83 protein-coding genes and 2 rRNA genes are annotated in these 90,442 nt (G+C 46.9%); 31 read left to right on the forward strand and 54 right to left on the reverse strand.

Translation table 11 applies throughout. From position 1 onward, the window contains the following. The 8 genes from K6Y21_RS16625 to lptM all read right to left on the reverse strand — a co-directional run. Positions 1 to 118, reverse strand: a 16S ribosomal RNA gene (locus tag K6Y21_RS16625); the annotation flags it as partial. 468 nt (positions 119 to 586) lie between these two features. Next, the gene (gene uvrD, locus K6Y21_RS16630; RefSeq protein ID WP_233073017.1) at positions 587 to 2,758 is read right to left on the reverse strand and encodes a DNA helicase II; all 2,172 of its coding nucleotides are present in this window, start codon (positions 2,756 to 2,758) and stop codon (positions 587 to 589) included. A gap of 97 nt (positions 2,759 to 2,855) precedes the next feature. Further along, positions 2,856 to 3,566, reverse strand: a complete 711-nt coding sequence (gene yigB, locus K6Y21_RS16635; RefSeq protein WP_233073018.1) for a 5-amino-6-(5-phospho-D-ribitylamino)uracil phosphatase YigB — start codon at positions 3,564 to 3,566, stop codon at positions 2,856 to 2,858. Continuing rightward, complete coding sequence (gene xerC, locus K6Y21_RS16640) at positions 3,563 to 4,465, reverse strand: tyrosine recombinase XerC (protein WP_233073019.1); 903 nt, start codon at positions 4,463 to 4,465, stop codon at positions 3,563 to 3,565. Before xerC ends, yigB begins: the two co-directional genes overlap by 4 nt. 21 nt (positions 4,466 to 4,486) lie before the next feature. After that, complete coding sequence (locus K6Y21_RS16645) at positions 4,487 to 5,191, reverse strand: DUF484 family protein (RefSeq protein WP_233073020.1); 705 nt, start codon at positions 5,189 to 5,191, stop codon at positions 4,487 to 4,489. Beyond that, positions 5,188 to 6,015: a diaminopimelate epimerase gene (dapF, locus tag K6Y21_RS16650; protein WP_233073021.1), complete on the reverse strand. Its 828-nt coding sequence runs from the start codon at positions 6,013 to 6,015 to the stop codon at positions 5,188 to 5,190. Before dapF ends, K6Y21_RS16645 begins: the two co-directional genes overlap by 4 nt. Before the next feature lie 13 nt (positions 6,016 to 6,028). Next, complete coding sequence (gene lysA, locus K6Y21_RS16655; RefSeq protein ID WP_233073022.1) at positions 6,029 to 7,282, reverse strand: diaminopimelate decarboxylase; 1,254 nt, start codon at positions 7,280 to 7,282, stop codon at positions 6,029 to 6,031. A gap of 10 nt (positions 7,283 to 7,292) precedes the next feature. Continuing rightward, positions 7,293 to 7,472: an LPS translocon maturation chaperone LptM gene (gene lptM, locus K6Y21_RS16660; RefSeq protein WP_233073023.1), complete on the reverse strand. Its 180-nt coding sequence runs from the start codon at positions 7,470 to 7,472 to the stop codon at positions 7,293 to 7,295. Positions 7,473 to 7,807: 335 nt separating this feature from the next. Here lptM and cyaY point away from each other — a divergent pair, with 335 nt between their 5' ends. Continuing rightward, positions 7,808 to 8,128 (forward strand): iron donor protein CyaY, encoded by a 321-nt coding sequence (gene cyaY, locus K6Y21_RS16665; protein WP_233073024.1) that lies wholly within the window; start codon positions 7,808 to 7,810, stop codon positions 8,126 to 8,128. Beyond that, on the forward strand, positions 8,121 to 8,792 hold the full coding sequence (locus K6Y21_RS16670) for an alpha/beta hydrolase (RefSeq protein ID WP_233073025.1): 672 nt from the start codon (positions 8,121 to 8,123) through the stop codon (positions 8,790 to 8,792). The genes cyaY and K6Y21_RS16670 overlap by 8 nt, the downstream gene beginning before the upstream one ends. Before the next feature lie 42 nt (positions 8,793 to 8,834). On the opposite strand, the gene K6Y21_RS16675 is transcribed toward K6Y21_RS16670, so the two are convergent. Beyond that, complete coding sequence (locus tag K6Y21_RS16675) at positions 8,835 to 11,360, reverse strand: class I adenylate cyclase (RefSeq protein WP_432758003.1); 2,526 nt, start codon at positions 11,358 to 11,360, stop codon at positions 8,835 to 8,837. Between the two features lie 372 nt (positions 11,361 to 11,732). On the opposite strand from K6Y21_RS16675, the gene hemC reads away from it, so the two are divergent. Genes hemC through K6Y21_RS16695 form a run of 4 tightly spaced genes read left to right on the forward strand, consistent with a single transcriptional unit; the run spans position 11,733 to position 15,924 of the window. Then, a complete protein-coding gene (hemC, locus tag K6Y21_RS16680; RefSeq protein ID WP_233073027.1) occupies positions 11,733 to 12,665 on the forward strand; it encodes a hydroxymethylbilane synthase in 933 nt (310 codons plus the stop codon). After that, on the forward strand, positions 12,662 to 13,417 hold the full coding sequence (locus K6Y21_RS16685; protein WP_233073028.1) for a uroporphyrinogen-III synthase: 756 nt from the start codon (positions 12,662 to 12,664) through the stop codon (positions 13,415 to 13,417). Before hemC ends, K6Y21_RS16685 begins: the two co-directional genes overlap by 4 nt. Positions 13,418 to 13,433: 16 nt before the next feature. After that, on the forward strand, positions 13,434 to 14,756 hold the full coding sequence (locus tag K6Y21_RS16690; protein ID WP_233073029.1) for a uroporphyrinogen-III C-methyltransferase: 1,323 nt from the start codon (positions 13,434 to 13,436) through the stop codon (positions 14,754 to 14,756). Beyond that, entirely contained in the window at positions 14,749 to 15,924 is a 1,176-nt protein-coding gene (locus tag K6Y21_RS16695) for a heme biosynthesis HemY N-terminal domain-containing protein (protein WP_233073030.1), read from the forward strand. The genes K6Y21_RS16690 and K6Y21_RS16695 overlap by 8 nt, the downstream gene beginning before the upstream one ends. Positions 15,925 to 16,055: 131 nt before the next feature. Here K6Y21_RS16695 and K6Y21_RS16700 read toward each other — a convergent pair whose 3' ends face one another. After that, positions 16,056 to 19,736 (reverse strand): response regulator, encoded by a 3,681-nt coding sequence (locus tag K6Y21_RS16700; protein ID WP_233073031.1) that lies wholly within the window; start codon positions 19,734 to 19,736, stop codon positions 16,056 to 16,058. Between the two features lie 6 nt (positions 19,737 to 19,742). Then, entirely contained in the window at positions 19,743 to 20,663 is a 921-nt protein-coding gene (locus K6Y21_RS16705; protein WP_233073032.1) for a diguanylate cyclase domain-containing protein, read from the reverse strand. A gap of 267 nt (positions 20,664 to 20,930) precedes the next feature. On the opposite strand from K6Y21_RS16705, the gene K6Y21_RS16710 reads away from it, so the two are divergent. Continuing rightward, entirely contained in the window at positions 20,931 to 23,063 is a 2,133-nt protein-coding gene (locus tag K6Y21_RS16710) for a bifunctional diguanylate cyclase/phosphodiesterase (RefSeq protein WP_233073033.1), read from the forward strand. Between the two features lie 198 nt (positions 23,064 to 23,261). Here the strand turns inward: K6Y21_RS16710 and K6Y21_RS16715 are convergent, their stop codons facing one another. Both K6Y21_RS16715 and hspQ read right to left on the reverse strand, forming a co-directional pair. Next, positions 23,262 to 23,867 (reverse strand): hypothetical protein, encoded by a 606-nt coding sequence (locus tag K6Y21_RS16715; RefSeq protein WP_233073034.1) that lies wholly within the window; start codon positions 23,865 to 23,867, stop codon positions 23,262 to 23,264. 286 nt (positions 23,868 to 24,153) lie between these two features. Continuing rightward, entirely contained in the window at positions 24,154 to 24,465 is a 312-nt protein-coding gene (gene hspQ / locus K6Y21_RS16720) for a heat shock protein HspQ (RefSeq protein ID WP_233073035.1), read from the reverse strand. A 120-nt stretch (positions 24,466 to 24,585) separates the two neighbouring features. On the opposite strand from hspQ, the gene K6Y21_RS16725 reads away from it, so the two are divergent. Both K6Y21_RS16725 and K6Y21_RS16730 read left to right on the forward strand, forming a co-directional pair. After that, the gene (locus tag K6Y21_RS16725; protein WP_233073036.1) at positions 24,586 to 25,332 is read left to right on the forward strand and encodes a phosphatase PAP2 family protein; all 747 of its coding nucleotides are present in this window, start codon (positions 24,586 to 24,588) and stop codon (positions 25,330 to 25,332) included. Positions 25,333 to 25,611: 279 nt separating this feature from the next. Continuing rightward, positions 25,612 to 26,823 carry a substrate-binding domain-containing protein gene (locus tag K6Y21_RS16730; RefSeq protein ID WP_233073037.1) on the forward strand — a complete coding sequence of 404 codons (1,212 nt, stop codon included), beginning with the start codon at positions 25,612 to 25,614 and terminating at the stop codon, positions 26,821 to 26,823. Between the two features lie 30 nt (positions 26,824 to 26,853). On the opposite strand, the gene K6Y21_RS16735 is transcribed toward K6Y21_RS16730, so the two are convergent. Further along, complete coding sequence (locus K6Y21_RS16735) at positions 26,854 to 27,267, reverse strand: hypothetical protein (RefSeq protein WP_233073038.1); 414 nt, start codon at positions 27,265 to 27,267, stop codon at positions 26,854 to 26,856. A 138-nt stretch (positions 27,268 to 27,405) separates the two neighbouring features. Here K6Y21_RS16735 and K6Y21_RS16740 point away from each other — a divergent pair, with 138 nt between their 5' ends. Then, positions 27,406 to 28,293 (forward strand): LysR substrate-binding domain-containing protein, encoded by an 888-nt coding sequence (locus K6Y21_RS16740; protein ID WP_233073039.1) that lies wholly within the window; start codon positions 27,406 to 27,408, stop codon positions 28,291 to 28,293. Positions 28,294 to 28,448: 155 nt separating this feature from the next. Here the strand turns inward: K6Y21_RS16740 and K6Y21_RS16745 are convergent, their stop codons facing one another. The 4 genes from K6Y21_RS16745 to leuA form a co-directional block, all read right to left on the reverse strand. After that, positions 28,449 to 29,411, reverse strand: coding sequence for a TDT family transporter (locus K6Y21_RS16745; RefSeq protein ID WP_233073040.1), 963 nt, complete (start codon positions 29,409 to 29,411; stop codon positions 28,449 to 28,451). A gap of 111 nt (positions 29,412 to 29,522) precedes the next feature. Then, positions 29,523 to 31,271, reverse strand: a complete 1,749-nt coding sequence (radD, locus tag K6Y21_RS16750; protein WP_233073041.1) for a DNA repair helicase RadD — start codon at positions 31,269 to 31,271, stop codon at positions 29,523 to 29,525. 138 nt (positions 31,272 to 31,409) lie between these two features. Beyond that, positions 31,410 to 31,883, reverse strand: coding sequence for a copper resistance protein NlpE (locus K6Y21_RS16755; protein WP_233073042.1), 474 nt, complete (start codon positions 31,881 to 31,883; stop codon positions 31,410 to 31,412). 154 nt (positions 31,884 to 32,037) lie between these two features. Beyond that, positions 32,038 to 33,723 (reverse strand): 2-isopropylmalate synthase, encoded by a 1,686-nt coding sequence (leuA, locus tag K6Y21_RS16760; protein WP_233073043.1) that lies wholly within the window; start codon positions 33,721 to 33,723, stop codon positions 32,038 to 32,040. A 289-nt stretch (positions 33,724 to 34,012) separates the two neighbouring features. Between leuA and K6Y21_RS16765 the strand changes: the two genes are divergently transcribed. The 4 genes from K6Y21_RS16765 (at position 34,013) to K6Y21_RS16780 (ending at position 37,317) form a co-directional block, all read left to right on the forward strand. Further along, positions 34,013 to 34,960: a DUF3369 domain-containing protein gene (locus K6Y21_RS16765; RefSeq protein WP_233073044.1), complete on the forward strand. Its 948-nt coding sequence runs from the start codon at positions 34,013 to 34,015 to the stop codon at positions 34,958 to 34,960. A gap of 101 nt (positions 34,961 to 35,061) precedes the next feature. Then, positions 35,062 to 35,253, forward strand: a complete 192-nt coding sequence (locus K6Y21_RS16770) for a hypothetical protein (RefSeq protein WP_233073045.1) — start codon at positions 35,062 to 35,064, stop codon at positions 35,251 to 35,253. Between the two features lie 101 nt (positions 35,254 to 35,354). Next, a complete protein-coding gene (locus tag K6Y21_RS16775) occupies positions 35,355 to 36,137 on the forward strand; it encodes a substrate-binding periplasmic protein (protein ID WP_233073046.1) in 783 nt (260 codons plus the stop codon). Positions 36,138 to 36,630: 493 nt separating this feature from the next. Continuing rightward, positions 36,631 to 37,317: a pseudouridine synthase gene (locus K6Y21_RS16780; protein ID WP_233073047.1), complete on the forward strand. Its 687-nt coding sequence runs from the start codon at positions 36,631 to 36,633 to the stop codon at positions 37,315 to 37,317. Between the two features lie 11 nt (positions 37,318 to 37,328). Here K6Y21_RS16780 and K6Y21_RS16785 read toward each other — a convergent pair whose 3' ends face one another. The 4 genes from K6Y21_RS16785 to nadE all read right to left on the reverse strand — a co-directional run bounded on the left by K6Y21_RS16785 (position 37,329) and on the right by nadE (position 39,780). Beyond that, a complete protein-coding gene (locus K6Y21_RS16785) occupies positions 37,329 to 37,682 on the reverse strand; it encodes a DUF6572 domain-containing protein (RefSeq protein WP_233073048.1) in 354 nt (117 codons plus the stop codon). Between the two features lie 2 nt (positions 37,683 to 37,684). Further along, positions 37,685 to 38,173, reverse strand: coding sequence for a hypothetical protein (locus tag K6Y21_RS16790; RefSeq protein WP_233073049.1), 489 nt, complete (start codon positions 38,171 to 38,173; stop codon positions 37,685 to 37,687). 12 nt (positions 38,174 to 38,185) lie between these two features. Then, positions 38,186 to 38,842, reverse strand: coding sequence for a UPF0149 family protein (locus K6Y21_RS16795; protein ID WP_233073050.1), 657 nt, complete (start codon positions 38,840 to 38,842; stop codon positions 38,186 to 38,188). 107 nt (positions 38,843 to 38,949) lie between these two features. Beyond that, positions 38,950 to 39,780: an NAD(+) synthase gene (gene nadE, locus K6Y21_RS16800; protein ID WP_233073051.1), complete on the reverse strand. Its 831-nt coding sequence runs from the start codon at positions 39,778 to 39,780 to the stop codon at positions 38,950 to 38,952. 184 nt (positions 39,781 to 39,964) lie between these two features. On the opposite strand from nadE, the gene K6Y21_RS16805 reads away from it, so the two are divergent. After that, on the forward strand, positions 39,965 to 40,693 hold the full coding sequence (locus tag K6Y21_RS16805; RefSeq protein ID WP_233073052.1) for an NUDIX hydrolase: 729 nt from the start codon (positions 39,965 to 39,967) through the stop codon (positions 40,691 to 40,693). Between the two features lie 59 nt (positions 40,694 to 40,752). Then, positions 40,753 to 42,849 carry a GGDEF domain-containing protein gene (locus K6Y21_RS16810; RefSeq protein ID WP_233073053.1) on the forward strand — a complete coding sequence of 699 codons (2,097 nt, stop codon included), beginning with the start codon at positions 40,753 to 40,755 and terminating at the stop codon, positions 42,847 to 42,849. 18 nt (positions 42,850 to 42,867) lie between these two features. Here K6Y21_RS16810 and K6Y21_RS16815 read toward each other — a convergent pair whose 3' ends face one another. Next, positions 42,868 to 43,410 carry a hypothetical protein gene (locus tag K6Y21_RS16815; RefSeq protein WP_233073054.1) on the reverse strand — a complete coding sequence of 181 codons (543 nt, stop codon included), beginning with the start codon at positions 43,408 to 43,410 and terminating at the stop codon, positions 42,868 to 42,870. A gap of 182 nt (positions 43,411 to 43,592) precedes the next feature. Between K6Y21_RS16815 and K6Y21_RS16820 the strand changes: the two genes are divergently transcribed. Then, complete coding sequence (locus tag K6Y21_RS16820; RefSeq protein ID WP_233073055.1) at positions 43,593 to 43,919, forward strand: hypothetical protein; 327 nt, start codon at positions 43,593 to 43,595, stop codon at positions 43,917 to 43,919. Between the two features lie 11 nt (positions 43,920 to 43,930). Here K6Y21_RS16820 and K6Y21_RS16825 read toward each other — a convergent pair whose 3' ends face one another. Then, a complete protein-coding gene (locus K6Y21_RS16825) occupies positions 43,931 to 44,599 on the reverse strand; it encodes a DUF2161 family putative PD-(D/E)XK-type phosphodiesterase (RefSeq protein ID WP_233073056.1) in 669 nt (222 codons plus the stop codon). 72 nt (positions 44,600 to 44,671) lie between these two features. On the opposite strand from K6Y21_RS16825, the gene K6Y21_RS16830 reads away from it, so the two are divergent. Further along, positions 44,672 to 45,658 (forward strand): metal-dependent hydrolase, encoded by a 987-nt coding sequence (locus K6Y21_RS16830; RefSeq protein ID WP_233073057.1) that lies wholly within the window; start codon positions 44,672 to 44,674, stop codon positions 45,656 to 45,658. A 260-nt stretch (positions 45,659 to 45,918) separates the two neighbouring features. Here K6Y21_RS16830 and K6Y21_RS16840 read toward each other — a convergent pair whose 3' ends face one another. Then, positions 45,919 to 46,671, reverse strand: coding sequence for a transporter substrate-binding domain-containing protein (locus K6Y21_RS16840; RefSeq protein WP_233073058.1), 753 nt, complete (start codon positions 46,669 to 46,671; stop codon positions 45,919 to 45,921). A 49-nt stretch (positions 46,672 to 46,720) separates the two neighbouring features. Next, a complete protein-coding gene (locus K6Y21_RS16845; RefSeq protein WP_233073059.1) occupies positions 46,721 to 47,188 on the reverse strand; it encodes an Lrp/AsnC family transcriptional regulator in 468 nt (155 codons plus the stop codon). Between the two features lie 128 nt (positions 47,189 to 47,316). Here K6Y21_RS16845 and K6Y21_RS16850 point away from each other — a divergent pair, with 128 nt between their 5' ends. Beyond that, the gene (locus K6Y21_RS16850; protein ID WP_233073060.1) at positions 47,317 to 48,363 is read left to right on the forward strand and encodes a PLP-dependent cysteine synthase family protein; all 1,047 of its coding nucleotides are present in this window, start codon (positions 47,317 to 47,319) and stop codon (positions 48,361 to 48,363) included. A gap of 69 nt (positions 48,364 to 48,432) precedes the next feature. Here K6Y21_RS16850 and K6Y21_RS21425 read toward each other — a convergent pair whose 3' ends face one another. The 4 genes from K6Y21_RS21425 to K6Y21_RS16870 form a co-directional block, all read right to left on the reverse strand. Next, positions 48,433 to 49,035 carry a TetR-like C-terminal domain-containing protein gene (locus K6Y21_RS21425; RefSeq protein ID WP_233073061.1) on the reverse strand — a complete coding sequence of 201 codons (603 nt, stop codon included), beginning with the start codon at positions 49,033 to 49,035 and terminating at the stop codon, positions 48,433 to 48,435. 99 nt (positions 49,036 to 49,134) lie between these two features. Then, positions 49,135 to 50,247: a substrate-binding domain-containing protein gene (locus tag K6Y21_RS16860; RefSeq protein WP_233073062.1), complete on the reverse strand. Its 1,113-nt coding sequence runs from the start codon at positions 50,245 to 50,247 to the stop codon at positions 49,135 to 49,137. Positions 50,248 to 50,396: 149 nt separating this feature from the next. Continuing rightward, the gene (locus K6Y21_RS16865; RefSeq protein WP_233073063.1) at positions 50,397 to 51,917 is read right to left on the reverse strand and encodes a chitinase N-terminal domain-containing protein; all 1,521 of its coding nucleotides are present in this window, start codon (positions 51,915 to 51,917) and stop codon (positions 50,397 to 50,399) included. Between the two features lie 334 nt (positions 51,918 to 52,251). Next, positions 52,252 to 54,375: a glycosyl hydrolase family 18 protein gene (locus K6Y21_RS16870; protein ID WP_233073064.1), complete on the reverse strand. Its 2,124-nt coding sequence runs from the start codon at positions 54,373 to 54,375 to the stop codon at positions 52,252 to 52,254. 467 nt (positions 54,376 to 54,842) lie between these two features. Between K6Y21_RS16870 and K6Y21_RS16875 the strand changes: the two genes are divergently transcribed. Beyond that, on the forward strand, positions 54,843 to 55,241 hold the full coding sequence (locus tag K6Y21_RS16875; protein WP_233073065.1) for a hypothetical protein: 399 nt from the start codon (positions 54,843 to 54,845) through the stop codon (positions 55,239 to 55,241). A gap of 142 nt (positions 55,242 to 55,383) precedes the next feature. After that, the gene (locus K6Y21_RS16880; RefSeq protein WP_233073099.1) at positions 55,384 to 56,094 is read left to right on the forward strand and encodes a DUF445 domain-containing protein; all 711 of its coding nucleotides are present in this window, start codon (positions 55,384 to 55,386) and stop codon (positions 56,092 to 56,094) included. 35 nt (positions 56,095 to 56,129) lie between these two features. Here the strand turns inward: K6Y21_RS16880 and K6Y21_RS16885 are convergent, their stop codons facing one another. The 10 genes from K6Y21_RS16885 to K6Y21_RS16930 all read right to left on the reverse strand — a co-directional run bounded on the left by K6Y21_RS16885 (position 56,130) and on the right by K6Y21_RS16930 (position 64,819). Continuing rightward, on the reverse strand, positions 56,130 to 56,480 hold the full coding sequence (locus K6Y21_RS16885) for a hypothetical protein (protein WP_233073066.1): 351 nt from the start codon (positions 56,478 to 56,480) through the stop codon (positions 56,130 to 56,132). A 94-nt stretch (positions 56,481 to 56,574) separates the two neighbouring features. Continuing rightward, positions 56,575 to 57,126: a DUF2878 domain-containing protein gene (locus tag K6Y21_RS16890; protein WP_233073067.1), complete on the reverse strand. Its 552-nt coding sequence runs from the start codon at positions 57,124 to 57,126 to the stop codon at positions 56,575 to 56,577. A 79-nt stretch (positions 57,127 to 57,205) separates the two neighbouring features. Next, a complete protein-coding gene (locus K6Y21_RS16895; protein WP_233073068.1) occupies positions 57,206 to 58,462 on the reverse strand; it encodes an SAM-dependent methyltransferase in 1,257 nt (418 codons plus the stop codon). Next, on the reverse strand, positions 58,455 to 59,219 hold the full coding sequence (locus K6Y21_RS16900; protein ID WP_233073069.1) for a DUF1365 domain-containing protein: 765 nt from the start codon (positions 59,217 to 59,219) through the stop codon (positions 58,455 to 58,457). The genes K6Y21_RS16895 and K6Y21_RS16900 overlap by 8 nt, the downstream gene beginning before the upstream one ends. Beyond that, positions 59,216 to 60,472, reverse strand: coding sequence for an NAD(P)/FAD-dependent oxidoreductase (locus tag K6Y21_RS16905; RefSeq protein WP_233073070.1), 1,257 nt, complete (start codon positions 60,470 to 60,472; stop codon positions 59,216 to 59,218). Before K6Y21_RS16905 ends, K6Y21_RS16900 begins: the two co-directional genes overlap by 4 nt. Continuing rightward, positions 60,472 to 61,197, reverse strand: coding sequence for an SDR family NAD(P)-dependent oxidoreductase (locus tag K6Y21_RS16910; RefSeq protein WP_233073071.1), 726 nt, complete (start codon positions 61,195 to 61,197; stop codon positions 60,472 to 60,474). Before K6Y21_RS16910 ends, K6Y21_RS16905 begins: the two co-directional genes overlap by 1 nt. 20 nt (positions 61,198 to 61,217) lie before the next feature. Beyond that, entirely contained in the window at positions 61,218 to 61,643 is a 426-nt protein-coding gene (locus K6Y21_RS16915; protein WP_233073072.1) for a nuclear transport factor 2 family protein, read from the reverse strand. Positions 61,644 to 61,666: 23 nt separating this feature from the next. Next, positions 61,667 to 63,046: a deoxyribodipyrimidine photo-lyase gene (gene phrB / locus K6Y21_RS16920; RefSeq protein WP_233073073.1), complete on the reverse strand. Its 1,380-nt coding sequence runs from the start codon at positions 63,044 to 63,046 to the stop codon at positions 61,667 to 61,669. Further along, positions 63,043 to 63,873, reverse strand: coding sequence for a MerR family transcriptional regulator (locus K6Y21_RS16925; protein WP_233073074.1), 831 nt, complete (start codon positions 63,871 to 63,873; stop codon positions 63,043 to 63,045). The genes phrB and K6Y21_RS16925 overlap by 4 nt, the downstream gene beginning before the upstream one ends. Then, positions 63,863 to 64,819: a YbgA family protein gene (locus tag K6Y21_RS16930; RefSeq protein WP_233073075.1), complete on the reverse strand. Its 957-nt coding sequence runs from the start codon at positions 64,817 to 64,819 to the stop codon at positions 63,863 to 63,865. Before K6Y21_RS16930 ends, K6Y21_RS16925 begins: the two co-directional genes overlap by 11 nt. Positions 64,820 to 64,999: 180 nt before the next feature. Between K6Y21_RS16930 and K6Y21_RS21430 the strand changes: the two genes are divergently transcribed. From K6Y21_RS21430 to K6Y21_RS16945, 3 genes are all read left to right on the forward strand, one after another. Then, complete coding sequence (locus tag K6Y21_RS21430; RefSeq protein WP_233073076.1) at positions 65,000 to 67,888, forward strand: HD domain-containing phosphohydrolase; 2,889 nt, start codon at positions 65,000 to 65,002, stop codon at positions 67,886 to 67,888. A 133-nt stretch (positions 67,889 to 68,021) separates the two neighbouring features. Then, positions 68,022 to 68,585 (forward strand): mechanosensitive ion channel family protein, encoded by a 564-nt coding sequence (locus K6Y21_RS16940; protein ID WP_233073077.1) that lies wholly within the window; start codon positions 68,022 to 68,024, stop codon positions 68,583 to 68,585. An 18-nt stretch (positions 68,586 to 68,603) separates the two neighbouring features. After that, positions 68,604 to 69,941: a magnesium transporter gene (locus K6Y21_RS16945; RefSeq protein ID WP_233073078.1), complete on the forward strand. Its 1,338-nt coding sequence runs from the start codon at positions 68,604 to 68,606 to the stop codon at positions 69,939 to 69,941. A gap of 87 nt (positions 69,942 to 70,028) precedes the next feature. On the opposite strand, the gene K6Y21_RS16950 is transcribed toward K6Y21_RS16945, so the two are convergent. From K6Y21_RS16950 to K6Y21_RS16960, 3 genes are read right to left on the reverse strand one after another with little or no spacing between them, the layout of a single operon-like run. Further along, positions 70,029 to 71,123 carry a succinylglutamate desuccinylase/aspartoacylase family protein gene (locus tag K6Y21_RS16950; protein WP_238486444.1) on the reverse strand — a complete coding sequence of 365 codons (1,095 nt, stop codon included), beginning with the start codon at positions 71,121 to 71,123 and terminating at the stop codon, positions 70,029 to 70,031. Beyond that, on the reverse strand, positions 71,083 to 71,988 hold the full coding sequence (rimK, locus tag K6Y21_RS16955) for a 30S ribosomal protein S6--L-glutamate ligase (protein WP_233073080.1): 906 nt from the start codon (positions 71,986 to 71,988) through the stop codon (positions 71,083 to 71,085). The genes K6Y21_RS16950 and rimK overlap by 41 nt, the downstream gene beginning before the upstream one ends. 12 nt (positions 71,989 to 72,000) lie before the next feature. Beyond that, positions 72,001 to 72,438, reverse strand: a complete 438-nt coding sequence (locus K6Y21_RS16960; protein WP_233073081.1) for an ATP-dependent zinc protease family protein — start codon at positions 72,436 to 72,438, stop codon at positions 72,001 to 72,003. A gap of 186 nt (positions 72,439 to 72,624) precedes the next feature. On the opposite strand from K6Y21_RS16960, the gene K6Y21_RS16965 reads away from it, so the two are divergent. Continuing rightward, positions 72,625 to 73,605 (forward strand): zinc transporter ZntB, encoded by a 981-nt coding sequence (locus K6Y21_RS16965; protein ID WP_233073082.1) that lies wholly within the window; start codon positions 72,625 to 72,627, stop codon positions 73,603 to 73,605. Between the two features lie 88 nt (positions 73,606 to 73,693). On the opposite strand, the gene K6Y21_RS16970 is transcribed toward K6Y21_RS16965, so the two are convergent. Next, a complete protein-coding gene (locus tag K6Y21_RS16970) occupies positions 73,694 to 74,035 on the reverse strand; it encodes a MaoP family protein (RefSeq protein ID WP_233073083.1) in 342 nt (113 codons plus the stop codon). A gap of 106 nt (positions 74,036 to 74,141) precedes the next feature. Here K6Y21_RS16970 and hdfR point away from each other — a divergent pair, with 106 nt between their 5' ends. After that, complete coding sequence (gene hdfR, locus K6Y21_RS16975; RefSeq protein WP_233073084.1) at positions 74,142 to 74,984, forward strand: HTH-type transcriptional regulator HdfR; 843 nt, start codon at positions 74,142 to 74,144, stop codon at positions 74,982 to 74,984. A gap of 74 nt (positions 74,985 to 75,058) precedes the next feature. Then, positions 75,059 to 75,760, forward strand: a complete 702-nt coding sequence (locus tag K6Y21_RS16980) for a Dph6-related ATP pyrophosphatase (RefSeq protein WP_233073085.1) — start codon at positions 75,059 to 75,061, stop codon at positions 75,758 to 75,760. Between the two features lie 208 nt (positions 75,761 to 75,968). Here K6Y21_RS16980 and fadA read toward each other — a convergent pair whose 3' ends face one another. Together fadA and fadB are read right to left on the reverse strand one after the other, a co-directional pair. Next, the gene (fadA, locus tag K6Y21_RS16985; protein ID WP_233073086.1) at positions 75,969 to 77,141 is read right to left on the reverse strand and encodes an acetyl-CoA C-acyltransferase FadA; all 1,173 of its coding nucleotides are present in this window, start codon (positions 77,139 to 77,141) and stop codon (positions 75,969 to 75,971) included. Positions 77,142 to 77,151: 10 nt separating this feature from the next. Beyond that, complete coding sequence (fadB, locus tag K6Y21_RS16990) at positions 77,152 to 79,296, reverse strand: fatty acid oxidation complex subunit alpha FadB (RefSeq protein ID WP_233073087.1); 2,145 nt, start codon at positions 79,294 to 79,296, stop codon at positions 77,152 to 77,154. A gap of 262 nt (positions 79,297 to 79,558) precedes the next feature. Here fadB and K6Y21_RS16995 point away from each other — a divergent pair, with 262 nt between their 5' ends. Further along, the gene (locus tag K6Y21_RS16995; RefSeq protein ID WP_233073088.1) at positions 79,559 to 79,735 is read left to right on the forward strand and encodes a hypothetical protein; all 177 of its coding nucleotides are present in this window, start codon (positions 79,559 to 79,561) and stop codon (positions 79,733 to 79,735) included. A gap of 10 nt (positions 79,736 to 79,745) precedes the next feature. Here K6Y21_RS16995 and K6Y21_RS17000 read toward each other — a convergent pair whose 3' ends face one another. Further along, positions 79,746 to 80,075 (reverse strand): hypothetical protein, encoded by a 330-nt coding sequence (locus K6Y21_RS17000; protein WP_233073089.1) that lies wholly within the window; start codon positions 80,073 to 80,075, stop codon positions 79,746 to 79,748. A gap of 112 nt (positions 80,076 to 80,187) precedes the next feature. On the opposite strand from K6Y21_RS17000, the gene K6Y21_RS17005 reads away from it, so the two are divergent. Continuing rightward, positions 80,188 to 80,544: a HopJ type III effector protein gene (locus K6Y21_RS17005; RefSeq protein ID WP_233073090.1), complete on the forward strand. Its 357-nt coding sequence runs from the start codon at positions 80,188 to 80,190 to the stop codon at positions 80,542 to 80,544. A 134-nt stretch (positions 80,545 to 80,678) separates the two neighbouring features. Further along, on the forward strand, positions 80,679 to 81,356 hold the full coding sequence (locus tag K6Y21_RS17010; RefSeq protein ID WP_233073091.1) for a 2OG-Fe(II) oxygenase: 678 nt from the start codon (positions 80,679 to 80,681) through the stop codon (positions 81,354 to 81,356). Between the two features lie 84 nt (positions 81,357 to 81,440). Here K6Y21_RS17010 and K6Y21_RS17015 read toward each other — a convergent pair whose 3' ends face one another. The 6 genes from K6Y21_RS17015 to K6Y21_RS17040 all read right to left on the reverse strand — a co-directional run bounded on the left by K6Y21_RS17015 (position 81,441) and on the right by K6Y21_RS17040 (position 89,064). After that, positions 81,441 to 81,842: a GtrA family protein gene (locus tag K6Y21_RS17015; protein WP_233073092.1), complete on the reverse strand. Its 402-nt coding sequence runs from the start codon at positions 81,840 to 81,842 to the stop codon at positions 81,441 to 81,443. After that, positions 81,835 to 82,872, reverse strand: coding sequence for a glycosyltransferase family 2 protein (locus K6Y21_RS17020; RefSeq protein ID WP_233073093.1), 1,038 nt, complete (start codon positions 82,870 to 82,872; stop codon positions 81,835 to 81,837). The genes K6Y21_RS17015 and K6Y21_RS17020 overlap by 8 nt, the downstream gene beginning before the upstream one ends. A gap of 54 nt (positions 82,873 to 82,926) precedes the next feature. Beyond that, positions 82,927 to 84,999 carry a DUF2298 domain-containing protein gene (locus K6Y21_RS17025; protein WP_233073094.1) on the reverse strand — a complete coding sequence of 691 codons (2,073 nt, stop codon included), beginning with the start codon at positions 84,997 to 84,999 and terminating at the stop codon, positions 82,927 to 82,929. Between the two features lie 2 nt (positions 85,000 to 85,001). Beyond that, complete coding sequence (locus tag K6Y21_RS17030) at positions 85,002 to 86,996, reverse strand: DUF2298 domain-containing protein (protein ID WP_233073095.1); 1,995 nt, start codon at positions 86,994 to 86,996, stop codon at positions 85,002 to 85,004. Positions 86,997 to 87,275: 279 nt separating this feature from the next. Next, positions 87,276 to 87,653, reverse strand: coding sequence for a hypothetical protein (locus tag K6Y21_RS17035; RefSeq protein WP_233073096.1), 378 nt, complete (start codon positions 87,651 to 87,653; stop codon positions 87,276 to 87,278). A gap of 262 nt (positions 87,654 to 87,915) precedes the next feature. Further along, positions 87,916 to 89,064 carry an iron-containing alcohol dehydrogenase gene (locus K6Y21_RS17040; RefSeq protein WP_233073097.1) on the reverse strand — a complete coding sequence of 383 codons (1,149 nt, stop codon included), beginning with the start codon at positions 89,062 to 89,064 and terminating at the stop codon, positions 87,916 to 87,918. A gap of 148 nt (positions 89,065 to 89,212) precedes the next feature. On the opposite strand from K6Y21_RS17040, the gene K6Y21_RS17045 reads away from it, so the two are divergent. Then, entirely contained in the window at positions 89,213 to 90,106 is an 894-nt protein-coding gene (locus K6Y21_RS17045; RefSeq protein WP_233073098.1) for an AraC family transcriptional regulator, read from the forward strand. Positions 90,107 to 90,364: 258 nt separating this feature from the next. Here the strand turns inward: K6Y21_RS17045 and rrf are convergent. Then, a 5S ribosomal RNA gene (rrf, locus tag K6Y21_RS21490) occupies positions 90,365 to 90,442 on the reverse strand; the annotation flags it as partial.

The raw sequence follows: 90,442 nt of genomic DNA on the forward strand, positions 1-90,442 counted from the left end.
ACTCACCCGTCCGCCGCTCGTCAGCAGAGAAGCAAGCTTCTCTCTGTTACCGCTCGACTTGCATGTGTTAAGCCTGCCGCCAGCGTTCAATCTGAGCCATGATCAAACTCTTCAATTAAAGTTTTTTTGGTCCGAAGACCTGCTCAATGAATTCTGTTTATTTGTTTGTGCAAACACTCAGAAACATTGATAAATAAATCGTTTTGGCGATTCGTTACCATTGCGTTGTTAGCCGTGGCTTTCAACATGAGTATTCACACAGATTGCATGATTAGATTGTTAAAGAACAGTGACTCGGCTTTGCCTCGTCAGGGCTGCGCATTCTACGCTAGCCGTTTTGAAAGTCAATCGTTAATTTGAAGAAATTTTCGATTTTTCTTTCTGGTTAGAAGCCGAAGCTTTTAACCAACTGATTTAGCTTCTAGCCTTGCTCCGTAAGAGCCGCTGCGCCGTGTCAGTGGATGCGCATTATAGGGAGATCCGTTTTAGGTGCAAGGCTTTTTTGTAAAAATATCGCTCTTTTTACCTTTTTAGGTCGAAACGGTCAAAAAGCACACTAAACTTCAGGAAAGCGTGCCTTTTTTAGCTAGATTTTTTCTAATCTTGCATAAGATGTAACCAACCACTTGCTACCTTGATTATCAAAATGCACCTGGATCCGACTGTGATCACCGCTACCTTCGTAATTGAGTACAGTGCCTTCGCCAAATTTGGCGTGTTGAACGCGCTGACCTAAGGCAAAACCTGTGCTTTCGAATGATTCATTAACCGAACTATTAGAAAAGCGACTAAATTGCGTGGGTCGACTGACTTGGGTTTTCAACCTAACTTCGTTGATACACTCATCCGGCAGCTCTTTTAGAAAACGCGACGGACGATGGAATTTCTCTTGGCCATATAGACGACGACTTTCGGCATAACATAAATACAGCTTTTGCATCGCTCGGGTCATACCGACGTAACATAGGCGACGCTCTTCTTCTAAACGCATCGGGTCTTCCGCTGATTGCTGACTCGGGAACATGCCTTCTTCGACGCCAACGATAAACACCAAAGGGAATTCAAGGCCCTTTGCCGAATGCATGGTCATCATTTGCACCGCATCATCAAACTCATCCGCTTGCTGTTCACCCGCCTCTAATGCTGCGTGGGTAAGAAATGCGGTTAGATCCGACATCTCTTCGGCTTCTTCCGGCTTTTCAAATTGCTTAGTTGCCGTCACTAACTCTTCTAAGTTTTCAATGCGAGCCTTGCCCTTTTCCCCTTTCTCCGCCAAATACATGGCTTGAAGCCCCGAATGAAGCACAGTGAAATCGACTTGCTCGTGCAAAGGTAACTCTGCGGTGTCTTGTTCTAATCGATCGATTAACTCAATAAACTGGCTCAACGCTGACGCTGCTCGACCCGCAAATACCTTTTCATTCAGCAGTTGCACTAAGGTTTGCCATAGGGTTTCACCGCGATCACGGGCGGCAGAGCGTAAAATACCCAGCGTTTTATCGCCAATACCACGCGCTGGGGTATTAATGATGCGCTCCAGCGCCGCGTCATCTTGGCGCGAATTGATGATACGTAAATAAGCTAAGGCATCTTTGATTTCTTGACGATCAAAGAAGCGATGGCCGCCATAAATACGATATGGCAAGCTGGCCTGCATTAAGGCTTCTTCTATTACCCGAGATTGCGCGTTGTTACGATACAAAATAGCACAGTCGTTCAAATCACCTTTTTCATCGCGCCACTGCTTAATTTGCCCGACCACAAAACGTGCTTCATCGACCTCATTAAAGCCCGCATAAACCGAAATAGGCTCGCCTGCGTCGCCTTCGGTCCACAACTCCTTACCCATACGCTCACTGTTGTTGGCAATCAGTTTGTTCGATGCTTTTAGTATGGTGGCGCTTGAACGGTAGTTTTGCTCTAGGCGGATCGTTTCCGCACCTTTATTGTCATCGAGAAAACGTTGGATGTTTTCAATCCGCGCGCCGCGCCAGCCATAAATGGATTGGTCGTCATCGCCCACTATCATGAGGTGGTTATCACTTCTGGTTAATAACCTTAACCAAGCGTATTGGATGTTGTTGGTGTCTTGAAACTCATCCACCAAGACGTTGCGAAAACGGTTTTGATAATGCTCGAGAATAAATGGGTTGTTGAGGAACAACTCGTGGGCACGCAGCAGGATTTCGGCAAAATCAATCAAACCGGCGCGATCACAAGCCTCCTGATAGGCTTGGTAAATTTTAATAAAGGTCGCTTCAATCACATCGCCAAACGCATCTAGGTGTTTAGGTCGCAGTCCTTCATCTTTTTTTCCATTGATATACCACTGGGCTTGCTTCGGCGGGAAGGTTTTCTCGTCTAGGTTCATCCCCTTACAAATGCGCTTTAACAAACGCAGCTGGTCATCGGCATCCAGCACCTGAAAATCTTGCGGCAGGCCCACATCATTGTAATGGGCTCGCAGCAAACGGTGGGCGATACCGTGGAAGGTGCCAATCCACATACCACCGGCGCCACTGCCTAGTAAGCCTTCAACCCTAGCCCGCATTTCCTTGGCTGCTTTATTGGTAAAGGTCACCGCCATGATCGAAAACGGCGAGCTATGCTCAACTTGCAATAGCCAAGCGATGCGATGAACTAACACCCGTGTTTTACCACTGCCAGCACCAGCGAGGACAAGTTTACTGGATTGCGGCGCGGCAACCACCGCACGCTGTTTGTCGTTAAGACCGTCGAGCAAGAGTTCAGGATTCATATAAGCACTGTGTATTTATTCAGTAATGGGGAGATTATACCCAAACCAGCGCGAGATGCTAATAGTTAGCCCCCGCGACTTAGCCTGTGGTTTTTGGTTATAGCAGGTGTAGTAATTGGCTTAGTTCAGATATTTCTAAATCAGGCAATAAGCGGCTGTGTTGATGGCGACGCAGCAAATGGTCTTGATCGTTAAACCAAACCGCTTGGGCGCCGTGTTGCTTGGCACCAAATACATCCGTGGTGAGGTGATCGCCGACATGCAACAGATCGGTGACGGCAATGTCTAAATGGTTAGCCGCCACGTCAAACATATCCAGATGCGGTTTGGCTTTAAGTCCGTCACCGGCTTTAAGCACTAAATTAAAAGCCGAAGCTAAGCCGATTTTGTCCAAATCCACATTACCATTGGTGATGGCCACGATGGGATAATGCTTAGCCAACTCGGCCAGAATCTGCAGACTTTGCGCTGGCACGGCAAAGTCACTGCGCACCGCGAGAAAATAATCAAAGACTTGCTGCGCTTGTTGCTCGGGTGACGGATGGGCAAGCTCGGTAAAGATCAACTGCAGGGCGGCTAAGCGCCACGCGGTGACATCATCTTGTAACTTAGGCTCACGCGCTAAGGCTTGTCGCTTGTAATCATGCCATTGCGCTTCTGTCAGCTCGGCCAGCTTAGGATCTTGTTGACGCAAATAGGCTAGGCTTTGTTGCTCGGCGTTTATGATGATCGGGCGGTTGTCATACAAGGTGTCATCGAGATCAAAACTAAAGGCCTTGAACGGTTTTAAACGACGATAAAATTTCATTCTTTGCTCTCTTTACTGCGTTTTGATCTTGGGTGGGCGCTGTCATACACCTTAGCAAGATGTTGAAAATCTAAGTGGGTATAAACCTGCGTAGTAGAGATATTGGCATGTCCTAATAATTCTTGTACCGCGCGCAGGTCACCGCTGGATTCTAACATATGGGTGGCAAATGAATGGCGCAACTTATGGGGATGAACTTGAGCTTGTAAGCTTTGCTTGAGTCCCCATTGCTCCATTCGCGTTTGCACGCTGCGCACCGATATTCTTCGTTTCTGTTTCGACAAAAATAAAGCAGGTTCATCCACCAAGGCAAATTCACCACGCACACTTAGCCATACTTTGATACTGTCGATGGCTTGACGACCAACGGGAAGGATACGTTCTTTATTGCCTTTACCGATCACGCGTACTTGGCGTTCATCGAGTTTAAGAGAGGTTAAATCTAAACTCACCAATTCTTGCAACCGCAAGCCCGATGAATACATCAGCTCCATCATCGCCTTGTCGCGGATGACCAAGGGATCACTGGCGTCTAAATCCAGCAATTTTAAGATATCGTCAACATCAAGGTTTTTCGGTAAGGGACGCCCTTGCTTAGGCGGACTGACGCCGGTACAAGGATTCACCTTAAGCCATTCTTGGCGCAGGGCAAAGGCGTAGAAACTGCGCAGAGCAGAAAGTTTGGTTGCTATGCTGGCGGCGCTGATGCCCTTTTTATGTAATTGGGCAATCAGCTGGCGCACATGTTGAGAATCAACCTCGCGCCAATCATCAATATTGCGCTTGGCCAACAACATCATAAACTGCTGTAAATGTTGCTGATAATTGGCCAAGGTATGGCCACTGAGTTGGCGTTCGGATTTGAGGTGCTGTAAAAAAGCATCAAGCCACTCTTGCATACATCACCTCAATAACTCGACTTACGCTTGTGCGTCTCTCACTTTCACTAACTTAGGTAGCAAGATAGCAATCACCCGACACAGCTGATCGAGTAGCAAGGTATCCATTTCAGGAACAAAGTGTTCGGCATTAGCGCTGCCCACAGCCAGCATGCCTTGATTTCCGTGATCACCCAACTCGATCAAGGCCACCGAATTAACCAAAGCTTGCTCACCAAAAATCGCATTTTTATCGACTAAATTAATCCGACCAAAGTAATGCTCATGGTTGCGTAAACGTTGGGTACGCAAGCCATTTAAGGTGTTTTTGTCCAAGCCATAAGCGGCGTATTGCACCGGCAAGTCAAAATAGTCGTTGTCGAGCTTTAACGCCAACGCGTTTAAACGCAATTGTTGCTTAAACACCTTGGTTAAGGTGCGCACCAGTTGGTTTAGGGTTTGCGCTTGCAATAGCTCTGGATATAAATCGCCATAGGTACGCGCGATACCCTCGTTTTCAGCAGCAATACTCATCAGCTGAGTGATTTCTTCCTCAAGCTGAGCCACCTTTTGGCGCTGGCGCTGCATTTGCAATTGCACCAACGACACCGTGCCGTGCTCTTCATGAGGCAGCTTTAAGGAGCGCAATAACTCGGGGTGACGCAAGAAGAAGTCTGGCGAGTTAGCCAAATACTGCGCCACTTGCTCTTCATCTACCGCGATTTGATGTGGCTCTATCTCATTCATAACTGGATTTGCCCATCAAACACATGCTCCGCCGCGCCGGTCATCATGACGGAACCACCCGGTTGCCATTCAAAACTGAGCTTGCCACCACGCAGTTCAAGGGTACATTTAGACCCAAGTTTACCCTGTAATTGACCGACCACAGCCGCAGCACAGGCGCCTGAGCCACAGGCTAAGGTTTCACCCGCGCCGCGCTCCCACACTCGCAACTTGCCATAGCCTTGATCGACCACCTGCAAAAACCCAACATTGACGCGCTGCGGGAATCGTTCATGATTTTCCAGCAGTGGGCCTAGCACCTCAACGGGTGCGGTGTCTATGTCATCCACCAAGACCACACAATGAGGGTTACCCATGGAAACCACGCCGCACATGGTCGCGCCTTCATCGGTCAGGACAAGATAGGTTTTTTCTTCTTTTTGCGCTTTAAATGGGATCTTCGCCGGCTCAAAAATCGGTGCGCCCATATCCACTGTGATATTGCCGTCGGGTTGGGCAATCAATTCAATTTTACCCTTGGCGGTACTCACGCCAATGCGGCTTTTATTGGTGAGCCCTTTCATGCGTACAAAGCGAGCAAAACAGCGCGCACCATTGCCACATTGCTCAACTTCACTGCCATCCGCATTGAATATGCGGTAATGGAAGTCGAGATCTGGATTATAAGGTGGCTCAACCACTAATAGTTGGTCAAAACCAATACCAAAGTTGCGATCCGCTAAACGGCGGATCACATCATTGGAAAAGAACACGTTTTGGGTCACGTTATCAACGACCATAAAGTCGTTACCCAAACCGTGCATTTTCGAAAAGTTTACTAACATCTAGTCAAATTCCTCAGGAAGGTAATACGTTTTCACCTTTCCACAGGTCTTCATGGGTTTCACGCGCACGCACTAAATAGGCTTGGTCGCCATCCACCATGATTTCAGCAGGACGACAGCGGCTGTTATAGTTAGAAGCCATGGTTGAGCCATAAGCTCCAGCACTGCGCACCGCCACATAATCGCCTTGCTCAATAGCCAGCTCGCGATCTTTACCTAGGAAGTCACCGGTTTCACAAATCGGCCCGACGACATCATAAACGCGCGCCTGACGATCAGCGGACTTGTTAACGGGCTCGATACGTTGCCAAGCGCTGTAAAGAGAAGGGCGGATCAAATCGTTCATCGCCGCATCAACAATGGCAAAGTTTTTGTGCTCGGTTAATTTCAGGAACTCAACCTTAGATACTAAGATACCGGCATTGGCCATAATGGCGCGACCAGGCTCAAACAACAACTTCAACTGACGATCGCCAAGACGCGCTTTTAACGCTTTGGTGTATTCAGCAGGTTGCGGCGGTGTTTCACCGTTATAAGGCACACCTAAACCACCACCCACATCTAGGTGGCTAATTTCAATGCCTTTAGCCGCTAAATCGTCGATCAGTACAAGTAGCTTGTCGATCGCTTCAATGAAAGGTGAGATTTCAGTTAGCTGCGAACCGATATGGCAATCCACGCCTTTAATTTCTAGGTTGTCTAGACCACTGGCGATTTGGTAAATAGCCGGCGCTTTTTCAATATCGATACCAAATTTGTTTTCTTTTAAGCCAGTAGAAATATAAGGATGAGTACCCGCATCTATGTTTGGATTAACGCGGATCGAGATCGGCGCTTTTTTATTCATCAGGGCGGCCACTTCATTGATACGCAGCAGCTCGGCTTCCGATTCCACGTTAAAACAATAGATGCCCGCTTCAAGAGCAGTACGAATTTCAAGCTCGGTTTTACCCACGCCCGAGAACACTACTTTTTGTGGATCACCACCCGCTTTTAGTACGCGCAATAGCTCTCCCACAGACACGATGTCAAAACCTGAGCCCAATTTGGCCATTAGGTTAAGCACACCTAAGTTAGAGTTAGCTTTCACCGCATAGCAAATGAGATGAGGGTGGTCACCCGCCGCTTGGTCAAATGCATGCCAATGACGCTCTATGGTTGCACGAGAATAAATATAAGCTGGCGTGCCGCTTTGCTTAATCACGTCTTCAACTGCTAAGTCTTCCGCGAAAAGACGTCCATCTTCCTGATAATTAAAATAATCCAAAGCTCCACCCCTAATTAGATTGTTCGATTTCGTTATTATTGGTTAATTCTGCTGTCGGCATCGGTGTTGGTTCCGGTACCGATTCTGGCTGCGGCTCAGGCGTCGGTAAATACAGCGGTCCCTTGACACCACACCCCGCAAGCAGTAAAACCAAGCCTATACTTAAGGCAATTTGGTTTGCTCTGCTCATAATCACTCTGTATCAAAAACGGTTATGGGCTTTATACCCAAGACACCTCAAGATGCAGGATTCAGAGCGGCTCATTATGTTCAGTTTGAGGTAAAAAGACGAAGGAATGGTCAACCCTTTCAAGGCTTTTTAACGAAAAAATGGACATAATGAGCAGCTCCCAAAGGGCGAGTTTTGTAGGCTGTTATGCTTTGTTGCTGATTTTCAACGTAGAATAACTATGTCTCAAATCAGCGTCGCGCCTAACAGCCAACAAATTCTCGCTGAACAAGCATCTAGAGGTTACTTGGGTATATAATCGCATTCACCATGATAAAAGCAATAGGAATGACGCAATGAATGACACCGAATTTCACCGTTTAGCCGATGAATTTTACCAACTGCTAACGGAAAAGGTCGAACCCTTTGAAGATGATATTGACTGGGAAGTCAATGGTAGCGTACTTGAGCTTGAGTTTGCTGACCGCTCAAAAATCGTGATCAACCGCCAAGAGCCGCTGCATCAAATCTGGGTGGCCACCAAATTTAACGGCCATCATTTTGAGTATAAAGATGGCCCTTGGATCGACAACCGCGAAGGTGGCGAGCTATTAAGCTTTTTAACAGACGCAATTGAAAAGCAATCGGGTATTAAGGTTAACCTGACGGATGCTTGATGCTATCACCCTAGAGCCAAATCAAACCGCGACGGCTTGCGTTATTTGGCTACATGGCTTAGGTGACTCGGGCGCAGGCTTCGCGCCTATCGTGCCTGAGCTAAACTTGCCCAACCAGCATCGCGTTCGCTTTATTTTTCCTCATGCGCCCATCTGCCCCGTGACCCTTAACCAAGGACAACGGATGCGGGCTTGGTACGATATCAAAACCATGGATTTAGCGAATCGCGCCGATGAAGTGGGTGTGGTTGAGTCGGTCGAATTAGTCAATGGGTTAATCGCTGAGCAACTTGCGCTAGGTATCACCGCAGAGCAAATCGTGATTGCGGGCTTTTCTCAAGGCGGCGTCGTCGCGCTGCATTTAGCATGTCGCAGCCAACATACCTTTGCCGGCGTGTTGGCCATGTCAACTTATCTCTGCCAAGGTAACAAGCTGGGCCAAGAGAAAACGCCTGCCAATCTCAACACCCCGATTGCATTTCAACACGGCCAATACGATGAGGTGGTGCCGATGCAAGCGGCTAAGCAAGCACGACAAACCCTCCAAGAGCACGGGTTCAACACTCAGTGGCAGGTTTATCCTATGCCACATAGCGTGTGTCACAAACAAATCGCGGATATCAGTCAATGGTTACAACAAAGGTTGGCTAGCGCGATGCAGTAGCAACGATACTCAATCAAGCATATCTAGGTTGATTGGGTATAGCTAAGAAACTCGACTTATTTGCTCGTCGGCGGTGTCGGTCATGGTGGGCGAGCGATAGGGCCGCAGTTCTAACTCGCCATTGGCATCACTGATGATTTCATAAAACTGGGGCAGGTTAAAGTTGATCACGCCCTCCCCTTCCTGACGGGAATGGGCTGAGGTATAAAAGCGGTTAACGCCCTGCACTAATTCTTCTTTGTTTCCGCTAAAGTGCTGATAGGTTTCAACCCGATTCACCTCGTCGACGATATAGATATTGAAGCCCGTATCATGATTTTCAAAGAAGAACTGCACTAAGCCTTCACTCGAGTGAGAGGCCACTATTTCAGGGGTTTTAGTGTGATGGGTTTTATCTAAGCGCAGCGGCATGCGCTGTAATTTGGTGTCGGCAATTTGGGAGTAGAAATCGATAGCATTTTCCAATTTCTTCACCGAGACCCCGCGGCGCTCATAAAACACGCCGAATTTTTGGCTGCCCACTAATATGGTTTTAACCGCCTGATCACGCTCTGAATTTAAACGTGTACTAATGCCTTCAACCACTAATTGTTGGAACCGATTACGGATCAAGCCTCTAAAGTGTTGGGCATAGCAAAACACATCGATACGATCGGGCGATGACGCATCATTATGCATCTTACCTAATATGGTGGTTAATGCTTCAATCACGCTTTCTTCGCCATCAAAGTGCAAAGTGCGGATTTCATTCCAAGAATTACGGTAGACCAGATCGATACTGCCCACCAAACACTCTTTGTTAACACCAAACGAAAACACATCGCTGGCATTCACATCAAACTCAATGACTTTGTTGGCCCAGTGGCAGGTTGGATCGGACTCTAAATTGAGGAAAATCCCTAAATGCCTGATCTCACATGGTCGGCTTAACGCGAGGTTAGTTGCATTAGGCACTTTGACATTGAAGGTCTGAGCCAGATCTTGGCTAAACTGCAAGAAGTTTTCTTGCACTAAATCGGAGCCTTGATTAAACAAGTGCAACTTGGTCGACTTAACTAACAAGCCATTGAAATAGCTCCAAGCGATCAGCTTAGTCAGATAACTGCTGTGCTCAAGAGGGGCGCGACCTATGATTTCTTTAGTATCAAGGCTGGAATTATAGAGGTACCAGCCTTCTGGGTTTGAGCGCCCTTGTGGCACTTGCACGACACTCAAATGCGGCTCGGATAAATCAGGCGAAATACTCGGGTTAATCAGGGCAACCTTGCCCGGTAGACTTTCAAAAGCGGCATAAAGCTTACGCGATAAAATACCGATGTCTTCGGGGTTAATGCATTCGCCAATATTATTGCGTCTCGCAAACCGGATCAGGTTACGATAACTGACCATTAAGGCTTCAAGTAATTCACCGTGTGCACTGCGCACTTCTTGAACCTTCCAGCTCTCTCTATTGTCCAGATGGGCCAATATTTGATCGCTCCATTGCCACTGGGATACGATTTCGTGCAATGCGTTTCGACGCCAAGCCGGCTCATCGGGCTTGGCAAGTTGCGACAGGCGGTCACAGGTTTTTAAATAAAAACAACGACGAGCGAGATCAAGTCGCTTTTGGTCATTGGTGGCTTCTAAATACTCGGTTACCTGGTTTAACATCAACCAATAAGCATCGAGTTTTTTGTCGTGGAAACTTTGCTGTTGGAAGGTTTTCTTAGCGCGTACCGAGATCAACTCGGTATTGGGGTAAGCCCATGAATATGCTTCCATTAGTAAGGTTTTAATTACGGCTTTGTACGGACTATCAATCCCTTTATACAACTGCCACAAACTAGAGCCAAAATACTCTTCTGCTGGAATGCGACCAAAACCACCTAAATCTAACCAATCGTCGGGGTTTATCTGTCCCGCCGCCACTAACTCAGCAACATACTCATCATAGTTGGCCTCTTGCTCGGCAGGGATCATATACCAAAGTAAAGGCTTGCCCGCGATGCATAGTGCGCTGCGATAGAACTCATCCAGCAACAATAAATGTGAAGCACTGCCACACCCTTCTTTACTTAGGTGTGAGCAGTTTTGGGTGCGAAATTTATTATCCGGCACCAAAAAGAAGTTAACTTCAATACCACGGGTTTCCGCCCACTGGGTGATAAGTAAGCACTTATTCTCTAACAGTAAACGGCGTTCGCGACTGAGTTCGTGGCAATGACAAATCCAAATATCTAAGTCACTGTCACAGCACTGACCAATAGAAGAGGTGCTGCCCATGGTATACAAACCTAGGATAGTGGTTTCATTGACTTCAATATTGGTATCGCAATTGGCGGTTAATGAGAGATCGCGGACAAAATTACGCTGTTCTTCGGAAGGTTCAAATGCGGCCACCCCATGAGGGACCTCCCCACTGACATAACCTGGTAACAAAGGGTTATTATAATGAAATAAAACGGGAATAAAATTAAAAACATAACGGCCTTGAGACGGCAAAGCATCCCTTGCGTACTGCATACGTAAGAGATTAAACTCATCAGCCCTGTGTTGTAATGTTTCTAATTGCTGCAAGAAAAACACCCTTCAAAAAATGTATGACTAGCTCACCAACAACAGGCTTTTTGATCAGCTTGTTAATCCTCGGGTGAACCCATAACCACACAGAAAGTGTGATCATGTTAACAGTATAATCGTGTTAGGTAAACATAACTGCTTATAAAACCATCGCCGGCGATGGTAAATTCAGCCCAGTCCCATCAACAAAACATTATTTGCGCAGCAACATAGCAAAACATCTTGGGGATGAAAATATAATTTCATCTCTTTTCCGCCTCCTGTTCCCCGGAGCAAGCACAGCCAAGTGGCAATAACTGGCTTAAGGGCAGCTTTAATGATCAACAGTCGCCGAGATATTTGATAATATTTGACCAAACTCAATAGATTGGAAAGAAGATGGCAATAAAGACATTACGTATCGCAACACGCAAAAGCCCCCTTGCCATGTGGCAGGCAGAGTATGTTAAAGCGGCACTTGAAGCGATCCACTCCGACCTTAATGTCGAGCTGATACCTTTTGTCACCAAGGGCGATATTATTTTAGATACCCCCTTAGCCAAAGTGGGCGGGAAAGGCCTTTTCGTCAAAGAGCTAGAACACGCCATGCTGGCTGGTGAAGCCGATATAGCCGTGCACTCAATGAAAGATGTGCCGATGGAGTTTCCAGAAGGCCTTGGCTTAACAACCATTTGCGAACGAGAAGATCCGCGCGATGCGTTTGTCTCCAATCATTACCAACGCATTGAGGACCTGCCTGCTGGCGCAGTGGTTGGCACCTCAAGCCTGCGCCGCCAATGTCAACTGCGCGCAAGCCGTCCCGATTTAACCGTCAAAGACTTACGCGGTAACGTTAATACCCGTCTAGCCAAGATGGACGCCGGTGAATACGATGCCATTATTCTCGCTACGGCAGGCCTGTTACGCTTAGAGATGCATGAGCGTATTGCCAGTTTTATCAGTCCAGAGCAAAGCTTACCCGCAGTAGGCCAAGGCGCAGTCGGTATCGAATGTCGACTCGATGACCACGAAACCATCGCCCTATTAGCACCTTTAGATCATCCAGAAACACGTACCCGCGTGTTGGCCGAGCGTGCGGTAAACAATACCTTAGAAGGTGGATGCCAAGTCCCCATCGGCAGTTATGCTGAGCTAGAGGGTGATCAAATCTACCTGCGCGCCTTGGTTGGCAGTCCAGATGGTAGCACCATGCTACACCGTGAAATCCGTGGCGCGAGTCAGGATGCTGAAAAGCTAGGCGTTGAACTGGCTAATACCTTATTAGATGCGGGCGCCAAACGCATACTCGATGCGGTTTATCAAAACGCATGACCGATCAGCTGCGCATTTTAGTCACGCGACCGGAGCAACACCAACGGTCGCTGCTTGATGCCTTGCGCCAACAAGGCTGGTTTGCCATGGGCCAGCCCCTATTAACCATCACTGCAAATCCGAAGATCGCGCAACTCGAACCCTATCAAGCTCAACTTCATGAGTTTGATATCATCATTGCCATCAGCGATAACGCCGTTAAGCATACCCATCAGTGGTTACGCCAAAGGCAGTTAAGCTGGCCCACCGCGAGTCGTTACCTTGCCATCGGGGAAAACACCGCCACTCATTGGCGACAGCTCGCTAACATTTCGGCCAGCTTTCCGAGTCAATCAAATTCTGAAGGGCTACTTAAGCTCCCAGAGCTCGACGCGGTATCAGGCCACAAAATATTGCTGCTAAAGGGAAATGCCGGACGCGAACTGATAGCCTCGGCGTTAACTCAGCGCGGTGCAAAAGTGATTGAAATCGAGACTTATCAGCGTCAGCCTTTACCCTTAAATGGCCCGAAAACGGTGGCAAAATGGCAACACAACAATATAAATAGTGTTATTATCACCAGCGGAGAGATACTCTCTGCGCTGATAAATTTAGCACCAAAAAGCGAGCGCAACTGGCTGTTTCAACTAAACTTGATTGTGATAAGCCAACGCATTGCCAAGCTAGCCCAAGCAGCGGGTTTTACTCAAATATGGATCGCACAAGGTGCAAGTTCATCTTCCTTGATCCAATGCCTTCAAGAAATCAAATAACACAGGACAGGTGTCAATGACTGCTAAAAAGAGTAATTCAAAAAACGCCAACAGCACCCCGTCAAAGCCGGCGCCTAAGAGCCAGTCTGAAACGCCGCAAAAAACGCCGGCCAATCCCGAAACGGTAACCCAACCAGAATCGGACGCGACAGCTCATTCAGCCAGCCAAGGCAAGCCTAAACCCACTAAGCCTGATCCTAAGGCCACGCCGAAGCCAACGCCTAAATCTGAGGCTAAAGCAACCACTAAACCCGCTTCAACCAGCACTAACGGTAATAAATTAGGTATTATCGCCATTGTGGTCAGCTTGGGTTTATCGGCTTTTATCTACTGGCATCACCAACAAAATAGCGCCGCACAACAGCTTGAAATTGACCAGCTAGAGAGTCAAATCAGCACTCGCTTAGAAGCACAAATCAGTAGCGCTATCCAAAGTCAAAGCAAGGAGATTAGCGCACTTAAAGAGCTAAACCGCGTCGCCACAGAACGCGTAAAAGCCCTTGAAAGCAATCTTGCTGCCAGTGGCAAGCAAAGTCTGTTACTTAAAGAAGACATTGCCAACCTCCAGCGCAATATTGCCGAAATGGATGTGAGACGCCCCAATGACTGGATGCTCGCCGAGGCGGAATACCTGATGCGCATGGCTGCAAGAAAGTTATGGTTAGAGCATGATGTTGAATCCAGCATTGCCCTATTACTGGCAACAGACCAACGCATCATGGAGCTGTCAGACCCAAGCCTAAGCCCATTAAGACAGGCGATCATCAACGACATAACCACACTCGAAGCACTGCCAAAGCTGGATAAAGATGGCCTAGTACTAAAGTTAACCAGCCTTGAACAACAAGTTGATAACCTCAACATTGCAGGCATCAAACTACCTGAGTCCTTAACTGAAACCGACACCACCTTATCTTCCGATGTAAGCGACTGGCGTGAAAACTTGAAAAAATCTTGGCAATCGTTCGCCGATAGCTTTATCACCATAGAGCGTCGAGATGGTCGTGTAGAAGCACTCTTAGCTCCGGATCAGGCTTGGTACCTAAAAGAAAATATTAAAAACCAAATTACCAAAGCACAATTGGCGGTATATCGTGAACATCAAGCTATCTACACTGAATCCCTGACAAAAGCCGCAAAATGGATCAGCCAATACTATGATCAAAACAACCCAACCACAGGGCATTTAGTCGATAACCTCACCGAGCTAAGTAAAAAAGCGGTCACACTGCAATACCCAGATCAATTAAAGGCTAAACCTGTGCTGGAAGAAGTCATCGATCGCAGAGTGAAGAAGTCGCTGGCAACACCATTGCAACAGGAGACAAGTCATGATTAAAGCCGCCATCCTTGTTGCCATCATTGTTGCTGGATTAATCTTTGGTCCTGAAGTGTCTGGCAGTAAAGGCTACGTCCTGATCGCGATGGGCAATTACACCATCGAAACCAGCGTAACAAAGGCCATTATACTATGCATCTTGTTCTACCTGCTGTTGTTGGGCATTGAATGGTTATTTCTTAAAACCATGGGCATTAGCCGACGTTCGTTTGACTGGTTACGCGGTCGCAATAGCCGCAAAGCACGCAAAAACACTTACGCTGGTATGCTGGCGCTGGCCGAGGGCGACTATAAAAATGCAGAGCGCTTAACTGCGACCTCGGCTAACCATAGTGATACCCCTTTACTTAACTACCTTGCCGCCGCAGAAGCTGCGCAAGAACAAGGTAACGATGCCAAGCGCGATGACTACCTTAAACAAGCACAAGAAAACAGCAAAAATGCCTTTGCCGTTGGGCTCACTCAGGCCAAGTTGCAATTAAAGCAAGGCCAACTTGAACAAGCCCTTGCCACCCTAACCTTGTTGCACGACAAGCAGCCCAAACACAAAAAGGTGTTAGAGCTATTGTGCGAGGTCTACCAATCACTGGGCGAGTGGCAAAAGCTGATCGATATCTTACCTGTATTACGCAAGGTGCAATTATTCACTGTTGATCAAGGCGATCAGCTGGAACTTCGCGCCTATGCTGGCGTGTTTGGCCAACTTGTCAAACAAGAAGGCAGTCAAGGTTTGCAAGTGTATTGGAATAGGCTGTCACGCAAGCTAAGGGCCGAACCAAGCTTAGTCGATGCGGTTGCTGGAGAACTGATGGCAATCAAGGATCACTCAGCCGCAGCCATTATCTTGCTCAATGGGATCAAAAAAGCGGCACCAGAGCAACTATTAAATCGAATCAAGCAGCTTGAACTGGAAAATTATCAAGATGTGCTCAACAGCCTTGAACACGCCCATAAAAAGTTCGCTAGCAACGCGGCGATAGAGTCATGCTTGGCACTATGCTACCAAAAAATGCAACAACCACAGCAAGCTATCGAAGCCTATCAACGCGCCATTGCCATTGTGCCCAGTAGCCATGATTATTATCAACTGGGTTTATTGCTTGAGCAACAGGATCAAGCCAAAGCACAAGATTGCTACAAACTAGGCTTGCAGCTTAGCCAAGCATAAAGGTGACAAATGATAACCACCTACTGAAGTAGGTGGTTTAGGGCAAAAAACTAAAAGCCCAGCAAGCTTGAGCTGGGCTAATGACAAGTCTGAACAATAGGCAACCAAGTCAACCCGCAACCCCAGTAGCACTAACCGCGACTTTGCAGCCAATCTTTGAGTACCTCGCCCGCTTGTTCCATCTCATAGTCATCTAACAAGTGACTGACTTCATTCGCTACATCAGCATTTTCAGCGCTTACACTTGGTTTCAGTTGCTGCCACAAGGTGCTGGCTTCACCACTGGATTGCGCCAATAATTGCTGCAACTTCTCTAAATCCTGATGACTGCCATGGCTGTTCGTGGCCGCCGACTTAGCCATCGAGCCCGCTTGTTGTGCAAGCCAAGCTTCTAATTCAGTCAGTGTCGTGGTCAGTTGTTGGCAAAAATCGTCACTGAGCTCAATCTCATTCACTGCATCAAGCATGACCAACTCTTGCTGCTGCGCGGCTTGGTGCAACTGCGTTAAACCAATATTACCGGCGGCACCTTTTAAACCATGTAAAACGCTCTTAACTTGCTGGTTGTCATTGAGCAACAAGGCTTGCTTCATGATATCCAAATCTTGCTGATGCCCTTTGACAAATTCATCCAGCAGGCTCATGAGCAACACCTTATTGCCAGCAAGGCGGTTTAGGGCTTGGTCAAGGTCAACTTGTGGCGGTGGAGATTGCCATGGTTGCTCATCCCCATGACGATTAATAGCCGCTTGCTCATCCGACCCAGGATCCACTTGCTGGCTTGGTAACCACTTAATTAACAAGCGTTTAAGCTCATCAGGATCGATAGGCTTACTGATATAATCGTCCATCCCTTGACGTAAACATTTCTCTTTATCTCCCGCTAGGGCATGGGCTGTCATTGCAATAATGGGGAGGTCATGTTGTTGGCGGATCTGACGTGTGGCTTGATAGCCATCCATTTCAGGCATTTGAATATCCATAAAGATCAGATCGAATGTCTGACTATTCGCCAGCTCAACGGCCTCTAAACCATTCGACGCGATGGTAATGTCCAGCCCCAACGCCTTAATTAATTCTCGGGCCACTTGTTGGTTGATAATATTGTCTTCCGCTAACAAGACGTTACCTTGCAGCAAGCCGCCTTTGATTGCCGTGACTTTGGTATCAACGTGAGCCGCGCCGTTCAATAATTCATGCAAGGTATTAAACAGAAGTGACTGATTAACGGGTTTAGTGATCAGGTTCATGATGCCCACCTGCTGCGCATGAGCCGATGCTTCCTCACGACCATAAGCGGTCACCATAATGATGGTCGGCAAGCTCGCTATTTCACTCGCTTGCTGTAAACGACGACAGGTTTCTATGCCATCTAACCCGGGCATTTTCCAATCCATCAAGATCAAATCATACGGCTCTGCTGACGTATGTGGAGCCAATAAATGTCGAATCGTTGCTTCACCCGAAGCCAAGGTCATGACATGCATACCAAACTGAGACAGCATCTCAGTTAAAATAAGCCGTGCACTTTCGTTATCATCCACCACTAACACGCGCTTACCTGCCAATCCGCTACCCAGCATATCCTTGTTGCGCGCTTCACCAGGAGCGAGATCGACGTAAAAATAGAAGGTGCTGCCCTCGTTTTGTTTGCTGGTCACCCAGATATCGCCACCCATTTTTAACACTAGCTGCTTACTGATTGCTAATCCTAGCCCGGTGCCGCCGTATTTACGCGTGGTTGACGTATCAGCTTGAGTAAACGATTCAAAAAGTTGCGATATTTGAGATTCACTGAGCCCAATTCCTGTGTCTTTAACGCTAAACAGCAAGCGAACAGAGCCAGAGGCGACAGATTTAGCGCTCACCTTGATTAACACCTCACCCACTTCGGTAAACTTCACCGCATTGCTGGTTAAATTGGTCAGCACTTGAGCTAAACGTAACGGGTCACCAATGTAGTTAACGGGAGTATCTGGCTCGCTGTGCACGAGCAATTCAATGCCTTTTTCTTCCGCCTTGGTGCTGCATAAAGCGGCCACTTCTTCTAATACCGCGGTAAGCTCAAACGGCACAGACTCAAGCTCCAATTTGCCTGCTTCGATCTTTGAGAAGTCCAAAATGTCATTAATAATGCCAAGCAGATTGCGTGATGACGCTTGAATTTTATTGACATAATCGGCTTGAGACGTATCTAAATCGGTTTTTAATGCAAGGTGGCTAAGACCGATGATCGCGTTCATCGGTGTTCGAATTTCATGGCTCATATTGGCCAAAAAATCACTTTTGTATTGGTTGGCTTGTTCGGCTTCTAATTTCGCCACATTTAATTCCGCCATGGTGGCTTCAGCATGGCGCCTTGCTTGCTCTAATTCCTGTACCCGTTTTTCCAACTGCTGCTCGGCTGCTTTGCGGTCGCTAATATCGTATAACCACAGCAGCACGCCTTGTTGATTAGATTGAACCAGACGCTCCAACGATAAAATGGCCCAAAAAATATTACCCGATCGGCCACGCAGTTGAACCTCACGGGGGCGCACTCGTCCGGTGGCTTGGAATTCGGCTTGGCAGGCCACACGCTGGCCTTCGTCTGCCCAGCCATATTGAAATTGACCCGAAGTCAGCAAGAATGATAAATCCGACCCTAACAACTCATAGAGCTGCGAGTTAGAGTAGATAAGGCCACCGCCTTCCTGTTGGACAATGCCCGCCCCGATGGGACTTAAATCCAGCACACTGCGTAATCTGGCTTCGTTATCTCTTAATGCCAACTCCATGCTTTTACGTTCAGTAATGTCTGAAGCCGTACCGCATACACCACTCACTGTGTTGACTTCATCGAATAAGGCAAAGCGACTGCGTAAAAACGTCATGCGCTGGCCATTGTTGTCTAACTCAACTTCTAATTCATCACCTTGGGTTTGCGAGAGAATGGACTTATCGCCTATAAAAAACAGTCGCTTAGCTGCATCAGAAAACACTTCTTCTGCGGTTTTACCGATAACATCTTGGCTTTTTACGCCAAACAAGCGCTCAAAGCTGCGATTCACAAACACAAACTTATTATTGGTATCTTTCAAGTAAAATAAAGCACTTGCGTTGTTGAGGATGGCTTTGGTGCGCACCTCACCCTCACGGATCCGTCGTTCATCTATTTCGCGCTGTACGATCATTTTATTGTAAGCCGCGATCACTTGGCCCAATTCATCACGAGACGGCCAGCTAACGGTTTTAACACCTGCCCCATCAGACATTTCATTAATCGAGGCTAACAACCGGCGCAGCGGGATACCCAGCATACGATGGGTACTAAGCAGAGAAACCCCAGCAATCAGCAGAATAAAGACGACCAGCATAACCACATCGGACTTGATCCTTTGATAGCTTTTTTCACGAATATTGTCATCGCGAAATACCACACGTAACGCCCCCATCACTAAGGAGTCATTACCATATTCATAACGAATATGCTTCATGATGCTGATCTGTCCAGTTTGCTCTGGGGTTTGATCGCCGATTGACAGCAACACGTTGTTTAATTCATCGGTTAACACGGCCGAAACGAAGGCATCATCAGAAGCGATGTAACTGAGTGCGAGCTCCAACGCCTGATTATCTAAGTTCCACATATGCGAACCCAAAGCCTCAGACTGTACCGAAACTAGCTGGTCAAGGTGATGATGCAAAGAATCACGCTCAGTAACGTAATGCCGATACTCCAATATGGCAAACAACAGGGTTAAGCCAACCGCAGCCGTGGCAATGAAAATGGCTAACATTTTTAATGCTAACGAACGCGTCAATCTCATCATACTTGCTTATTCATCCTGAAATTCAGCCATAACAAACCGGTTCCTACCTTGCTCCTTAGCTTGATACAAGGCAACATCCGCAAGATTAAACAATTGCTCAGCACTGGTGTGTTGACTGGGGAACACGCCGGCTCCGCCAATGCTCACCGTTACATGAGGGGCGACCAGCGAATACCTGTGCGCGATGGGATTATCGTGCAATACCTGACACACTTGTTCGGCGATTTTCTCCAGTGCCGATCGTTCGGTTAACGGCATGACAATCACAAATTCTTCCCCACCATAGCGCGCAACCAGGTCCACACTGCGCAAAGGAATGGATTGCAATAAAGAGGCAACTTGAGACAAGCACTCATCACCTTGCTGATGGCCATAATGATCGTTGTACGCCTTAAAGTAATCGATATCCAACACCAACAGCCCCAACATACCACCCGAGCGCAGTAACTGCTGAAATTGCGCGGCTAAGTATTCATCTAACCGCCGTCGATTTGCCAATCCCGTCAGCGGATCTAGCGTACTCAAGGCTTTCAATAAGTCACCTCGTCGTTTTAGCTCAAGGTGATTATTCACCCGAGCGCGTACAATCGCGCTACTAAATGGCTTAGTTACATAATCAATGGCCCCCACTCTTAGGCCTTCTTCCTCATCGGTTTCTGAGTCTTTGGCTGTGATAAAAATCACTGGGATGTCTGCCGTTTCAGGATTCGCCTTGATCCTTTTACACACCTCAAAGCCATCCATTTTGGGCATCACCACATCAAGTAGAATCAGATCAGGCTGATGCTCAACAGCGCGCCGTAACGCTTGCTCACCATTCTTAGCGACGATGGTGTCATACTGGTGCTTCAATAATTCAACCAAAATGCTGATATTGATGGCTTCATCATCGACAATGAGGATTCGATAACGCGTTTCAACTTGCAACCTCAGATTCCTTTTGTTGTTTGGGGAGATGGCTGTTGCACCTTAGCCCTATTATCCCATTTTAATGCTAACGCGCATGGGTAAATAGTCCACTGCATCACCTCAATATCGGCTAGGGCTCACATTTAATGTAACCGAGCGGAACTAAATATGGACATGAATATCAAACAGCTAAAAAATACGTCACCCGATATTTAATTGACGAATAAAACGAGCACTAGCGCAAGCCGGTCACCCTCTTTTCATCCGAAACACAAGGATCACGTGTTGTTGAAAAATGCCCTGCCATTTCAGACCAAAGTCAGTTTTACATTACTGGGCCTATCGAGTGTCTTAGCGTGCTTGTTTATTTATGTGTATTTTAATATTAGCCAAGGCATAGGTGATGAATTTAGCCGTAATGCACAAAACCAATTGGCCGACACCCTGATCAACAATGTTCGAGAGCAAGGCTTAGTGACCAGTCAATTACTGGTCTCACAATTAAGCCAAGCCAGTGAAATAAATCAACTTAACAGCCTTCAAAACTTAGCTGAACTTGTCGAAAAAAACCACCTAAGTTATGCCTTTATCTATGACCATCTCGGCAACCTGATTGGCCCCTATCAACACCAGCAAAGCGCTTGGCCAACTAACTTGCCCAAACTACAGTATCAAGCCGAGCTAGTCAGTAATGGTATCGTCAATATTTTCAGCCCGATCCCTAATGCCAATAGCGACCCTCACACCATGCTACTGATTGGCTTCCCTATCAGTGCTGCAGAAGAAACCAGTGTATTGCGTAGCAGCTTAAAGCAAAATTTATCCGACAGCTCATTACAATTCTTAATTCAAGCGGGGGTTGGCACCCTTCTGATCACCCTGCTGGCACTCGCGGCAAGCTATTATTTCTCCAGCAACTTAATTCACTCCATCCGACTGTTGACCAATCGTGCGCAGCGCCTTGATGAGGGCGATTTAGAAGTCAGCTTGGCACTGGATCGTCAAGACGAACTGGGACAACTGTCACTTTCGTTGCAGCAAATGCGTAACAACCTGATTAATAACTACAATGAGATGTCGCAACTGGCATGGTATGACCCCCTGACCGGTTTATTCAATCGAGAAGGTGGATTCCACCATGCTCGTTTGCTATTTAATGCGAAGGCAAACCAAACCATTAGTTTGGCGGTGATAAACTTGGACGGCTTTCAGCGAATTAACGACAATATGGGCTATAAAGAGGGTGATGAAACCCTGCAGGCTTTTGCCCGGCGCTTGGTGCAATTAGTGAATCGCTTGGCCCATAAACACTTACTTGCCCGCGTCGGAGGGGATGAGTTTATCGTCATTGTGCCTCATCCTCAAAGTGAGCTAGTTTGTAGCCAAATTGCCACCGAATTGTTAGCCCTAACCAAACAAGCTATTCAAACGGCAAAAAATGCCCACGCGCTCACCCTAAGTATTGGCATCGCCTCTACTCCCAAGGATGGCAACGACTTTGACACCTTATTAAAAGCCGCCTCAATTGCTTTACACACGGCGAAAAGTGAGGGCAAAAACCGCTTCACCCATTATCAAGCCGACGCTAACCAGCACGAGTGGCAACCCGAAGTACTCAAAAAAGCACTTAAGCAGGCGATTGAAAGCCAACAACTCTTTGTGCTTTATCAAGGTATTTTCATCGCGGATAACAGCCTAGTGGGAGTGGAAGCCTTAGTCCGGTGGAACCACCCTAAGCTAGGGCCCATTTCCCCTTCTCAGTTTATTCCCATTGCAGAGCAATCTGCCCCACTGATTGAAGACTTAACCTTATATGTGTTGGAGCAGAGTTGCGCGGCCTTCGAAGAACTATTAACCAATGATAAAGAGCCTTTTCGCATCTCACTCAACATTGCCGCTTGTTTATTGAATAACCCAGAATTAGCAGAGCTGCTGCTTTACAGCTTGAGCGAATACCAGGTAAAAGCGGAGCGCATTATCTTAGAGATCACCGAAACGCAACTCTTATCCGACATGGATTTCTGCTGCCAGCAATTAGACAAGCTGAAGGCGGCAGGATTTACCCTGTGGATCGACGATTTTGGTACCGGTTATTCATCATTAAGTTATTTACATAAGCTCCCCGTCGACGGCATTAAAATAGACCATAGTTTTATCGATCAACTCGAGCATTCAAGCGCCAGTCAGGCCTTCATTCGCGCCATTGTTGAGCTCGCTAGGGCACTGCAGGTAGACACCTTAGCAGAAGGTATCGAAACAGAGGGACAATACAAAATACTGAAAGGAAATGGTTGCCATTGGTTCCAAGGGTTTTACCTACATAAACCCGCCAACCAGCTTAATGTTCACGCTTTTCGCCAGCACTGCCAGCCAAGCGTGAAAAGAAGCCTAAGTCCAAAACGCATCAATGCCTATTAGGGGCTGGTGATCATAAGATCTTGTTTTACTAAGTTCAGATAAACAAAGCACAGCGGTGAGCCGCATCTTGAAATGTGGAGGATATCGGTCAAGGGACTAAAGCAACATGTAAGGCAACATATAAGCCTAAAACGGATAAGCCCAAGGCTTTAAACCTAGGCAATAAGCCTAATAAGGCAACACCTTCAACACACTCGCCTAGCGCTCGCGCGGACGGCGCTGCTTGCGAAGATGGCACCAAGCAAAAAACTGTAATATCGCAATTAATAATAACCCTACCAACAACCCAGCAATGGCGGTGGCAAAGCAATTACTGCCCACATATAGAAAAGCGCGTTTAGGCTGATCCACCTGATAAGCCACCATCAAGGCTTGATTTGTCAACTGAGCAAAGGTGGTCGCTACACTTAGGGAAACACTGCTCGACTGCTGCGCTTGTAGTGCCTGACCAGCAACACGATAATCAAAATTAAGGTGAGATTGACTCAACTGCCATTGGTCAACGGTGACTCTTGGCCAAGTCTTAATATCATCTGCAACATCATTCACCACATTAAAGTGCATCAAACTATAAAGTGACAGTGCCACTATGGCCAAAGCCAACAATTGGCCCATACGAATAGCGAAACGATAAAAACGGCCGCGTCGTGATGATTGCTCTTGCACTTGCATAGCACGCACTCGTAAAGAAGCGTCAACCACACCTAATTCATAAGTTTCCATTAGGTACTTTTGTGCTTGTAGGGGTTGCCCTTGCCCAAGAAGCGCCAAAAAAGTGGCGTCTTTTCTTATTTTATCGTCCATGTGCTTTATCTAGCCAAATTGGCTAACTACCTTGTTATTATTATCTTTGTAGCAAACCATGCCCTGTGCAGAGATGGTTACAACGTGTGAGAGACTTAAACCCAATCTAGTTTTATTACATCAGAATACGGCAAAACGTCAGTTCAAACAGGGAAGTGGTTAACAAAACAGCTAGTTAGTAGAGCCAATTGGCCTTGGGTGGTTGATTTTTGCTCACCAACAGGGTCAACAGGCTCAAATTATTCGCGCCAGTGTGGGCCTGGCGAATATTTAATGCCTCCAAGGCCTAATGAATCGATTCATTTAGAAAGTAGCGCTCACCATTAAAATGAGCAAAAACATACGCTAACATAGGGTGCCGGATATGCTCGTGGTCATCGCTCTCCAACAAATTTGACTCAGCAATATAAGCTAACTTGTTTGAATCGTCGACCATCACCAAATACCAAGGTTGCATTATATTCTCACCAGAGCTCAGCAAATGCTGATACTGCTGCTCTGCAAGGTTAAATGCGGCGTCAACACCGTATATCACTCCCCGGTAACCATGAACTTGATGCTCCACCAATTGGCCCATATGAAATTTACAATGTGTCATCAGCTTCTCCTTGCGAACCATGATCGCCTAACGTTCCCTGAGTCGGTGCCAAACGCTATTTGAGTCTCGCGGCAAGCCCGTTTAAACTAATGGGCCAAAATATACCTAGCTGGAAGCACCATGTTATTTTCTGTTCTCTTTAGTTTTAGTTTGCTTAGCTTGTCTTTGCTTGCCCCACTGCTAGGTTTCACTTGGTTTGACTTTGCTCCCACCCAAGAAGATATAGGTAACATACTGATTGGAATTAGCTTTACCGGCTCAATTCAAGGCATTTTGCTACCCATCATATTTTTATCAATTCATTATTCAAAGACAGCAAAAGAGTGTTGGCGAACATTCTACTGCCTGTTCCCCTTGTTTATCTTGGCATTGTTAATTGGCTGGGGAATCCAAGCAATAACACAACATCCCATGCCCAATGTGGTTAATTTGGTCAATGGTGGGTTACTTGAGCCGACCTATTATCAGTTAAGCCGTGAAGAACAACATCAAGCCATGACCGCCGCCTTAGCTCAGAGCAACGGTCTAGCTGACTACCTCAAAGCCGAATGGCGACAATGGACTGGCTATGCCATGCCCGCCTTTCACGCCATCGCGAGTTTTACCGTGGCCCTGTATTTTGCCGCCCTATTCTTTCGTCGTCAGCAAGGGGTTACGGCTATGTTGATCTTAGGCTGGGCTCACGCTTGTGTGTTTATCCGCTTGCTCATTGATATGCAAAGACCACAAGATCTATTCGTCGGCTTGATCATTGCCGCCCTATGCGCTCAATTGGCCTTGATGTACCTTCGCAGTAATATCAAAAAAGAGGATGCCATACGCGCATTACGGGAAAAGAAACTCGCAGAGGCTAACGCCGCCGAATAAAAGGTCAAAGGTCACGTGACGCTGCCCTTAATCAGCGTCACGCCTAACGGCCAGAGGCCAGCGGCCAAGACCGACAAATGCTCACTCAACAAGCATGTTGACGTCACTTGGGTATCAGCTACCACTCATGCTTTAAGCTGAAACAATGATCGCCATAACAAAACAAATGGCCCGCTAAATAATCTTGCAATCAACTTCACTAATTTCGCACAAATTAGTCAAAATGTTATAAAGATGATATATCTTGTTTCTATAAATTAACGATTTAGATATAAAGCCATGACATTTATAAGAGACTTCAGTTTACTGCGGTGTACTCACTATTTGATGATTTGGTTGTTGTTATGCTTCTCACCTACCTTATTATCTTCACCGTTAACTTACACCCCCCTTAATACTTATCTCAGTCAGCACCCAAGCCAGCAAGCTATTAGTGAACACTTTTCATTGCGCGTCCGAGCAGCTGCCCAAGGGATTAGTGTAGAGCAGCAGCGACCGGTACGCATTTTTGTTATTTACCCTGGTAAGCAGATATCCGATTACTGGCGACGCAGTATCGCTTCCTTTACCGCACGATTAGACGAACTGAATATTCAGTACGAGCTCAAAACGCACTACACCCGCCCAGCCATGGCGCAGGAACAACAAGAAAGACTGTTAAATAGAGCAACCCGCTACCGTGCCGATTACATCATCTTTACCTTAGACACTCATAAGCACAGTGAATTTATCGAGCGACTCCTTAAGGTAGGGATCAGTAAGATCATCCTACAAAATATCACCACCCCAGTAGCACAATGGCAAGCTAACCCCCCCTTCTTGTATGTGGGTTTTGATCATGAAGCTGGCAGCCGCAAACTCGGCCAGTACTTTAAACAAAAGACACAAAATTCAGGAGATTACGGCGTCGTCTATTGGTCACCGGGATTAATCAGTGAAGCCCGGGGCGAAAGCTTTATCAACGAACTAAAGCAAAGCTCGGCGCTCAATTTAGCCCAAAGCTATTACACCCAAGCCTCACGTCAATCCGCCTATCGCAGCACCCTCGCCATTCTCAAACGCAATCCGCAGGTTAAGTTTATTTACGCTTGTGCCACCGATGTCGCCCTAGGAGTATTAGATGCATTAAAGGAAACCGGCTTAAAAGACAAGATTATGGTGAACGGTTGGGGCGGTGGCGAACAAGAACTCGCCGCCATTGAGCAAGGCGAGCTAGACGTGACCGTGATGCGCATGAACGATGATAACGGCGTGGCCATGGCGGAAGCGATCAAATTAGATATTCAAGGGCTGGCATCACAGGTACCACAGGTTTACTCAGGTGACTTTGCTATCATTACCAAACAAACACCTGCAAGCCGACTGGAACAACTAAAGGCCATCGCATTTCGCTATTCAGGCATACCTACTAGCAACCAATCTCTGAGACAATCACAGAGCAAGCACCAAGCCGCGACGCGCCAGTCATCAAATAACCAACGCAGTCAGTAACCGCCCTTAGCCGATTAAGGGCTGACTCAGTTAAGCTGGGCGTGCATTCTCACGCAGCCAAGCCACGGTTTCAGCGGCAATATTGAACGCGTTGTCACCTAGGGGAATAATCAATTCAGTTTTCGGCGGTAAGGTTTGGATCAAATCGCCACCTTGCACCTGACTGATTTGAGGGCTCAACTCAGCGACATCCACGCCAAACTGAGAAATCACCAACGACTTCACGCCGGGATTGACTTGTGAAGGCGCGTAAGCAGGGGTGTATTGTTCACCTTGAGCGGTTTTAATGGCATTTAATGGCACGTAAAACACGGTATTTAAAAACACTGGCCACAATTCATTTTGGTCTGTGGTGCCCTGCTCCAATCCTTCGATTAACTTGATAAATTCGGTTTTCTCTCGCGCTGTCATCATGACTTCCTTGTTTGCTATGACTAGCGCCATATTGCACCATCTGAGCGCAACAAAGAAGGCTTAAAACCTTAACTGCCTCACACCTTAATAATAAAGGCAGCATAATTGATAGGAATTTGGCAAAATTGACCAACGCGACATTGAGCCAACCAGAACAGCAGGCAGGCCATGAACATCACCTTAAAACAGCTCCGCATTTTTACCACCTTGGCCAAAAGTGCCAATATTGGCATCGCCGCACAAAGCCTATGTTTAACCAAACCCGCCGTGAGCATGGCGTTAAAAGAGCTAGAAAACCAGCTCAATCAAACCTTATTCGAACGTTTACCCAATCGGTTACGCCTTAACAGCCAAGGTGAGTTGCTGCTGCCACTGGCTCATGAACTCCTGTCGCGCAGTGAAGAAATCAGTCAATTATTTGAAAGCCAAGCGCTAACCGGCGAGCTGCACCTAGGTTGCAGTAAAACCATAGGCAATCAGCTCATGCCCGCCATTTTGGCCCAGTTTCGCCAACAAACCGGCCACCAAAGGCAAAGCCTGCAGATAATGAACAGTCGCGATGTGTGCCAACAAATCGCCAATTACGAGTTAGACCTAGGGCTTATTGAGGCCAATGTTTGCTTACCCGGTCAGGTATTGGCGCCTTGGCATCAAGACACCATGTGCATTATTGCCCCACCCAATCACCCTTTAGCACAACAGAAGCAACTGCCACTTGCCGCATTAGAGCAACAAAACTGGGTGCTGCGTGAAGATGGTTCGGGCAGTCGCGCTTGGTTTAATCGCGAGGTGGCGGCCCATTTACAACACTGGCAGCTGACCCTTGAGCTTAACGAGGCCATGGGCATCATTAACTGCGTGGCCCATAATCTGGGCTTATCCTGTATTTCTGAACTGACCGCCAGCGATGCCTTGCAAAGCGGCAAAGTAGTGGCGCTGGATCTGGCGCAGCCCCTCACTCGCCCGCTGTTTTTGGTGTATCAACAAAACAAACGGCAAAGCCCCTTGTGCCAGCGCTTTATCGAACATTTACAGCGCTGCGTTGGTGGGCTTTAGCTAGATCATAAAACTCTTAAAACCAAGACCAGTCACATTTTGTTATACGAAACGCCGTGAAATCATCCCTGATGGCTTAACTCTGCCTCCGTGCGGCAGATATTCGTCTAACAAAACATGACTAATTGGCCAACATTAATCACCCATTTTACAACCTACTTCACTTGAAAGCGGCGCTGACTACGCACTTGGTCGCGCACATAGTGCAGCGCAACATAGCCCACGACTAAGGTAGCGACGATCAGCTCCAATTTAGCCAACTGAATTAACAGCTGAGCCCAACTTGGGTTATAGCCTTGCTCCAATACAAAGCCAGCCAGTTTAAACAGCGCCGTTGCCCCAATGACGGTAGGAAAGGTAAAGGCCGCAAAACCGGGGGTAAAAGGTAATTGCAGTAAGCGAAAAAACGCCAAGTACAAAAAGCCGGTCATCAAAATAGCCAGTACCAATAAGCCCACTAACAGGTAAATATTCGGCTCGGCAATCAGGTTTAAATACCCCGCCAAACTTAAGCTAGCAGGCGCGGCCAAGATGGCTAAGGTTGGCTTAGCCGCATCGGGCAAGGCGCCGCAGCAACAAAGGCGAAACAGCATAATCGGCAACAAAATCGCGTAGCAAGTTAAACCAAAATACAACAAGGCCATGGCTAATCCATTAAACTGGCTCGTCGGACACGTTAACGCCGCCACAATAATGCCCACCGGCGGTACGAACCAGCTTGGCACCATGTCAGCCAATTTAAACTGGCGCAGGCGATGGTAACTAAACATCACTAAAAAGGTGATATGCAAAGCAACGGCCGCTAACCAAACCAGTTTCGCCCCTAGCATTTGATGGCTAGCAAAAGTGCTCGCCACCACCATGCTGGCCATGGCAAACGTCGGCACCACACTGCCCACCACGGGATGAGCTAGATCGGCCAGCAAGCCATCGGGATGCAGCACAAACTTAATCAACAACACCACCAATAACACCGCAGCCACTTGCGCACTAAGCAACTGAAAATGCGCCACACCCGATGCCATTTGATCCCAACCCCACCCTAAGCTGGCAATGGCTAACGCCAAGCCCGCCATAGGCGTGTGGAACATCAATGTGCGCTGCTTAATGTGTTTCATGGTGTTGCCCTCTGTATTCACTGCTAGCAAGTGTAGGGCAAACCAAAGAGTAAGAATATTTGAATATTTTTAATACAGCGTTAATTTTAAATTAACACTGTATTCGCTCAGCTACAGCTCATTGGCTTTACGATAAGCGCCTTGGTAATCAAAGATTTTATCGCTGATTTGCCAAAAGTGTTTTTGCTTACGGGCAATCACAAAATCCGGTGCGACGAGTTGATCGCTGAGGGTGAGAACTTGGTTTAAGTTAGTAAACGCTTGCGGCGCTGCGCCTTGGCCACTGCGGCGACCAAATTGCTGATTAAAGATAAAACGCTGGCCTTGATTGGCCAAGTCAAAATACTCTTCCAGCTCAAGCCCCTGCTCGTCGAAATAGGTGATTTTCAACTTCCCCTTATGCTCGCTGCACACCATGCCGGCACAGCGGATCACTAAGGCATCTTTTAATTTTAACGCCGCCTTGAGCTTATCGTCGGGATCCACCAAGGGCTGCTGACATTCGTGGCAAACGCGGGCGGCTATGTCGTTTTCGGCATTACAATTGGGACAGTTTTTAAAGCGAAAGCGAAAGTCACACAACTCAACCTCGCCTTGCTCGGATTCAAAAAAGCCCTGACAGCGACGACCAAAATGCTCGGTGACCTTACCTTGGCCGTCGGTTCGCCCCCAAAACACATTGGCAAAACCACAAGCGGGGCACAGCACTTGCACCGGCTCGGTATCACCTGCGGGTTTCTTTTCGCCCACTTCCGGGGCGTACAAATCATATTGATTGCCCGCATAATCTATCACTAAACAATCTTGCTTGCCCGGCGCTAAGCGCAGCCCGCGGCCAACAATTTGCTGATACAAGCTCACCGACTCGGTGGGACGCAAAATCGCGATAAAATCCACATGGGGCGCATCAAAGCCGGTGGTCAGTACCGACACATTAACCAAATAGCGGAGGGTTTTGGCTTTAAAGGCTTGGATCAAGGCATCGCGCTCGGGCGTTGGCGTGTCGCCGGTGATCAAAGCGCAAGATTGCCCCGCTAAGTAACCGGCAATTTCCTTGGCGTGCATCACGGTGGCCGCAAAGATCATCACCCCTTGACGATCTTGCTCATCCGTTAGCTGCCGAATATGCTCCACTATGCTTAAGGTGGCGCGCTGCTGGCTGCGTAATAAGGTGTTCACCTCGTCGGCCTTATACTCGCCATTGGCGGTGGCCGATAAACTCGAAAAGTCATACATGGCCACGCTGACATCAATTTGGGTCGGCGGAGTCAAATACTTATGTTTGATCATATAGCGCAGCGGCAATTCATAAATGCAGCGGCTAAACACCTTGGCCTCGGTGCTGCGCACCATGCCGTGATAATGGTATTGGTAGATCCAGCCCGTGCCCATGCGATAGGGAGTAGCAGTCAGGCCGAGCACTTTAAGCTGCGGGTTAAATGCTTTTAGCTGCTTGATCACTTGCTGATATTGACTGGTATCTTGCTCCGACACACGATGGCATTCATCTATGATCAAAAGCGAAAATTCATTGGCAAAGGCAGGCAGATTACGCGATACCGATTGCACACTGGCAAAGGTCACCTGATGCTGGGTGTTTTTTTGTTTTAAGCCGGCCGAGAAGATCCCCGCAGACAAACCATAGCTTTGATACTTAGCATGGTTTTGCTCCACCAGCTCTTTCACATGAGCTAACACCAATACCCGACGCCGCGCCAGTCTGGCTAACTCGGCGATCACTAAGCTTTTACCCGCCCCCGTTGGCAACACGATCACCGCAGCATCATCACTGCGACGAAAATGGCGCAACGTGGCGTCAACGGCTTCTTGTTGATAACTGCGTAAGGTGAAGGTGGACATATAAACTCAATACTCATCGATGGAGTGAGTATGATACCTAAACGCGTGTTAAGTTGAAAAACGCAAACGCGCTAAATGCAAAAATGCCGCAATGAGTGACCCCTATGCGGCATTTAGAATTCATGATGAGAGGCTAGGTTATAGCTCTTTATTAATCTGATGGGCTTCGTCCATCACGCGTTGGCCATTGTCATCCACCAGCCAAAGGCGATTTTCACCCACAAACAGCTGAGTGCCATCTTCAAGGGTGATGGTGTTGCCCGCGTCATTCCAGTTAAATGGGGCTTCCTCAATCACAGCGGCGCCCATTTTGCCTAGGTAGTTACGGCTTAATGCGTATGTATTGTCAGGCTTTAGCTCAAGTAAAATTTCAATGCCGTCACAATCTTCACATGGAAGGGTGCCACGGTAGGTGCCGTTCCAATCCAATGATACTTTGGCGCTATCACCAACAGGCAGCTGCGGCTCTGTTGTTACCTCTGCTACCACCACCTCTTCAACAACGGCTTCGATGACCTCTGGCTCTGGAGTGGGTTGAGTATTGGCTGACTCTGACTGGCAACCAACTAAAGCTAAGCTACCTAATAAAGGAAAAAGTAATACGCGCTTCATCTTAATGCTCCTAAATATCGTCATGTCGCAGCATGAATGGCTGCTGTTTAGACAACTTTAATCGCACAAGGGCTCAGTTAATAGTAGGAAAAACCCCTATAGCTCAAGACAATGGTCATAAGCTATAGGCGTTGCATTGGGGTAGCAGTGGCAATTAGCTTGCCTTGGCGATCACGGCTTGCTGGGCGTGATGCAAATTAAGTGCGGTCACGATGGCATTAAATGATGCTGTCATAATATCTTGATGCACCGCGATACCTAGCACACGAGCATCTTCTATTTTCACTAATAAATAGGTAATGGCTTCGGCTTCAGCGCCCGAGGTCATGGCGTGCTCGGCAAAATCAATCACGTCGATGCGCAGGCCGGTTTGTTGTTGCAAGCCATTCACAAAGGCATCTAATGCACCGCGACCTATGCCTTCTATGGTTAATTGGCGCGCCGCTTCACCTTGGTAGCTCAATTCAGCCTTAACATGATCGCTTTGCTTACGCTCGATTTGGTAATCCCCTAAAACATAAGGGCCCGAAGTCGATAGGTAAGTTTGCTTGAACAACTCGCTGATTTGATTCGGTGACACTTCCGCGCCGGATTGCTCGGCGGTTTTTTGCACCACACCACTAAATTCAATTTGTGCCCAGCGTGGTAATTGCACGCCTAGCTCGCGCTCTAAGATCCAAGCGATACCGCCCTTGCCTGACTGGCTGTTAATGCGGATCACCTCTTGGTAATCGCGACCTAAATCGGTTGGGTCAATCGGTAAGTAGGCCACATTCCAAATATCGCCCTCTTGGCGCTGCGCCAAACATTTTTTGATCGCGTCCTGATGACTGCCCGAAAACGCGGTAAACACCAACTCACCCGCATAAGGGTGACGAGGATGCACAGGCAATTGGGTACAGGCCTTAACGGTTTGCACCACTTCATCGATGTTTGAAAAATCTAATTCAGGATCAATACCTTGGCTGTAGAGGTTCATCGCCATGGTGACCACATCCATATTACCGGTACGCTCACCGTTACCTAATAAGGTGCCTTCGATTCGATCGGCGCCGGCCATCACACCTAGCTCCGCAGCGGCCACACCACAGCCACGGTCGTTATGGGTGTGCAAGCTGATGATGATCTGATCGCGTTTCGCTACGTGTTTCACAAACCATTCAATTTGGTCGGCATAAACGTTAGGTGTGGCCATCTCAACCGTAGCAGGCAAGTTAATAATCACCTTGTCGTCACCTTCTGGCTGCCAAGTGGCAACTACGGCATCACAAATTTCTACCGCAAAGTCTAACTCGGTGCCGGTAAAGCTTTCTGGCGAGTATTGTAAGATCCACTGGGTTTCAGGGTTGGCTTGCGCTAAGGCTTTGACACATTCGGTGCCTGTTACCGCGATATCGATAATGCCGGCGCGATCTAACTTAAATACCTGCTCGCGCTGTACCGTTGAGGTAGAGTTATATAAATGCACCACGGCACGTTTAGCGCCTTTTAACGCTTCAAAGCTGCGCTCAATTAACGCGGGGCGCGCTTGGGTTAACACTTGAATGGTCACATCGTCTGGGATCTGGTCTTCTTCAATCAACCAACGCACAAAGTCAAAATCAGGCTGTGAGGCCGCGGGAAAGCCAACTTCAATTTCTTTAAAGCCCACTTTCACCAATAAAGCCCATAGAACTTTTTTCTGCTCTACCGACATCGGCTCGATCAGCGCTTGGTTGCCATCGCGTAAATCCACGCTACACCAGGTGGGAGCTTGCTCAATCACCTTATCTGGCCACTCTCTGTTGACCATTTTAATTGGTTTAAACGCTTGATATTTCTTATGGTTAAACGATGACATCTGAACCCTCGCCAGCAAACTAATAATTATTTTATTGTTGCTAGTATAAAGAGGTAAAACGGCAATATCTTAGCTCATTTTAACCACGCAGGTAAAAATTGAACAATCAGTCACCAATAATATAACATTTTAAGCAATAACCAACCCTAACCAAGCATTCTCGTCTTTATGACACCTCTTGGTGGGATATGCTTTACTTAGCATAATTATTATTATTTCCTAGACACAGGGTTAACTGGGGGCTAAAACCTTATAACCCTTCTCTTAAACATCGATACAAGGCAGTCTTATGGCGGATGATGACGATATTCTGATCTTTGAGGATGACGAGCCAAGTGATACCACACCTAAGGTGCAAGCCAAGGAAGACCGTTATTGGAAAGTGATGATTGTCGATGATGAGCAAGACATTCATTCCGTTACCCGTATGGTGACCCATCAGATGCGCTTTATGGATTTGCCCGTTAAGACTCTAAGCGCCTATTCGGGCGCAGAAGCGAAACAGCTGATCAAAGAAAATCCCGATACGGCTTTGATGTTTTTAGATGTGGTGATGGAAACCGACCACGCCGGGCTCGACGTGGTAAAGCATGTGCGTAATGAATTACAAAACACGCAAACGCGTATCATCTTACGCACCGGCCAACCAGGCCAAGCACCTGAACTCAACGTCATCGTCGAATACGACATTAATGACTATAAAGAGAAGGCCGAGCTCACCTCGCAAAAACTACGCACCACCATTTATGCCTCGTTAAGAAACTATCGTGATATTCAAGCGATTGAAATCACCAAACATAATCTTGAGGCCATGATCAAATACTCCCACGAGCTATTACATGAGCAAGCCATCCATGACTTTGCGAGCCATGTACTAAGCCAGATGACCACTTTACTGCACCTGGGTGATGATGCCTTATATTATCGCACCGCACAAAATAGTGATGATAAGGAAGTACTGGTCGGTATCGGCGAGTTTGCGGCATTCTCTGACAACAAGCTAAGTGAGTTACCAACCGAGATTCAAGATGAGCTTAACGAAGTGCAGCGCACCCAAAGTAATCTATATTACGGTGATCGCTACGTTGCCTATTTTAAAACGGCGGAAGGCTCTGAGCATATTCTCTATTCAAGAGGCAAACCACGTCATGAGTTCTCAGAGTATGATCAACACCTTATAGAAGTTTATTGCCATCATGTGGCGACCGCTTTTAGTGTGTTTCATCACAAAAAATAAACCCTACTCACGGTTTTGCCGCCAACATAGGGGTTATCCCTAATAGTGATTTGGTTTTGTCCTCCATATATTTGAAGCTATCAATTTAGGAGGACGAACACATGGCTCACATTATTTTCTACGCTGATTACGACAAAACCACCAAGCAAAAGCAAAAACAGAGAAAAGAAGTGGTGCTAACCCATCAAAATGACAAGGGTAATAGCTTCCAAGTTAGCCGTGATATGTTAGACGAGGAAATTACCTTTACACCATTATGGGAAACATCGACTCCACCTCGTATTAACCTGTAAAATTCGATAAAACTGATATAAAACCTTCCTAATACTGGTCAAAACATAGATAAAAAAGCTATATTTATTTTATCTTTGACCAGTAAGAAATCATCAACCCTATGTTTAAGCGTTTATCGCTACCTTTTCTGTTATTTGGCTTACTTTGTATCTCGCCAATGGGACTGACCAAAACCATCGTGAAGGTGGGCGGATATCCTTTTGCGCCCTATGTCACTAAGTCTGCGGATGGCCGCTATTCTGGTTTAACCTTAGATATCATTAACCAACTCAACCAGATCCAAGACAAATATCAGTTTACCTTTGTTTCTACCTCTAGCCCCTATCGCTACCAAGCCTTTAGCCGTAATCGCTTTGAATTGATGTTTTTCGAAAATAAAATGTGGGGCTGGCAACATGCTGATTTTTATACTTTACCGCTCCCTATTGATGACGGAGAAGTCTATATCGCGAAACATGATCCCGCCGATCCAACCGATTACTTCGCTGACATCGCCAGTAAAAAGCTGGTGTTGGTTGAAGGCTATCACTACAACATTACCAACGACCTAACCGATAAAGCGACGTTAAAGAAAAAGTTTGATGTCACCTTTGTCACCAATAACCATGCCAGTATCGAAGCGATTCTACGCGGCCGCGGTGAGGTAGCGCCTGTGACTTGGTCTTACTTGCAACATTATTTTAGAGAGAACCCACAAGCGAAAGAGCGAATTATTAGCTCAGAGCGCTGGGATCAACGCTATCAACATCAGGTTTTATTAAGCCATAAGGCTGCCATCAGCCACGATGAGTTGCTGTTTTTGTTGCAAGAATTGGATAAAAAAGGGGTATTAGACGAGCTTGCGACCAACTATCAACTTAGCCGCAAAGTAAGCTATCGCTAACGCTGGAATACACCACGTTGAACTGCTGTTTTTGTGGCAATAGTTGGATAAGTACGGAAGATTAGGCAAGCTTGCGACCCCTATCAACCCTGCCAACTTAGCCACAAAGTGAGCTATCGCTAGTGCTGGGATCCACGCTGGTTTTATTAAACCATGAGCCCCCATCAGTCACGATAAAGCACTGTTTTTGTTGCAAGAATTGGATAAGTACGGAAGATTAGACAAGCTTTCGACCCCTATCAACCCTGCCAACTTAGCCGTAAAATAAGCTATCGCTAGTGCTGGGATCCACGCTGGTTTTATTAAACCATGAGGCCGCCATCAGTCACGATAAAGTACTGTGTTTGTTGCAAGAATTGGATAAGTACGGAAGATTAGACGAGCTTGCGACCCCTATCAACCCTGCCAACTTAGCCACAAAGTGAGCTATCGCTAGCCATGATCTTGATTCTTGATTACACTGCCGCTTTCTGTCGTTACTAGCGAGCCCCCTATGCGCCTTGATAAATTCCTTTGTGAAGCGACCTCTTGGTCTCGAGCCGAAGCCAAAAAAGCCATTGCCCGAGGGCGTGTGGCCCATGCAGGGAATACCATCACCGACCCAGGATACAAGCTCAGTAACGATGCCAAGATCGCGTTGGATGGGGCGACACTTGCGCTACAAGGCCCAGTTTATATAGCACTGTATAAACCCGAAGGCTACATTTGCGCCACCCAAGACGAAGTCTATCCTTGTGTTTTACATTTAATCGAACAAGCCCATCAACAACCCTTACACCCAGCGGGCCGCCTTGATGTGGATACCACGGGGCTGGTTTTGTTGACCAGTGATGGCCAATGGTCACACCGCGTCACTTCGCCGAAGAAACATTGTCATAAGGTGTACCATGTTGAATTAGCAGAGCCAATTTGCGCCGATGCACAAGCGCAATGTGAAGCGGGGATCTTGTTACACAATGAAACCAAGCCAACACGCCCGGCCAAGCTCGACATACTGACGCCTACGCAAGTCAGGATCACCTTACAAGAAGGCAAGTATCATCAGGTAAAACGGATGTTTGCAGCCTTAAACAACAAGGTCATCAAGCTGCACAGAGCCAGTGTTGGCCCTGTTGACTTAACAGGGCTCAATGAAGGCGAGTGGCGCTATTTAACGCCCGCTGAAGTGGCTGCGTTTTAACGCAAACTACCTTAAGAGTCGCTATCAATATAGCCCGTTGCAGGGTTAGGGCCATAACTGAACTTCACCTTCACCTGCTCATATAGCATGGTCTCCACCTTAGCTAAAAAGTCTTCACCGGCTTGGTGAGGTCGATACTTAAACATCGCCTCAATCGCCATGCGCATCCCTTTCGCTTCAGGCTCAGCCTGATATACCTCACCGGTGCGAATAAACTCCAAATAAGTATTTATCTTGGTTTGCAAGGTGTAGAGGTGTACATCTTCTTCATCCCACTCAAGTGCGTCCAAAATGGTTAACACTAAGGTTTCATTTTCCTTATCGATACTGATTAAATCCACCGTATCTAGCTGTTCTACGCTCATTTTTAACCTTCTACTGCTTGTAAACTTTGTTCCACCAAGGTGGGGATATTTTCGATGGTGCTACCCTGACGAAAATGTGAAACCACTTGGTCGGCCATGGTGACCAAGCCGGCTTGTTCGTAACCTTTGGCCTTCACATCTTGATATAGCTGTTCTAAAAACGTTTGCGCCCCCAAATGACGCCATTGCACCAAATGCACCAACTCACGACAGTGTAGGCTCCAATCATCGCCGTGCTGACGCAAAATATAGTAGCCATGCTGGTAAGAAATAGCATTCAGCTCTGAGGGCATCCAGTGTTTGGCTAATAGGCCCTTGATCCCGCCTAGCTCAGGCATAGGCAATGTATCAACCAGCATAAAATGACATTGGCGCAAAAATTCATCGGGAAAATAGCCCTGTAAGTAAGGGGCAAGCACCTCACAGCTGTGCATCTCTTGTTGATGCTGCTGACCCAATTGCTGCATCCATTGAATGATTTGCTCTGTCATCACAAGCCTGCCTTAATCTGCCACATCCTGGTTTTCTTCATCCCAGTCATCTTCTTCAATTAGCCCAGCCGCAAGGGACGCTTGCTCGACGAGCGCAGCAAACCCCAAACTGAAATCAGGCATTAACTCGTACATTTCTTGGCTAAAACTCGCTAAATCAACATCCTCTTGCAGCGCCACTATGGCTTGGGCGTTGTCTTTGCTAGCAAAAAAGCTCAAGGTCATATACGCCATTGAAAAGGCTTCATAAAACTCGTCATCTTCCGGCAAGGCATCAAGTAGGGCTTGAGCATAGTCACCACTTCCAGCAGCAAAACCAAGGCACCACTCATGCAGCGGATGTCCGGCTAGAAAGTTGGCATCACAACCAGCCGAAAACTCTAGCTGCTCAGGTAATTGCATCCCTTGTTCATAAACTTGTTGGCTAATTTGATTATGTAAAGTGATCAAGGCAAACAATTTATCTTCGGCAATGTCGCTGGGCAATTGCCCGCCTAACATTTGCGCTAACCAGACATCCGTCGGTATCGGCTTAGGCGCACATACCAAGGCAAATAAAAACCCCTTGGTGGCCATCAACGAAAAGGTATTGTTAGGGGTTTCGGCACTATTTAACCAGGCCGACAGCAGCACTTCGTCTTGCTGACTTAAGTTTGAAGCTAATTCCACGTTGGTGATTCCAATCTTGGCAGTAAAGAGTAAAGCATTATCTTGCTTGATGTTATTTGGGGCTGACAGCGGATATATCGCGCCATCTTCGCCCCTTATATCGCTGATTAATCGTAAATCGTTGGGATAGGCTGACGCTTGTGCTGCGTGCGTTGATAAATCGCGATCAATTTGGCCTCAACTTCAGCGGGCACAGGTTTTCCTTCAAGGAAGTCATCGATTTGGTCATAGCTTATACCAAGGGCAACTTCATCTTCCAACTGGGGCTTAAGGGATTCCAGATCCGCTGTTGGCGCTTTATCCACTAACACGGCTGGCGCACCGAGATGCGCTGCTAACGCCCTAACTTGACGCTTGTTTAAACCAAACAATGGCGCCAAATCACACGCGCCATCGCCAAACTTAGTATAAAAACCCGTGATGTTTTCCGCGCTATGATCGGTTCCGACCACTAAACCTTGAGTGAGGCCTGCTACCTCATACTGTGCCACCATTCGCTGTCTGGCTTTAACATTGCCTTTCACAAAATCAACCGCTCCCGCATCGGGTAACGCTAGCCCTGTGTCAGCTAAGCCCGCTAAACTGGCCTGATGCAAGCCTTCAACAGCGGCTTCAATATTCACGGTAACGCGATGACTTGGCTGAATAAAATCAAGGGCTAGTTGAGCTTCATCTTCATCTTGTTGCACACCATAAGGTAAGCGCATCGCAATAAAACGATAATCATTGCCGCCTTGGGCTTGATTTAACCCCTCAATGGCTAATTGACACAGCCTGCCAGCGGTACTGGAATCAACGCCACCGCTGATCCCTAACACTAAGCTTTTACAGCCAGATTGGCTTAGGCGTGACTGAATAAACTCGATACGTCGTTTAATTTCAAACTCGACATCTATCTCGGCTTGTACCTTCATTTCAGCCAAAATCTGCGCTTTCATTGCTTTGCCACCCTTATTATCGCTATTGGTAAATGGACAAATTTAGCACTATCAAGGCGTCGGGCAAAGTAGTAGCCCCAATCCGACTACAATTAATTACACTAAGCCCTTTACCAACAGCCAAAAAATAACTAAATTTCATATAAGTATTTAAATAGAACTTAATATTTATCGAGGATACATTATGATCGGCACCATAGAGGTATGTTGTTTTAGGTTGCAACAAGGGCAACTGCAGGTGCTGCTACATAAACGTAAAATTGAACCCTTTATCAATCAGTTTGGCTTGATTGGCGGTGGCATATCGCCGGAACAAGATGCCGATATCAAAGACACGGCCACCCGAGTATTGCAGCAAAGAGCAAACCTTAAGTGGCGATACCTAGAGCAAGTCAACACCTTAGCCAATAACCACAGAGATCCTCGCGATTGGTCAATATGCTGCCTGTTTTTAGCCGTTATTGACGCAGAGCAAAAAGTTAATCCCCACTGTAAATGGATCAATGTATTTGATTTAATTAACTCTAAAGTGAATCTCGCCTTTGATCACTTGTCACTGATTCAACAAGCCCTGCTGCGCTTAATTAACAAAACCCAGTATTCCAGCTTACCTGTCTATTTCTTTGCAGATCAATTCACCTTACCTGAATTACAGGATGCCTTTGAAACCATTTTGCGCAGCAAGTTACCTAAAGCGGCTTTTCGTCGTCGCCTCAACCGTCCTGATATTTTAGTCGACACTGGCGAGCAAGATCGTAGCCAAAATCGTCCAGCTAAGCTTTATTGTTGCGCCGAGCAACATTTATTAGTGCACTTTGATCAGTTAATGAAAGGCCATAGCAACACAACGCCTGACCTCACGCACACCACAACCGACCAAGATCCACCACAACAAACTAGCCAAAATGAGTAACTGAATATTATATTTATCGTTATGATAACCCCCTACTGAAGTATTTGGGGAGATAGGGCTTGGATTTACTCTCACAACAGATTCACGATCTCCAACGTCAGCTTGACCGTTGTAATCAACAGCGTGATGTTTTAGCGCTATTAATTGACACCTTTTCCATGGTTATCGATGCCACCCAGGTGTGTGTCTTAGATCTCCACCCTAAGCCCTATCAGCTCGCCAGCCAAAAACGCAATCAAGCTTGCCAATATAGCGCTGAGCTTGACCCGGATTTAGCGAATCATATTGCCTTTCCCCTTACACGACGCCAAACCACTTGGTACCACCAGCAATATGATCAAACTTGGCAAATCCTCGTTTGGCCAGCAAAAGTCAATACGCGCTTATGTATTGCCTTTCAGGCACCGCTATTTTCTTTATCTCAACTGGACCAAGCCCCTTTATTTGAGAGCGTGTTGAGACAGTTGGGTTATCGCCTTCAGCTCGATGGCTACCAACAAGTGAATGTGCAATTCAGTGCAGCCAGTGAAAACATGGAGCAAGCGGCACAAGGCGATTCGAAAAAGTTCGCCGAGTCGCTGATACTACTGCAAAACATCAACCTACAATTGAGCAATGCGGATTCATTGGATCAGTTGCATCGAGAAGCCGTAGAGAGCCTAAGGACACCACTCAACTACGATCGTGCCGCCCTCTTTTTACTGAACCCCCAATCCTCAACCATGAACCCCACTTACGGCACGGATGAACAAGGAAATACGACCGACGAGCATAGCCATGTCTATGATATGCACAAAATGTCCCCCTTATTTATGCATACCTGCTTGCACACCCAAGAGTATTTTGTGGTGCTCGAAGACGTGCCTTTATTCAGCGATCAAAACGTGGTTGGGCATGGCTGGAATGCCATGTTAGTGCTGCGAGATGGTAGCAATCTGCTGGGCTGGATCGCACTCGATAACCTGATCAATCAACGCCCTATCACCCCTTACGACAAAGAGCTGTTACGCTCCTTTGCTTACATGTTTAGCCAAATTCTCGTGCGCAAGCGAGCCGAAGAAAACCTTAAAATGCTCTATAACAGCAGCGAAACCCTCTCGGCTGCGAAAACAGAATTGGATGTCTGTTACCAAGCCGTCTCCCTAGCGCAACAGCAATTAATGCTCGATCGGGTCGCAATTTTTCTCAGTGATGACAATGGAGCAACGATTCGAGGCACCTACGGCACCGACTTGCAAGGTAACATCGTTGATGAAACCTGGTACAACACCCCCACACCCAAAACGGATTTGATCAAGCAAGCGATTCAAAATGAAGACGTATTAGCCATCGAAGATCCCGCCACCCTTTATCATAACAACCGCCCCGTTGGCACGGGTTGGAATGCGATTTTACAATTACGCAGTAATCATAGAGTGATCGGCTTTTTATTTGCCGACAACCTGATCAATGGCTACGCCTTGAGCTTACATGCCCAGCAATTGATCCGCATCTTTGGCACCACATTATCAGAGATGCTCGCACGTAAGCAGGCCGAACAAAACCTGATCCAGCTAAACAAAGAGCTTGAGCAAAAAGTCACTCAGCGCACCCAACAACTGGAAGCAAGTAATCAAGCCTTGGCGAACACCAATGCCAAGCTGAATCGCCTGATTATCACCGATCCCCTCACTGGAGTCGCTAACCGTCGCTCGCTAGACAGCAGCCTACAACTTGCCTTGCAGCATGCCTGTCGGCAGCAACTCAGCTTGCATGTGGTCATGTTCGATATCGATTTCTTTAAATCTTACAACGACCACTATGGCCATCTTGAAGGGGATGAGACACTCAAGCAGGTGGCAGCCTTATTATCACAGCATTTTCGTCGTGCTGATGATTCCTTAGCGCGCTTTGGCGGTGAGGAGTTTGCGCTAGTTATACAGGGCCAACCGCAACAAGAAGTGATTGAGCGAGTCAACCAAGCTATTCACAGTCTAGCTGATCTGGCGATCCCGAACCTGCATAGTGAGCTGGGCAAAGTGACGATTTCCGCTGGCATGACCACACTGGATTTAGCCTCACCACCGTCCGTAAACACATTGCTTAATCAAGCTGATATCGCGTTATATCAAGCTAAGCGTCAAGGGAAAAACCGCCTTGCCCTATTTAGAACATAAGCAGGTTAACGGCACAGCTTATAAAAATGCAACCGAGTCAAAAAAAGCGACCGCGGTCTGCTTATCACTGATTTTACCTTGATGTTTACTCATTAATAACAACATGTGGCCTTGATAAACAAACATGCGTTGCTCCATTTGCATTGACTGACCATTTAAATCCAAGTCAAATACCACTCGATAACCCCGCTGGCCATCTTGTTCAATAAAACCACGCTCTCGTAATATCACCGCATTTTCAGGTAACTGTTGACCCATTTTGTTGATGATATCTTGAAAACTTTGCTGGTCTAGCTCTTCAATCGAGCCTTGGTCCAAGGTTTCCACCACCGAGCTAAACACGAGACCGGTTAAGGCCACCTTATCTTGTGGGGTTGAGTTGACGATCTCAAAGGTGACTTGTTCGGTTGCTTGTTGCTCAACCTTGATATCGGCGCGCGTGTCCACTGCAACGGGGATGGTTTTAAAATAGTAGGTCTGTAGCGATTCCGGTGCCGCAACCAAAAAATAACCCGCCACCGCGAGCCCCAGAACGCCAACCAACGACATCAATCCCTTCATTTTTCGCCCCAAAATAATATGTTAACTAGGTTTCGCGATTTACTTTATCACCTCAGCATGAAGAAATTAATCCATATGCATCCAATGGACGTAAAACTATTTAACCCTGAAATAATTTTTTGGCGTTTAATCAACCTGTAATACAAAAGCACTATAACCAGTGACAAAGGGCAGGAAGTACAATGGAAATGTCATTATCTCAAGCAATCGCACGCATGAATCAAATTGATGGATTTAAGCAAGTCATGCTTTGTTACCAACATCAAGTGCGTAATTTTGCCATTACAGATCAAGTCAGTCTGGAAGCGCTGCAGCAAGAGTTGCAAACATTGCGTAGTTTTGAATTATTTATCTCCCACCGTGAAGGCGATGAGGTGATAGTAAGTGGATTGAAGTTTGCGCAAAACCAATTCGCCGATGTGGCCCCTATCGAGTTGGCCAACAAATTAAACATGGCTGGCCTAATGACCAGCAACATGAGTTATCGCCGCATTATAGCGACCCATTAGGGGTCACCTGGCTAACGCCAATGCTGTATCTCTTCCCTGCCTTGTCGAGAGAGTTGGTACACCCCCGTGCTAATGCGTTCAAACCAGTGATATAAGTTCGATGACAACATGTTTCCTGCTTTAGGCTCGTCAATGGCTTTCGCCAATACGCCCGCTTTTGTGGCCCCATGATGCTCAAGATATTGAGCAATGCGGATCATTCGCTGACGATATACCGTCATTTTTTTCCCTTTGCTACTGGCCCCGCCAAGCTCAGGGTCGCCTTGTCGCTGGTGAAATTCGTTCAGTACTAATTGCTTTTTTGCCGTGTTTTTTCTCGGCTGATAGTCTCCGATGGAAACTAATGTCTCAACATAGGCTTGCTCTCCCACAAAGGCGACAACAATTAACCCCAGCCCCAAACGACGCAGTAACTTAATAATGCTTTTTTGCTGCTTTTTGAGTGGCGCACAATCGGCGGGAACGGCAATATAAACGAAATCCGTTAAGGCCAAGCGCTCTACCGCTTGTAAGATCAACGTCAGGTTTAGGGTGTTCTTTAGCTCCACGACCAAGATGTCATCTTGACGAACCGCCATCACATCACACTGTTTCACCTCCCCTTTCACCGTGAAGCCCTGAGCCTCCAACATGGCTTTAATGGGCGGGTAAAGATCCGTTTCTAATCGTTTTATTGTCATGCTTCGTAAGATAGGGTAATAAGTTAAACTCAATATGCTGTCGCATCTTAACGTGAAAGGACAAAAACTGTTATGGATTCAGTCACGCAAATCGCCCTTGGTGCCTCGGTTGCCGCGGCGATTGGTTACAAACCTTTTGGTAAAAAAGCATTAATTGCTGGCGCCCTGTTAGGCACCTTACCAGATATGGATGTAGTGATTAACTATGGTGACGATATCGCCAACTACACCAGCCATCGCGGTTTTAGTCACTCATTATTTGTACTGTCTGCCTTAGCTGGCATCCTGTTTCTATTGGCGAGGCAATATTGGCAAAGTGTGCGCGCGCATCCCGTCGCGGGATTTATGCTGATTTGGCTTGCGTTGATCACTCACCCCCTACTGGATTCTTTTACCACCTATGGCACCCAAATTTGGTGGCCAATGACCACCCCGCCGGTTTCCTGGTCCAGTGTGTTTATCATCGATCCTCTATACACCTTACCCTTGCTCATTGCAGGGCTCGGGTTAGCCATTTCCAAGCACCCCACGCGCTGGCAGAAAATCAATACTTGGGCGCTAGCCCTAAGTTGTGGCTACCTTGGCGCCAGTCAATTCGCTAAATGGCAAGTACAGCAGCAGGTCTATGAACAAAGACCTAACGCACACACCCTTTTTGTTGCGCCTACTCCCTTTAACATTTTGGCATGGCGAGTACTCAGTTATGAGGGCGAACAATACAGCGAAGGCTTTACTTATGTTTTTAATCGCCAACCGATTCAATGGCAACACTACAGCACGGGCCGCGATCAGCTAGCGAACTTTACCTCCCCCCACCTAAGCCGGTTAGAGTGGTTTAGCGGCGGTTTACTCCAGTTCAATCAGGTTGATGATCAGCTTCACGCCACGGATCTCCGTTTAGGCATGGGCGGCTACTACCCGTTTAGCTTTGCCATTGCTCAAGCCAGCAGCGTACAGGCAACCACAGCTTGGCAAACCATGGTCCCTATTCAATTGCCTCAGCCTAAAGCCGACTTTTCACAGTTAATGGAGCGCTATCGCAATATCGCACATAATTAGGGCCTGTTGACCTATTGGGCTTGTTTTTGCAGCGATTTGTTGGGTATTTATACAAGGCAGAGACTTTGCAGCATAGCCATCTATGCAAAAAGGCGCTAACACAGTAGAAATGACCAACAAACGCTGTCCTTTGGATTCGGCTAAAAGCGTTTTGTGCGTCGTTGAGCAGTATTTACTTAGAATGCTAAGTTACACACTACTCGCCTTGCCCAAAACGCTTTTATCTCGAACAAAAATTAACCACGAAAGGTCAACAGGCCCTAATGGGAATGGAGTGCAATGGCTTGTTGACGGTAGTGTTCAATCACGCCTTGTTGCTTCATCTCCCGTAACGTTTGCGCCACTTTCTCTGCAAGCTGCTGGTGTTTACGGTGTAGAAATAAATAGCTGGGTTTGGTCGCTAGCGTCGCCACCGGTTTAATGGAGTCTACATCGTAAAGTGCGGGATCCAGTTTAGCTAACGCATCTTCAACCGAGAGATCTAACTCTAAAAACACATCGGTTCGTTTGAGGATCAGTCGCTTCACCCCTTGTTCCGTGGTGGTGACCTTAGAGACCAGCTCAGCGGGCATTCTTGGCGGGATCTCCATTGCAAACAGCTTAGAACCGTTACGGTATTCAACGCGATAGGCCAAGCTGTTAAAGCTGTCCCAACCTTCAAGTGTTAGCCCGGCAAGGTGACTGTAAGCCACACTATTCATGGAAAAGTGTGGCTCCTGCACGCGGATCAAATCCGCTCGACCTTCGCCATAGCTGGCAATTCGGTTGATTTCACCGTCCAATTTCCCTTGCATGAATATCCTCGCTACCCTCGCAGCGGGAAAACCTAAGTATTCAAATTCATAACCATGGCGCTTGAATGCCTCACGATAAATCAACTCAGCCCAGAGACCGTAAACGGACAGCTTTAAATTATCCGATCCCCCCACCACAATCCGCGGAGTGGCCAACACCCGAGCACTCAGAAAACTAAAACACAACAAGCATATCATCGCGGCGTAGCTCAGTTTCACTTTCCCTCCCTAGACTGGTTAGCCAATAAGAAATAGAGCTATTTCATAGCTAACTATAGGCAGAAAGAGGCAGCTCGGTGGTGTACTTTAGTTGCTCCATGGCAAAGCTTGAGGTGACCTCCGTTAACCCAGTGACACGGCTAACGAGCTTTTTATAAAAGGCATCAAAGCTGCGCATATCTTGCACCACCACCTTTAACATATAGTCATATTCACCGGCCATGCGATAACACTCCATCACCTCTTCTAAATCCTTTATTTGTAATAGGAAATCATTAAACCATTGACGACTGTGCTGCTGTGTTTTCAATTGCACCATGGCAATTAAGTCTAACTTTAAGTGTGCCGCATCAAGCAAGGCAACTTGACGCCTAATCACCCCCATCTGTTGCATCCGATTAATACGTTTCCAGCAAGGCGTGGTGGTTAAATTCACTTGCTCGGCAATCTCGGTCAACGCAACGCTGGCGTCACGCTGCAACAGGCTCAAAATTTTAACATCTGTCTTATCTAGCAAATTCGCCCCCATAACAAATATAAAATAGAAATATTTTCTTATTATGGTCAATAATGAAGAATGTTGAGCAACTTTTTCTCCATTTTGCCCCCTATACTGAAGCCACTTTCCCTGATAGTGAGAGACAGATGGCATTATTAACTTGGCGAAACCAAGCCATACAAGCAATTACAGCAGATTTACAACGCTCGGCCGAAACGCATTTAATCAAACTCAACCTCCCGGCGCTGACAGGTATTGATATCTATTTAAAAGATGAAAGTACCCATCCCACAGGGAGCTTAAAGCATCGCCTTGCTCGGTCACTGTTTTTATATGCCTTATGTAATGGCTGGCTTAAACCAAACACCCCCATCATTGAGGCTTCTTCGGGCAGCACAGCGGTATCAGAAGCTTATTTTGCACAGCTCATTGGGTTGCCATTTATTGCCGTCATGGCGAAATCGACCGCTGCCAAGAAAATTGCCGAGATTGAGTTTTATGGCGGTCAAGCCCATTTGGTTGACTCAACTGACCAAATTTATGCCACCGCTCAAGCGTTAGCTCAGCAATTAAATGGCCACTACATGGATCAATTTACTTATGCTGAGCGCGCCACAGACTGGCGAGGTAATAACAACATAGCCGAGGCCATTTTCCAGCAAATGCGAGCAGAGCCTCATCCAGTTCCTCGTCATATCGTGATGTCAGCGGGGACAGGAGGCACCAGCGCCACCTTAGGTCGTTATATCCGTTACCGCCAAGTCGACACCCAACTGACCGTGGTTGACCCCGAAAACTCGGTTTTTTTTCGCCACTTTCAAACAGGCGAGCGCGATTTAAAAAGCAGTAAAGCCAGCAGAATTGAAGGGATAGGTCGACCAAGAGTGGAACCTTCGTTTATCCCAAGCGTGATAGATCGTATGCGCTCGGTACCGGATGCCGCCAGTATTGCCACTATGTTGTGGTTAGCAAACAAGCTGAACCGCAAGGTCGGCCCTAGCACGGGAACCAATGTTTATGGCGTGCTTAAGCTTGCTCGGAAAATGCGAAAGAAACAGCAAAAAGGCGCCATTGTCAGCTTGATTTGTGACTCTGGCGACCGATACCTAGATACCTGTTACCAACCCCATTGGGTCGCTCAACAGATAGGGAGCATTAGCCAGTATCAGGACTGGCTGACTCAATTTGAATAAGCAGGCATCGTGAAGACACAAAGAAGGCAGGAGCGCAACTCGAAGCACTGCGGTCTAAAAGGCTGACAGCTATTGCTGATAAATGGCCTTGTAATTGTCCGTGAGTAGCCCTAAAAATAGGTTTTCTAATACCTGACGCTTCGCCTCTTGCGATAACGAGTCCGACAACGGGGAAAGGCGATTAGCTTGGATATGCGCCAAACCTTGGATCATAGACCATGCCGACAGTGATAAAATGGGTTCGTACTTAGGGACAAAAACACCTTTTGTGATGCCTTCCTTGATGGTCTCTTGTAATAAGGCAAAATTGGCATGGGCGATATCAGCAAAGTTTTGATCGAGCCATTTATCCTTGTCTTCATAACTAAACATATAGTTAAACAAACCTGGATGAGACTGTGCAAAATCAAGGTACATCATTCCCATGTCAATCAATCGCTCTGCCGGCGCGAGTTTATGATCGGCGCTGGAAATAAACCTGGCCAGCAGCCGATTGGCTTGCTTGGCGAGCTCAAAGTTAAGCCCAGCATCATCAACAAACAGGGAAACGAGACGGTCTATATCATGCGGCGTCTGCTCGGCCACGGCTGCCACATCGGTTAGTTTTAGTTTGCCTGAATCCAAAGCAGCAATCACGTCTGCAATGACTTTTCCTTTTTCAACTTCACTCACAAGTTATCCTCCTTGATAACAACCAACTTAATGCAAGATTATAATTTACAGCAGAAAAAGTATCCCATTTAATGCCCTGTGGCGAAACAACAAAGGTGCTTATTCTGTGCGGGAAGAATAACGAAATGCACGCTTTTTATACTGCTCTAATGTTGCTGGGTGGATCCGCTTATCGACCAGTTTAAAATCGCCAGAGTAGACCTGAGGGATAAGCGCATCCTGCCCCTGTAATGACAATTTCATTGCTTCAGCCATGGCGACGCCGTTATCGTCATTCATTCGCATCACGGTCACATCAAGCTCCCCTGCTAAAATGGCTTCCAGCTCTTTATCTCCTCCGCCCCAACCATTCACCGCAATCGGTCGCGTTAGTTTTTCAGTGCGGCCAATGGCCGTTGTAATACCAAACGCCACATCCGTTGAACAGGCATAGATAAAGTCCAAGGGTTGGTCATTTTCTTGTGTTAACATCTGTTGCACCGCCAGCGCCGCACCATGCCTCGAACCATCAGTGTAAACCGAATCAACTAAGGTTGACCCGGAAGCGTGTTGCATATGAATAAAGCTATCGCCGCGCATTTCACTCACATACCCGGGACTACGGAAAACTAAGCCATAGTGCGCACGAGGAAAATGTTCACGAAAATATTGATGCAGCATTTTCGTTCCCGTCACATGATCAAACCCGACATACATAAAGGGCGGATTATCTTGCCAAGCACGATAAGGGGTGGTGATGTTTTGCAGGATAAGCTTCATTTTTTTCTGTTCGAGAATATGCCCGATCAAGCTAGCATGTTCGCTGACATCTAAGGTGAAGATTAAATAATCCGGCTGGTAACGCTCGGCTTTTTCTATTAAGCGCTGCTGCTGTTCTAATGCAACAGAAGGCCTGGTGTGGTGGTTATATATTTGATACTGGATGTTAAGCTCATCCAGACGTCCCGTTAAAGAAGCAATACTGCGACGCCAGTAATCCGAAACTTGATGGCCAGGGTAAACCACAAAAATACGCAGTGGCGCTTGCTGTTTAACACTTAATGGTTGGCCGGGCCCTTGTACGAGTTTATCAAAATCGGCGGCTAACCGAGCTTGCTGAGGAAAGGCTTGCCAAAAGTCGTCTAGGGACCAGTATTCTGAGGATGAGTTATGTGAAGCCCAACATGGGTTTAGCATAACCAACCCAATTAAAATGGTCACCGCGAGCTTCATGAAACAATGTCCTTATCTTTTTGATCTGACTCCAAACTATAGATTATAAATCATCTTATGCCGTATTACTTATCTCTCCTGCCCCCTTAGCGATAAAATCACCCATTGAGCGGACCAGCAGACGCCAGAGCCGCTCAATGGTATGTCACTTACTCTAAGGTAATCACCACCTGCCCCTGACGCGGCAGCAGATTAACCACAAATTGCTGTTCATTAATTCGTGCGATGGTCGGCTGCTGTGCTGCGTCAGCCTGTTGATAGTGCGCCGCGATTTGATTCACCGCCTGGTCAGCACTCACGACCACACTAAGCTGAGTATCATCCGCTAGGTATTTCTTGCACACAGGATCACTGAGATCAAAACTCAACACCAAACTTGCGTCGTATTGCGTTGTTGATTGCATTTGGCAACTGCGACGAGCCATGCCATAACGAATCACATCGCTCGCGCCTGCAACCCACAACTTACCCTCATCAACCAAAGATTTAACGTAATCTAAATGACCTTGGTAACGCTGTAATGGGATTTGTTCCCATGAGGTATCCTCAACCCCATGGAAGGTACGCAGTGCCCAACCACCTTGCATCACAGCGTCATCGACATAGGCCCGTAAAATATCATCACTGCCTTCATACACAGACCAAATACCTGAATTGGTAAATAAGTCGTTCTTAATAAAGTAGGGATCAAAACTATCGGCATCATTTACCCCACGAGCGAGGTAATAATTAACCGAGCGCATGCCAATAAAATCCGCGTCTGCCTTTAAGGCAGCAATGGACTCGGCGCTGGCTTGATCTTGTGGGAAGGCATAAAACTCAACGGCTGTCGGTACTTTTTCCATTAACATTTGTTGTGCTTGACGAATTTCAACCTCATCAGACCAAGCGGGATCGACAGGGTTGGTGTGCATCCATGAATGGTTATAGATTTCATGTCCTGCGGCCGCAAACTGCTCTACCGCTTGCCAATGGTAATTAGCACAATTACCCGCAATCACCCCCACAGACCCTTGCAGGCCACGTGCTGACAACTCAGGAATGGCATGATGTATGATGCCATCGGTAATATAGGCACATAAGTCATCATGTTGAATCGTGTAAGCGGCCGTTGCGTTATTCTGCCAATTGGCTACTTCGGCTGATAGGCTCGCGCCTTGCTCAGTCACAAATTGCCAGACTTTTGCCGGTGGCTGCTCGTTCTTGGTCCACCATTGAGCTTGATAAATGCTCTTACCTTGGATAATAAAACTGCCTGCAGCATAAGCGGTATCCGGTTGCCACTCCTGTAACTCAGGAACCGCAGCAACAAGCGCTCGAGCCACACTCTCACTACAGCCAGAAGCATTGCATAGCTCCACCACCAAACGATGCTCACCAGGCGTAAATTTAACTTCGCATGATCCGCTTTGCTTGCTGTTACCTTGCTCTTCAAGCTCTCCTGTACATAAGGCTTCACCATTACTGAGTAAGGTCCAACGCTGGGCATTTTCTCCCCACCACATGTTCCAACTCACGGTATAAGAGGTATAGACATTGGTGGTCGTGGGCAGCACATCAAGTTGAGCTGGACTGGGCGCTGCGTGGGCCACACTCATTAAGGTTGCCCCACAAACGGTTGCCCCACAAACGGTAGAGATAATGCGTGAAAGATAAGTTAATTTGGCCATGTTTCCTCCTTGTAAATGGCGTTAGCTCATTCATCATGCCGCAAACGGGAGGATTAACCAGCTGGCTCCCTAGAAGGTTTCACCAACATCAAACCAAATTAAAATAAACCTTTAAAATTCATACCCTTAAACATATTTGTAAAGAGGGTATCAATGCACCAAATCCACCAAGCCGACTGAGATGCATTCACGCCGTCATCACCACCTCAGTTGGGCGCGTCAGTAGCAAACGAAAGTGGCGGGTTAAATTTCACCACAACGAACAGATAAACACAAAAACAAAATTAAAAACAACAACTTAACAAAAACCCGTGTTGCACTCACTTTCATCAAATCACGCTCGTTGCTGCCACCAATGAGGAAAGTGTTGTTGGATCCATTGCACATAACTCTTAGAAACAGGCACCACTTCACCCGTATCTAACCGTAATTGCCATTTGGCTTTCACCAGTTTTTCCAAACAAACCACTCGGTTAGGATTCACTAACCAAGAGCGATGTACCTGCAACAATGCTTGATTATCAAAATATAACTTAATGCCTGTTAAGCGCATTAATATGTAGCTGGGCTCTGTTTGACCATCAAGATATAACCCACTGTAGCCGCGTTCAGCTTTGATATATCGCAGCTTTTCCTTGGCTTGAGCGATGGTATGTAACTCCCCTAGCAATTGTGGCTGTCGACAAAGTTGCATTAAATACTGACGGCACTGGCCTAACTGATCTGTAAGCTGACGAAAGTGGGCTTCATTTGAGTGTTCAGGGCTTACTTCTAACTGCAACACGCACGCATCCAAATCGTCGAGTAATAACTGAATGGAGTGATCACTTTCGCTCTGCTCTCGGGTCTCACTTGCCGCAATTTGACGCTCTCCTTGGTAGACCGCAGCCGACTTGACCCCAGGATGGCGCGAAAACCAACTCACTAACTCTTGATGTAACCCTTCGACGCTGCGACTTTGTTGCCAAACAGGCAAAATGTCCCGTTTCGGCTCCATCTGCGCCACCACAGATGTCGATCCCGGAGAATCCGGCTCCTTCGCTAACGTCCCTTGCTGCCAAGCCTGCAACTTAGCAACCAATTGCTGGATCGGCTCAGGGGTCGCTTGATCCGTCAATTTGTTTTGCTCAAGCAGAGTAACTAAATCAGGTAAGCTAAGAGGTGGAGCCAGATCATGCTGACGCTTAACGCGATAAATCACGCCCAGTAATAATCCCAATGCCCCGATTGCCAACAATATCCAAGTTAACCAAGGTTTCACATCGAGCCATAAGCTATGTCCGTAATCATCAAACTGGTGGATTTGACGCAATACACTGGCATGGCCAACCGCATCGCCTGACAAGGTCCATAATGCGGTCCCCGCTAACCGCTGGCTGTGAGCATAATCTAGCTTAGCGTCAATGGCTTCCTTGCTATCATATGAGAGCCATATTTGTTGCTGTGGGTGAAACAGCCAAGCGGCCTTGGCATCCTCATCCCATCCTTGCTGCCAATCCGCATCGGCAATAAAGCCTTGAATATCCTGCTGGGAAAACACGCCCGTGGGGCCGGTTTGATCATTGTCCCAGGTGCCTAATGGCACTCCAGTCGTCGCCTGACCGACGCCCGGTTGTGTTACACCTTGCCAACCCGTCCCTTGGCTAGCAAGAATCAATACCAATTTATCATTTTGGCCACCCAGACCGTAAAAGCGCGTGATCGCCGAACTCACACTTAGCTCACCAGCGGAGGCATACAAAGGCACATAATGTCCCGTGTTTTTATTCCAACGGCCATGAAAATCAATGCTAAGTAAACTAATAAAATCAACATAGTGCTGCATTTCAGGCAAAGGCCAATTAGGCATCATTTGAGCATCGGCCGACAGGGTCACACTCAAGCCGTAGGATTGGCCGCTGGTACGACTTAAATTATCCAATGCTGCGCGGGTGGCTTTAATCAATTCAAGATATTGTTGGCGCTGCTGTGGCTTGGCGACCTCTCCACGATGTTGCATCACAGGTGAACGCCAATCTAACTCAACGCCATCAAATTCATATTGCTCGACAAAGCGCGCTACACTGGCGGCAAACTGTTCTGGTTGCTCAGCGGCCACCGCAAAGTGCTTTGAATAACTCCAACCTCCTATCGCGATAAAACGTTGTAAATCAGGATGACGTAAGTGCAACTTACGCAACTGGTTAAAGTTACCACGGCGACCACCAATGGCGCTGTCGTCTGGGTAAATACGGTCTACATCGGCATATTTGTCACCTAAAATCACCTCGCCAGACGCACTAACATTGGCATAGGCATAAATAAGGTGAGTTAAGCGCTCGGCCGGTACATCATTAACGTGATATGAGTGGCTATAGGTCGCCCAAAACGGAAAATAGCCCGCGCGAATGGGCTCAGCCCCAACCGTGCCAGCCATTAACAGGCTCCACCCCCAAAGCCATGGGAAAAATAATTTCATAGCTGCAATCCTTTGCTGCATTGTTAGCGGGTATAAACCCTTCACGCCTATCGAACATGGGTTATAGCTAAAATCAGGTCAGAACTAAACGAATCGACTCAAGCAACAACAAAAAGAACAACCAGGCTCACAAACACGGCCTGATTGCGGTCAAAATATGCCAGCCATGATGCCTCCGCAGACCCCAGGGTCGCATTGATCCGTGTTCATTTTGAGCAATTATCTCAAAATTTTGTTTAGCCAGATAAAAAACCCAAAAATACTGACATAAATCGCCTATTTGAACGTAAATACTTATTGCTAATCAGAAGATAAATGTACTAATTTTGCTTAAAGATATTGAGGGACCAAAAGGCGCAATAATCGCCCAATATATTTAATGATGGCAACGCAATAGCGATCCTATTTTGATACCGATATTCATTATGTTAAGCGCGATATATTCATTTTTTTAAGTGGAAAACAATATGATTGAACAGTTTTTAGGTGATTGGCAGTTAATCCCTGACCGAGCCGATATTGAGTTTGGTAGCCACCCTGTCAGCGGTCATTGTTTAATTAGCCAAGAAGAAGACACCTTGGTTATCTCGTTCTTTAGCAAGAACGAACGCGATATTGAAAAGAAACATCATTACGAGCAAGTTCCAGACGGTCAATTTCGTCCCTACACAGGAAAGGGGTCGGGCGATGAGGACTGTTTAGAGTTTAAAAAGCCTAACCTGTTAGAAGCGGTTATCCTAAAAGACTCCGACGTCTTCTTTAGCAAGACCCTTGAGATCAAACCTGATGGCTGCTTAAAACTGGTAATGACCAGTGCATTACCAAGCCACGAGTTAGTATCTAACACGTACTATTTTGAAAAATAGAGATTATCTTAAGCGCTGTTTAATCAAGCCCTGCGATCTAGATTAGGCTAATAGAATTAGCCTAATCTGGTGTTTTGCTTTCGACTTCCAGAAAAACCAATCCATTGCTAAAATTGCCACTTTTCTTCTAGAGCATAGCATGATGAATAAAAGCTTACTGACCAACCTTTTAGCCCTAACCGCGTTGATCTTAGGCTACTCCCTAGATCATGAAATACTGTTATTTGCCGGCTTGTTTGCCTTTTCGGGCGCCATCACCAACTGGTTAGCCATTCATATGTTGTTCGAAAAAGTGCCCGGACTGTACGGCTCTGGGGTCATTCCTGCCCGCTTTGAAGACTTTAAGCTCGGAATAAAAAACCTAATGATGGAGCAGTTTTTTACTGCAGAAAACATTGACCGCTTCTTAAGTAAAGAGCTTGACAGTAAAACTCAAATCGACCTGCAACCCGTGATCGAACAAATCGATTTAGAGCCGAGCTTTGATGGTTTGGTCGATGTGATCTTAGCATCTGATTTTGGTGCCATGCTCAACATGCTCGGCGGTAAAACCGCCCTTGAGCCGCTCAAGCAGCCCTTTATTGCAAAAATGCAGCAAGCCATGTTCGACATTAGCCAGCAGGATGATTTTCGCCAAAACCTAAAGGCTCAATTAGAGCAACCTAATATGATCAATGACATTCGCGACAACGTCGACAGCATCATAGTGCAACGCTTAAATGAACTCACCCCAGAGTTGGTCAAACAAATTGTGCAACAAATGATAAAACAGCACCTAGGCTGGCTGGTGGTATGGGGGGGAGTATTTGGTGGCATTATCGGGGTGCTATCGGCACTGATTAGCCAAGCTTAAGCAGCCAAGTCTGGCACAGTGCTCGTTAACAAGGGCTATTGCCCTTGTATGTCTATCTCACGATCGCGAATGGTGGCAACAATTTTGCTGCCTAATTGAAACGAAGGCACGGTCGCAGTGGTGATGCGGCCGCTGCCATAACTCGCCCGCAATTTCACCATGGTGGATTCCTCCAAGCTAAAACTCACTTGCTGCTGAGGCGCTAGCTCACCAAGTTGCTGTTGGTTTTGCTGCCAGTTGGCCGTCACCACCACAGTTTCAGCCGATTGATTAAGCACGGTAAATTCCGTTTTAGCGAGTTGCAAGTTCACCGCATAAACCACAACCGTCACAAACAACACGAAAAGTGCCAATGCACGCCGTGATAATCGTTTACTTACCGCCATCAATGCCCCTCAATACGCTGACGTACCAATCAGAATAAATTTACCTTGTTATGCCAGCTCTTGGCCATCAGCACAAGGGCAACACTAGAACCCATTATTGGCGGCTTAACTTAAGCTTGGCAGAAAATTGCACAAACGCGGGTAATGCTAAGGCCCATAAAACAGCGATAATAACCCCTGAAATAACACTACCGTAGGACAGTTCTACTGCGCCAAGACGGTAGCCCGCCAAGTAACTTGCCGGCCCAGCAACAGCACCAATCAAGGCAACCAGCACCAAAGGAATGCGGCGTAACCATGCCAAACTGTGGTTTAAACACAAGGCAAAATGGAGCCAGATAAAGATAAGCCAAACCGGCATTAAGACTTGGTCAGCAAACACAAACACTTCCAAGGCCGACAAGGAGGAATCCATGATAATGCCAACTAAGGTCACGCCAAACATCAAGATCACATCCTGACGACGTTGAGGGCTTAAATAGAAATGTCCAAATAGCAATAGCAGGGTGATCGGCCAACTGTCCTGTTGCATCAAAATAGAACTGAACCACACCAGTTGAAACACCAAGGCATTCACCCAGATGAAGTGCTTAACAAGCCAGCGAGGGGCTGAGTGGGTAGGCCAGCTACCCTTAGTCGAAATCATTTATCTAACCAAACTCAATCACGTTAAGGGGCGGCGATAATACGTTAAACATCAAACTTTGCAAATTTGAAAGTTCCCTTTAGTCGTTTTGATAATGCTCGCTGCGGTATTCCGGCTTAGCAGCAACCAAGTGAACCGTACTAATACTGCGTTCTAAAAAACCACCTTCGCAATAACATAAGTAAAACTTCCACAAGCGAATGAAATCGTCGCCGTACCCCATCTTTCTTATATCGGCTAAACTGTGTTCAAAACGCTGCAGCCAGTCACGTAAGGTACGGGCGTAATCTAAACCAATGTCATGAAGCTGCATCATCACCATATCGGTTTTATTGGCGATGTGCTCGCTCATGACACTAATCGAAGGTAAACAGCCACCAGGGAAAATATAACGCTGAATAAAGTCGACGCCAGACCGGTAACTGTCATAGCGCTGATCGGCAATGGTAATGGCTTGGATCAGCATCTTACCATTGGGTTTAAGACGCTCGCTGCAGGTGGTAAAAAAGGTCGACAAATATTCATGGCCCACGGCTTCGATCATTTCGATGGACACCAATTTGTCGTACTGGCCTTCCAGTTTACGGTAGTCCTGCTTAAGCAGGGTAATTTTATCTTGTAAGCCTAACTCTGCCACGCGCGCGCAGGCGTATTCATATTGCGCATCAGAAATAGTGGTGGTGGTCACGTGCACGCCGTAATGCTGCGCCGCATAAATGGCTAGACCGCCCCAACCCGTACCGATCTCCAGTAAGGTTTCGCCGGGTTTTAACGCTAAACGCTGACAAATCAAATCAAGCTTATGTAACTGTGCCGTGTCTAAATCCGCATCCGCACTCGGGTAAACGGCGCTGCTGTATTGCATTTCTGGATCAAGAAAGGTGCGATACATGTCATTGCCCAAATCGTAATGGGCGAGAATATTCTTACGCGAGCCTTGCTCCGAGTTGCGATTGCCTTTGTGCACTCTTAAATGACGCAATCCAGATAACCAAGCAAACCGCTTCTCTAGCTTGTCCAACACCCTTAAGTTACGCCCTAGCACTTGGATAACCTTAGTCAAATCTGGACTGCTCCAGTCACCTTGAATATACCCTTCACCTGCGCCTATGCTGCCCCCCAATAAAAACTGACGCCAGACACGGCCTTGATGAATAATGATTTTGGCTTGCAATGACGCAGTTTGATCACCATAAAACACGCGTCCATCGTGGTCTTCAATGGTCAATCCCGCTTCTTTTAGTTGAGACAGTATTTTACAGATGGCTTTTTTGGCTAGCTTGTCCAGCCACTGACTAGGTTGAGCTTGCAGTGTGACTGCGTTTGAATTATCCATTTTTATGCTCCGTCGCTGACCCAGGATGAGGGATATAGGGCACTTTTTTTAAGTAGAGTTTGAGTGCCTGCCAATAAATTCCCGCCAAGGTCTTTATGGTCATAGAAGGCAGTTTTATCACTTGTTTACGTAAACTTTGATTGGTTAGATCTACCCGCTGTAACATTAAACTGGCATCAAACAGTTTAGTGCTGTTGCGGTTTTCCATGTGTAAGCGTAGTTGCTTAGCCGGCGGCTTTATACGCCAATGGTATTTCATGTCTAAATCCATAAAAGGTGACACGTGAAATACCTTATCGGTCGGCTCGTTGGATTTCACATCCACCAAGTAGTAGTGGCGTTCATTCCAAGGGGTATTACTGACCTCAGCCAATAAATAAACCAACTGATCGGCTTGGTCATAGCAGTAATAAAAATTGACTGGGCTGAAATAGAGGCCAAAACAGCGCAATTGGCCCAGCATTAACACACGGCCACCGTATTCGGTGCCGCCCAAGCTTTTAACCTGTTGCCACACGGCTGCGCGGGACACCCGCTGCTCAGGCTGTAAGTAATCACTGTGACGCAAACTGAGCGCGGCCCATTTATCTTGCTTAAACCAGGGGCCAAGTTCAGCCACCGTATCCAGTTCATCAAGATCCAAAGCCAAGAAAAAGACCCGGTATTTAAACTCATGCTTAACGGGCGTGAAGCGGCGATGGCGCACCATACCCTGATAAATGGCACTGTGTTGAATGGGCGCGCAGGCGAGGCTCATAGGCTGAGTCCAAAGCGCTGACACACATCCAGCGCACTGCGCACGCCATCTTCGTGAAAGCCGTTATACCAATAGGCCCCCGCAAAGTGAGTATGGCGCTGGCCACAAATGTGTTGTCTATCTTGCTGCGCCGCTAGGCTGGCTTGGTTAAACACTGGATGCATGTATTTAAATTCACGCAAAATTTTGTCGCTGGCGATGGCATGGCTTTGATTTAAGGTAACGCAAAAGGTCGGCGCATCGGCGGGCAACCCCTGCAAAATATTCATATCATAGGTCACGCTGGCCGGATTATCCCTCTGGCCATTGAGCTGATAGTTCCACGCAGCCCATGCTTTTTTGCGCTTCGGCAATAAGTTGGTATCTGTGTGTAATACCACGTCATTGCTACTGTAGGCCAAGTCACCCAATATCTGGCGCTCTTGTTCGCTGGCATCGGCTAGCATGGCGAGGCTTTGATCACTATGGCAAGCCAACACCACTTCGTCGAAAAACGCTTGTTGGCCATTGTTTAAGGTTAACACCACCCCCTCGTCACCACGCTCAACCCGAGTGACGGCCGTGTTTAACTGGATTTTGTCTTTAAAATCAGCAACCAAGGGGTCGATGTAACTGCGTGAGCCACCCTCTATCACGTACCACTGTGGGCGATCATTAATGTTGAGTAGGCCATGGTTATGAAAGAAGCGAATAAAAAATAGCAAGGAGAACGCTTCCATATCGGCCAAGCTGGATGACCAAATCGCCGCGCCCATGGGTAAGATATAGTGTTCACTGAAAAAGTCTGAAAAGTGTTGTTGGCGCAAAAAGTCGCCCAAGGTCAATTCAGGATCGATGCTTTGTTCGGCCCACAATGCCTTACATTTGGCATTAAAGCGCAGTATTTCACTAATAAAGGACCAAAACTTAGGGTTAATAAGATTACGACGTTGGGCAAACAAGGTATCAAGGTTGTGACCATTATATTCCAGCCCTGTTTGGACATTATTGACGCTAAAGCTCATCTCCGTAGGCTTGGCTTTGACGCCGAGCTGTGCGAGCAAGCGCTCGAAATGAGGATAGGTGCGGTCGTTAAACACAATAAAACCGGTATCAATCGCCCAGCGCTTGCCCTCTACTTCCACATCGACCGTTGCCGTGTGGCCGCCGATATAATCATTAGCTTCAAACACATGCACATCGTGCTCTCGATTAAGCAAGTAGGCCGACACTAGGCCTGAAATACCGGTACCAACAATCGCTATTTTTTTCATTATTTGCGGATCCTTGCAGCCAAACCTTGCCAAATAAATTCAGGTAGCATGGCGAGTGTTTTTAAGATGAATGTGAATTTTTTAGGAAAATGAACGTCAAAACGATCTTTGGCCAAGCCCGCCATAATGGCAGCACTGGCTTGAGCCACATCGATACTCATCGGCATGGGAAAGTCGTTTTTGGCGGTCAAAGGGGTATTAACAAAGCCGGGGTTAATTAAGCTCACGGCGATACCACTGGGTTTTAAATCTATCGCTAAAGTACGCGCCAGATAGCTCACCGCCGCTTTGCTTGCGCCATAGGCTTCTGCTCTTGGTAAGGCAAGATAACTGGCACTGGAGCCCATTAACGCTAACTTACCACCTCGCTTTATCAGTGGCAGAAAATGCTGTAAGCAATAACCAAGACTTATCACATTGGTCTGCATCACCCGTTCAAACAAGGCTCCATCAAACTGCTTAGCATCGTCTATATACTCACAGGTGCCAGCGTTAAGTATCGCTAGGTCTAATGCCGTGATTTTGCGTGCTGCTTGGCCGATTTGCGCTACGTCATTAATGTCGAAGCACAGGGGATGAAGGTGTTCACCTGCCGCTTGTTTAAGCTCAGTTAAGGCCGCCTGATTACGACCACAGGCCCACACTATCCAGCCTTGCTTGATGTAATCAAGGGCTAACTGACGCCCTATGCCAGAAGTGGCACCGGTGATTAATACTTGTTGCATTAATACTCCTTGACTCATGTTTAGCGCGTAGCGCGACGCTTGACCTGACGGATGCAACTACCCAATAGCGGAATATGCTCATAAAGCATTTCTCCGAGATCGACATAATCACGGTGATAATAAATTTTCTCATTGAATTTCAGATGGCTCGCGCCATTCACCCGAACTGGCTTGCCGCCATTAAGCTTAGGGTGGCAATAAGTCATCAGCCAAAACAAACTGGCTTGACCATCTTGCTCTATCACCTGCTCAATCGCAAAGTGGCATTGACTGAGTGACTGATAGAGGCCAGCAAAGTAGTGCTCTAGCTGTCCTAAACCCTGCACATGGTGCAAGGCATCAATGAATTCAATGTCGGCATCATAAACCTCAGCTAAGCGTACTAGGTTGTCTTTATTAAGTTGCTGATAGAGTGCAACAAATTCATTGATAATAGTTGATTTCACTGGCGTCCCCTCTTTCGTTAGCATTAGCCTTTACCTAATACAGCAAATGCATCCAACGCCCTTTTTCTTGCAAAACTGTGGTCCACCATAGGTTTAGCGTAACGAATGGGGCGCAATTCGGGTTTCGGCAGGTGAATATTTTTTGCTGATAAATGCGTAAGTTCTGGGCAATATTTACGGATAAAGGTACCGTCGGGATCAAACCGTTCGCTTTGTCTTACCGGATTGAAAATACGAAAATAGGGCTGGGCATCGCACCCCGTGCTCGCCGCCCATTGCCAGCCGCCATTGTTGGCCGCCAAGTCAGCATCGATTAATTGCTCGCTAAAATACCGCTCGCCCTTGCGCCAATCGATCAGCAAATGCTTCGTCAAAAAGCTGGCCACCACCATACGCAACCGATTATGCATCCAACCCGTTTGATTCAGTTGGCGCATGGCAGCATCCACCAAGGGATAACCCGTTTCACCGGCACACCAGGCATTAAAGTCAGCTTCACTTTCCCGCCACACAGCATGGTCGGCTTTCGCAACAAAGTTATGGCCCATTGACAGTTTCGGGTGCGCAATCAACAGGTGACGGTAAAAGTCACGCCAAGCTAATTCACTGATCCAACAAAACGCGCCGCTATCGGGTTGTTCCAACGCATCAGGAAAATGCAGTCGTGCCTGATGCAAACATTGCCTTGGACTGAGCACGCCCATCGCTAAGTAAGGCGACAAGCAACTGGTTTGCTCCAAGGCGGGCATGTCTCGGTAGCTTTTATAATCAGCCAAGCGATGCTGCACAAAATCAGATAACGCCTGCTGGGCATGCTCTTCGCCAACGGGCCAAAGCTGGCTATCGCGCATCGGGTAAGCGAGGGTGATGGGCGTAAACTCAACAGGGGCCGCCATCGGGGTCGGAGCGGGTAATGGCACAGACCCGCCCTGCGCCAATTTAGCCAACCACTGTTTGCGAAATGGGGTAAATACCTTAAACATGTCGCCAGCCTGAGTGTAAACCGTGCCCGGCGCCAGAATGCTGTGGCCCTCAAACAGATGTAAAGGCAAACCCGCACTGAGCACGGCTTTATCACGGCGCACTTCATTTAGCTCGGGCTCGGTATTGGCGTAAATACCTAAAATTTGATGACGCTGGCAATAGTCGCTTAAAAAGCTGGGAATGTCGGCAAAGCGATCCACCTGACAACACTCAGTCACCACACCTAACTGAGCTAATTGTTGCGCCATTGTATTGAGCTGGCGCTGCATAAAGTCAGCTTGAATTGGCGCTAAATGATGTTGATGCCATTGTGTTGGGCTACTAATAAATAGGGCGCGAGTCGGGCCAGCAGCCAACGCCGCGCTTAAAGCTGGGTTGTCATTAATACGAAAATCTTTACGGATCCATAGCAGGTTCATTGCCAGTTCTCTTTATGTTGACGACTGTCGGCGACAGGCAGCCCAAGATTCATTTGATGTAATGCGGCAAATTCCCCAACCAAATAACTTTGGTTGGAAAACTGCATAAACAATTGTTTTTGTTGTGTCGTTACTTGCGCAGGCAAATCAAACAGCAAGTTGGCCGGGGGCATTCTGGTGAGTGCTAAATTGAGTTGAGCAAGCTCCTTTAGCATCAACAGCGTCACCTTATAGCCAGCCAAGGCCCATTCATTCACTTGTAATAGTGGCTGCCACCAAACACGCGGCCCCACACAAATAAGCCATATTGCCTCCCCTTGGTTGGCCTGATTGGCTAACTGCCAACGGGTGTAAAATCGCAGTTTCACTTGCTGCTCTAACCAAGCTTGGATCAGATCGCCATCTGCTCTTTGCTGACATACAAGCTGACACTGCTTAAGCCAAGGTAACAGCACCTTCTCAGCAATCAGGCTAAACGGATACAAGGAAGTAAGCTGATCTAAACGTTGATGTAACTTGGTTGCATCAAGGGCAACACTCTCCCCCAAAAGCTCATCCACCTGTTGCTGCCAATTACTGGGTTCGGCTTGTACCACAGGTTGCCCCAGTAAAGGCTTAACTTGGCTGATGGGAACCCCTTTCTCCAACCAGCTAACAATTTCGTGCACACGTGCAACATCTTGCTCACTGTAGAGCCTGTGCCCTTTGGCGGTTCGTTGTGGATTTAATAAGCCAAAACGACGCTGCCACGCTCTCAAGGTCACGGCATTAACGCCCGTTTGCTGTGAAACCTCCCGAATGGGGTAAAGAACTTGATCAGTGCTCATAGCGTAGCTTCAGCTCTTCAGGATGCGGGTTTAAGTAAATTTGCTGTTCTATATACGCATCGGGATACAAGGTTAAGTAATGCTTAATCAAGGTCATGGCGGCCAATAGCGGGATTAACCCCTGACGGTATTTATCTATGGTTTTTGCCAATTGTTGGCGCTCTTCACTGCGCAAGCTGCGCTTGAGGTAACCTTGGATATGCGACAAGGTATTGGCGTGACTTTTACGCGTCGGGTGGCCCTTAAGCACTTGCATAAACAGCTCGATATACTGATCAGCAATGGTCTCGACATCGCCTTTAGCTTGAGCCAATAATGGGCCAAGCTTGTAGTAAAGGTTAACATCGTGCGCCATAAGCAGGTATTTGTAGCGAGCATGGAATTTATACAAAGCATCACGTGTGGCACCTTGTGCCCGTAACGTTTGCCAATCATGGTAAGCAAACACCCGAGTAATAAAATTTTCTCTTAGTACAGGATCATTTAGTCGGCCTTCTTCCTCTACTGGGATTAAAGGGTGATCGGCCATCACTTGAGCAGCAAACACCCCCACTCCTTCGCGTACCGCATCCTTGGTACCGTCTTTATACAAGTTCACTCGCTCCATACCGCAAGTGGGCGATTTAGCGCAAAAAATATACCCCGTTATCCCTACCAACTGAGCCGATTTTTTACTTGAGAATTCACGCAGCTTATCGGTCACATCGAAGCTATCGTCCGATGCCTTAACCCGAATATCACCCAATTGATTGACTAAACGAATGGTTTTGCGCGGCGCCCCCATGCCGATGGCCATCTCTGGACAAATAGGTTGAAAATCAAAGTATTGACTCAGGTCGTAACGGCAATACTTACTTTGTTTATGACCACCGTCAAAGCGAACTTCTTGGCCTAATAAGCAGGAACTGATACCAATTTTTATTTTATTGGGTTCAAAGCTATACATTCGTGATGTCCTTGTACAAGTGAGATAAACTAACTTTAGTCAAAAGTTGTACTAGCAGAGTATATATGTACAAGTTTTATATTTGCTTGGATCACTGCGGGAAAATTTTTTTATAATATTTTTTTATTTCATTAATAAATAGATAATAATACCCCTCCTCTCGTGCTCAGGACTTAGCAAGTGAAATTCGCCAGTAAAACCGCAACCTTACATGTTCACATCACCAGCTTATTCGTCACACTCATATTTATCTTTGGTTTGATTTTGGCGATTTTTAATTATCGCCAAAGTAGTAGTTTGATCATTGATGCTTCACATCAAGTGGTTAGACAAACTGATAGACAAATTGAAGAGCACTTTGAAACTGGTTATAAGGGCTCAGTCACCCTAGTTGAATTACTGGCACAAAGTAATCTGGCTCAGTCCAGTCAGCTTGGTACTGACATAGTGCCGGCGCGACTAAAGCAAGTACTGAGTAACAGCAACGGGGTTGAAGCGATTTATATTGCTTATGAAAACGGTGACTACCTCTATCTATCTAGGCTCCCTCTCAACCAAGCGACCAAGCCACAAGCTAGCTATCTACTCAAAGTATTTCAACAGCCTAGCAGCGAGCTTCCCCACCAAGGCTGGACAGTATTACTCGATGCACAGGGACAACCCCTTGACTCGACCCAAACTCAGGTTGAAGTATTTGATCCAAGAGCGCGGCCTTGGTACCAACAAGCAGCTCAGAGTGACGCCCCTATCCTAACCCAACCCTATTTATTCAAATCGTTGAATATAATGGGTATTACTTTAGCGAAACAAAATAAACAGTCGCAGGCCATTGTTGCGCTAGATTACTCGATGGAACGCCTGTCACATACAATAGCCTCGCGCAAAGCAACTCCTAACTCGTTGTTGTTTTTAGTCAATCAACAGCAAGAGCTGATCGCATCTAGCTTAATTGATATCGATACGGCTCCTGAACACTTAGCGCAACAGCAGCAAGTTAGCCACCCTATTATCCCTTTTATGCTTTCCAAGTATTCTTTGATTCCTCAGCATTTAGATTTTGAATTCGCCGATCATCAATGGTTAGGAGAAATCAGTGAAGTTCAATTATCTGAATTACAGGTTTATTATCTGATTTCTGTTTCCCCCAGCTCAGAATTACTGGAAAATGCCTATCTAATTCGCAATCAGACCTTGCTGATCACCTTAGCGATTATCCTTTTAGTTATTCCTATCGCTTGGCTCGTTGCCCGTTATATTTCTTCGCCAATCAAACGCTTAACGAAAGAACTTGATGCCATAAACAACTTGGACTTCAGCCAGCCCATTAGTAAGGTAAGTTACATCAAGGAGGTAATCGATTTAGCCACCAGTGCAGCCACGATGAAAACCACGGTCAGTCAATTTCAAGCCTTGGCTTCGAGCATGTTAGCCAGTCATGACATTAATCATCTGGCAAAGCAAATTATTGAAAAAACAACAGAAATGAGTCACGCCCAAGGGGGGATAATCTACCTAGCATCCACGGAACAGCCCGAGCTTTTTCGCTGTGAGTCCGTTTATTTTACCAATCCAAGGGATGAGTTAACGGCACAAATCAACCAAGCCCTAACCCAACAAGATCAGATAAAGTTGTCTACTATTTTTGCCGATGAGCAAGACGTCAATGTCAGCCAACGACAACAGACAACGCAACAGTCTCCTTTGGATCTATTGGCTTATGCCGTTTTAGATTGCACTCAATTTACCGTTACTTGGATCAAATTGCGTAACCACAGCAATAAGGTCATTGGCTTTTGTGGTTACCTAGATCCACCACAACATTCGAATCAACGTCGCCCAAATCACTTTATACAAGCCTTGGCTGGTTATTCGGCGTTGGCTCTAGAGGGGCAACAATTATTGCAACAACAAACGGCCTTGCTAGAAAGTTTTATCGAGCTTATCGCTGGCGCAATTGATAGCAAGTCGCCTTACACCGGCGGGCATTGTTCACGAGTGCCAGAGCTCACCAAAATGTTAACCCGAGCAGCCTGCGATCAACGTCAAGGTGCATATCAAGATTTTCAATTGACGACAGAACAATGGCAAGAACTACACATAGCGGCATGGCTGCACGATTGTGGCAAAATTGTCACGCCTGAATACGTGGTAGATAAAGCCACCAAATTAGAAACCATTTATGATCGGATTCATGAAGTTCGGATGCGATTTGAGTTACTTAAGCAGCAAGCGCATAGCCAGTATTGGCAAGGCATCGCCCAAGGAGGTGACTGCATCGAACTTGCGAAGCTCAGAGATGACTTGCTGCAAACCTTAGATAAAGAGTTTGAATTTGTGGCTCAGTGTAATATCGGTGGCGAGTTTATGTCCGACGACAAAATCGCACAGTTGCAAGCCATAGCTCAACGCACTTGGACTCGAACCCTAGATGATAGGCTAGGTGTGGGTGAAGAAGAGTTAAGACGTAAACCATCCAGTCCGGCTAATTTACCCGTCCAAGAGCCATTACTCATGGATAAGCCTGAGCACTTATTTACCCGTCAAGATGATGAACTGACCGCACCGGGCAACCCTTGGGGCTTTAATATGGATACCCCGCAATATCGCTTTAACCGAGGCGAATTACACAACTTATCAATCAAAAAAGGTACCTTAACCGAGGAAGAGCGCTTTATCATCAACTCACACATGGTTCACACCCATATCATGTTAACTAAGCTGCCGTTTCCAGAACACCTCAAACAAGTTCCCTTAATAGCCTCTAGTCATCATGAAAAAATGGACGGGCAAGGCTATCCGAAAAAAGTACCTGCAGGAAACTTACCCTTAACCGCACGAATTATGGTGATCGCTGATATTTTTGAAGCGCTGACCGCGGCCGATCGCCCCTACAAAAAAGCCAAAAGCCTGAGCGAAAGCATTAAAATTATGAGCTTTATGGTGAAAGATCAGCATATCGACCCTGAATTATTCAAGCTCTTCCTTTCATCTGGGGTGTATTTGCAATACGCCCAAACCTATTTACAACCACAACAAATTGATCAGGTGGATATTGCCGCTTATCTGTAAAACAAGGTGGGTACTATGCCAATATTTTTTATCTTAGTGCCCAAATAAAAGTTGACCTAGCAACCAGTTACATTACATTTGCCTACACTTATTTTTGTCAGCCCAAACAGCAACGACACGGCGAGGAATGTCCATGGATGTCATCTCTGTCATCATTTCACAATACAAACTACTGATCACCGTAGCCGTGATTGCAGGCTTTCCGTTGTTAGTGAAGACACAAAATAAAGTGTTAGAAAACATGGTAAGGGGGCGCATCGACCCCCATCGAAAATACCGCGCAGGCCTACTATTAAAAATCATCGCTGCCATTGTCATGCTCTGTTTAATCTTGATTATTTGGGGGATTGAGCTGCGAGGATTATTGGTCGTCGGATCGTCCTTATTTGCCATGTTGGGGGTCGGCTTATTTGCTGGCTGGTCACTGTTAAGTAACCTGACTTCATTTTTATTGTTATTTATTCAAAATGACTGCCGTGTAGGTCAATGGGTGCGGATTGTGGATGGCGCCAACTTTGTTGAAGGTTGCATCATGGAAATGGGTTTAATGAATGTGGTGCTGCAACACGTTGATGGCCACAAGGTACTCTATCCCAATAACCTGTTTATTGTTCGCCCTGTCATGGTGCTCAATAAGCCGCCCGAAAAAACCAAAAAAGTACAACCCAAGCGATTGATTGGAAGAGCGCAGGCATAACCTCTAATCGGAGTCTTTATGGAACAAGATATTAGCCTAATTATCTCGCAGATTTCTGCCGCGCCACCAGAGACTCAAGATGCGCTGTTTAATTCTGCGGAAAAAGAGCTTGATGACGGAGCCCTGTCGCTGATCCTTGAATCGCAGCCCATCGAGAAACGTATTCACCTTTGGCGCACCCTATCACTGAACCACAGTGTCGCGGTGTTGACCGAGATGCGCTCCGACGCACGTAATTCGATCATTCAAAACTTATCGCCAACCGAATTGGACTTAGTGTTATCGCGCCTCGATAACGCCGACTTAATCGAATGGGCCGATTATCTGCCTGACGAAATCGTTGAGCAGGCGCTAGGCTTGATAGATGAAGAAGAGATTGAGCTATTCGATCAAGCCAACGAATATAATGATGAAGAAATTGGCCGTTATGCCGAGCGTAAAATTCTTATTTTGGCAAAGGGGTTAAGGGTTCGTCACGCCTTAAGGCTCATCAGCCGTGAAGCCAGTAACCCACAACCCACGATTTATCTCGTTGATAAGCATGGCAGTTACTACGCGACACTCGCGGTATCTCAATTATTTAACGCCCCCCTCGATCAACCTGTACGCGAGTTAGCCGACATCGAGCAACAGCCCATTGACGCCGAGATGGGACTGCTAGAAGCATCCGAGCTGATTGAACATGCCGAATACGACTGCTTACCCGTAGTGAATGAACACAAGCGCTTAATCGGCCAAATAAGTGTTCGCTTGGGTATGTCGATTATTCGCGAACAATACGAAGAAACCTTAATGGCACGGGCGGGTTTGAGTGAAAGCCAAGACTTATTTGCCCCCATTGTTGATAGCACCAAAAAACGCGCGGTATGGCTCGGCATCAACCTGATCACGGCTATTTTTGCCTCTATTACCATAGGTTTATTTGAAGATGTGATCGCCGAAGTGGTGGCATTGGCGGTATTAATGCCGATCGTTGCCTCTATGGGAGGGATCGCGGGCAGCCAAACCCTCACCCTGATGATCCGCGCCATGGCACTCAATCAAGTATCTGCAGGTAACTTACTGTCATTAATCAAAAACGAGTGTGGTATTGGCGCACTAAACGGCTTACTTTGGGCCTTAGTCATAGGCTTGATTGCAGGGCTTTGGTTCCAATCGCCCTTGATTGGCGCCATTATCGCGTTGGCCATTTGTGTTAATATCATCACCGCCGCACTATTTGGCGTATTAATCCCTATGGCACTCGATAAGCTAAAACTCGATCCCGCGTTGGCTGGTTCGGTGGTGCTCACCACCGTTACCGATGTGGTTGGTTTCTTTGCCTTTTTGGGCACGGCGACCCTGTTGATCTTGTGATCGAACCTGAACAAAATAGTCGCTACCACCCCTTATGCCAAATCAGTCAACCACACTATAATCGAGCCGTGATCTCACGGCTCAAGGTTAACTGTTTTCACCTCGGTAACCCGAACGGATCTGCTCGTCTTCAATATCCAACACTTCACCGATAAAGGTTTCTACTTGCTGCTCGACATGCTTATCCGGCTCAGAGAAAAAGGCGATATGAAACACAGCATCACCTTCATTAACTAAAGGCAGGGTCTGTTGACCTATCACAATACCACTGCGTGGTGCTTTTAGGACGGATTCATCAACACCGAGCGGGGCGCTAATGTAGGCTAACACTTGCCCTCGGCTCACTCGCTCACCTAACGACACTTGACTGCGAACAATGCCATCGGATTCGGCTCGCACCCAGCTACTCGAACGCGCAATCACGGGCTCACTGGCCCGTTTTTTCCGCGACATTCTTAACATGCCCAAGTTACGCATCACGCTGATCACACCTTGTAAGCCACCAGCAATGGCAATGGGATCAAAACGTAACGCTTCACCCGCTTCGTAAGTGATAACCGGAATATCGAGGCTTTCTGCTTCGCTGCGCAATGAGCCATCACGTAAAGAGGCATCAATAATCACAGGTGTGCCAAAGGCGTTAGCCATGGTATTGGTGGCTTCATTGGCCAAGTTGGCGCGAATTTGCGGCAAGTTAGTACGATGAATGGCACCTGTGTGCAGGTCAATAATATGGGTGCAATGCTTAACCAAGTTATCAAAGAACACATGGGCCATCCGCGAGCCCAGTGAGCCACGTGCCGATCCGGGAAAACAGCGATTTAAGTCACGACGGTCTGGTAAGTATCTGGATTTATGTATAAACCCAAAAACATTGACCACAGGCACGGCCACCAGCGTGCCCTTCAATTGCTGCGGGTTAATTTTTGCCAACAGCTGCCTGACGACTTCGACCCCGTTCAATTCATCACCATGAATAGCGGCGCACACCATCAGCACGGGACCTTGATAAGCCCCATTTATCACCTCAACGGGAAAATCCAAGGTAGAGTGGGTATAGAGTTTCGCCGCCTCTAAATCCAACTGTCTTCTTTGGCCCGGTAACACCTGTTCACCGAGTAAGGTAAACGCTTGATTTTTCTTAGCCCTTGCCACGTGTCGAGGTCCTTTTGGATGCTGCATTTTGCTCAATAAATTCAACCACTAAACCAGCAATGTCTTTACCCGTCGCCTTTTCGATTCCTTCTAGGCCAGGTGAAGAGTTAACTTCCATCACTAGCGGGCCTCGCTCAGAGCGTAATAAGTCAACCCCAGCCACGTTTAGCCCCATAATTTTAGCGGCAGCGATCGCGGTACGGCGCTCAGCTGGCGTGATTTTAACCAACGAAGCACTGCCTCCTCGGTGTAGGTTAGAGCGAAACTCACCTTCCCCAGCTTGACGTTTCATTGCCGCAATCACTTTATCGCCAATTACAAAACAGCGAATATCGGCACCACCCGCTTCTTTGATGTATTCCTGTACCATGATGTTCGCTTTTAGCCCCATAAAGGCTTCAATCACGCTTTCTGCGGCTTTACGTGTTTCAGCCAGTACCACGCCGATACCTTGGGTGCCTTCTAGCAGCTTGATGACCACAGGCGCGCCGCCCACCATGTCCAACAAGTCTTTCACATCATCGGGCTTGCTGGCAAAACCCGTGATTGGCATGCCGACACCTTTACGAGATAACAACTGCATAGAGCGCAACTTGTCACGCGAGCGCGTAATGGCAACGGATTCATTGACCGGGTACACCCCCATCATTTCAAACTGGCGTAACACCGCACAACCATAAAACGATACCGAGGCACCAATGCGCGGCACAATCGCGTCAAAACCACTTAACTCTTCACCTTTAAAGTGAATTTCAGGTTTATCTGAATTGATGTTCATATAACAACGCAACGCATCAATCACTTTTACTTCATGGCCACGCTGTTCACAGGCCTCAATTAAACGGCGAGTAGAGTAGAGATTTTTGTTTCTGGATAAAATTCCAATTTTCATTGCTAACATTCCTTACGCGGGACCGGGTCCTGCTAGGTAGGATCCTTGCGGATCGACAAATATACGCCCGTTCATGGCTGTGCGCCCTAATAACATTCTAAACATCATGCTATCGCGATTGGTTAGGGTCATTTCAATCGGCCATTGCTGACCAGCAATCACTATATGAGTCGTAATGACATAACGTACTTCAGTGTGGCCACCCGAATCCGTCACACTACGCTGATCGGTTATCGGAGCTTCACAAACGACTTCAAGCTCGTTGTTTTGTTGCTCTGGATGCAGCCAAAATCTAACCCAAGGTTTGTCATCTTTGCTGAACTCTTCCACTCTAAAGGCATGCAAACAAGAAGTTCTCGCCCCTGTGTCTACCTTGGCTTTAATCGCAGAAATACCTAAATCCGGCAGTGACACCCACTCACGCCACCCCACTTGAATCTTGTCAGTCATTCGCTAAACGTTCCTTTCCACCAACCCAATCGTGAGAGCTTATAATAAGCTTGCTTTTTATACTTAAACACCTGATGAAACAAGTAAAAAAACAATCTTTGCAAAATCCTTGTGTCACCTAATTTACTATAGCTAGGGTTGGTGATTTTTCCGCTATGATAAACAAAAAACACGGAGCAAATAGCGATGGCATTTTCAGGGTTGATTCACTGTTTAGTACTGGATGGCAAGGGTGGCGCGAAAACACTGGAGAGTATTGAGCAAATAAACCAATGGCAACAAGAGGACGGTTATCTGTGGCTACACCTGGACTACACAGATCAAAGCAGTGTCGATTGGCTAACCACCCAATCCGGGCTATCGGAGCATGCCATTGACTCTCTGTTGGCGGGGGAAACCCGTCCTCGCGTCACGGGTACAGATCATGGTAACGCCTCCTTGTTATTTCTCAGGGGGGTCAACTTGGCCCCCGAGCAAGACCCGGAAGACATGGTTTCCATTCGCCTTTACGTTGACCAAAATAAGATAATCAGCACGCGCAAGCGCAGGTTACTCTCGGTTGACGACATACGAAAACAGCTGATGGCGGGTCAAGGCCCTGGCAATATTACCGAAGTCATCGCCATGCTAACCGACCGTTTAACCATGCGCATGCAGCACGTCATCGACACCCTAGAGCAGCGCATGGACAATATCGAAAACGAGATATTTGTCGCAGGGGAATTAACCATAGGCCAAGAAATATCGGCAATTCGACGCCAAACCATTGTTCTTAGGCGCTACATCGCCCCACAACAAGCCGCACTCAGTAAACTCTATGAAAGTGACTACCCTTGGATTGATGAAGCCTTTCGCCATGAGTTTAAAGAAGCCGCCAACCACTCGATGCGCTATGTCGAAGAACTCGACGTCATGGTTGAGCGCGCACAAATAGCCTATGAGGAGCGGTCTGATCTGCTCTCAGAACAACTTAACCAACGCATGTACGTGATGTCGGTCGTGGCCGCCATCTTCTTACCACTGGGCTTTCTAACAGGCTTGTTAGGTATTAACGTGGGCGGAATTCCCGGTGCCGATAATCCGGCCTCGTTTTATATTTTCATTGTCCTGCTCGTCACGCTGACGGCGTCAATGATAGGGGTGTTTTGGTGGAAAAAGTGGCTCTAGGGGCTATAGCCCCTATTGAGGTAACCTGATTATAAGCTTAACGGATTATGCTTGGCTGGATAATCCGTTTTACTGCCCAAAGAATTGACTATTCTTCGTCTTCTTCGGTTTCAAGTTCACGGTTAATTTGGCTACGATTTGGATTACCCGTCACACCAAAAAAGGTTTTACCTTTCGCCAAGGTGCGATATTTGATCCAGACCTTTTCCACCACGGATTCAGCGGGTACTTCGCCTTGTGCTACTTTGACAAAACGCTTTTCCTCGTCCGTCATCGGGGTTTGCTCGCCTTTTGCTAAGGCCATCAAGGTGCGTCCAATACTTTCTAATAGTTCAGCCTCTTTGATGGTAAAATCACCACTACGCTTAAAACCGTAAGGAAAAGACTGATCGTCATAAAAAGCCGCGCCGCATGCAAAACTGGTCGCCATAATTATTTTCCTTCTTTTGCTGATTTTAGTTGCATCCAGCTGAATCTTAGTCATTATTCGCAATTACTAAATCAAAATATTTTTTTCCATAGCGTAAAGGTTTTTTATGGATACTGAGCTACTTAAAACCTTTTTAGAGGTTGGTCACACCCGCCACTTTGGTAAAGCAGCCGAAAACTTGTACTTAACACCATCGGCGGTGAGTTTTCGTATTAAACAATTGGAAGGTTTGCTCGGTGTCGCACTGTTTAGTCGCCATCGCAATAATATTCAGATCACGCCAGCAGGGGAAAGAATGCGGCCCTATGCGGAAGCCATGCTAAACGCTTGGGAGCGCGCTCAGCAAGATATTGCACTGAGTGAAAATAATACCATGCAACTTTCCATTGGGGCGGCGCCCAATCTATGGGATTCGTTTTTACAGCCATATATTAATCAAGTTCATAGCTCACTACCTAGCCTAGCACTGCGTGCCGACGTTATCTCCCCGCAACTGATGTCACGGCAATTGCTCGAGCGCAGCTTAGATATCGCAGTGTTATTTGATCCGCCTAAGGTGGATGATATTAAGCGTGAGTTACTGCAACAAGTTGAACTGGTCATGGTCACGAGCGATCGCGATCGTCCTCCTTTGGTCGAAAACATTGAGAAATACATTAAGCTCGATTGGGGGACCGCATTTAATATGCAACACGCCCGTGAATTTGCAGGCCTACCCCAGCCGGTACTGCATACCAGCTCGGTACGGATTGGCCTTGATTTTATTCTGCAAAATGGCGGTGCAGCCTTTTTGCCGCAAGCCTTAGTTCAGCCCTATATTGAAACAGGCGATTTAGTTGCGATTACCGATGCCATCAGCCTAGAAAGAAGTGTTTACGCCGCTTATTTGCCAGATAGCGATCACCTTGAACAAATACAACAAGTCATTCGTTTTTTTCAAGCTCAATAAGCCCTGTGCCTTGACAGCACAGCCGGTGATGTAAAACAGCTCAACAGATAAAAGCGAGCCTAAAGGATTACAGAGTGAAAAGAGTTATTATAAGTTGGAGCTCAGGTAAAGACTCCGCCCTCACGTTGCATAGGATGCTGCAGTCTGACCATTATCAAGTGGTCGGCCTGTTCACCACTTATTCAGCTGAAAAAGCATTGGTGCCCATTCAAGCCACACCCATTGAGTATGTGCGCCTGCAAGCCCAAGCCATGGATTTACCCCTATTAGAAATTGCCATGGATAATGGCACGTCTAATGGCCAGTACCAGCAAACGTTACTCACCGCCTTACACACTTGGGATCTGGACTTCGATGCTATTGCCTTTGGTGATATTTACAATAACGGCATCGTCGATTTTCGTCGAAAAGTGTTTGCCGACACCGAGATAGAATGTGTCTTTCCCTTACTTAAGGAAGCCACTTGTAAAGAATCACTCGATATAGCCGCGCAAATTATCGAATCTGGCGTTCAAGCCATGTTGCAAAGCATCAACTTAAAACACTTAAGCCCTGAGTTCTGTGGTGAGATTTATCATGATGAATTGCTCGCTAAGCTGCCCGAGCAGGTCGATCCCTGCGGTGAAGAAGGTGAGTTTCATACCTTTGTGTTTGACGCGCCATTTTTCAAACGCAAAATCATCATAGAACCGCTTGATCAAGTGCATCAACACTATCACCACGGCTCGGACATGAATATGTTAGTGCAACGTTTTGCTGCTCAGCTTGCTGATTAACCTCCGCTCTGCTTAAGCTGATTCCCCATTAGATATCGTATGAATAAGTAGCAAAACTTCGTTTTCAGGGATGAAAACGTAGAGCGTATAGGGACATATTCGCCGCGTTTTTGCGGATTATTCATACGATATTGCTGATCCAAACCTCAGGTGCGTTAATTAAGCTGAACAAGGGCACAGGTGATAGTTGAAAGATACGCCGCTTTGTTTATTCACAACGCTCAAATACCGTGGCTATGCCTTGACCTAAACCGATACACATGGTCGCTAAACCAAATTGAGCCTGTTGCTGCGCCATCACATTGAGCAAAGAGCCGCAGATCCGCGCACCCGAGCAGCCCAATGGATGCCCAAGCGCAATAGCCCCCCCGTGCAAGTTAACTCGCTCGTGCCAACCTTCTAGTTGCAAGGCTTGCAACACAGCTAACGATTGCGCTGCGAAGGCTTCGTTAAGCTCGATCACATCGATATCTTGCAGTGACAAATGAGCTCGCTCTAATGCCTTACGCGACGCTTCCACCGGCCCTAGCCCCATCACCGAAGGCTCGCAGCCCGATATTGCCATGCTGCGTACTCTCGCCTTGATCGGCAAGCCTAAAGCTCTGGCTCGCGCCTCACTCATTAATAACAAAGCCGCTGCGCCATCAGACAAAGCCGACGAGGTCGCGGCGGTAATCGTGCCATGGACAGGATCAAACACCGGCCGTAATTGCGCTAACTGCTCTACGTTAGTTTCGGCGCGGACCACCTCATCCGCCGCAACCGAAATTAACGCGCCATCGGGGCCATGGCCTAAAGTGGCCACCCTTTCATCATCAAACTTGCCCTGCTGATGTGCCTGATACGCTAACTGATGGGAGCGCTGAGCAAACTCGTCTTGCTGCTGGCGTGAAATGGAAAATTTTCTGGCGAGCAATTCCGCGGTTAAGCCCATCATACCCGCGGCTTTGGCGGAATATTTGGCGATACCGGGGTGAAAATCGACGCCGTGATTCATCGGCAGATGGCCCATATGTTCTACCCCGCCAACGATAAAACTGTCACCATCACCACACATGATGGCGCGGCTAGCATCATGCAAAGCTTGCATCGATGAGCCACATAAGCGATTAACCGTGACTGCACCGATGGTTTTGGGCAAGCCAGCCAATAACGCGGCATTGCGGGCAATATTAAATCCCTGCTCCAGGGTTTGTTGTACACAACCCCAGTAAATATCTTCAATGCTGCTCGCATCGAGCGCTTCATTACGGGCTAATAGTTGCTGCATCAAATGGGCACTTAAATCTTCGGCGCGAACGTGGCGAAACACGCCACCTTTGCTGCGCCCCATGGGGGTGCGGATTGCGTCCACTACCACTACTGAATTGAGTTCTGCCATGGTGCACCTCTTAGTAATAGATTTCGCCAGCGGCGGCTTTTTGTCTTAATGAATCTGGCACTTGATATAGGCTGCCTAGGTGGCTTAAGGCATCGGCCTTAGCAATAAACGCGTTGAGCCCGACTTGTTGTAGCCAAGCAATGGCGCCGCCGCGAAACGGCGGGAAACCTAAGCCATAAACTAAGGCGATATCGGCTTGGGCAGGGCTTGCGACTATGCCTTCGTCAAGGCAATGGATCACCTCGTTAACCATAGGGATCATCAAGTAATCAATCACTTCTTCTGAACTCATTGCCACCTGGCTTGGGAAATGCTGCGCTAACAGCTCATAGGCAAAAGAAGCGATTTCTTTATTAATATGCCCTTTAGCATCACGGCTGTAATGATAAAAACCCTCGCCCTTTTTTTGGCCGTATCGCTGCGCTTGATAAAACACATCAATGCAATCGGTTTGCTGTTTCGCCATACGGCTAGGATAGCCTTGCGCCATCACTTCGCCCGCATGATGGGCGGTATCTATACCCACCACATCAAGTAAATATGCCGGCCCCATCGGCCAACCAAACTGACTTTCCATAATGTTGTCAATCATGGCAAAGTCGACGCCCTTAGCAATCAAATGAGTAAAGCCAAAAAAATAAGGGAACAGCACGCGGTTAACAAAAAAGCCCGGGCAATCATTCACCACCACAGCCGATTTGCCCATTTTATGGGCCAAGGCGACCACGGTATCTAGGGTGGCTTCTGAGGTTTTTTCGCCTCGGATCACCTCCACCAGCGGCATGCGGTGAACCGGATTGAAAAAATGCATACCGCAAAAGCGCTCTGGATTGGTTAAGCTTTGCGCCAACAGACTAATGGGAATAGTCGAGGTATTGGACGCTAAAATGCAGTCGGAGCTGACGTGTTGTTCGGTTTCGGCTAACACCTGCGCCTTAATTTTCGGATGCTCGACCACGGCTTCAATCACTACATCGGCATGCTCTATGGCGTCATAACTTAAGGTGGGCGTAATGTTGATCAGGGTTTCACCTAGGGTCTGACCATCAATCCGACCGCGATCGAGCTGTTTATTCAATAGCTTATTCGCTTCATCCATGCCGAGCCTAAGGGCGGCTTGATTGATGTCCTTCATTGCCGTTGCTAAATCATGGCTAGCGGCTTGATAAGCGATACCGCCCCCCATGATGCCAGCCCCTAATACCGCAACCTTGTTAACGGGTTTACCTTGTTTGGCTAATTGCTTAGCGGCTTGCTTTAACTGCTGATCATTAAGAAAAATACCGACTAGGCTACGCGCCACATCGGATTTGGCCAACTTAACAAAGTGTTTGTTTTCCACCACTAAGGCGGCATCACGCGCTAAACTGGCCGCTTTTTCGATCGCTTTTACGGCGGTGATAGGCGCGGGATAATGATGACCGGCTTGCGCAGCCACCATGGCATTGGCGGTGGCAAAGCACATGCTGGCTTCGATAGCGGAAAGGGTCAGTGGCGCCAACTTTTGTTGCCGTCTTGCTTGCCAATCTAGTTTGCCGGCACGTGCATCCGCTAACATGGCCAGTGCGGCAGCTTGCAACTGCTCGGTTTCAACAATGGCATCGATTACGCCAACGGCAAGTGCCGCTGGGGCTTTATGTTGTTTTCCTGTGGTGATCCAAAGTAACGCGTTATCAGCACCGATTAACCGCGGCAACCGTACCGAGCCACCAAAACCCGGCATGATCCCCAACTTAACTTCAGGCAAACCTATGGTAAGGGAAGCGTCGGCAATACGAAAATCACTGGCTAAGGCACATTCACAGCCGCCACCCAAGGCAAACCCGCGCATCACGGTCACGGTGGGTACGTTAAGATCTTCTAGTCGATTAAAAATGGCATTGGCTTTAGCTAACCACTCGCTAAGCTCCTGCTCAGGCAGTGAGAATTTTGGCAAAAATTCGGTGATATCTGCCCCGACCATAAAATCAGCCTTGTTATGGCCGATCACCACTCCCGTTAACCCATCCAGCTGCTCTAAGCACTGCAACGCCTGAGAGAAAGAAACGAGGGTACATTGATCAAACTTGTTCACCGAACCGGCACTGTCAAAACGTATCTCCGCCACCCCTTGGGGATGCTGGATCACAGATAATGCATCGCTTTGATATAACATAGGACCTCCTTGTTCCTTGGTGCTGATCAATCAAGGAAAATAAATGAGATATCCTTAGTTTAGACAGGGATTGTAAAGGCGGTATGACATTTATAAAACAAGCCAACAACCAAAGTTCTAAGCTGGTGGAATAAGAGGGTGCCCAGCTAACGCCAATGAAGGAAATCACAGAACACACGCAAGATGAAAAAAACATTAGCACTTTTGACTTATTGCTCTATTATCTAATTCATCACTATAACACTTTAATAGGAAATGAAAGATGAGAGAGATTATCGCACTAGGCTTATTAGTCTCGGTCATGCTTCTTACTTTGTGGCTGCTACAGCAACCTCTGTTATTCGTGTTTCAGCTCGGCATCATCTTGCCGTTCATGCTTTTTCATCTCACCCGTTCTGCATTGGATCATTTTCAAAGCAAGCCACTGTTAAAACTGTAAACCATGGCTTTTACTCTGGCTCTACAATGAGCCTCATTATGTAGTCAATTGCTTGGCTGGCTTGTGGCGAAATGGGCCCTTGTTGCTGCAAGTCAGCTAAAGCAGCTTTTAAAGCCTGCGCTTGTTGGGCCGTGGGGGCTTGCTCATTAATTAACAGCAAAGCTCCCCCTTCCACCGACACCGTAACATAGGCTTGATTCGCATCGCGCAAATACAAGTACAAATCCTCAGAGTAAGGATCTATCCCCTCTTCTTTTAATGGTGCAGTAAATAGTTGCTCAAGCTGAGTGGCGAAGCTTAAACCAGGCAATAGCAGCGCAATCCATAACCATTTTTTCATTTTGCAGCTCCTCGATTTAGTGCGAGCAAGTTGGAAATGGGCGAAAACATCCCTTAAACTGTCGCGCATCACAGGATATTCATTACGTTAAGTTAAAAGTATAGGGATAAGTATGACAATTACCGAGCTTCTCGAGCAACTAAAACACCAAGCGGAAACCATAGAGTTTAATGATGTCATGTCTATAATTGCAGACAATTACCACTATACCCCTAGTGAATTCAGTAATGGCTTAGGTGACGAGCAACTCATCAATGCCGCGGGCACCAATGAAGGCTCTTGTCGCTTATTTGCGTTTGCCCAGCTTCAGCAATTGGATCAGGCACAAACCTTAGCCCTATTTGGTCGCTTTTATCGTGAGGATGTGTTGCAACATCCACAAGGCAGTGACCACGGTAACATCCGTAACTTCATAAAATATGGCTGGGATGGCATTCAATTTAAGCAAACGCCACTTGTCGCTAAATAACCCAATCAAGCCCAGTTTGATGACAACTGGGCGACTCATTTCTAAGCAGCCTTTTACTTGAAGACAAAAATATTTCGTTTTACTGCGTTGACTCCGTGCTGTAGATAGTCCTTTCACCTATTTGGAATATTTACATGTCAGCATTAATCCACCAGCTCCCTCCATCGGATGGCACGCCACCACAATTTGAAGTCATAGCACAGGCGTTAACCCAGCAAGGTTACTGCATTATTCCTGATGCCTTATTGGATTACCCAAACTTAACCCAAGACCTATTGCTCCAAGCATCACAAATGCCAGCCAATGCCTTTAACAGTGCAGGAATAGGGCGAAAACAAGATCATATTCAAAATGATTTTGTCCGCCGTGATGAGATCCATTGGATTGATGGGCAAACAGCCGCCGAACAGGCTTGGCTTAAGTGGAACCAAGCCCTCAAGGATTACTTAAACAAACGCCTCTATTTAGGCTTGTTTTCATATGAAAGCCACTTTGCCCATTACAAGCCTGGTGCCTTCTATAAAAAACATGTTGATGCCTTTCGTGGTGAAGCCAATCGCGTGCTCACAACCGTGTTCTATTTGAATCCCAATTGGACAACAGAAGATGGCGGGGAATTGGTTATTTACCCTGAGCAGGCTGATCCTCATTCAACCGACATCATCGAAAAGGTGATTCCCACATTCGGCACCATGGTCATTTTTCTGAGTGAAGAATTTCCTCATGAAGTGCTACCCGCACGACGCGACCGTTACAGCATCGCGGGGTGGTTTAGGGTGAATAACATCACCAAATTGGATCCGCCACGTTAGCGCCTTGCTCATCCATTAATCATAGCCAAGCTACCTCAAACAGCTTGGCTATTGATATGGCCTTGTTTCAGCAGTGGCACAGGCTCACGATTTAAATACCCAGAATTTATTTAAGGCAAAAATAACCACAGGCGTGACGAAAGTCAGCAAAGCAAGGTACACATAGTGATGCAGCCCTAACCAATCTATGGTGACAAAAGCCCACAATAAATTGAGTAGTAAGCCAAATATCGCTGTTTTGAAAAAGCGTACGAAAGCACTTTTTTGACAACTCACCGCAGCGGCCTCGGCTTTAAAGGTCCATTTAAACTGCCCTAAATAGGACACGGTAAATGCCACTAAAAAACCCACTATATTAGCAGGTAGCTGCGCCAGACCCACTGAGTCAAATAAGATATGAAATACCAAGGCGTGAGTTAAGGTTGCCCCCACGCCAACAATAGCAAACGAAGCTAGCTGTTCAAGCCTGATTTTTTGACTAAGCATTTGTTATATCTTCTGATTTATCTTTTGACTCATCGATAGATTCATCTTTTAGCTTAGCGGTCACATCCAGGCTATCGCTCGCGACTTGATCGCGGTGATCATAAATGCCTTCGATAACATAAAGCGGCCGACTTTTGACCTCTTCAAAGATACGACCAATATACTCACCTAAGATACCTATACCTATCAGGTTGATTGCACTAAAGAATAAGATCAGGGTAATTAACGACGCATAACCCGGTACATCAACCCCTAACACTAAGGTTTTAAAGATGGTAAACGCCATATAAATAAAGGCGATAATGGCCACAACCCCGCCTAAGTAACTCCAAATGCGCAATGGCGCGGTCGAGAAGCCGAGAATGCCATCAAGGGCAAAATTCCATAGCTTCCAATAATTCCACTTGGTTTCACCCGCTGCGCGTTGCGGACGATGAAAATAGACGTACTCGGTCTTAAATCCAGGAAAAGCAAATAAGCCTTTCATAAAACGGGCTTTTTCTGGCATGCGGCGAACCACATCAAGCACCTTTTGGTCAATCAAGCGAAAATCGCCCGCATTTTGTGGTATGTCCACCTTACTGATACGACCAATTAAGCGGTAAAACGCCATCGCGGTTTTGCGCTTTACAAAGTTATCGTCACGGCGATCACTGCGCACAGCCACCACAGAGTTAGCCCCTTGACGCCACTTGGCCACCATTTCGGTAATCAATTCTGGTGGATCCTGTAAATCAACGTCCATCGGGATCACGGCTTGGCCTTTTACATTATCCAAGCCCGCGGTTAGCGCCACATCTTTACCAAAATTACGCGATAGGTTGATCAGCCGGATATGGCTATCAGGCTGCATGGCTTTTTCATGCAAAATATCAAAGGTTTTGTCAGTACTGCCATCATTGACGAACACAATTTCATAGGATGAAACGCATTGCTTTAAAATTGGCGTTAAGGTGTCGAGAAACAGATCAATACTCTCTTCCTCATTTAATACACAAACCACAACGCTCAGTTCTGGATTAATTACCATGGTGTCCCCTTGTTTTTGGCTCTCTTCCTTGAGATGACCTAGTTAATTTTGTTATTAGCGGCGGCGTTGCCAAATACCTTTTGGCGGCTCGCCATTGCGGTTAAAGCCAAACCAGTCATAGTGACTTTTAATTTGCTCATTGATGGCTTGCCATTGTTGCTGTTTACCCGCATCAAACACAATATACTCAACCCGATGAGCTCGCAGCCAATCACGACTACTGCCTAAGTTGCCGGCATAAAAGCTACGGATTTGTTCCGTCATTTTCCAAACTTGTGGCACTTCGCCATGCCAGGTGCGCAAGTGCGATGGCCAGCCCATTAATGCAGGCTTGTCATTGAAGATAGCAAACACGCTAGAGTGCATGTACGCATTGTTTGGAACATTTTCTAATACAATACCGCGAGGCGCTTGTTTGAGAAAAGCGAACATATCACGATTTGCAGGGTTGCCAGTAAACCACTCATGCCCTTGAAGTTTGCCCATGTGCGCCTTGTTCGCATGAGTGAGGTAGTTAACCACATCGATACCTGCGGTAGAGGTAATCAATAGCACCATAATGGCCGATGCCTTGATCCAAATTTTTTGTGCACCTAAACAAATCGCACCAAATAACACTAAGGCGCCCACATAAATCCAACCCCACCATTTCATCACGGTGTTGGTGCGAATAAATTTGCCGCCGGTCGGATCGTCGATATAGATCATTTCACTGATTAATAACAGCAGACCAAAGGTAATCACAAACGCGGCCGCTAATTGTCGCCATTTACGGTCAAACAAGGCGAGTAACATTAGCGCTAAAATGGGCCATTGCATGCCCACAAATCGTGCCCACGGGGTATGGTCATCACCCGTCACTAGCTTAACAGGCGTTGATACCCCGCCACTGGTAAAGCCAATTAAGAAAGGGTACACCAATAAACCGGCTAACAAGCCACCACCTATCAAGGCCAGCCAATCAGGCTTTTGCTTTTGCCAATAAGTTAACGCTAACCAACCACATAGCAAAAACCCTTGTAGCGGAAAGACCCAGGTATTCGTTATCAGCATCAAAGGCACCGTTGCACCTAACATAGCAGTACACAAACGCACGGCCTGCTGAGCCTGAATCGACATAATGAGCACTAAGGTGATCAATAGAATCAAAAAGCCGCCGATGGGCGGGTGATAATCACCAACAAAGAACTGGTAGCCATAGTTTTCCAATGGCAACACCCTTAGCTCAAATTGAGGATTGGGTTTATTAATTGGGAACAGCAGCTCAGCCATTTCAGCGTTGGTTTTGTCACCGCCTTGATGGGCCTTCTCATCGTGGGATCCGGTAAAACGAGCACCACGAACCAAATTCATAAAGGCATGATTAGAGACCTGATGGCGATAGCTATTTTCTGCATTGCGAATATCTTGCTCAGACGCTTTATCGATGTGTTCCGCTTGTAATATTTGCGGCTCGCTAGGTTGCTTATAAACCAGATGCAACAACGGCGATAAGCCGGTGCCACCAAATGCTAAGGTAGCGACTAATAAGAGCTTGAGCCAAGTTGATTTAACAAAGTGCCCAGCCAAATACCAAGCTAACGTGATGGGCAGCGCCATCAAGATACAAAATGATAAGTTGTAGGTCGTGCCCACGTCCAGACTAAAAATACGACCAATCAGCGCACCAAGGTAATGCTGAAAAGCATAATAAAAGTCAAACTTATGCGGCGCATACCAATTGTCATCCGGCGGTAAGGTCGCCCCATTCATATAATTACTAATAAAATAGAGATCCGTTATCCGCTCTGAGCTGACATTAATGGCGGGCAGCGAAAAACGCCAGATAAAGGCGTATAGAAAGGCCAAACCAAATACCAGCTCAGCTCCCCAAAACCCACTGGCTTTGAGGTCTCCTTGGCGCTGGTAGAGTAAGTAAGCACTTGCCAAAGAAGTCAGTGGCCACAACCAATTTAAGCCACCCAAGCCAACAAAGTGCTCGATAAAAAAGAACACTAATGCGAATAACAAAATCCCCAATGCACGGGCGAGCGCAAAGTTAGGCAACCAACGACGACAGAATAAGGTGAGGCCAGCCAAATTGAGCCAAATAATGGCTAAGGTGAGAGCCAAGTAAATAAAATGCATGATTAATAACTTCCTTGTTCTTTACGCTGCCAAATACCTAGCCTTAAATCGCCATGCTCTTTAAACGGTAACCAAATGTAATCTCGCGCAATCTTTTGCTGAACATTAAGCCAGCCTTGGCGATCTGCATTGTAATCATCCTGACGCCACACTATGTATTGAATCTGATGCTTCGCCAGCCAAGTTAACGGATCATCCAATTGACCTTTAAACAATTGCTGAGCTTGTAAACCACGTTGATAAATAAAGTCAGCGTTACTACGCCATTGTTTTTGGTGAGACGGCCAACCCGTGAAGGAAGGCTTATCCGCAAATAAGGCCATCGCGGACGTTGACGAATAAGCCATACGATCAAGGCGCTCCAGCACCACACCGGCAGGCGCATTTTTTAAGTAAGTCAGTATCTGACGGTTTTCGGGGTGCTTAGTCAACCAATGGTGACCATGTAACTTACCAAAGGAAGACTTATCCGCGACAGAGAAATATTCCACTAACGTCACGCTATAACTCGATAAAGCAACTAATGGAATAAGCGTTAACCAACGTAACCAACCCGCTTGCTTGGCAAATAACACCCCGCATAAGCCAACCAGCATTAATACTTGGATCCAAGACCACCACTTTAAAATGGTATTAAAGCGATCGAACACCCCACCCATGGGATCATCAATGATGATGAGCTCGGATAAGCCTAAACATACGCCACTAATCACCATGATAAATGCAGCGAGTGGTAATTTTTTTACTAACCCAGCAGCCAGAAGCCACAGCATTAACACCGGCCATAGAATAAGCAACCACTGGGTAAAGTTAACATGTTGATCGGCGCCAACCCACTTAATCGGCGTACTCAGTGCATTACTGGTAAATTCGAACAAGAAAGGGTACGCCAAAATCAATGGCGCCATACCACCGGCAATAACAGATTTAAGACAGAGTGAGCGACCACAGATGGCTCGGTATCCGAGCCACGAAAACACCAACAGCGCTTGCAACGGTACCACCCAGGTATTGGTTATCAGCATGAGCGGGCCAGTGGCCACTAAAATCCCCGTCAACCAGCGCTGTTGTGCTAATGTGGTTCGGATTTTTTCTAATTGAAAAATACAGGCTAACGCCAGTAATAGCAGAGTAAAACTGCCAAGAGGGGGGTGATAATCACCTTGAAAGGTAAGATAACCTATGGTCTCCAGCGGCATCTCCAAATTCGTGCTAGGCGCGACACCAAAATACTCCTTACCAAAATCGGTGTTTACGCGCTCATCGTACATACCTATGTAACGCACACTGGCCCAAAGCTTACTTTGAGCCGCAAAGCGAGCCTGATTTTCTGGGTAATCATACATAAACGGAACAAAGGGTGACACGCCTGTGCCGCCAGCAACAACCGCCAAGAGTAAAACGAGTTTAAGGTATTTGTTCTTACACCAAGTGCTTGCGATCGCCCAAACTAAGCTAAAGATAAAAGCCATGACCAATGCAGAGGCGAAATTATAACTATGGCCAACACTCAAGTTTAGAATTCGCCCTAATAAAGCGGCGCTGTAATGTTGGAAACCATAGTAAAAATTAAACGTGTAGCCGGGTAACCAATTGTCAACAGGGGGTAACTGAGTGCCCGCCATGTAGTTACTAACAAAAGACAGGTCTGTTAGGGCTTCTGAACCACCATCGATATCGGGAAAGGCCATTTTCCAAAATAAGCCATAACCAAGACCAACAATGAAAACTAATTCACTCTTCCACCACCCTTGGCGAAAGGAGGCGTTAGCCTGATATAGCACCCATACAGATAAGATAGTCGTTAAAGGCCAAAGCCAGCTTAAGTTACCTAGGCCGATGTAGTGCTCAATAAAGAATAGAAGCAGACAAAATAGTAACGTACCAGCAAGTTTACTGACGGCATAACTGCCAACGAAGCGCTGTCCAACCACCGCAACGGCAGACAAATTGACGCAGAGAATTAGCAAGGTCATTGCTAAAAATATCAGACTCATAGCCTTGTTCTTCCATGATAATGCAAAATGTTAAATTAGCTTGGGCCTACCTCAGCCAATTAAGCAAGCCCCTGCTACTATCCTTGTCTCAGGAGAGGGTTGAGTTTAACAAACAAAATGGCTTGGTTCTTCGACCTATTTAGCAAAATAACCCTATACCAACAGGAATAATGGCATGATGACGTAGTCACTCGAAAAACTGATTAAATGAATAACCCTATTCAGCAACAAAAAAGGCCACCCAATGGCAGCCCTTTAGCACTCCTTTACCCTAACCATTCAATCTAAGACCAGGTTGTCCATTACGTTTTGCAACTGTAACCCCTTAGATTGGCGGATCTCTGCTTTCTTAAGCTTGTTATGAACTAACTCTAAGGTAATACATAGCGGCTTTTGCACATCTTTCTCGAAACAGTAAATCGTAAAATGTGTTTCTAGGCCGACTTTATACTTGGGCGTACTGCGAATGACGGAAACCAAAGAAAGGTTAGTGCCATTGATGGGAGAATGGTTAGTGCCATTGATGGGAGAATGGTTTAAGTAAAAGGTTTGACTGGCGATCATGCTTTTAACCAGTCGTACATCAGCGCGGCGTTGCTTGTAAAGCAACGCTAACGTTACTCCCAGCAAACTAAATATGGCGAAGTAAAAAATCATTACAAGATCCCTCTAGTAAACAATTGAATATAATTAATTTTAACTATTTGTGTTTGCTCTCTACGTCCGTGCAGAGAATATCTGCTCAAACATTAAACAGATATACGGTGAATTGTGCCTGATGGATTGTAAAAAAAATGTTGGCTGGATCTAATTTAGCTGTGGAATGAGAATTAAATGACTAAATTATTTATTTTAATGACTATCAACAACTATTTTTGCGCTAAACGTGGGCGGAATCGTTTCCGCCCGTTGCCTAAAATTACTTCAATGCCTGCTCTAGGATCGCTCGGCTAGTGTCTAACGTGATACCTTGGTTTTCCCCTAAGACAACCATATTATGTTGCTTTAATTGGTTAACAATGGCGGAAATAGCAGCGGCTTTGTCATCGCCATATTTGTCTAACTGGGTCGCAACACCTAGGCTATGATAGAAAGACTCAATAGCCGCTATCGTCTGCTCTGCCAGATCTTCACTTTCTTCAAGCTTGAATACATGACGTCCCATTTGCGCTAACTTAGCCCGCTTGCATTCAATCTGATTACGCAACAGCCAAGGTTGCACTATGGCTAGCGAGCGGGCATGATCGACACCGTATAAGGCAGTCAATTCATGACCTATCATGTGTGTAGCCCAGTCTTGTGGCACACCTGAACCAATCAAACCATTAAGCGCCTGATTAGCGGTCCACATCAAGTTTGCACGCCAGCTGTCATTGTCTCGCTCAGCAAATTGCTCACCTAAGGTTTTTAAACTGTTCAGTAACACTTCGGCATAACCATCTTGCACCAACGCCCCAGTAGGCTTAGTCAGGTATTGCTCACAGGTATGCACCCAAGCATCCACTAAGCCATTGATCAGTTGCCTTTCAGGTAAGCTTTTCATCACGTCTGGGTCCATAACCGCAAATGCAGGTTGAACAGCAGGGGAAAGGAAGGCGAGCTTGTCCTGAGTGGCTGCCTTAGTGATCACTGAGCCCATGTTTGATTCAGAGCCCGTCGCGGGCAAGGTTAACACGGCGCCGATTGGTAAGGCCTGAGTCACTTGATGCTGGCCCGTTAATATGTCCCAACCATTTCCCGCGTATAAGGCCGCAGCGGCAACATACTTAGCACCATCGATAACAGAGCCTCCCCCGACCGCGAGAATAAAATCGATATTCTGATCTTTCACTAACTCAACCGCTCGATCTAAGGTCTCGACCGTTGGATTAGGCTCAACTCCCGAAAATTCAATCACATCATGTTCAGCTAAGGCTGCCAAAACTTGTTGATAAACGCCATTTGCTTTAATCGAACCTCCACCATAAAGAAATAGCACTTTCATGCCTTTTTGGATGGCTTGCGAAACAGAATGAATCTGCCCTTGTCCGAAAAAAATCTTGGTTGGATTGTGATAAGTAAATTGCATTAGCTTCCTCTCAAATTTATGGTTAATCTAAAAGCAACGAACTACCACTGCATATTAGTACCCATACTTATCATAAAATAGGTGAATTACTGGATAAAATATGCCTATTTATGCCAATAACGGTTTTTAACGTAAAACGAGTAAGGCCATGACTCCATCACACCCGTTTACCGCTTTAATGAAACGATACTGCCAGCAGCAAAAACTCGATCACTTAAATGGGCTCCATCAAGCCAATATTAATGGCGTCTGGTTCTACCGTAGTGATACCCAAAGTGAACGCCAGTCACTGGTATACCAATCCGGTATTATTATCATGGGCCAAGGGCAGAAGCGGGTACACCTATCGGAGCAAACATTTAGTTATGGGCCTGGTGATTATCTGGTTCTCGGCGTACCTCTCCCCCTTGAATGTGAAGCTTGGGGGCAACAAGATGAACCCTTACTTGGTATAGCCATCGACATTGATCCTCAACGACTTGCGCAGGTTGCCGGTCAACTAAGGCAATTTGATTGTTTTTCCGACAGTACAGCGCCGGAATGTGGCTTAGTCGCAAGCAAAATGGCTCCATCATTAGAGCAAGCCGTAACACGCTTACTGGAAGCCATGCTAGATGAGGCCGAGGCAAACATTTTAGGGGATAGCATTATCACCGAAATTGTTTATCGCATCCTCATTCAGAAACAAGGTAGGGTGCTATATGAATTGGTCAATCAGGATAGCCATTATGCCCGCATCGCCCAAACATTAAACTGGCTCCATCAGCATTACCCAGACCAAATCTCCGTTGAACAACTCGCAAAAACAGCCAATATGAGTTTGTCTTCATTTCATCGTGCCTTTCGTCAAGTAACCCTAGAATCACCACTGCAATACCTTAAAAAAGTCAGGCTTGATAAGGCTAAAGATCTTATTGTGAAAGAAGGAAAGCGCATTAATGATGTTGCAGAATTAGTTGGCTACACAAGCTCTTCACAATTCAGTAGGGAATTTAAACGCCACTTTAAAACGACCCCGAAACAGGCTGTCAATACCCTGTAAGGCCTGAGTTACTCAACTCAGATTTAGTGTGGGAGTAAGATTAGAGGGGTGCCCTACTCTGCTTTGTTGCTGGTCTTTAAGGAGAGATGTTGCTTTCAGCAGACGTAAATAAGCCCAAGTCATTCAACTCAGGTTTAGTGTGGGAGCATGATAAGAGGGGTGCCCTACTCTGCTTTGTTGCTGGCCTTTTAGGAGGGATGTTGCTTTCAGCAGATGTAAAAAAGCCCAAGTCGTTAGACTCGGGCTTTCTTGTTTGGAGCTTGGCGGTGTCCTACTCTCACATGGGGAAGCCCCACACTACCATCGGCGCTGCTGCGTTTCACTTCTGAGTTCGGC

Origin of the sequence: Motilimonas eburnea, assembly GCF_021295345.1 — a bacterium.
GTDB lineage: Bacteria > Pseudomonadota > Gammaproteobacteria > Enterobacterales > CBDFNC01 > Motilimonas > Motilimonas eburnea.

What these genes read in the sequence shown, in the direction of transcription:
- K6Y21_RS16690 (WP_233073029.1), top strand. Translation starts at nt 13,434, where the DNA reads ATGACTGCTAAAAAGAGTAATTCAAAAAACGCCAACAGCACCCCGTCA.
- K6Y21_RS16890 (WP_233073067.1), bottom strand. Translation starts at nt 57,126, where the DNA reads ATGATTTCGACTAAGGGTAGCTGGCCTACCCACTCAGCCCCTCGCTGG.
- K6Y21_RS16905 (WP_233073070.1), bottom strand. Translation starts at nt 60,472, where the DNA reads ATGAAAAAAATAGCGATTGTTGGTACCGGTATTTCAGGCCTAGTGTCG.
- K6Y21_RS17035 (WP_233073096.1), bottom strand. Translation starts at nt 87,653, where the DNA reads ATGATTTTTTACTTCGCCATATTTAGTTTGCTGGGAGTAACGTTAGCG.
- K6Y21_RS17015 (WP_233073092.1), bottom strand. Translation starts at nt 81,842, where the DNA reads ATGCTTAGTCAAAAAATCAGGCTTGAACAGCTAGCTTCGTTTGCTATT.
- nadE (WP_233073051.1), bottom strand. Translation starts at nt 39,780, where the DNA reads ATGAAAGCGCAGATTTTGGCTGAAATGAAGGTACAAGCCGAGATAGAT.
- K6Y21_RS17010 (WP_233073091.1), top strand. Translation starts at nt 80,679, where the DNA reads ATGTCAGCATTAATCCACCAGCTCCCTCCATCGGATGGCACGCCACCA.
- cyaY (WP_233073024.1), top strand. Translation starts at nt 7,808, where the DNA reads ATGAATGACACCGAATTTCACCGTTTAGCCGATGAATTTTACCAACTG.
- K6Y21_RS16885 (WP_233073066.1), bottom strand. Translation starts at nt 56,480, where the DNA reads ATGGCGGTAAGTAAACGATTATCACGGCGTGCATTGGCACTTTTCGTG.
- K6Y21_RS16725 (WP_233073036.1), top strand. Translation starts at nt 24,586, where the DNA reads ATGTTATTTTCTGTTCTCTTTAGTTTTAGTTTGCTTAGCTTGTCTTTG.
- K6Y21_RS16910 (WP_233073071.1), bottom strand. Translation starts at nt 61,197, where the DNA reads ATGCAACAAGTATTAATCACCGGTGCCACTTCTGGCATAGGGCGTCAG.
- K6Y21_RS16880 (WP_233073099.1), top strand. Translation starts at nt 55,384, where the DNA reads ATGAATAAAAGCTTACTGACCAACCTTTTAGCCCTAACCGCGTTGATC.
- K6Y21_RS17005 (WP_233073090.1), top strand. Translation starts at nt 80,188, where the DNA reads ATGACAATTACCGAGCTTCTCGAGCAACTAAAACACCAAGCGGAAACC.
- K6Y21_RS16895 (WP_233073068.1), bottom strand. Translation starts at nt 58,462, where the DNA reads ATGGATAATTCAAACGCAGTCACACTGCAAGCTCAACCTAGTCAGTGG.
- K6Y21_RS16770 (WP_233073045.1), top strand. Translation starts at nt 35,062, where the DNA reads ATGGCTCACATTATTTTCTACGCTGATTACGACAAAACCACCAAGCAA.
- K6Y21_RS16875 (WP_233073065.1), top strand. Translation starts at nt 54,843, where the DNA reads ATGATTGAACAGTTTTTAGGTGATTGGCAGTTAATCCCTGACCGAGCC.
- K6Y21_RS17000 (WP_233073089.1), bottom strand. Translation starts at nt 80,075, where the DNA reads ATGAAAAAATGGTTATGGATTGCGCTGCTATTGCCTGGTTTAAGCTTC.
- K6Y21_RS16785 (WP_233073048.1), bottom strand. Translation starts at nt 37,682, where the DNA reads ATGAGCGTAGAACAGCTAGATACGGTGGATTTAATCAGTATCGATAAG.
- K6Y21_RS17045 (WP_233073098.1), top strand. Translation starts at nt 89,213, where the DNA reads ATGACTCCATCACACCCGTTTACCGCTTTAATGAAACGATACTGCCAG.
- fadA (WP_233073086.1), bottom strand. Translation starts at nt 77,141, where the DNA reads ATGGCAGAACTCAATTCAGTAGTGGTAGTGGACGCAATCCGCACCCCC.
- K6Y21_RS16780 (WP_233073047.1), top strand. Translation starts at nt 36,631, where the DNA reads ATGCGCCTTGATAAATTCCTTTGTGAAGCGACCTCTTGGTCTCGAGCC.
- K6Y21_RS16940 (WP_233073077.1), top strand. Translation starts at nt 68,022, where the DNA reads ATGGATGTCATCTCTGTCATCATTTCACAATACAAACTACTGATCACC.
- uvrD (WP_233073017.1), bottom strand. Translation starts at nt 2,758, where the DNA reads ATGAATCCTGAACTCTTGCTCGACGGTCTTAACGACAAACAGCGTGCG.
- K6Y21_RS16700 (WP_233073031.1), bottom strand. Translation starts at nt 19,736, where the DNA reads ATGATGAGATTGACGCGTTCGTTAGCATTAAAAATGTTAGCCATTTTC.
- K6Y21_RS16740 (WP_233073039.1), top strand. Translation starts at nt 27,406, where the DNA reads ATGAACATCACCTTAAAACAGCTCCGCATTTTTACCACCTTGGCCAAA.
- K6Y21_RS16670 (WP_233073025.1), top strand. Translation starts at nt 8,121, where the DNA reads ATGCTTGATGCTATCACCCTAGAGCCAAATCAAACCGCGACGGCTTGC.
- K6Y21_RS16735 (WP_233073038.1), bottom strand. Translation starts at nt 27,267, where the DNA reads ATGGCGCTAGTCATAGCAAACAAGGAAGTCATGATGACAGCGCGAGAG.
- K6Y21_RS16960 (WP_233073081.1), bottom strand. Translation starts at nt 72,438, where the DNA reads ATGACTGACAAGATTCAAGTGGGGTGGCGTGAGTGGGTGTCACTGCCG.
- K6Y21_RS16745 (WP_233073040.1), bottom strand. Translation starts at nt 29,411, where the DNA reads ATGAAACACATTAAGCAGCGCACATTGATGTTCCACACGCCTATGGCG.
- K6Y21_RS16685 (WP_233073028.1), top strand. Translation starts at nt 12,662, where the DNA reads ATGACCGATCAGCTGCGCATTTTAGTCACGCGACCGGAGCAACACCAA.
- K6Y21_RS16965 (WP_233073082.1), top strand. Translation starts at nt 72,625, where the DNA reads ATGGCATTTTCAGGGTTGATTCACTGTTTAGTACTGGATGGCAAGGGT.
- K6Y21_RS17040 (WP_233073097.1), bottom strand. Translation starts at nt 89,064, where the DNA reads ATGCAATTTACTTATCACAATCCAACCAAGATTTTTTTCGGACAAGGG.
- K6Y21_RS17025 (WP_233073094.1), bottom strand. Translation starts at nt 84,999, where the DNA reads ATGCATTTTATTTACTTGGCTCTCACCTTAGCCATTATTTGGCTCAAT.
- fadB (WP_233073087.1), bottom strand. Translation starts at nt 79,296, where the DNA reads ATGTTATATCAAAGCGATGCATTATCTGTGATCCAGCATCCCCAAGGG.
- K6Y21_RS16995 (WP_233073088.1), top strand. Translation starts at nt 79,559, where the DNA reads ATGAGAGAGATTATCGCACTAGGCTTATTAGTCTCGGTCATGCTTCTT.
- phrB (WP_233073073.1), bottom strand. Translation starts at nt 63,046, where the DNA reads ATGAACCTGCTATGGATCCGTAAAGATTTTCGTATTAATGACAACCCA.
- K6Y21_RS17030 (WP_233073095.1), bottom strand. Translation starts at nt 86,996, where the DNA reads ATGAGTCTGATATTTTTAGCAATGACCTTGCTAATTCTCTGCGTCAAT.
- K6Y21_RS16870 (WP_233073064.1), bottom strand. Translation starts at nt 54,375, where the DNA reads ATGAAATTATTTTTCCCATGGCTTTGGGGGTGGAGCCTGTTAATGGCT.
- lptM (WP_233073023.1), bottom strand. Translation starts at nt 7,472, where the DNA reads ATGAGCAGAGCAAACCAAATTGCCTTAAGTATAGGCTTGGTTTTACTG.
- K6Y21_RS16775 (WP_233073046.1), top strand. Translation starts at nt 35,355, where the DNA reads ATGTTTAAGCGTTTATCGCTACCTTTTCTGTTATTTGGCTTACTTTGT.
- K6Y21_RS16790 (WP_233073049.1), bottom strand. Translation starts at nt 38,173, where the DNA reads ATGACAGAGCAAATCATTCAATGGATGCAGCAATTGGGTCAGCAGCAT.
- K6Y21_RS16645 (WP_233073020.1), bottom strand. Translation starts at nt 5,191, where the DNA reads ATGAATGAGATAGAGCCACATCAAATCGCGGTAGATGAAGAGCAAGTG.
- K6Y21_RS16925 (WP_233073074.1), bottom strand. Translation starts at nt 63,873, where the DNA reads ATGAGCACTGATCAAGTTCTTTACCCCATTCGGGAGGTTTCACAGCAA.
- hdfR (WP_233073084.1), top strand. Translation starts at nt 74,142, where the DNA reads ATGGATACTGAGCTACTTAAAACCTTTTTAGAGGTTGGTCACACCCGC.
- K6Y21_RS16900 (WP_233073069.1), bottom strand. Translation starts at nt 59,219, where the DNA reads ATGAGCCTCGCCTGCGCGCCCATTCAACACAGTGCCATTTATCAGGGT.
- K6Y21_RS16820 (WP_233073055.1), top strand. Translation starts at nt 43,593, where the DNA reads ATGGAAATGTCATTATCTCAAGCAATCGCACGCATGAATCAAATTGAT.
- radD (WP_233073041.1), bottom strand. Translation starts at nt 31,271, where the DNA reads ATGTCCACCTTCACCTTACGCAGTTATCAACAAGAAGCCGTTGACGCC.
- leuA (WP_233073043.1), bottom strand. Translation starts at nt 33,723, where the DNA reads ATGTCATCGTTTAACCATAAGAAATATCAAGCGTTTAAACCAATTAAA.
- K6Y21_RS16825 (WP_233073056.1), bottom strand. Translation starts at nt 44,599, where the DNA reads ATGACAATAAAACGATTAGAAACGGATCTTTACCCGCCCATTAAAGCC.
- K6Y21_RS16695 (WP_233073030.1), top strand. Translation starts at nt 14,749, where the DNA reads ATGATTAAAGCCGCCATCCTTGTTGCCATCATTGTTGCTGGATTAATC.
- K6Y21_RS16930 (WP_233073075.1), bottom strand. Translation starts at nt 64,819, where the DNA reads ATGTATAGCTTTGAACCCAATAAAATAAAAATTGGTATCAGTTCCTGC.
- dapF (WP_233073021.1), bottom strand. Translation starts at nt 6,015, where the DNA reads ATGTTAGTAAACTTTTCGAAAATGCACGGTTTGGGTAACGACTTTATG.
- K6Y21_RS16970 (WP_233073083.1), bottom strand. Translation starts at nt 74,035, where the DNA reads ATGGCGACCAGTTTTGCATGCGGCGCGGCTTTTTATGACGATCAGTCT.
- rimK (WP_233073080.1), bottom strand. Translation starts at nt 71,988, where the DNA reads ATGAAAATTGGAATTTTATCCAGAAACAAAAATCTCTACTCTACTCGC.
- K6Y21_RS16805 (WP_233073052.1), top strand. Translation starts at nt 39,965, where the DNA reads ATGATCGGCACCATAGAGGTATGTTGTTTTAGGTTGCAACAAGGGCAA.
- K6Y21_RS16860 (WP_233073062.1), bottom strand. Translation starts at nt 50,247, where the DNA reads ATGAAGCTCGCGGTGACCATTTTAATTGGGTTGGTTATGCTAAACCCA.
- K6Y21_RS16850 (WP_233073060.1), top strand. Translation starts at nt 47,317, where the DNA reads ATGGCATTATTAACTTGGCGAAACCAAGCCATACAAGCAATTACAGCA.
- K6Y21_RS16950 (WP_238486444.1), bottom strand. Translation starts at nt 71,123, where the DNA reads ATGCAGCATCCAAAAGGACCTCGACACGTGGCAAGGGCTAAGAAAAAT.
- K6Y21_RS16730 (WP_233073037.1), top strand. Translation starts at nt 25,612, where the DNA reads ATGACATTTATAAGAGACTTCAGTTTACTGCGGTGTACTCACTATTTG.
- K6Y21_RS17020 (WP_233073093.1), bottom strand. Translation starts at nt 82,872, where the DNA reads ATGGTAATTAATCCAGAACTGAGCGTTGTGGTTTGTGTATTAAATGAG.
- xerC (WP_233073019.1), bottom strand. Translation starts at nt 4,465, where the DNA reads ATGCAAGAGTGGCTTGATGCTTTTTTACAGCACCTCAAATCCGAACGC.
- hspQ (WP_233073035.1), bottom strand. Translation starts at nt 24,465, where the DNA reads ATGACACATTGTAAATTTCATATGGGCCAATTGGTGGAGCATCAAGTT.
- K6Y21_RS16715 (WP_233073034.1), bottom strand. Translation starts at nt 23,867, where the DNA reads ATGGACGATAAAATAAGAAAAGACGCCACTTTTTTGGCGCTTCTTGGG.
- K6Y21_RS16830 (WP_233073057.1), top strand. Translation starts at nt 44,672, where the DNA reads ATGGATTCAGTCACGCAAATCGCCCTTGGTGCCTCGGTTGCCGCGGCG.
- yigB (WP_233073018.1), bottom strand. Translation starts at nt 3,566, where the DNA reads ATGAAATTTTATCGTCGTTTAAAACCGTTCAAGGCCTTTAGTTTTGAT.
- K6Y21_RS16865 (WP_233073063.1), bottom strand. Translation starts at nt 51,917, where the DNA reads ATGGCCAAATTAACTTATCTTTCACGCATTATCTCTACCGTTTGTGGG.
- K6Y21_RS16755 (WP_233073042.1), bottom strand. Translation starts at nt 31,883, where the DNA reads ATGAAGCGCGTATTACTTTTTCCTTTATTAGGTAGCTTAGCTTTAGTT.
- hemC (WP_233073027.1), top strand. Translation starts at nt 11,733, where the DNA reads ATGGCAATAAAGACATTACGTATCGCAACACGCAAAAGCCCCCTTGCC.
- K6Y21_RS16765 (WP_233073044.1), top strand. Translation starts at nt 34,013, where the DNA reads ATGGCGGATGATGACGATATTCTGATCTTTGAGGATGACGAGCCAAGT.
- K6Y21_RS16815 (WP_233073054.1), bottom strand. Translation starts at nt 43,410, where the DNA reads ATGAAGGGATTGATGTCGTTGGTTGGCGTTCTGGGGCTCGCGGTGGCG.
- K6Y21_RS16945 (WP_233073078.1), top strand. Translation starts at nt 68,604, where the DNA reads ATGGAACAAGATATTAGCCTAATTATCTCGCAGATTTCTGCCGCGCCA.